Below are 113,253 nucleotides of genomic sequence, written 5' to 3' on the forward strand. Positions count from 1 at the left end.
GTCCAGGGCGAGTCGGTCGGCGCGGAAGTGGTAGTCGGTGCGGCCGTCGGCGGAGGAGACGACGTACCCGTCGCCACTCGCCACCGGGGCGAGTGCCCGCTCGTGGGAGAACTCGGCGAGGATCTTCTTCGCGATCCTGGTGTGATACGTCTGGCGATGGCTTCGCGCACCCGACCCCCGGCCGTGCGCGTCGCGAATCCCGGAGTGGTCCCGATGTCCTGGAGAGTCAACGATCTACGCCCCCAGGTCCGTGACCTCGACGGGTCCGACGCACTTGCCGTTGTCGGTCACCTCGAGGAAGTCGGCTCGGGTGCAGTAGCTCAGGTGCGCGGTCTTGTTCCCGACGGGGTAGTCGCCGTCGACGCGGAAGCCGACACTCGCGTTGAGGCGGTGCACGGCCTTGTTGCGGACGTCGGGCTCGACGACGACGCGCGCGGCGCCGACCTCCAGGATCGCGGTCCGCATGATGTGCAGCATCACCGCGCCGGTGAAGCCCGGCAGGGACTGTTCGGCGTGGGCGACCAGCAGGTGCATGCCGATGTCGCCGTCGGCGGGTACGTAACCGCTGGCGGGGTCGGCGAGTTCGCTGGTGGCCGGGTCGTAGAGCTCGAACAGGAACTGCGGGCGCCCGTCGTGGTAGCCCAGGCGCATTCCGTGGGGCGTGCCGGCGGTGGCCTCGGCCGACTCGCGAATCATTTTCTCCACGTCGGCAACCGAGCTGTCGAGCATGTCCCAGTACTTGGCCTTGGGATGGGTGAGCCATCCGTGGACCGTCGCGGCGTGCGATACGTCGTCGAGGTCGACCGAGGTCAGGTCGTAGGTCGGGGCGGAGGAAATGGTCATGATGCCTTTGCTCTGGAGGTGGTCGGTTGGTGTGCCGGAGAAGGTGCCGGATGCGGTCAGCCGCGCGCGATCTCGGCCTCCACCTGTTCGTCGGTGAGTTGCAGGACGTCGAGGAAGGTCTGTGCCACGAACTCAGCGCGTTCCCCGCCGAGTTCGGTGAGCCGTCCGGCGAGCCCCGCGATCGTCCGCCGGGAGAAGATGTCGGCGACCGAGAGGCCGGGTGCGTCGAGCCACTGGCGCGTCAGTGCGACCACCCGGGTGGCCTGGACGGAATCGCCGCCGAGGGAGATGAAGTCCTCGGTGACGTTCCCGGGCGGGGTCGGCAGGACCTCGCCGAAGATCAGGGTGAGGGCCTCTTCGACCGGGCCGCGCGGCGCGACCGCCTCGACGGCGTCGTCGTCGGACCGGACGCCGGCGGCGATGGCCTTGCGGTCATGCTTGCCGTTCGGCGTCAGCGGGAACCGGTCCAGGACCGTGATGGACCGCGGGACCATGTGCGGTGGAAGGGCTTCCGACAATCGGGCGCGCAGGGCGGCGTCGTCCTCGGTCGATCCGTCGGTGAGTACCACCGCGGCACGCAGGTCGCGACCGTCGGACCAGGCGACGGCCGAGCCCACCCCGGCCAGACCCAGCAACCCGGCCTCGACCTCACCGAGTTCGACGCGGTACCCGCGGATCTTCACCATGTGGTCGGCGCGGCCCAGGAAGTCGAGGAAGCCACCCGGGAGGTAACGCGCGAGATCGCCGGTGCGGTACCAACGCTGTCCCTCGTGCTCGACGAAACGATCGGCGGTGCGCTCGGGGTCGCCGCGGTAACCGTCGGCGACGCCGGCTCCGCCGATCCACAGTTCACCCGGCACGAGGTCGGGACGGTCGCGACCGGCGTCGTCGACGACCCGGCAGCGCACACCGCGGAGCGGAATCCCGTACGGCACGAACGCCATTCCGGCCGGGACGGCATCCGCTTCGCAGATGGTGGAATGGATCGCCGTCTCGGTGGTCCCGCCGAGGCCGGCCACGCGACAATCCGGCAACTGTGCCCCGACACGCTCGAGCAGCGACACGTCGACCTTGTCGCCGCCCATGATGATCATCCGTAGCGACGCGGGCAGGGGGGCGAGATCGAGGAGCATGCCGAGGATCGACGGCACGCAGTTGAGCACGCTCACCGAGTGCTGGGTGAGCAGCCGCGCCCAGTCGTCGACCTTGGTCTGCTCGTCGTCGCCGGGCACGACGACGGCGCCGCCGACGGCGAGGAGGCCGAAGATGTCGAAGACCGAGAGGTCGAACTCCAGCGAGGACACCTGCAGGCTGCGATCGTCGGCTCCGATCGCATACCGGTCGACGAGGTCGGTGATCGTGGCGACCGCGGCCCGGTGCGGAACCTGTACGCCCTTGGGCAATCCGGTGGAGCCCGAGGTGAACAGGACGTAGGCGAGGGCGTCGCCGCCGATCGCGACCGGGTCGACCGGATCGGTGCGTCGGGCGTCGTCCACCTCGAGCACGGTGGCTTCGGCAGAGGTCCAGGCGGAGGGTTCGGAGGTGAGAATCGCGGCCGGGGTGGCGACGTCGACGATGCGCTCGCGGCGCGCCCGGGGCTGGGTGGGGGCGATCGGGACGTAGGCCGCGCCGGCGGCGAGCACTCCGAGCGCGGCGACGACCTGGTCGCCGCCCTTGGGCAGGTGGACGACGACCGTGTCACCCGGTGTGACCCCGGCTGCGACCAGGGCTCCGGCGACTCGGCGGGCCTCGTCGGCCAATTCGGCGTGGGTCCAGATGCGTGCGTCGGACACGACTGCCGGTGTCCCCGCACGCTCGGCGGCGCGGGCGAAGAAGTTTCCGTGCAGGGTGCCGTCGAAGGTGTCGGTGGCCGGTAGTGGACTCTCCGCCGAAAGGCGCTGTGCTCGAACCTCGGCCGTGATCGGGTCCGGCGCGGGCGCATCCCACTCACCGTCGACGAGGAGCCCGAGCAGACGGACATAGTGGTCGAACATCGAACGTGCGGTGGTGAGTTCGAGGTCGGAGGCACGGACGTCCCAGTTGAGGAGCAGTCCGCCGGCAACCTCGGTCACCTGTGCGTCGAGCAGCACCTGCGGGCCCTGCGAGACGATCCACGACGGATCACCCAGCACGTCGGTTGCCTGTTGCGAGAAGAGGTCTCCCAGTCCCAGCGCGCTGGTGAACACGATCGGCGAGACCACCGGTTCGCCGCGGTGGCGACTCAGTTCGCGAAGCACGTCCAGTCCGTTCATCGAACCGTGCGCGGCGGCCTCGTGCATCGATGCCCGCATCGATCGCGCACGTTCGGCGAGCGTCGCCGGCTCGCTCAGGTCGACGCCCACGAGGATCGACGACGTGAAGTCGCCCACCACCCGCTCGACGTCAGGATGGACCTGTGGACGATCGAACAACGGCACGGTGAGCAGGAATCGCGATGTGGCCGAATGTGTTCCGACGGCTTCGGCGAACACTGCGGCCACCGCGGCCGCGGGGGTGACGCCGCGCCGGTGCGCGTGCTCCTCGAGTCGCTTCCAGTCCGACGCGGACACCGAATGGTGGAGGCGGACACTGTGCGGTTCGGCATCGCCGCGCATCGCCCGCTCGTCGAGCGGGAGTTCCGGCGGGCCGGGGAGCGTGGGAATGCGTTCGCGCCACCAGGTCACGTCGTCGTCGCGGATCTCCCGCGACGTGCGATCCGCGGTGATCGTCGCGAAGGTGACGCCGAGTTCCGGCAGGGACTCGCCGCGGTACAGGCGAGCGAAGTCGTCGACGAGGACGCGGTAGCTCATCGCGTCGGCGGCGATCATGTCGACGTCGAGATGGACACGGGTCGAGTTCCCCGGCAGCAGACTCAGTTCGGCGCGGATCACCGCTCCCTCGTCGACCGGCAGTGCGCGGTGGGTGCCGTCCGCGCGACGGGCCGCGAGGACCTGCTCGACCGTCTCCGATGTATGTTCCCGAAGGTCGTGCACCGCAATGGCTTCGGGGTGTGCCGGGCCGATCTCCTGGGTACCGTCGGGAAGCACTCGGACGCGCAGCATCGGGTGGCGTTCCAGCAGCGCGGCCATCGCCGAGGTGAAGCGGTCGGGATCGACGTCGGAACCGTCGAACTCGATGTAGAGGTGAGCGGCGACATTGCCGAACGCGTGGCTGTCCGACCTACCGATCCAGTAGGCGTGCTGCATCGGAGCGAGGGGGAACGGTCCTTCGGTCGGCTCCGATGACGAAGGTGCGATGTCGTCGGTGGTCGGCGCGGGTGTGCCGCCCAGCAACGCCGCCCACGCGGTGATGGTCGGTTGCGCGGCGAGGCGGGCGAAGTCGACGTCGAGGCCGCGTTTGCGCCAGGTGCCGGCCAGTCGCATCATCCGCAGCGAGTCGAGTCCCTGGGCGATGAGGTCCTGCTCCGGGTCGATCGACTCGGGGGTCACGCCGAGCGCCGTGGCCACCTCGTCGCGGATGTCCGAGGTCGCGGCGGCTGCCGCGCCGGCACCTCCCGGGTTCGCGTCGCTCGGCCGACCGGCCGGGGAGCGCAGAAGTGCCGCCCAGGCCGTGACCGTGGGTTGTGCGGCGAGGCGGGCGAAGTCGACGTCGAGGCCGCGTTTGCGCCAGGTGCCGGCCAGTCGCATCATCCGCAGCGAGTCGAGTCCCTGGGCGATGAGGTCCTGCTCAGGGTCGATCGACTCGGGCGTCAGGCCGAGGGCCTCGGACACCTCGGCGACGATGTCGGCCGCGGTGACAAGATCCGTGGTCTGGGAATTCGTGGCCATCAGCCGGCGTGCCTCTCGCAGTTCGGTGACATGTTTACTCAGTCCGGGGAACCCGCATTTAGGGTAGGTTATACTAACTAACCGCTCCGCCCAATCTCTGGGCAATGCCGGCGAGAGCCCCGCGAGCCGACGCGAATTAGGTTAGCCTAAGTTTCGCGAACTCGTCTCATCGGATGACGCGGATCACGTAGTCGCGATGATCGACTCTGGGTCTTGTGTCCGAGAAAGATTAGGCTACCCTACCCAAATGGTGCGAGCAGTTGTGTTCGCGAGACCAGCGGTCGGGGACGACCCGCGGTATGACCACTCGGTCGCTCACACGACCGGAAGACGATCAGACGACCGACGCCAGGTGCTGGCGAGAACGGGAAACGAGAATGTCGCAGAACAGCGTGATCCTGGAGGAAGCGGGCTCGACCAATGCGTTGGCGGCCACCGTTCGTGAGGCGATGCTGGCGGGGGATACGAGTCTGTCCGTCCTGGACTCCGACACCGGCGAGTGGGTGACGGCGCCGTGGCGCGAGGTCCATGCCCGCGCGGAGCAGATCGCGGTCCAGTTGCTGGCCGACAGCGAACTGCACGAGCCGCAGGCGCTCGGCCTCATCGGGGACCCCACGGTCGACCTGATCGCCGCCATCCAGGGCGCGTGGCTCGCCGGTGTTCCGGTCACTATCCTGCCGGGCCCCATCCGGGGGGCCGACGAGGAGCGATGGGCGCAGAACACCTACCACCGGTACGTGTCGATCGGCGTCGGCACCGTCCTCGGCAGCGGAGCCCAGCTCGATCTGCTGTCGAAGGTCGAGGGACGGCTGCACATCGCGCGAGTGGGCGAGTACGGCCTCGGCGCCGACACCACCGACTTCGTCGCCCGCAACGTCAACGGCAACACCATCGCCGTCCTCCAGGGAACCGCCGGATCGACCGGAGACCCCAAGACCGTCGCCCTGACGGCCTCGGCCGTCTACTCGAACGCCATCGAACTGGTCAGCCGGCTCGGCCTCCACCGCACCCGCGACACCGGGTTCAGCTGGCTGCCGCTCTACCACGACATGGGTCTGATGTTCCTGCTCGCCGGGATGACCACCGGCATCCCCGCCTACATCGTGCCGAACACCGCCTTCGCGGCGGCGCCCTTCAAGTGGATGCAGTGGCTCACCGAGACCAAGACGACCGTCACCGCGGCGCCGAACTTCGCCTACGACATCCTCGGCCGCTACGGCAAACTGCTGCGCGACATCGACCTCTCACACCTGCGCGTCGCGATCAGCGGCGGTGAGCCGATCGACGCCGACGCCTTCGACAAGTTCCTCGAGGCGACCGCGCCGTTCGGCTTCGATCGTTCCGCCGCGGCACCCGCCTACGGTATGGCCGAATCCGCCTGCGCGGTGACGATGCCCGCGGTCGGCGAGGGGGTGCACTACGACGAGGTCACCGTGACCCCGCCCGGCGGTGGCGAGCCCATTCGCCGCCGGTACGCGATCCTCGGTAAGCCGCTGGGCGGCATGCAGGTTCGCATCGTCGAGCCGAATGTCGACGTCCCGGTCATCGACGGGCGCAACGTCGGACACGTGGAGATCCGCGGCGCGTCGATGATGCGCGGCTACCTGGGCGACGCCGATCTCGGTGCGGGCGAATGGTTCTCGACCGGCGACCTCGGCTACCTGATCGACGATCGGCTGGTGATCTGCGGCCGGGCCAAGGAGGTCATCATCGTCGCGGGCCGCAACCTGTTCCCGATCGAGATCGAGCGCGCGGCCGCCGAAGTCGCCGGCGTGCGTCGCGGCGGCGTCGTCGCCATGGCCCGGGGGGAGGGTTCGGCCCGGCCGGGCCTGGTGATCCTCGCCGAGTACAAGGGGTCCGATCCCGACCAGGCGCGTGCAGAGGTCAACTCCGAGGTCGCGTCGGCGTGCGGGATCATGCCCGCCGAGGTCATCTTCGTCGCGCCGGACTCGGTGCCGCGCACCACATCCGGCAAGATCCGTCGCCTCGAGACCCGTCAGATGGTCGAGAACGGCACCTTCCAGTAGGTCCGATTTTCCGTGGTGCGTCGTGTCATGCCGACGGTCACGAGAATGACAGTGTCTCCCCGGCCCGGACCCGGGCCGGGGAGACACTGTAGAGAGGTTCAGACATGAGCGAGGTATCCACGAAGGGGCGCGGCTGGCAGGGCGCCGTCATGAAGATCCTTGGCGGTGACGACTTCACCTTCACCCTCACCGGCAAAGAGGCGGTGACGGATCACTATCTGCGACTGCGTTTTCACGGTGGCGGGCTCCTCACCGGTTCCGCGATGCACCCGACCATGTGGGTGCGCCTCTGGTTCGCCGACGGCGGCAAGCTGCATCAGCGCGGTTACACGCTCGTCGATCCCGACCCGTCGACGGACACCTTCGACATCGAGTTCGCGATCCACGACGGCACCGCCGCCCGATGGGCTCAGGACGCACATGTGGGTGACGCCATCGGCGCGACCCTGATGGGCTCGAAGTTCGCGATCCCCGACCCCGCGCCGGCGGGATGGCTCGTCGCCGGTGACACCGCCTCGCTACCGGCGATCAACTCGCTGCTGGACTCGCTCGGCGACTCCGGGGCGGGTGCGACGATCTGGTTCGAGTATCAGCACGAGAGCGACAGGTCGCTGCCGCTGCGCGCCCGCGCGCAGGATACGGTGCACTGGCTTCCGCGTGAGCGCGACGGCGCGGCCCTCGTCGACGCGGTCCGATCCGCCGCCTTCGACGCCGCCGACCACTTCGGTTGGGTTGCACTCGATTCCACGAGCACCCGCACGGTCGCCGGATTGTTCAGGAACGATTATGGGATTCCCAAGAAGTCGGTGAAGTCGCAGGCCTACTGGATCGTCGGGAAGTCGTTCGCCTGACGGCGCCCCTGCTCCCTGAGGTGCGAGCGAAGCGAGCCTCGAAGGGCCTCGCGACGCATCTCGCCGCGCCCTTCGTGGCTCGTCGCTATCGCTCCTCGCACCTCAGGGAGCATGGGGAGGTTCGCACCTGAGGGAGTAGTTGTGTTGCGCAGCCGCGGTCAGTCGGCGATGTCGAAGACCACCGGGGCGTGATCGCTGGCGCCCTTCGCTTTTCGCGCGGCGCGATCGACGACGGCGCCCATGATGCGGGTGTCGAGAGCGGGTGAGCAGAACGCGTAGTCGATGCGCATGCCCTCGTTCCGGGGGAACCGCAGCTGGGTGTAGTCCCAGAAGGTGTACCCCGGGGCGTATGGAAGGGCCGAGTCGACGAGGCCGGCCTCCAGAAACCCCTGCACTGCAGCGCGTTCGGGTGGGGTCACGTGTGTGCGTCCCTCGAAGTACTCGCGATCCCACACGTCGTCGTCGGTCTGGGCGACGTTCCAGTCGCCGGCGAGCATCATGTCCGCGGCGGGGTCGTGGGCCAGCCGCAGGGTGATGTGATTCCGCAGCGCGTCGAGCCAGGCGAGCTTGTACGTGTAGTGCGAGTCGTCGGGTGTCCTGCCGTTGGGTACATAGAGGCTCCAGACGCGAACGCCGTTGCAGCGCGCGGAGATCGACCGCGCCTCCCGGATCGGTTGGCCGTCGACCGGGTGCGTCGGCACGCCGTCGAAGGAGATCTCGACCTCGTCGAGCCCGACCCGTGAGGCGATCGCGACACCGTTGTAGGCGCCTTGCCCGACGTGCGCGACGTCGTAACCGGCGGCGAGGAAACTCATCAGCGGGAACGCGTCGTCGTGACACTTGGTCTCCTGCATCGCGAGAACGTCGACGCCGGCGGTCTCCGCCCAGGCGACGACGGACTCGGACCGGGCGCGGATCGAGTTGACGTTCCAGGTGGCGATCCTCATCGGATGTCCTCCGACGCGGCCGGCACGTGCGGTGTCACATAGCGATAGGTGTGATGCAGCCCGAAACCCAGGCGGCGATACCACGATCCGGCCAACCGGTTGGTGGACTCGACCTGCAGGTAGACCGAGTCGGCGCCCTGCTCGACCCCCCACGCCGTCAGCGCCGCGACCACCGCGGAGGAGAGCCCGCCCCCGCGCGAGCCCGGGTCGGTCCACAGGGCGGTCAACCCCAGCCACCGGTGTCCGTCCGGCGACTCGGTCACCGAACCCCGCCCGATCGCTGCTGCGTCGTCGACGGTCGCGAAGGTCATCGGGCCGTCCCCGGCGGTCACGACGCCGGCCACGGTGTCGAGTCCGCGCGACGCGCGCCCACCGGCGTATGCGCTCAACCAGCGGGTGTCCGGTTGTGGATCGAGTTGCACTGTCCGTCCGTGCATCTCGCCGGTGCGCGCGCGGAGCCCCGGCAGGTCGGCGGTCAGCATCTGTACCTCGACCCCGGGGTCTCCGGGAACGGAGCCCGACGGGATGAGGCGATCCGGGGAGGCGAGGAGCGGAGGGAGGCCGCGGTCGGCGTACCACTCACCGATATGTCGCAGGGTCGCGGCGTCGGGACGTGCGTGGCGTGCCAGGGGCACAGCCGAGTTGGCGCGTCTGCTGAATCCGTGACCGGCCCGCAGGAGCCAGCCGTCGACCCACTCCGTCTCGACACCGGGCCAGGCGAGGGCGACGGCGTGCTCGAGCGCGCGGATCTCGCTGTTGCGCACCGGTTTCGCGGACAACAGACGGACCGAGGTGATCGCCGCGAACGGGATCGACAACTCCTCGTCGTCGCGTCGTATCCGCAGCGGGTCGGAGTCGTCGAGCAGGACGCCCGTCACGTCCGACCGGGCGGCCGCGGGATCTCCCCGCCAATCGGCGGGGGTCGCATCGCCCAGCAGATAGCGAACGACGACGCGGTCGCCCGCGACGGCACCCGACAATGAGACCTCCACGCGGAAGCGAGATCAGTCGTCGTCGTGCCCGAACGGGTCGGCGACCTCGCCGGGCGTCCACGTCAGACCGGGGACCCCCCACTTGTTGCGTTTGATCGCCTTCTTCGCGGCCCGGGCGTTGCGCCCCACGAGCACGTCGACGTAGAGGAAGCCGTCGAGGTGGCCTCGTGCTGGAGCATCCGGGCGAAGAACCCCTCGCCCTCGATGACGACCTCGGCGCCGGTCCGGTCGGTGCCGGTGACGCGGGCCCAGTCGGCACGGCCGGTGGGGAACTGCTCACCCGGCACCGACAGGCATCCCTCGTCGTTGTCGTCGGGATCCGGCATGGTCTCGGGGATCTCGGAGGTCTCGAGGACCGGGTTGATGACCTCGCCGCGGCGGCGGGCCGCCGAGCGGTCGCCGTCGGGGCAGTCGTAGACGAACACCCGGGACCCGACGCCCACCTGATTGGCGGCCAGGCCCACACCGTGGGCGGCGTCCATGGTCTCGTACATGTCGTCGATGAGGCCGACGACCTCATCGGACGGACGGCCGTCCGCGTCGAGGGGGACCGGAGTGGTCGGCTGGTGCAGGACCGGCTCGCCCACGATGCAGATCGGGAGAATCGCCATGGCGATCACCTTAGCGCTGCTCAGGGCGCAGGAACGACGCCGGGTACGGCGTCGCGGATGGCGTCACCGGCAGGGCCGGGAATGCCGGGGAACAGCGTCGACTGCCAGTCGAAGCTGTCGACCGGCTCGGTCACCACCGAGCCCGCGCACGACCCGCGCAGCGACGTCCGCACGTTGGCGATGATCGTCGGGTCGCGCATCTCGATGACGTGGTCGTACCCGGTGTTCGCCAGGGGGACGGGGGAGTATGCGCGGCACTGTGCGGTTCCGTCGAGGCGACCGTCGGTCCATTCGCCGTCGCTCTGCACCACCGAGTACCGGGTGGGGCCGGGGGCGTCGGGACCACGGTTGAGCTCGGTGACCGCGTCGGCGTACATGCAGGTGTCGTAACCGCCGTCGCGCGGCTGCGCGCAACCGCCGGGCGAGCCGTACTGGGCGGTCCCGATCGCGACGTACTCGTCGACGACGTCGGACCCGCCGAGGAACTTCAGGTAGTGCCGGGCGCCGAGCCCGCCCGCACTGTGGGTGACGAGCCCGATCGACTTCGCGGTGCCGGCGAAAGGTGCGATCGTCCGCTGGATCAGCCGGGCGTCGGACGCCACGTCGCGTCCCCCGGCGTGCGCGTACACCACGGTGTTCCCGTCGGCGCGGATCGCCTCGGCCAGCGGACGGAACGTCTCCTCGTTCTGTGCGTTGCCGGCGTAGAGCTGCTGGCCGGGCACGATGACCACGACGCGCTCGGCGGGCGCGGCGGCAGCGGGCGCGGCGAGTGCCGCGGTCGCGCCGGCGGCCGTGGAGGCCAGCGCCGCGATGGCTCCCAACACTGCTCGCCGGGTCCTCGCCACCCCGGATCCGGTTGTCGTCATCCCGACCGTCGTCATCTCTGTCCCCCGCCTCGACCCATCCCGGACGGGGATGAGTGAGGGCAGCCTAACAGCGGCCGCCGTCCGACGGAATGGTCGTGATGCGCGCCGTGGCGAGTCACACCGCGATCGGACCGGCCCGCCGTGGTTAGATTGGCTGCGAACCACACCGCTGTCATTCGTCTCCGTGAGGAGACGTCCGCGCCCGCGTCGCATCGCGAATAGGTGCACGTCAGCGGTGGTGTGAGGTCGTCGACTGGTATCTGAGGGAGTGAGATGGACGGCGCAGCTGCGCGTAGCCAGAAACAGGGCGATCAACCCACCCCCGGCCAGGAAGCAGAGGCCGGGGCGGCCGGCCGGCCGGTCGATCCGCACGAGGTCGGCGCGGACGGTCTGACCCGCCGCGAACACGACATCCTCGCGTTCGAGCGCCAGTGGTGGAAGTACGCCGGCGCCAAGGAAGAAGCGATCAAAGAGCTGTTCGGTTTGTCGGCGACCCGGTACTACCAGGTGCTCAACGCGCTGGTCGACCGGCCGGAGGCGCTCGCGGCCGATCCGATGCTCGTCAAGCGGCTCCGGCGCCTGCGCGCGACCCGTCAGAAGGCCCGTGCGGCGCGCCGTCTGGGCTTCGAGATCACCTGAGACGCTGAACCCGTTCGCCCTCGCGCGGTGCGTTAAGGTCGTCGGTGATGAATGCAGATCGTGAGCCCAATCGCCTGCCGCTTCGTGCGGGGGCGATGATGCTCTTCGCAGTCGCCGTGGTCTTTATCGGCCTCGGCTGGCATTCCGCGGCGACCGCCGGGAACGACGCCCCGACGACCGAGGCCGCGACGACCGTGAGTTCGTCGCCCACGTCGACGCCGGCGTCCACGAGCGCGGCGTCGACCGACAAGCGGCTCTGCGTGATCAACGCCGGCCAGGTCGCGGGCCTCGCCTCGGACGTCACCGATCTGCTGGAGGCCAGGGGCTACCAGATGGCGGAGCCCGGCAACTACACCGCGGGCGGGTTCAGCGAGAACACGGTCTTCCACGAGGACGACACGGACAAGGCCCAGGCCGACGAGGTCGCCGAGGCACTCGGCGGCCAGGTCGCGGTCGAGGAGCGGCCGGCCTCGTTCACCCGGTGCCGCGGCGGCATCCCGGTGGTCGTGGTGACCGCGGTCAGCGGCGCATGACCCGGGCCGAGCCGTGAACCTCTGAATCACGAAACAGCTGAACCGAGAATTACCGAAAACCACTGTCCGCCAACCAAGGAGTGACATGTCCGGACGTTCCACACTCGCCGCGCCCCGCGCTCTCGCCGCGTTGTTCTCCGCAGGACTGATCGGCGTGACACTGGCCGGGTGCAGCCCCGACCAGGAGCCCACGGACGTCCCGGGCACGACGCCGCCCGTCGTCAGCGATGCGCCGCTCCCGCCGGGCGCCGAGGACGACGTCGACGGCGAGCCCAGCGGCCAGATCGCCGTCGCCGAGATCAAGGACACCTCCGGCGAGGTCGTGGGCCAAGCAACCTTCACCGCGGCCACCGAAACCGCCGAGCCGGTCACCATCAACGTGCGCGTCACCGCCGGTGAGCTGCCGGCCGGGTTCCACGGCATGCACATCCACGAGACCGGCACCTGTGACGCGGGCGCCGGCGGCTCGCAGGCGTTCACCTCGGCGGGCGGACATCTGCAGGTGGACGGCAACACCGATCATCCCTCGAGCGGAGATCTGATCTCGATCAACATCCTCGAGGACCACACCGGCCGGACGGTCACCACGACCGACGCGGTGACCATCCAGCAGCTGATCGGCAAGTCGATCATGATCCACGAGAAGCCCGACAACTTCGGGAACATCCCGGCTGACAAGTACCCGGGCGGCCCGAACCCCGACACCCTGCGGACCGGCGACGCCGGCGCACGCATCGCGTGCGGTGTCATCGAAGAGGAGAGCTAGGGGTTCTGGCGCCGTCCGACGCCACCTGAGCACATGACACCGATCGAGTTCGACGGGTCACCGACCCCCACCCTCGGGGTCGAATGGGAGTTCGCCCTGACCGACAAGGGAACCGGCGATCTGTCGAACTCGGCGGCGGCGCTCTTCGCCGCCGTCGGCGAACACCATCCCGACTTCGCGGGCAGAATCCACAAGGAGCTGCTGCGCAACACCGTCGAGTTGGTGACCGGCATCTGCCGGACCGCGGGCGAGGCGATCGCCGACCTCACGGGCACGCTCGGCGTGGTGCGGGGGCTGACCGAGGACCTCGGCGTCGATCTGTACGGCGCCGGTACGCATCCGTTCGCGGAGTACTCGACCCAACTGCTCACCGAGGGTCACCGATACGCGGAGCTGATCGAGCGCACCCAGTGGTGGGGGCGGCAGATGCTGATCTGGGGCGTGCACGTCCACGTCGGGATCAGCCACCGCGACAAGGTGTTACCCGTTCTCGACGCGCTCCTGAACTACTATCCGCACCTGCTCGCGCTGTCCTCGTCGTCGCCGATGTGGGCCGGTCAGGACACCGGATACGCGAGCAATCGCGCCATGATGTTCCAGCAACTCCCGACCGCCGGGCTGCCGTTCCAGTTCGAGACCTGGGAGCAGTTCGAGGCTTTCGTCGCAGACCAGAAGACGACCGGGATCATCGACCATCTCAACGAGATCCGCTGGGACATCCGGCCTTCCCCGCATCTGGGGACCATCGAGGTCCGCGTGTGCGACGGCATGACCAATCTCGGCGAGCTGTCGGCGATCGTCGCGCTCATCCACTGCCTGGTCGTCGACCTGGACCGGCGGTTCTCGGCGGGCGAGAAGCTGCCGACGATGGCGCCCTGGCTCGTCCAGGAGAACAAATGGCGGGCAGCCCGCTACGGACTCGACGCCATCGTCATCCTCGACTCCGACTGCACCGAGAAACTCGTGACCGAGGACCTCACCGCTCTGCTCGAACGTCTCGAACCGATTGCGCGCGAACTCGATTGCGTCGACGAGCTGGCCGGCGTCGAGCGCATCATCGCCCAGGGCGCGAGCTATCAGCGGCAGCGTGACGTGCATCGTCGCACCGGTTCGCTACGCGAGGTGGTCGCGTCGGTGGTCGCCGAGCTGGACGCTCCCTGATCTCAGTCGGCGCGAGATCCGGGAGGCAGGGCCCGGGCTCAGAGGGCCAGACCGGCTCAGAGGGCCAGACCGATGGCGAGCACGACGATTCCGAGAGCGGGAACCACACCCTGCTTGAGTGCGGCCGCGATCTTGTCGGGGCTCGACAGCGCCAGCACAAGTGCCGCGGCCGCCATCGAGGCCGTGCCGGTGATGACGAGTGTTGCGCCGATCGCGATGGATCCGCCGATGACAAAGGCGATCCCGACGAACACGGCGATCGCGAGGAACAGGTTGTAGAACCCCTGGTTGAACGCCAGTTCCTTTTGTGCGCTCGCCTGTTCCACCGTGCCGGTGCCGAACGTCGCGCGTGCGCGCGCGCTCGTCCATGCGATGGACTCCAGATAGAAGATGAAGACGTGGACGAGCGCCGCGATCGCGGCGAGCACCAGACCTGCGATGACCATTTCGTACTCCTCGTTGTCGACGGGCCCGTCGGAGAATAGCGTTCCGACCTTCGGATCGAAGCGAGGTCTCTTCGACGCGGCCGTACACAGTTATCTCGACGAGGTAGTCCGCCCGCGGCTGCGTCCACTGACCGCCGGCATCGTCGCGGCCGATGCCGCCGAGAACTACCTGAACGGGCTGCGATCGGCGCCGACCGATGACACGTCTCCGGCTCGCGAGGGCTGTCTGCTCATCAACACCGCCGGTGCCCCCATCGGGCGCGACGCTGCTGTCGCTCGGCGAGGGGCGTCGGACGATCGGTCCGCAGTCAGTCCCGGTCCGGTGACTCCATGTCCCGCTGATCCATGAGCCCGTCGCGGGCCCGTTGCTCCTGGTATGCGAGCCGGCCGATCCGATGCGCCACGACGGGCGCGGTGATCAGGGCGAAGAGCCCGGCGAGAATCAGCATCCCGCTGTCGACGTTGTCGCCGAGCCGGAGCACGGCGCCCAGCAGGATGAGGAGCAGGCCGAAGGTCTGCGGTTTGGTTGCCGCGTGCATCCGGCTCAGGGTGTCCGGGAACCGGACGAGACCGATGGCGGCGGTGACCGCCATCAGGCATCCGAGGAGCAGCAGCGTCGCGCTGATGATGTCGATGATCATGTCTGGTCGTCCCGGACTCGGAACCGCGCGATGGACACCGACCCGACGAAGCTGAGCAGGGCCAGGGCCACGATCGCCGGGACCACCGTCGAATCACGGCTGAACGCCGCCCAGGTCCCCAGGCCGCACATGCACAGCGCGATGAGCACGTCGAGTGCGACGAGTCGGTCGAGCGTGGTCGGGCCGCGCAGGATGCGGATCATCGTCAGCACCGCGGCGACGAGCAGCATGGCGGCGGCGATCGTCCAGACGTAGCTCATGAGTCACCTCGTTCCCGCTCGGGCTCGGCCGGTCGACGTTCCGGTTCGGCGTCGTCGATCGACCGGGCGTTGTCGACCGACCGGTCCACCGTGCGGACGTGGTGGAAGTCCTCGTCGATGCCGTGGAACGGACTCGGATGCCATTCGCTGTCCCGCTCGAACGCCTTGATGAACATCCGCTCGACGTAGGCGACCTGATCGTAGAAGGCCCGCACCTTCTTCTCCGAGCGGACGTCGAAGACGTGCACGTAGAGCATCCGGCGTCGATGGTCGATCTCCAGGACCATGGTGCCCGGCACCAGGTTGAGGTAGTCGACGGCCAGGGTCAGCACCATGTCGGACTTGATCGCGACGCGCACCCGTACCACGGCGCCCAGCGGTGGCCGGCCGGGACGGATGGCCATCCAGCCGATCTGCACACTCGACACGAAGAAGTCGACGATCAGACGGCCGACGAGCTGCAGTACCGACAGGGGATGGATACGGCCCTCGACCGGGACCCGCGGCAACGGCAGCACGGTCAGCACGAGCATCGCCAGCACGATCCCTGCGATCACATTGGCCCAGGACAGCGTGCCCCACAGCAGGACCCAGACGAACGTCAGCCACGCGATGGTCCACAACCGGACCGCGACCTCGCGGCCGTCGCTGCCCAGCCACCTGGGCACACGGGTGTGCGTGCGCAACCACACCAGCGCGCCGACGAAGTGCCAGAAGACGAACAGCAGCGACACGCGCCAGACGTTGATGACCAGGGACATGACCGGTCCCTTGGTCGAGACGACCGGCGGCCGCCGTTTGGGCGCCGCGGATGCTCCGCGGGCGCGGTCGTCGGCTCGATCCTGCGCGCTCATCGGGTACCACCCACTCCCAGCACGGCGTCGACGTAGACGGCGCGGTCGACGACGTCGGTCGCCGCATGGTCGGTGAAGTCGAAGATGGGCCCGGCCCAGAGGGTGAGCACGAGTCCCGCGGCCACCATCGCCATCGTCGGCAGCACCATCATCACGGGCATCCGACCGACGTCCTCACGGTCGGAGAACGCGGCGTCGTCGGCGCTCTCGTCGATCAGCGCGGACGGGCCCTTGTCGGCGAGATCGCCCTCGGGGGCGTCGGCGCGCGGTCGCCAGAATCCCTTGGTCCAGATGCGGGCCATGACATAGAGGGTGAGCAGGCTGGTGACCACCGACCCGGCGACGAGGATCCAGGCCAGCACGGACCCGTCCTGGGTGCCCGCCTCGAGGAGGGCGACCTTGCCGATGAAACCGGAGAACGGTGGGATGCCGCCGAGATTCAGCGCGGGCACCAGGAACAGGACGGCCAGCAGGGGGCTGGCGATGAGCCCGCCCAGGCGGCGGAGCGAGGCCGAACCGGCTTGACGTTCGATCAGGCCGACGACCAGGAACAGCGTCGTCTGCACGAGGATGTGGTGGGCGACGTAGTAGATCGCCGCCGACATCCCGAGGTCCGACGACAGCGCGATGCCGAAGATCATGTAGCCGATGTGGCTGACGAGGGTGAACGAAAGCAGTCGCTTGATGTCGGCCTGGGCGATCGCGCCGAAGATGCCCACGAGCATCGTCAACAGGCCGGCGACCAGCAGCACCGCGTCCATCGTGCCGCCGGGGAACAGCAGCGAGTGGGCGCGCACGATCGCGTACACACCGACCTTGGTGAGCAGGCCGGCGAACACCGCCGTGACGGGTGCCGGCGCGGTGGGGTAGGAGTCGGGTAGCCACGTCGACAGCGGGAACACCGCGGCCTTGATGCCGAACGCCACGAGCAGCACCGCGAACAGCGCGTTGCGGGTCCCGTCGGGGACGTCGTCGAGGCGCACGGCCATCTCGGCGAGGTTGAGGGTGCCGGTCGTCGCGTACGCGAACGCGATGCCCGCGAGGAAGATCAGCGACGACACCATCGACACCATCACGTACGACGCGCCGGCTCGGACACGTTCGGCGCTCGCCCCGAGGGTCAGCAGCACGTAACTCGCGGTCAGCAGGATCTCGAACGAGACGTACAGGTTGAACAGGTCGCCGGCGAGGAACGCGTTGCAGACACCCGCGGTCAGGATGAGGTAGGTCGGCAGGAAGATCGACGTCGGCTGCTGGGCCGTGCCGTCACGGATACCCTGCCCGATCGCGTACACGACGACGCACAGCAGCACGATCGTCGAGACGACGAGCATCAGGGCCGCGAGCTGGTCGACGACCAGCGTGATCCCGAGCGGTCCGTTCGGGTAGCCCTTGTCTCCCCAGCCGCCGATCGCGACCGCGAAGGTCCCGTGGCGGTCGGTCAGGTACAGCATCAGGCACGACGCGACGAACGCGACGGTGATGGCGACGATCGACACCGCCCGCTGGATCTTGGGGCTGCGGCCGAGCAGCAGCGAGACGGCGGCAGCTCCCAGCGGCACCAGCGTCGGCAGCGTGATCAGGACGGGGATCCATGACTCCTGCGGGGTCATCGGTCACCCCGTCCTCGTCGGCGTGCTTCTTCTTGTCCGGCCCGACCACGTCGCGGTCCGGCATCTCGCGCTGGTCGATGACGTCGGGGTCGGCGTCGTCCTCGCCGGACCCGTCGGGAGGCGCGACGGCCGACTTGGGACCCACCTCGTCGGGACCGAGTTCGCCCGGCCCGTACACGTCGGGCCCGTCCTCGCGGGCGGCGGTCTGAGCCGAGGTCTCGGGATCGGGCTCCTCCTCCGCGCCGCCGATCTCGTCGACGACGTCGGAGTCCGTCGGCATGATGTCGGTCTCGTAGAGCGCGGCGTGCCGGGCGGCGGCCTCCTCCGCGGTGAGCGGATTGCCCTTGTCGTCGAAGTGATCGCCGGTCGGGGTGTCGGAGTGGGTCAGTGGATCGTCGCTGCGATCGCGGTCGGGTGCCGTCCCCAGCGATCCGCTCAAGATCTTGACGTCCTCCTCGTCGTCCTCGACGTCGTCGTCGTCCCGATTGATCACGAACAGCCGGTAGACCAGCGCCAGGACGAACGCGGCGACGCCCATCATGATCACGATCGCGGTCAGGACCATGCCCTGCGCGAGGGGATCGGCGTCGGACGCCCGGTTCTCCGACGACCGGCCCATGATCGGCGGGTTCCCCATGCCGCCCGACACGACGATGATCATCAGGTTGAGCGCATTGCCGACGAGCAGGAGCCCGAAGAGCATCCGGACCAGACTGCGTTCCATCAGCAGGTACACGCCGCACGCCGCCATCGCGCCGACGACCAGCATCAGCGAGAGATTCGTGGTCATCGGCTCACCTGCTCGCCGGTGGTGCTCGCGGCGTCGTCCGCCGCGGTGTCGCCACGCGAGTTCTCGATGCGCGCCGCGGTGCGGGCGATCGTGGTCTCCACATCGAGACGCGCGCCGAGACTTCGCAGCACGTCCAGGACGAGCCCGACGACGATCAGGTAGATGCCGAGGTCGAAGAACAGGGCGGTCACGAACTTGATGTCGCCGAGGACCGGGACGGTGACCTCGAAGACCGCCGACGAGAGTGCGGGGGCGCCGAGGAACATCGAGACGATCGCCGTGGTCGCCGAGACGGCCAGGCCGGCGCCCAGGATGCGGCCGGGCTCGATCGGCAGCGCCTCACCGAGTTCGTAGCGTCCGCCCGCCAGGTAGCGGAGGACGAGCGCGAGACCCATCGTCAGGCCGCCGGCGAAGCCACCGCCCGGCGCATTGTGGCCGGCGTAGAAGAAGTAGATCGACAGCACGACCATCGTCGGGAACAGCAATCGCGTCGTGGCCTCGAGAACCATCGACCGGTGGCGCGGGTCGCGCAGTCCGGAACCGAGGAGCCACGTGGTGCGGTCCGGTGGGACGTGATCGTCGTCGTCGCTGTCGTCCCCGTTGTCGCCGGCCTGCAACCGGGCGGCGTCGGCCACGCGTGGTGCCGCCCCGAAGCGGCGGTTGCGGAAGACCATCGATGCGACGCCGGTGGCGGCCGCGATGAGCACCGACACCTCGCCGAGGGTGTCCCAGGCCCGGATGTCGACGAGCAGGACGTTGACGGCGTTGGCGCCGTGACCGTAGTCGTAGGCGGCCTCGGGCAGGTCGACGTGGAGCGGTTCGGTCGAGCGGGCGGACGCCGCGAACAACCCGATCAGGACCAGCATGGCGCCGAAGGCGAGTCCGATGAGGGCGCGCAGCGGCTTGAACCCGGTGGCGTGCCGCTTCTCCGGTTCGGCGGGCAGCTTGCGCAGCACCAGCACGAAGATGACCAGGGTGAGCGTCTCGACGAGGAACTGGGTGAGCGCGAGGTCGGGGGCTCCGTACAGCGCGAACAGCATGGCGCAGCCGTAACCGGTGATCCCGACGACGAGCGTCGCGGCGAGGCGGTTGCGCAGCAGCACGGCGGCCAACGACGCGGCGACGATGCACCCGCCGATCACCAGCTGGACCGGCTTGGCGTCGTAGTCGATGTTCAGTCGGTCGCGAGCGCCGGCGAACAGCACGATGGTCGGCAGCAGGATCGCGGTGCACAGGATGACGCCCTGCGTCACCGGCAGTGACCCGCGCTGGGTGTTGCGCGTCAGCAGCAGCGACAGGGTGTCGGCTCCGCGCAGCGTCGCGTCGTAGATGCGGTCGGCGTTCACCAGCGGGCGGAAGCCGAAGACGCGGTCGCGGACCCGGCGGATACCGAGGAACAGCAGGGCGCCGCCGACGATGACGATGATCGAGAACACGACGGGCAGACCGAACCCGTGCCACAGCGCGAGATGCTCGAGTTCGTGCCCGTACCCGTCGAGGGTCTCGGCGTACGGCTCGAAGAGAGCGCCTAGCTGCGGGCTGAACACGCCGGCTGCCACACCGGCCGCGGCGAGCGCCACGGGCGAGAAGTAGAAGGGCCACTTCGGCGGGTGCATCTTGGCGACCGCCGGACTCGGGGTGCTGCGCACCTTGCGGCCGAACGCGCCCCACAGGAAGCGGAGCGTGTAGGCACAGGTGATGATCGAGCCGACCAGCAGGATGATGTCGACGGCGTGGGCCTGCCACGAGACGAACGCCCCGGTCTCCCACACCGAGGCGAAAGCTGTTTCCTTGCCGACGAATCCGAGGGTGACGGGGATGCCGGCCATGCTCGCCCCGGCGACCGCGGCGGTGATCGCCAGCCCCGGGAGACGATGGCCGAGCCGGGCGAGTTTGCGGACATCGCGGGTGCCGGTGGAGTGGTCGATGATGCCGACGACCATGAACAGCGACGCTTTGAACAGCGCGTGCGCGACGAGCATCGCGATGCCCGCCATGGCGACGTTCGCGTCGCCGATGCCGACCAGCACGGCCATGAAGCCGAGCTGGGACACCGTGCCGAACGCGAGGATGAGTTTGAGGTCGAGCTCGCGCAGCGAGCGCCATCCGCCGAGCACCATCGTCACCAGGCCGAGCCCCACCACGGCGATCTGCCAACTGATCGTCACCGAGAAGGCGGGGGCGAGACGTGCGATGAGGTAGATGCCGGCCTTGACCATCGCGGCCGCGTGCAGGTACGCGCTGACCGGGGTCGGTGCGGCCATGGCGCCGGGCAGCCAGAAGTGGAACGGGACGATGGCCGATTTGGTGAGCGCGCCGATCAGCAGCAGGACCACCGCGATGTCGACGTAGACGCCGGTCGGCGGTGCCGAGACGATCTCCGACAGCAGGTAGGTGCCCGACCGCTCGCCCAGCATGATGATGCCGACGAGCATGGCCAGACCGCCGAACGTGGTGACCAGCAGCGCCTGGGTGGCGGACCGTCGAGCCGTCGCGCGCACCCCGTAGAAGCCGACCAGCATGAACGAGAGCACGGTCGTGAGCTCCCAGAACACATACAGCACCAGCATGTTGTCGGAGATGACGAGGCCGAACATGGCCGCGGCGAACGCGACCATCTCGCCGCCGAACACGGCGACGCGGGGACGGGCGTCGTCGAAGTAGTGGGCGCAGTAGCAGAGGACGAGCGCACCGACCCCGAGGATCAGCACCGACAGGATCGCGGTCAGGGTGTCGAAGCGGGTGGCGATGTCCATCTGGAGTGATGGGACCCAGCTGACCGTCTCGACGCGGGCGGCAGCCGCATCGGCCGGCGGCCAGTTGAGCACGACCCAGATCAGTGCGCCGAGGGGCGCCAGTGCGAGAACGTAGAAACCGCGGGTACCCATCCAATGGATGACTGCGGGCGCGACGAGTGCGCACACTGCCAACGCAGCCAATACAGAGATCAAAAGGGCACTCCGTCTTTCTCCCGGCGGGGTGTCACGGGCGAGCACCCGCGGTGGCTACTTTACCGTTGCCCGTATGTTCCGGTTCGACTGGCTCCGGCGTACCGCCGTCAGCATCGCCGCTGTCCTGCTGGTGTTCGGCCTCGTCGTGGGTTGTGCGGACGAGGAGCAGGCCGGACCGGACGGCGTCCCGTTGCCGTCGGATTTCCCGGCCGCGCAGGTCCCGCTCATCGACGGTCACGTGCTCTCGGCGAGCGGCAGTCGCTCCGACGGTTGGGAGGTCGCGGTGCAGGGCCCGGCCAACGCGGGCAATCAGCTCGAGGCCGCGACCGAGACGCTCACCGAGGCCGGTTACGTCGAATCGCACCGTTCGACCGAGGGTGGACAATCGGTCGTCGTGCTGTCGGCGACCAAGGAGGGTTCGACCTACTGGGTCCAGATCGGCGCGTCCCCGCAGGCCGCGGGCGGTGGGTCGTCGGTCTTCTATCTGGTCAACGTGGAGTAGTCGCACCCCTAGCCTGTCGATCGACGGTCGTACCGATCGGGGCGGCCGTGGTCCACGATCGCTATCGGGCACCGCGTGTGATGCTGCGCTGCGCGTGCCACCGAGCCCGCCCAGGCGGTGAAGGTGCTCCCGGCCCGGGGGCGGGTCACGACCAGAAGCGAGGCCTGCGGAACCGCCTCGCCGACGGCCCTCGACGGGTTGCCGTTCACCAACTGCAGCGTCGTGTCGCGGTCGGGGAAGCGTCGGCGCCAGGGGTCGAGCAGCGCGTCGGCTCGCGCGTACAGCGCTTCGATCCGAGCGGGCGGGGCGTCGTCGGGGATCGCGCACACGATCGCCACGGGGTTGCCGGTGGCATCGGCGTACTCGAAGGCGGTCGACAGCGCGAGGTCGGACGGGGCGTCGGCATCGATGGCCGCGACGACCGGACCGCCCGTCGCGAGGTTGCCGTACGGAACCGTCACGACCGGGCATCGCGACCGGGCCGAGAGCGCGGAGCTGATGCTCCCGGTGGTGAGGCGTTCGATGAGGCCGGGTCGATGATGGCCGAGGACCATCAGATCGACCTGACCCGACAGCCTGGTGAGCAGGGGTATCGCGAAGTCGTGTTCGACGACGGTCTCGATGCGCAGGCCCGGACGCCGGGTGCCGAGACGGCCGGCCAGCGCGGTCAGGTGGGCGGCCGCTGCCTGCCGCGTGGCGGTGACGTCGAAGTCGAGTTCGAACTCGCTGAGTGGTTGCAGCGCAACGGCTGCCGCGAATCCGTGGATCAGTAGCAGGCGGTCCCTGTCGCGGGCCGAAGCGGCCGCCCAGTGAGCGGCCGCCTCGGATTCGGGACTCAGATCGACCCCGACGGCGATGGTGTTCATCGGGCGCGGGTGGCGTCGCCCGTCCGCGTCTCGCCGGCGATGGCGTCGTCCGCGACGGGACCGACCGCCGCCGGTGCCACGGCTGCGGGCACGGCGACGTCGGCGACCGCCGCCTCCTGCGCGCGGCGCTCCTCGTCGCTGCTCATCGTCTTCAGCGCAACCTCCTTGATGAACGCGATGGCGATGAAGCTCAGGGCCGCCATGACCGCCGCGACCAGGAACACCCGGGCGGTGCCGTCGCCGTACGCGCCGCGCACGATGGCCGCGATCGGGGCGGGCAGTTCGTTCAGGTTCGCCAGCCCGGCACTGCCGCCGCTCGACGCACCGGCGCCGATGCCCAGCGCGCCGAGCCCCTTCGCGATGAGGTCGGTGACGTGGTTGGACAGGACCGCGCCGAGCACCGACACACCCGCGGCGCCGCCGAGTGAGCGGAAGAAGGTGACCGTCGAGGTCGCCGCACCGAGGTTGTCCGGGCTGACGTTGTTCTGTACCGCCAGCACGAGGTTCTGCATCGTCATGCCCATGCCGCAGCCCAGGATGAAGAGGAACACGCCGACCACGACCATGTCCGTGTGTGCGTCGATGGTCGCGAGCAGTCCGAAGCCGATCGTCATCATCGCGGCACCGGCCACGAGGAATCGCTTCCACCGCCCGTACCGGGTGATCAGGTTGCCCGACACGGTCGCCGACAGCATCGAACCGATGACCATCGGCAGCGTCAGCAGGCCGGCCGCGGTGGGGGAGTAGCCACGTGCGATCTGGAAGTACTGGCCGAGGAAGACCGCACCGCCGAACAGCGCGACGCCGACGCCGACGCTGGCGAGGGTGGCCAGGGTGGTGGTGCGGTCGCGGAAGATGTGCAGCGGGATGATCGGGCTGGAGACCTTCGACTCGACGAAGATCGCCAGGGCGAGGAGCACGACACCGAGTGCGACGAGACCGTACGAGGTCAGCGAGGCCCAGTCGAAGTTCTTACCGGCCAGCGTCACCCAGATGAGCAGGGTGCTGACGCCCGAGGCGATGAGGGCGGCACCGAGGTAGTCGATGCTGACCTTCTTGCGGACCACCGGGACGTTCAGCGTGCGCTGGATGACGAGAAGGGCGATGACGGCGAGCGGGACGCAGACGTAGAACGTCCAGCGCCAGCCGAGCCAACTGGTGTCGACGATGACGCCGCCGATGAGCGGACCGGCGACGGTCGCGACGGACATCACCGCGGCCATCGGGCCCTGGTAGCGGCCGCGTTCGCGCGGGCTGAACATCGTCGCGACGACGATCACGACCAGCGCCTGCAGGCCGCCGAGGCCCAGACCCTGGATGACGCGGAAGCCGATCAGCATGTCGACCGAGGTGGAGAGCCCGGCGAGGACCGAACCCAGGGTGAACAGGAACAGCGCGCCCTGCACCAGGAGTTTCTTGCTGACCAGGTCGGCGAACTTGCCCCAGATGGGCGTGGTCGCGGTGGACGCGAGCAGGGTCGCGGTGATGACCCAGGTGTACTGGTCCTGGGTGCCGTGCAGGTCGGTGATGATCGTCGGCAGGGCGTTGGACACCACGGTCGACGACAGGAACGCGACGAACATGCCGAGCAGGAGGCCGATGAGGGCCTCGATCTTCTGACGATGCGTCATCGGCACCTCTTCGGCCGGCGCCATCGCGGACGCGGTGCACTCATATGGCAAACCTCCGAGAAAGAGAGCTGCCCGCGACGAGGAGACGGGCGGGCGGCGAAACGGCGCGCGCGGTGGCGCACCCGATTGGTTGATTGATGCAACTATAAGTCGTGATGGTTGCAACCAACAACTATCGGAGGTTATTCCGGGTGTGTTCCGGGACTCATTCAGACGCAGCGGGGAGCGCGGCGGTGCTCAGTCGAGCCGACGCTCGGCGTAAGCCTTGAGGTCGGCGACCTGCGCGGGATCGAGCGACGGCCGAACCCGCTTGCGGGCCTCCTCGACGTCGGCCACGGTCACCGCGGCGGCGTCGATGTCCCGGCGCATCGCCGACAGGGCGGCCTCGCGCAGCAGGGCCGAACAGTCGGCCGCCGAGTAGCCCTCAAGGTCGCCGGCCAACTCATCGAGGTCGACTCCGTCGAGCGGGACGTCGCGCCCGGTGGCGCGCAGGATGTCCCCGCGGGCGTCGGCGTCCGGCGGCGGCACGAAGACGAGCCGTTCCAGCCGCCCGGGCCGCAGCAGCGCCGGGTCGATGAGGTCGGGTCGGTTCGTCGCACCGAGCACCACGACGTCCTGGAGCGGTTCGACGCCGTCCAGTTCGGTCAGCAGCGCGGCGACCACCCGGTCGCCGACACCGGAGTCGGTGGACTGACCGCGGCGCGGTGCCAGCGCGTCGACCTCGTCGAGGAAGATCAGCGAGGGCGCCGACTCGCGGGCACGGGCGAACAGATCCCGCACTGCCTTCTCCGACGACCCGACCCACTTGTCCATCAGCTCGGCGCCCTTGACCGTGTGCACCGACAACTGACCCGACGCCGCGAGCGCGCGGACGACGAAGGTCTTGCCGCAGCCCGGCGGGCCGAACAGAAGCACTCCACGCGGCGGGTCGACGCCGAGCCGGGCGAAGGTGTCGGGGTGCTGCAGCGGCCACAGGACCGCTTCGGTCAGAGCCTGTTTCGTCTCGACCATGTCGCCGACGTCGGCGAGGGTGATCGAGCCAAGCGCGACTTCGGGGGAATCCGAGCGGGACACCGGCCGGATGACGTCGAGGGCGCCGACGAGATCCTCGGTGCGCAGCGACGGCGCGGACTTCTCGGCACTCGCGCGCGTCGCGGCGCGCAGCGCGGCCTCGCGGGCCAGCGCGGCGAGATCCCCGGCGACGAAACCGGGGGTGCGCGAGGCGACCGACGTGAGGTCGAGGTCGCCGTCGGTCGGGACGTTCGACAGGATCGCCGAGAGCAACCGCGCCCGGGTCGCGGCGTCGGGGAGGCCGATGACCAGTTCCCGGTCGCAGAGCGACGGGTCGCGCAACCGGGCGTCGAGGCGTACCGGTTCGGCGGTGGTCGCGATGAGTGCGATGCGGCCGTCGGCGATGCCGGAACGCAGTTCGTCGAGGATCAGTGCGGCGACGGGCTCGGGTTCGGCGGGTAACAGCGCGTCGACGTCGGTGATCAGCAGGACCCCGGCGGCCGCCCGGGTGCGGGCCACCGCGTCGGCGACCGTCCGCAGGCGGGTGTTGGCCTCCGTCGCGCCGACCGTCGGGCCGTCGATGGTCACCAGCGTGCGCGACGCGCACACCGAACGGACGAAGGTCGCCTTGCCGCCGCCGGCCGGGCCGGTGACCAGGACGCCGAGACGCGGTGTCGCACCGAGGGTGCGCAGCACCTCCGGCTCGTCGAGGGTGATGGTGAGCCACTCGGTGAGCTTGGTGATCTGGGAGTCGACGCCGACCAGCTCCGACACCGGCCGGACCGGGATCTCGGGCTCCCGGGCGGGCTCGCGGACCGGGCTGGGCGCGGCGGCCGGCCGCGGGCGGGAGTCGGACTCCGACACCATGCCGAGGGCGCCGGGGATCCGGGGTGAACCGGGACCGGTCCGATCGCCCAGCGGTGCCACCTCGCCCGCGGTGGTCGACCACAGCACGGCGGTGTTGGTCTGCACGCTGACCGGCGCCGACACCCGGCCACCCGCCGGCGGGCCGGGCTCGGTTGCCGTGACGGTGAGCAACTCGGTGGTCCAGGTGATCCCGACCGACCTGGCCAGCGCACGCGTGGCCTCGGTGGCGGCGAGCTCGGGACCGAGGTCGCGGGGGAGGAGCGACACGGCGTCACCGACGGACAGGACCTTGCCTAGCAGTGCGCGCCGCAGCGTCGATTCGGTGATCGACTGGGTGGCCAGCGCCGAACCGCTCACCACCACCCGGCTCGCGCCCTGCACCTCGACCGGCGCGAGGACGACCGCCGAGTTCTCCCGGACACCGGCGTTGGAGAACGCGATCTCGTCGAGGAGAGCGACACCCGTAGGCGCTGAGGCTTCGGTCGCGGCCACCACGGCCGCCGTGACCCGTGCGCCGGTGATGGACACCGCGTCCCATTCACGCAGCGACAATGCGGTCAGCACCTCGGGATGCACCCGAATGATGCCGCGTCGCGCCTCGGCCGCTGATGGGTTGTGACGCGCGGTCAGCGTGAGGGAGGCGGGCGTGGTCATTCGGGCTCGCTTTCGGTCGTCTCGCCGGTCGTGCGTGCCGCGGGGACGCCTTGGCCGGTGGGGCGGTTCAGGCCCAGGCGTCCCAGCGAGTTGATGACAGGCCTGCGACGACGGCCACCAGGTGACGTGGCCCGCAGCGCCCGGCGCTGTGCACGACGCTCGGCCGGTTTGTCGTCCCAGTGCTCGGGCCGGGAGGCGACCCAGCGGCGCGCGCGCCACGCGTACGGGATGTGCAGGACGTATCCGGCGATGGCGATCATCATCAGCACGTACGGGAAGGTCACCAACAGTGCCGCGGCCGCGGCGACCAGCACCAGCAGGCCGGTCACCGCGCGAGCCGGGATCGATGCGGTCTTCAGCGAGGACGTCGGGACGCGACTTACGGCCAGGAAGGCGACGAAGATCAGCCACCCGCCGACGGCCGGCAGCGACGTCCACCACCCGTCGCCGAACTGTTGTTCCAGCCCGATGGGCAGGAGCGCGCAGATCGCCGCGGCGGGCGCGGGGACACCGACGAAGAAATCCTTGGTGTACGCGGGTGCCTCGTCGTCGTCGAGCAGGGTGTTGAACCTCGCGAGGCGCAGGACGATGGCGCAGCAGTAGATCAGCGCGAGCACCCAGCCGAGGTCATGCCCGTCGATGAAATAGAAGTAGATGATCATCGCCGGGACCACACCGAAGTTGATCGCGTCGGCCAGCGAGTCGATCTCGGCGCCGATCCGGCTCGTGGCTCCCATCAGGCGTGCGACCCGACCGTCGATGCCGTCGAGGAACGCGGCCGCGACCAGGAGAGCCATCGCGGTGTCGACGTCGCCGTTGATCGCTGACCGCATGGCCGTCAGGCCCGCGCAGATCGCGAGGATCGTCAGCGACGACGGGATGACGATGCGGCTGGCCTGTGCCTGGCGCCGCAGACGCCGGCGCTCCGGCTCCCGCGGAACCGGATGTGTCTGTGCGTGCCGGCTGGCCGAGCGCGCGGTCGGGTTGCGCGCGGTGCGCGAGCCGGGGCGTCGCCGGCCGGGGTTCGTGCCGGGTGAGGTCATGTCGGTCGGGTTCACCGGGCCGGAGTTCACTGATCCAGGTACGCGAACGGGGTCTCGCCGCCGACCGCGCGCTGGCCGACCGAGACGCGGGGCCGGGTGCCGGCCGGGAAGTAGACGTCGACGCGCGATCCGAATCGGATGAGCCCGTAGGTCTCGCCGATCGTCAGCGAGTCCCCGACCGACGGCTCGCACACGATCCGACGGGCGACGAGACCGGCGATCTGCACGACCGCCAGCTCAGGGCCGGGCGTGCCGCCTGCGGCGGTGGTGCGGATGGTCATCGTGGTGCGCTCGTTGTCGCGGCTGGCCTCGGGGAGGTCGGCGGAGACGAACGCGCCGGGCGTGTGGGTCACAGTGGTCACCGTGCCCGCGATCGGCACGCGCTGCACGTGGACGTCGAAGATCGACAGGAAGGTCGAGACCCGGGGCAGCGGCTGTGTGCCCAGGCCGGACTCGGCGGGCGGGACAGCCTCGTCGACCAGGGCGATGGTCCCGTCCGCGGGGGCGACCACCACGCCGGGTTCGGTCGGGGTGACCCGCTTCGGATGCCGGAAGAAGGCTGCGCACGCGGCGGCGGTCAGCGTGGCCGGTCGGGCGATCCAGCGGTGTCGACGCCCGAGGAGCGCGACGGCTGCAGGCGCGGCGACGAACGGCACACCCGCCGGATGGATCGGAGGGATGGTCTCTCGGGCCAGATCGAGAAAATGGGCGACACGGCCGGTGTCACCGGAGCCGTCCGGACGCGGACGTCGGGCCACGATCAACCTCCTCTGGCCTGTGTCCAGGCCGGATAAATGGTGCGCACCGCATCGCCGGGTGCATCGGCGTCCACTCTAGAGCGCCGCGCCCGGAGACCTCGTCGTCAGCGCAGGACCAGCACGTCCACCAGGGTGCCCGCCTCGACCGCCTCGACGTCGGCGGGGACGTCGATGAGCGCGTCGGCCTCGGCGAGGTAGCGCAGGTGATGGGACGCCGGCGGGCCGATCGGGTCCACCCCGACCACCCCGTCGCGAGGCCCGGCGTCGAGCACGCCCCGCAGGAACTGTCGTTTGCCGCGGGGTGAGCGGATGTCGGCACCGAGACGAGCTCGGATTCGTTCCCGGTCGGCGGGCAGTGCCATCGCGGCCCGCAGCGCGGGCCGGATGAAGACCTCGAAGGACACGAGTGCACTGACGGGATTTCCCGGCAGCGTGATGATCGGCACGCGCCGGCCGCGGGAGGAGGGGAAGTGGCCGCACCCCTGGGGCATGCCCGGCTGCATCGCAACCTTCACGAACTCGACGGTCCCGGTCGCCGACAGTGCGTCCTTGACCACCTCGAAGGCGCCGGCGCTGACACCGCCCGAGGTGATGATCAGATCGGCGTCGTCGGCGACCTCGTCGAGCCGCGCGGCGAAGTCCGCGGTGTTGTCGGGCACGAAGTGCAGGTGACGGCCGGCCGCGCCGGCCTCGATGACCGCGGCGGTCAGCATCGCGCCGTTCGACTCGTAGATCTGCCCGTGGCGCAACGGTTTTCCGGGTTCGACGAGTTCAGAACCGGTGGACAGCACGACGACCCGCAGCCGCCGGGCGACGGTGATCTCGGCGAGGCCCAGTGCGGCGAGCAGGCCGATCTGCGGTGCGCCGATCACCGTGCCGGCCGGCAGCGCCCGGGTGCCGGCCTCGATGTCGGAGCCGCCGCGCCGGATGTGCCTGCCGCGCTCGGGTGCTGCGGTGAACGTGACGGTCGGCGCCGCGGCCACCGGGCCCACCACGGCGTCGGTCAGTTCGACCGGGACGACCGCGTCGGCGCCCGCGGGCATCGGGGCGCCGGTCATGATGCGGTGCGCGGTGCCCGGCTCGAGAGTGAGGTCGTCGGTACGGCCGGCGGGGATGTCCGCGGCGACCGGCAGGGTGACCGGCTCGTCGGCGCTCGCGTCCGCGAGATCGTCTGCGCGGACCGCGAATCCGTCCATCGCGGAGTTGTCGAAGCCGGGCAGCGACAGCGGGGCGTCCACGTCGGTGAACGTGGCGAAGCCGAGCGATTCCGGCACGGCGACCTCCGACGGTTCGGCGGGGCCGAACAACGCCGCGACGATGCGCTGATGCTCTACGACGGTACGCATCCGCTCAGCATGCCAGGTGTCGACGGAGACCATGGCGTCGTCCCGGCAGGTGACCGGGCCGTCCTGCGACGCCGCTGGGCGAGGACTACATTCGTGCGCATGGCGCTGGGTCTGCTGTTCGACATCGACGGGGTGATGGTCACCTCGTGGCAGGCGCTGCCCGGCGCGGTCGAGGCGATCGCCGATCTCGCCGACCAGGGCATCCCGCGGATGTTCTTGACCAACACGACGTCCCGCTCGCGTGGCGAGATCGCCGAGGCGCTCAACGAATGCGGTTTCGAGGTGAAGCCGGACGAGATCCTGTCGGCCGCCAAGCTGACCGCCGAACACGTCGCCGCCACCTATCCGGGCAAGCGCGTGTGGGTGCTCAACCAGGGCCCGATCGCCGAGGACATGACCGGCGTGGAGTTGACCGACGACCCGGCGTCGGCCGAGGTGGTGGTACTCGGCGGTGCCGGTTCGGTCTTCACGCACGCCACGCTGTCCAAGGTCCTGGAGATGATGCTCGACGGGATTCCGGTGATCGCGATGCACCGGTCCATGACCTGGTCGACGGCGGACGGCTTGAGCATCGACACCGGGGTGTACCTCGAGGGTCTCGAAAAGGCTTCGGGCGCAAAGATCAAGGCGATCGGCAAGCCCTCGCCGGTCGGTTTCCGGGCGGCCACCGAGGTCCTCGGTCTGGAGCCGACCCAGGTGGTGATGGTCGGCGACGACATGCACAATGACGTTCTCGGTGCCCAGGCGGCGGCGCTGATCGGCGTGCTGGTCCGCACCGGCAAGTTCCGCGAGGAGGCGCTGCATGCGCTGCAGCGTGACGAGTTCGGGCCCTACCCCGACCACATCATCGACTCGGTCGCCGATCTCCCCGAGCTCATCGGCAAGCTCGGCGGAGCCTGATCCCCGCGCCTGGATCGGAAAGAAGCACCACCCTCTGCTCCCTGAGAGCGCCCGGAGCTTGCGGAGGGCGCGTCACGAAGGGTCCTTCGACCGGGCTGCGAGACCCTTCGTGACGGCCTCCGCAAGCTCCGGCCTCCTCAGGGAGCAGGGGGCGAGCGTCTCCCCGCTCCCTGAGGAGCGAGCTTGCGAGCGTCTCCCCGCTCCCTGAGGAGCGAGCTTGCGAGCGTCTCGAAGGGTCAGTTGGACTCGGCGGCGCGCTTGATCTTGCCCAGCGTCTCGGCCATCCCGAGCTTGAGCTCCTCTTCGAACGACTCGGCGCCGCCGAAGAGCTTGTCGACGAGTACCGACGACACCTTGGTGGTCGACCCGTTGACCTCGCGCCGCTCGGTGACCGTGACCCCGGCGTCCTTCGGGGTGATGGTGTAGCTCCAGATGGTGTGGTTCTCCGCGACCCGGAAGCCGAGTTCCTGGTTCGGGGTGAACCGGACGACCTTGGAGGTGGTCGGCCACACCAGCGGGCCCCGGCGGTTGATGTTGATGGTCTTGGTCCCCAACCCGACGGTGCCGCCGCGGATGATCATCTTCTTGCACTGGGGGCTCCACTCGCCCATGCGCTTCAGATCGGAGATCACCGACCACACCTGTTCGGGCGTGGCGTCGATGTCGATGGATTCCTCGATGAGTGCTGCGGTCATGGTCGCTCACCCTATGTGCTTGTTGGCCGAGGGTCAATAAGCATGTTCGGGTGCCCGAGTCAACCCCGGAAAACGCGTGGACCAGCGATGTCGCGCCGAACTCAGACCAGCAGGGTGATCCCGATGACGGCACCGATGGCCAGGAAGACGGCGGCGGTGATCCACCCGGCGGGGTGTTCGTCGGCGGCCCGGCGGCCGGTGGTCACGGCGTCGTCGGGGGTCTCGTCACTGCGCGGCGCGCCGTCGAAGAGCAGCGTGCCGAGCTTCCCGGGTGTGAGCCAGTCGATCAGCACGAACGACCACATCATCACCGCGATCGCCAAGACCGTGTACGCGACGGTGTAGAGCAGCGCGCGCCACAGTTCCAGGAGTTCGGTGTCGATGACCGAACAGACCAGCACGATCGCGAGGCCGATGACCATCGATGTGGTCAGCAGCACCGCGTTGCGGTTGTGCTCGATCCACACCAGCTGCCGCAGCCGGCCCGGTGTCACCAGGTCGAGGGCGGCGAAGCCGAGGACGAGCACGGCGATCCCCACCAGGCTGAACGATGCCCCCGCGGCCAGGTTGTCCCGCAGCAGTTCCATCCGGCTCCCTCTCGCCTCGCATCGACATCAGCGGGCTGCCGCCCGACTGCAACACCTCGAGCGGGCTGCCGCCCGAAAGGACTTCAGCGAAGGCCTGCGCGCGAGAACGCGCAGGGCCTTCGCTGAAGGACAGTAGCCGGTATCAGCCGACGCTGAGCATGTCGTAGGTGTCGATGTTCTCCGCCAGGCGGGTCACATGGTCCGACGCGTCGCCCAGGGTGTGGCTGATCGCCGTCAGACGGCTCACGTAATGGGCGATCGGGTACTCGGCGGTCATACCGATACCGCCGTGCATCTGGATCGCTTCCTGACCGATCAGGCGCGCCGAGCGGCAGATCTGCAGCTTGGCCCGCGACGCGATGATGGGATCGGCGATCCCATCCGCCAGCGCCGACGTCGCGTAGAGGCTCAGGCTGCGAGCGAGTTCGAGCTGGACGTACATGTCGGCGGCACGGTGGGTCAGTGCCTGGAAGGCCGACAGCGTGACGCCGAACTGCTTGCGCGACTTGAGGTATTCGACGGTCAGGTCCAGGCTCCGCTCCATCGCGCCGACGGCCTCGGCGCACAGTGCGGTCTGGATGCCGACCTCGGCGTCGGCGATGGTCTGCGACGCGTCGCCGGTGCCCAGTCGCGTCGCCTTGACGTCGCTGAACTCGATCTGCGCGCCGCGACGGCGGTCGTGCGTCCGGTACGGCGTCCGGGTGATGCCCTGGGCATCGGCGTCGACGAGGTAGAGGCCGACGCCGTTGTCGTCGCGCGCCGACACGATCAGCTTCGCAGCGCAATCGCCATGTCCGACAAGGCTCTTGGTGCCTTTGAGGACGCCGTCGGCCGACGCGGTGGTCTCCACCCGCGCCTCCGGCCAGCGGTCGCCCGGCTCGGTGTGGGCGAAGGCCATCAGCAGTTCGCCCGACGCCAGCGCGGTCCGCAGCTCGGCGCGGGTCGCGTCGTCGGCGAGGCCGAGGAGCGAGCCGGGGACGAGGACCGAGTCGAGGTAGGGCTCAGGTGCCAGTGCGCGGCCGAGTTCGGTCATGACACTGGTGAATTCGACGGGGCCGGCGTCCATGCCGCCCTCGTCCTCCGGGAAGGTGAGGCCGAGGATGCCGATCTCGGCCAGCGACTTCCACACCTTCTCGCTCCAGCCGAGATCGGTGTCGGTGACCTTGCGCAGCGTCTCGACGTCGTAGGTCTTGGTGAGGACCTCGCGAACGGTGTCGCGCAGCATCCCCTGCTCTTCGGAAAGCTCGAAATCCATGGTGTTCCTTAGTGAAAGGTCGAAAGGTGCGGGGTCGGCGCTCAGAGGCCGAGGACAGCCTTGTCGATGATCTGGCGCTGGACCTCCGACGACCCGCCGTAGATCGTGACCTTGCGGTAGTTGAGGTAGGTCGGGGCGGCGAGCTGGGCCCATTCGGGGGCGCTCACCTCGGCGCTGCCATTCGGAGCCGAGGCGTCGAGCTGGGCGACCGGGAGCGAGTCGGGGCCCGCGATGTCGGCGAGGAGTTCCATGGCGGCCTGCTGCAACTGGCTGCCGGTCAGCTTGAGCAGCGACGATGCCGGGTTCGGCTTGCCGTCGGCCGACGAGGCGGCGACGCGCAGCTGGGTGAGCTCGAGGGCGAGCAGTTCGTTCTCGACCTCGGCCAGGCGGGCGGCGAACAGCGGATCGTCGAGGAGGGTGCCCTTGGCGGTCCGGGTCTGCTTGGCGAGTTCCTTGGCGCGGGCGAGCTTGGCCTTGGTGTAACCGACGCGGGCGATGCCGTTGCGCTCGTTGCCGAGCAGGAACTTCGCCTGGGTCCAGCCGCTGTTCTCCTCGCCGACCATGTTCTCGGCGGGCACGCGGACGTCGTTGAAGAAGACCTCGTTGACCTCGTAGCTGCCGTCGATGAGCTGGATCGGGCGGATCTCGACGCCCGGCGTGTCCATCGGGAACAGGAACATGCTGATGCCGGCCTGCTTCTTGACATCGGGGTTGGTACGCGCGAGGCAGAAGATCCAGTCGGCGAACTGTCCGAGTGTGGTCCAGGTCTTCTGTCCGTTGATCACGTAGTCGTCGCCGTCGCGGACCGCGCGGGTCTTCAGCGAGGCGAGGTCGGAGCCGGCCTCTGGCTCGGAGAAGCCCTGGCACCACCAGATGTCGAGGTTGGCGGTCTTGGCCAGGAAGCGTTCCTTCATCTCGTCGGAACCGAACTGGGCGATGACCGGGCCGATCATGCCGACGTTGAACGGCAGCATGTCGGGGACGAACGCGAGGCTCATCTCCTCGCGGTAGATGTGATGCTGGATCGGGGTCCAGTCCTTGCCGCCGTGCTCCACCGGCCAGCTGGGGGTGGCCACACCGTGCTCGTTGAGGATGCGCGTCGTGGTGACGAGGTCCTCGGGGTACTGGAGCTTGCCCTCTTCGCACCGCTTGCGGACGTCTTCGGGGACCTTGGCGAAGATGCTGCGCAACTCCTCGCGGAAGGCCTCTTCTTCAGGACTGAATTTCAGCTGCATGGGTTCTTCTCTACTCCTGTCGAGGGTGTCCGTACCCCGGGCGGTGTGGTCGAACTGGGGACCTCTGCCGTGTGCACCCAAGCTGGGGAAACCCAACCGAGCCACGAATGACTAAGCGCTTGCTTAGTGATAGGTTGCACTATGCCGCGCGGGCTGGATGCTGTCAATCACGGGCTCGTCGCGATGACCAGTCCGACCGTTCCGAGAAGGTGACCGTGGGCCCGTCTGCCGATCCGACGCCCGAAGTCCGGCCCGTGGCCGCCCGGGCCCGGCTCCTGCGCGCCGCCGTCGAGGCGTTCGCCGCCAAGGGGTTCAACGGGACGACCACGAGAGACATCGCCAACGGCGCGCAGATGAGTTCGGCGGCGGTCTACGTGCACTTCCGCTCCAAGGAGGAGCTGCTGTTCGAGATCTCCGACGCCGGGCATCGCGCGATTCTCGCGGCGATCGACGACGCCGACGATCCGTCGGCGTCCCCCGGCGACCGGCTGCGGGCGATCTTCCACGCCTTCACCGAGCACCACGCGCGCGAGCACGTGGGGGGTCGGGTGGTGAACTACGAACTCAACGCCCTCGCGCCCGACCATCTGGACACGGTGATGGCCATGCGTCGCGAGATCACCAGACGGGTGCGCGAGATCATCGAAGCCGGGATCGCATGCGGGGACTTCGATGTCGCTGACTCGCTCGCCACCACCAACGCGATGCTGTCCATGGGGATCGATGTCGCGCGCTGGTATCGCGACGGGGGGTCACTCTCGCCCGAGGAGATGGGGGGCTTCTACGCGGAGCTGGCCACGCGGATGGTGGGATGGCGACCGCCCGTCGGCGGGTGACTCAGCCCCTGCATGCCGGTTCCGGTTGCGACGGAGAGACTTCGACTGCGTTCCGGGCTGCGGATGCTGCCCGGCGGCGCACTGTCACCGCGAATACCGCCGCAATCATCACCATCGCGAGAACGTAACCGACGTAGCCGATGATGGTGTCGCGCAAACCGATGTGCGAGACGACGATCCCGGCGATCACGGCCGGGACGCTGAATGCGAGGTAGCTCGCCACGAACACCGACGAGAAGACCTGACCGCGCATCGCGGGAGGTGTCGCGGCGGTGATGTTGTCCATCGCGGAGAGGAAGGTGGCGGCCCAGCCCGAGCCGGCCACGATCGAACCGACGATGTAGAAGGGCAGGGATTCGATGAGGACCCCGGCCAGTGAGATCACCACGCCGGCGGCGAGTGCGGGAAATCCGTACGCAGCCTTGATCGTCGACGAGCGATCGGTGATGAACAGGGACGTGACGGCCGCGCAGGCGAAGAAGACGAACAGGATCGCGCCCGCCGCGCCGTGGTTGCCCACACCGAACACACGGGAGACCACCGACGACCCGAGCGAGAGATACAGGCCGCCGAGCGACCAGGTGGCGACGAGCGCGGGAACTGACGCCAGGAACACCGTGCGGACCTCGCGAGGCACGCGCACCTGCGGCGCGAGCGTGCCGGCCAGGTGCCGTCGAGAATCGAAGCCGATTCGCTCGCGGGTCTCCGGGACGACGAGAAGTGCGATCAGCAGTGCGGCGAACAGGCCGAGGATGATCTCGTAGATCAGCACGCGGGGTGCGGGTGCGTACTCGACGAGCACCCCGGCCACGGCGACGCCGCTCGCCAGGCCGACCGCCGGGGCTGCGCCGACGATCGTCGATCCGGCACGGGCCGAGGGCTGCAGATCGACCGTCGTCGCGGTCAAGGTGCCCATCGCCGCGCCGGTGGCCAGGCCTTGCAGGGCGCGCGCGGCGAGTAGGGTGCCGACGTCCTCGGCTACGACGAACAGCACCATGCTCGCGATGAGCAGGACGAGCGCGACGGCGAGGACAGGCCGCCGGCCGACATGATCGGACAGAGACCCGACCGTCAGGAGGCTCACCAGCATGGTCACCACGTACACCGCGAACACGAGCGTCAGTGTGAGCGCGGAGAATCCCCACAGTTCCTGATACACGGGGTACAGCGGCGACGGTGCCGCGGACGCGAACAGGACCATCATGTACGTCGCCGCGATCAGCCAGAACGCGCGATGTGGGTGCAGTGGCGCCACGAGGTCTCCTTAAAGCAAACAGGTTTGCATTCAGAAACTAGCCCGGACTGCGTTCCAAAAGCAATCAGCTTTGCAATAATGGCTTCCATGACGGCCCGCACCCCCGACAGCCCGATTTCTGGTGCTCCCGCCTCGCCGACCCGTCGTCCAGGTGGTCGTAGCGCGCGCGTGCAATCGGCGGTCTACACGGCAGTCGGTCAGCTCGTCGGGGCCGGACGCCGCGAGACGATGACGATCCCCGAGGTCGCCGAACTCGCCGGGGTGAATCCGACCAGCATCTATCGACGCTGGGGAACGATCGACGCGCTTCTCGGGGAGGTCGCCGTTGCGGCGTTGACGCAGGGCGAACCCCTGCCCGACACCGGCACTCTCGCCGAGGACCTGTCCGAGTGGGCGCAGATCATCGCCGCCGACATCGCACGCCCGAAGCGCCGCGCCTACCTTCGGGCCATGGTCGCCGCGCGCGAGGACATCGTCGAGGTCTGCCCCTGCTGGGAGATCCGGCGTGGGCACGCCGAACAGATGATCGCGCGGGCGCGGGACCGCGGCGAACCCACGCCGTCGGTCCGACAGGTGCTCGACCACGTGATCGCCCCGCTGTATCACCATGCGGTCTTCGGACTCGAGCTCGACGCCGATCATGCCGCCGGCCTGGTCGATGACGTCTTGTCGATGATCGGAGCTGCGCCGAGAAGGTAGGCCGAGACGATAGGGTCCCGGGAATGAAACACGTTCACGCGTTCACCGACGACGCACTCGGCGAGCACGACGCGGTCGGCGTCGCCCAGGCCATCGCATCCGGAGAGATCTCCGCTTCCGAGGCGGTCGAGGCCGCGATCGCGCGGATCGATGCCGTCAACCCGCACCTCAACGCCATCGCCTTCGACGATCGCGAGCGTGCGCGCAAACGCGCGGTCGACAACGACTTCCCGCTGGGATCGTTCATCGGGGTGCCGTCGATCATCAAGAACAACACCGACCTCGCGGGGCTGCCGACCTGTCACGGTTCGGCTGCGGTGCCCCAACGACCGGCGAAGGCCAACGAGGCGTTCACCAATCAGTTCCTGGCGAGCGGCGTCAATGTGGTCGGCGCGTCGACGATGCCGGCCTTCGGGCTGACCTCGACGACGGAGTTCGTCGACCGCGAGCCGACCCGCAACCCGTGGGACACCGACTACTCGTCGGGCGGCTCGTCCGGTGGTTCCGCGGCGCTCGTCGCGGCCGGTGCACTGCCGATCGCCCACGCCAACGACGGTGGCGGATCGATTCGCATCCCCGCCGCCATCTGTGGGCTGGTCGGACTGAAGCCGAGTCGCGGGCGCGTCGAGGCGTCGAAAGAGACACGGGACGCGCCGATTGACCTCGTGTCGAACGGGATCGTCAGCCGATCGGTGCGCGACACCGCCCGATTCCTCGCCGACACACAGGGTTTCCGGCCCGCGCCCGGGATGCCGCCGGTCGGGCTGGTCGAGGGGCCGGGGACCAAACGGCTCAAGATCGCGCTGATCACCGAGCCGCTGACCGGCTCGCTGCTCGACCGGGACACACAACGGTGTGTCACCGAGGCCGCCGAGCTGGTCGAGTCCCTCGGACATCGCACCGAGATGGTGCCGTTGCCGGTCGATCGCGACTACGTCCGGGACTTCATCGACTACTGGTCACTGCTGGCCCTGGCGCTGGACCGATTCGGAAAACGGGTGGTCGACAAGGGCTTCGACCGTTCCCAGGTGGACTCGTTCACCCGTGGGCTCTCGCGTAGCGCGCTCCGGCACTTCTACCGGCTGCCCGGGGCGGTCCGCGGGCTGCGGAGGTCCACGGCGGCGATCCGCGGACTGCATGACACCTTCGACGTGGTCCTCAACCCGACCGTCGTCCACGCGACCCCGGAGATCGGGTACCTCGATCCCGCACTCGACTTCGACGAGGCGATGGGCCGGCTGACCCGGTTCATCGCCTTCACCCCGGCCAACAACACCGCGGGCACCCCGGCGATCAGTCTGCCGCTGGGACAGACGGAATCGGGCATGCCCGTCGGCATCCACTTCGCTGCCGACCTCGGCCAGGAACGCACCCTCCTCGAGTTGGCCTTCGAACTCGAGGCGGCTCGACCGTTCGCGCGGATTCAGGATGCCTGAGATACGTAATTCGTTCCCGCGGTGCCGTTTCCGTTCCGCTTATTGGATCCTATAAGCACGACGGAAACTGCGCCGCGGGGAGGAATCCCACACCGACGACAGACGCACCACCGAAGATCGGTGGTGCGTCTGTCGTTGCGGGTCGAGCGCGAGTTGGCTAGTGCTGCACGGCCTTCTCGGCGCCGATGCCGGTGAGGGAGCGAACCTCCATCTCGGCGTTGCGTTCCGGGGTGCCGTTGTCCGACGGGCTGGTCAGCGTGCCGACGATGCCGAGGACGAAGGCCAGCGGGATCGAGATGATGCCCGGGTTGGCCAGCGGGAACCAGGCGAAGTCGGCGCCGGAGATCATGGCGGTCGACGACCCGGAGACGGCGGGGGAGAAGACGATCAGGACGATCGTGGAGATCAGGCCGCCGTACATGCTCCACAGGGCGCCGCGGGTGTTGAACCGCTTCCAGTAGAGCGAGTAGACGATCGTCGGCAGGTTCGCGGCCGCGGCGATCGCGAAGGCCAGCGCCACCAGGAAGGCGATGTTCTGGCCGTTGGCGAGGATGCCGAGGACGATGCTGACGATGCCGAGGACCACGACGGTGTATCGCGAGACGCGGACCTGGTCGTCCTCACTTGCCTTGTTGCGCTTGATCACCGAGGCGTAGATGTCGTGGGCGAACGACGCCGACGCGGTGATGGCGAGGCCGGCGACCACGGCGAGGATCGTCGCGAAGGCGACCGCCGAGATGATGCCCAGCAGGACCACGCCACCGAGTTCGAACGCGAGCAACGGTGCGGCCGAGTTCTGTCCGCCGGCGGCGTCGAGGATCTTGTCCGGTCCGACCAGGGCGGCCGCTCCGTAACCGAGAACCAGGGTGAACAGGTAGAAGGCGCCGATGAGGGCGATGGCCCAGACCACCGACTTGCGAGCCTCTTTCGCGGTCGGCACGGTGTAGAACCGCATCAGCACGTGCGGGAGGCCCGCGGTGCCGAGGACGAGCGCGATGGCGAGCGAGATGAAGTTGATCTGGCTCGTCAGGGACCCGCCATACTGGGCACCGGGAGCGAGAACGTCACGCGCGGCGACCTTTTCGCTGGTCGAGTCGGTCACCGCGTCCTGTGCCGCACCGAGGATCGACGACAGGTTCATGCCGAACTTGGCCAGCACGATGACGGTCATGATGCCGGCACCCGCGATGAGCAGGACGGCCTTGATGATCTGCACCCAGGTGGTGCCCTTCATGCCGCCGATGAGCACGTAGACGATCATCAGCGCACCGACGACGGCGATGACGATGGACTGGCCGAGGCGCCCCTCGATGTCGAGGAGCAACGCGACCAGGCCGCCGGCGCCGGCCATCTGGGCGAGCAGGTAGAACAGCGACACCGCGAGGGTGGAGATCGCCGCGGCCAGACGCACCGGGCGTTGCTTGAGGCGGAAGCTGAGGACGTCCGCCATCGTGAACTTGCCGGTGTTGCGCAGCAGTTCCGCCACGAGCAGCAGCGCGACCAGCCACGCGACGAGGAACCCGATGGAGTAGAGGAAGCCGTCGTAGCCGTAGACCGCGATGGCGCCCGCGATACCGAGGAAGCTGGCCGCCGACAGGTAGTCGCCGGCGATGGCGACGCCGTTCTGCGGTCCGGAGAAGCCGCGGCCGCCGGTGAAGAAGTCGGCGGCGGTGTTGTTGTTCTTGCTGGCCTTGATGACCACGAACATCGTGACCGCGACGAACGCGGCGAAGATGGCGATGTTGGCGGCCGGGCTGCCGACGGTCGCCGCCAGGACGGTCACGTCGGTGGTGGGTACGGCAGTGGTGTTCACAGTGCGGGCCCGCCTTCCATCTCGTTGCGGATCGCCTCGGCCTTCGGATCGAGATTGCGATTGGCGAAGCGTACGTACATGCCGGTGATGACGAAGGTGCTGACGAACTGCAACAGACCGAGCATCAGGCCGAGGTTGATGTTGCCCCAGACCTGGGTCGCCATGAAGTCATGGGCGAAGGCGCCGAGCAGCACGTAGAGGGCGTACCAGATCAGGAAGAACGCGGTCAGCGGGAAGACGAACTTCCGCAGCGTCCGCCGCAGCTCCTGGAACTCCGGACTGGCCTGCATCTCGATGAACTCTTCGCCGGTCGGCGCGTGTGGCGCCGGTGGTGGTTGGTCGACGGTCGACACGTTTCCTCCCAGGGTGACGTGGCCACATGTGTGATGGCTCTACGGAACTCAGCCTGAATGAGGTGCAGATCACAGACAATCGGGTGGCCTGGGTCACACGCTGAAACCCGCCGTCCGTGCGCCGGACGGTCGGTGAGATCCGACGAACGGCGAACGGTCACCTGTCCGAACGGTCAGGTCGTCCGCTCGTCCGGGGCCCGTCCCGGGGTGCGATCGAGCCCCATCCCGACGCGCTCCGGGACGTGCATCCGGGCAAAGGTCCGTGCGAGGTCGACGGGTACCCGTCCCCGGGTTGCCTTGCTGACCAGCACCATCGTGCCGAACGCGAGTGGGACCGTCACGGCGGCCGGGTAGCCGATCACGACCGCAAGCCACCCGCCCAGCACGTCGTCGTCGACGACCCCGGCGATCGCCAGCATCGTCGCCGACCCCGACGACGCGCCGCCGACGACGAGTCCGGCGATCGCGCCGACGGCCGTGAGTCCGCGCCACCAGATCCCGAGGACCAGCAGCGGGCACAGCGTCGACGCGGCGACGGCGAACACCAACCCGACGGTCCGGGACAGCTCCAGGGACGCGGCGGCCAGCGACAAACCGATCGGGATCAGTCCGCCGATGACCGCGGCCACCCGGAAGTCGCGCACCCGGCCGCGCAGCAGGTCGGTGGCGAGCGCCCCGGCGACCGACACCAGCAGCCCCGACGACGTGGCGAGGAAGGCGGCGATCGCCCCGGCGGCGACGAGCGCGGCCAGGATCTGACCGGCGATCCCGCCGACCGCCGCGCTCGGCAGCAACAGGACCGCGGCGTCGGCGGTGCCGGTGATCAGCAGTTCGGGGACGTAGAGCCGTGCGAACATCCCCAGCAGGATGGGGAAGAGGTAGAACAACGAGAGCAGTGCGATGACCGCCAGCGCGGTTCGCCGCGCCGATCGCCCGTCAGGGTTGGTGTAGAAGCGCACCAGCACGTGGGGCAGACCCATCACGCCGAGGAACGTCGCGATGATGAGCGACAGCACCTGGTACAGCGGGTGACTGCCGCCGAAGCCCCCACCGGGCGCGATCCAGTCCGCGTTTTGTGCCGGCGCGCCCGCGACGACCGGGGTGGCCGCACCGGCGTCGAGGAAGATCGTCGAGCCCGCGGAGATGACGTGGGGTCCGGTGGTGTCCACCGGCGCGTCGTCGACGACGACCCCGTCGAGCGTCCCGGTGACCCGTACGCCGGTGGTCTCGGCGACGGTGACCGAGACGTCGGTGGTCACGTCGACGGTCGTCGCGGTGGTGATGCGCGGCGGCGCGGGTTCGCCGACGGGAGTGGGGTCCTGGGCGAAGACGCCGATCAGGACGAGCGCGGGGACCGCGATCGCGGTCAGCTTGAGCCAGTACTGGAAGGCCTGCACGAAGGTGATCGATCGCATGCCGCCGCCCACCACGTTCACGATCACGATCAGTCCGACGCCGACCACGCCGGCCCACACCGGTGCGCCGAGAAGGATGTTGAGGGTGAGTCCCGCGCCCTGGAACTGCGGGATGAGGTACAGCACGCAGACGACGACCACGACGAGCATCGCGGTCTTCCGTGCCGCCGGCGAGGCGAGGCGGAACTCGGCGAAGTCGGGCACCGTGTAGGCCCCGGAACGACGCAGGGGCGCGGCGACGAACAGCAACAGGCCCAGGTAGCCGGCGGTGAACCCGACGGGGTACCAGAGTGCGTCGGCGCCGTACTTCGCGATGAGGCCCGCCACGCCGAGAAACGATGCTGCCGAGAGGTATTCACCGGACACCGCGGCGGCGTTCCAGCGTGAGCCGACGCTCCGCGACGCCACCAGGAAGTCCGACGTGGTCCGTGAGAAACGGCCGCCCCACGCGCCGACCGCGATTGTGGCGATGGCGGCGGCGAACAGGCCGATCGCGGTGAGGGCGTGGACGTCGGTCGTCACGGCGGGCCCGGTTCGGGTGCGTCGGACAGATCGTCATCCACGAGGCCCATGAAGTCGCGTTCGGCCTGCTCGGCGAGGTGGACGTAGAGCCGTCCGGTCAGATACAGGAGTGGGAAGGCGAGTACTCCCAGCATCAGCCAGATGAGTCGAATCCCGAAGACGCCGGCGTCGGCGATGCCCGGAAACACCCAGGCGGCAACGGGTATGGCGGCGGCAACGGCGAGCAGGGCGCCCCCGAGCCGCAGGCCGAGACCGAGTTGGGCGCGCATGAGGCCGCGGACGAGCGCGTCGCCGACCTCGGTCTGTTCCTGGACCTCGACGCGGGTGCGGACCATTCGCGCCCCGCGGCGGGAGGCGAGCACCACCCGTTCGCGCTGGGGCGGGTGCTCAGCCATCGTCCCGTGCGGTGGGGGAACGATACTGACGCAGCGGGTCCCGGATGAGGCGGTCCTTGAGTTCGCGGACCTGTCGGCGGCTCACGGGCAGCTCGACGGCCTCGGATGCGCCGTTCGCGCGGACACACACCACCGTGCCGCCGCCGACCGTCCGCAATCCGGTGACCATCGGCAGCGCGACGAGGTAGGACCGGTGCACCCGAGCGAATCCGGTGTCCTGCCAGCGGGATTCGAGCGTCGACAACGGGATGCGGACGAGATGTGCGCCCGAGTCGGCGTGCAGTCGGGCGTAGTCGCCGACGGCCTCGACCCAGGAGATCGAATCGCGCCGGACGAGCGAGGTCACGCCGCTCATCTCCACCGGGATGACCTCGTCCGGCGCGGCGCGGCGCTCCGGACGAACGGTCGGTTGCGCGGGCTCGGGTGCACGCTCCCGACTGTCGAGGCTCGCGCGGACCCGGTCGACCGCCTGGGTGAGACGTTGTTCGCGTAGGGGTTTGAGCAGGTAGTCGACGGCTCCGACCTCGAAGGCGTCGACGGCCCGGTCGTCGTGGGCCGTGACGAACACGATCGCCGGGGGCGAGGCGTATTTCGCGAGGACGCCGGCGAGTTCGAGTCCCGACAGGCCGGGCATGTTGATGTCGAGGAAGATCGCGTCGATGCGGTGCTCGTTGAGTTCGCGGAGGGCGCCGGTGGCGTCGGACGCGGAGCGGACCTCGGCGACGTCGTCCTGCCGGTTCAACAGGTAGCCGAGCTCGTCGAGAGCGGGTGGTTCGTCGTCGACCGCGAGTACCACCAGTGCGGTCATGGAACACCTCCCGCCTCGACGACAGCCCGCAGTTTACCGCCCTGGAGTTCGGGCACCGCCGGAACTCGGGCGTTGCGTTTCATGCCCGGATGCCCGCACGGAACTTCGGGACACGCATCCCCACCTTGGTGCCGGCGCCGACAGCCGTCTCGACGACGAGGCCGTAGTCGTTGCCGAACGCGGCGCGGAGCCGGTGGTCGACGTTGGTCAGGCCCACGTGGGCACCCTCGCTGTGGTCGAGGGCGTCGAGAGCGCCGCTGCGCAGGAGCTCCGGTTCCATGCCCACGCCGTCGTCCTCGACCGTGATGACACAGTCGGTGCCCTCGTCGGCCGCGACGATGGTGATCGTGCCGCCGCCCTTTGACGCGAGACCGTGCCGGACGGCGTTCTCGACGAGCGGCTGCAAGGCGAGGAACGGCACGACGACGTTCAGGACCTCCGGTGCGACATGCAGTTTGACGTCCAGGGCATTGCCGAAGCGGGCTCGTTCGAGGGTGAGGTAGCGGTCGATGTTCCGCAGCTCGTCGGCAAGCACGGTGTATTCGCCGGCGGCCCGGAAGGAGTATCGGGTGAAGTCGGCGAAGTCGAGGACGAGATCGCGCGCCCGGTCGGGGTCGGTCCGCACGAACGAGGCGATGGTGTTGAGCGCGTTGTAGATGAAGTGCGGACTGATCTGCGCGCGCAGGGCGAGGACCTCGGCGCGGTTGAGCCGTGCGCGAGAGGCGTCGAGGTCGGCGAGTTCGATCTGGCTCGACGCGTACCGCGCGACTTCGGCGATGGCGCCGAGCATCCCGGGTCCGGGGCGTCGCGTGGTGGCGACCACGAGGACCCCGACTCCGACGTCGTCGGCGAGGAGCGGCTGGGCCACCAGCGCGCGCACGGGCGACTCGGCGCCGCTGGGGTCGGTGAGCAGGACGCGCCGGAGGTCACCCAGCGCGGACGACGCCGCACGGTCGGCGTGACCGAGCATCTCGACGTCCCAGATGGCCTCGCCGTCCGGCTCGTGGGCCAGGCGGCTCGGTTCGCCGTCGTACAGTGCGACCGCTTCGGCGCCGGTCAGGGTGTGCAGGTGCGGCAGTGCTTCGCGAGCCGACTCCGCCGACAGTCCGGTGCGCAGTGAGCGGGCGGCGAGCGAAGCGGTGTGCAGGGCCAGATGAACTGCCCGCTCGGCCGGGGTCCGCACGACGCGACGGGTGCGGATCAGCGCGACTGCGCCGACGCACGCGAGCACGCCGAGGAGAACGAGAGCGATGGTCACGCCGCTAGACATCGATGCCCCGATCGGCGTCCGTGGTGTGCGGCAACGACGACACGGCGAGGTCGATGAGGGTGTGCCGGTCGGCGTGCCACTTGTCGGGCGGCAGATGGCCGTGGGTGTCGAGGTCGGTGAGGCCGTGGGCCGCCGCGAAGAGCAGCGCTGCGTGGTGTCGCGCGGCATCGGCACCGACGATGCGACTCACGAGGGACACCAGGCCGTCCTGAGCGCGTGCCGCTGCGGGGATCGCCGGCGCGCCTGCCGGGGTTGCGAACATGAGCCGGTACAGGTGTGGCCGGTGCACGCCGAGGTCGGACAGCGCGTGCAGGGCCGATCGGACGGCATCCTCGGGCGACGGTTTCGGGTCGGCGGCGATGGCGTCGAGACCGTCCGCGACGACCGCCCATGCGTCGGTGGCGAGGGCCGCCAGCAACTCCTCTTTCCCGATGAAGTGGCGGTAGGCGGCCGAGCGGGAAACCCCGGCGCCACTGCCGACTTCGCGTAGGGTCACCGCCTCCGGCCCGCCGTGGTCGAGAAGTGCCGACGCCGCGGCCAGTAGTGCCTGCCTGGTGTGTGCCGCGCTCTCCGCTCTCGTGGTCATCACCCGACCCTACAGTTGACATCGTCAACCGAATGGCGTCTTCTTGTGTTGACAACGTCAACTCAAACGGCGGGAGCCGCTATGACTCGACCACTCACCCCGAATCCGGACTGGACGCTGGTCATGACGGGAGCCACCCGCGGGCTCGGTCTGGTCGCCGCCCGGTCCATCGTGTCGACGGACCGGTCATGTCATCTCGTGGTACTCGCTCGCGGCGGCGGACCCGCGGGATTCGTCGACGGCTTCGGCGAGGGCGCCGGGCGCGTCATCGCCGTCGACACCGATCTCGCCGACACCGCCGGGACGATGAGGGCGGCGGCGGAGATCCGGCAGATGCTCGACGACGCGACGTTGCCGCCGCTGCGCGGGCTGGCGGGCAACGCGGGCATCCAGTACCTCGACGACGAGCACGTCACCGCCGACGGACTGGAGGCGACCTTCGCGGTCAACGTACTCGCGAACCACCTGCTGATCGGTGAGCTCGTCCGACATCTGACCCGTGGCTCCCGGATCACCATCACGGTGAGCGACACGCACTTCGGCGATCTCCGGCACAACCTCGGGATGGTACCCGCGCCGCGGTGGACGAGCCCGGCACGCATGTCCCGCCCGGGTGCGTTCGGGCGTTCGAGTCCGGCCGCCGGCCGCACCGCGTACTCGACCAGCAAACTGGCGGCCATCCATCTCGTCCACGAGTGGGCACGCCGGCTCCCCGACGGCGTCGAGATCGTCTCGTACCGGGTTACGTGCCCGGTACGGACCTGGCCCGGGCGGCGAGCGCACCGCAGCGTCTCGCGAACAGATGGGTCCTGCCGGGTCTGACCCTGGTCGGCCCGTTCGATCGGGTGCCGACGGCCGGTCGACGCCTCGCCGAAACGATTCTCGTTGTACCGCAGGCGGACACCGGTGCCTACATCGATCGCGGACGGGTGTCGGAGTCATCCGCGGACAGTCGTGACCCCGATCGTGAGCGCGACCTGTGGGATCACCTGGAGTATCTGCGCGTGGAGACGTTCCGGCGTCAGTAGGTCGCCCACTCGCCCTGTGCGTACCGGAGAATACGCGGGTCCATGAGGGTCGACGGCGGCAGATCCAGTCGCTGCCGATCCAGTGGGAAAACCGTTGCTGCTGCCAACTGTTCAGGACTGAGGAACCGGAGGGGTCCGGGTGCCGCCACGGTCGGGGTCACCCTGCCCCCGGCGCCGGCCAGGTGGAATCCCCAGTCGCCGAAGGCCGGTACGTCGACGTGGTACGGGGTCGGGTCCAGTCCGGCCGCGCGCATGGTCGAGGCCACGCACCAGAACGACTTCGGCGCGAAGTACGGGGACCCGGCCTGGACCACGGTGCGGCCCGCCTCGGCGAGATGCGCCCGGACCATCGCGTAGAACTCGGTGGAGTACAGCTTCGCGGTGGCCGAGTCGTCGGGGTCGGGCATGTCGACGATGATGACGTCGAACCGGCGGTCGGTGCCGCGCAGCCAGGAGAAGGCGTCGGCGGCGATCACCTCGGCTCGGGGGTCGGTCATCGATCCCCGGTTCAAGGTGGTGAGACGCTCGTCGGTCCGGGCGAGTCGGATCATCTCCGGGTCGAGTTCGACGAGCGTGACGTCGCGGGCGTCGGGGTAGGTGAGCACCTCGCGGAGCGCGAGTCCGTCACCGCCGCCGAGGATCAGCACGGAGTCGTGGTTCCCGGACATCGCCGGATGCACCAGCGTCTCGTGGTAGCGATGCTCGTCGACCGAGGAGAACTGCAGGTCGCCGTTCAGGTACAGGCGGGTGTCGGCCGTTGCGCCGAAACGGTTCTCGGTGATGACGATGTCCTGGTACGCACTACGTTCGGCGGCGACGATGGGATCGCGGTACAGCGCTTGGCGTGCGGTGATCTCGAAGCGGCCGGACAGCAGCATGCCGGCGATCAGGACGGCGACGACGGCGATGGCCGACGCGGAGAGGACACCCATCTGGGTGCGCGACAACGACTTGCGGAAGATGACGAAGACGAGGAAGCAGCCGGCCGCGGCGTTGACCAGCCCGACCACCAGAGCACCCCGCAATTGGCCGAAGAACGGCAGCAACAGGAACGGGAAGCACAGGCCGCCGATGAGGGCGCCGATGTAGTCGACCGCGAACATGTCGGCGACCGCCGAACCCGCCTCCTGGCGTCGAATCCGTTGCAGCAGAACCATCAGCAGCGGGATCTCGGCACCGATCAGGATGCCGAGCACGAAGGCCACCAGGACGAGGGCGGGCGTGTACAACTCCAGGTAGGCGAACGCCGCGTAGAGCGCCATCACCGACAGTCCGCCGATGAGGGCGAGCAGCAGTTCGATGACCGCGAAGGCCGTGACCGATTGTGGCTGGAGCGGTTTCGCGGCGAGTGACCCGATGCCCATCGCGAAGACCATGACCGCGAGGACGATCGACGCCTGCGTCGCGGTGTTGCCGATCAGGAACGAGCCGAGCGAGACCAGCGCGAGCTCGTACACCAACCCGCAGGCGGCGCAGACGAAGACGACGGCCAGCAGTCCGGCGCGGGCGAATCGCGGTCGCATCGCCAGCGCGTCCGGAACGGGTTCGGTCGTCACCGGTTCGGCGTCGGCGGCAGCGGAGTCGTGACCGGTCACGGACAAGCGGGGGAGTGCGGGAACCCGGTCACAGGATGGAGGCGGCCACGATGATCGACACCCCGATGTGTGCGACGCCCTGCACCCACACCGCCGGGTGGCTCTCCGGGTGGACCAGCAACTCGCCGAGATTGCCGGGGGTCAGCAGGTCGATGACGAGGAAGGTCACCGCCATCACGACCAGGCCGATCGCCGAGTACACCGCGGTGTAGGTGAGCCCCTCGAGCAGTCGTCCCTCGCTCGCGACGATGGCGGCGGTGACGATCACGGCGACGGCGAGCATGTTGGAACCCACCAGGATGCCGGCGTTGCGGTTGCGGTCCGTCCACAGCTGCGAACGGAGCTTCCCGGGCGTGAGCAGGTCGAGGATGCCGAACGAGATGATCATCAGGATCACGCCGACACCGGCGTAAGCGCCTGCAGCGTAGGCGTTCTCAGCGATATCAGCGAGCATGGTCTTCTCCGTTGATTGGTCGGACGAATTCGATGGCACGTGCCGGACGGACGACGATCATTTACCGCCACCACCGCTCCCGCCGCCGCGGTTTCCGCTGCCGCTACCCGCGTAGCGGGGGGTCGGGACCCAGAACGCGCCGACGTAGGGGTGGTAGTGGTGATACCCCGACCGGTAATCCCGGCTGAGCATCACCCGGGTGGCGCCGGCCGCCAGCGGGAACAGGCCGACGAGGTAGTCGGGGTATTGGAGGAACTGCGTGCCGGCGATGTTGCCCGTGCCGGTGGCGCCGCTCCGCTGGTCGCTGGGACGTTCGGCGTCGCGGATCTCGGCCGCCACCTGCTCCGGGGTCCCGTTGGCGACATAGGCGTCGACGTCGCCCTCGTCGAGGGAGGTGTCGCGCTCGTAGTTCTGCGTGATGTAGTCGCGCGCCGACCCCCCGATGCCGCCGCCACGGGCAACTCGCGCGGTGCAAGCACCGATCAGCGCGAAGATGGTGAGCACGACGATCACGCCGATGATGATGTTGCGGGTCTTGTTCAGACGGCGGCGCGGGTCCGGTGGGCCGCCGGGCGGTGGTTGCCCGGTCATGGGCGGGCCACCGGACCGCGGTCGATCCTGCTGGAGGTGATCACGACCTCGGCGGCCTCGGGATAGGTGTGCCAGGTGCGCCAGCTGATGGAGTCATCGGTGGACTCCGACACGATCGCGGTGACGGCGTGCGGCTCCCCCGGGAAGCGACCCATCACGCACGGATGTCCGGTGGCCAGCTGTTCGGTGACGCGAACGCTCAGCTGTTCGACGAGTGCGGCGAGCTGGTCGGGATTGACATGTTCGACACGGGAACTGAAGTAGTAACCGCTCTCCTGGAAACTCTCCGGCAGTGCCGAGGTCACCTCCGGCAGGCAGGCGACGGTCTCGCAGATCCGCTGCACCCCGTCCTCGACGAGTACCTGATGGCTCGCGCCGAGCAGCCGCACCGACACCCTGATGCCGTCGATCTCGCGATCCTCTTGTGCCAGGGGCTCCTGCAAGGGTGCGCTCAGCGAGAAGCCGAGCTGGCTCGCGCTGGTGTCGGCGTAGGCCACCGCGAGTTGCGCGGCGGGGTCGCCGGGATGTTCGGAATTCTCGGTCATGCGGTGTGGGGTCTCCGTGCTCAGGGCGTCGTGTGGATGGGCGGGCGTCGGGGCCGCCGTCAGGGTGTTTCCGGAGCCGGGTTGGTGGGGTAGATGCGGTAGTCCGCGCGGGACAACAGTTCGCCGCGGGCGCATTCCCAGCCGCTGCCGTAGTCCTCGAAGGACAGACGGTCGTCGCCGGCCTGGTAGTCGTGATAGGCCATCCGGCCCGAGGTCGCGACGCCGGTGGTCCCCGCGGAGGTGAAACGCGCCGAGCCCGCCTCCTCCGACTGGTATCGACGCCCCTCGAGCTCCACGGTGTCGGGGCCGGGGGTGACGGCGGCACCGGGTACCTCGTGCCACAGCACGACCTCGAGGTCGGGATCGTCCTCGACCGAGACCCAGGCCTTGGACCCGACACCGGTGTCGAGGAAGTTCTCGGTCCAGGTGTAGCCGTCCTGCGTCAGGCGCAGGGTGCCCCGGACCGCGTAGGTCTGACCGCGCAGTTCGACGAGGTCGCCGGGTTTGAGATCGCGGGGGTCGCCGTAGACGGAGTCGTCGTCAGCAGACGAGAAAGGATCGCCGGGGCGATAGGTCCGCTCACGCAGGGCGTCCTGCTCGGCCTGCCGGGCCCGCCGATTGCCCAGGAAGTTGAAGATGACGACCACCGCGATGATCGCCAGCAGCGCCACGATGATGATCAGCAGGAATTCCACGGTTGTAGACCCTAGTCGACCGGCGGCTTGCGGGACGTCGGTCGTCGGGGGTGCGAATGACCGTGACCGCCTCACCGCCCTCCGGCGTCGACGGCGTGCAGCTCCGCGATCACCGGGGCGAAACCCTCGAGCGCGGGTTCGAGCACGGTGAGATAGCTGATCCCGGTCCGCTCCCGGAGGTCGACGAGGCGGGCGGCGATGTCGGAGACCGATCCGATGAGCACCGACGGCAGGCCCAGGAACTCCTGAGCGCTCATCGACAGTTCGTGATTCGCGATGAGCTCGTCGGCCACCGCCGTCGGATCATCGGTCACGGTGACGATCTGTAGCAGGAGGTTCCACTCCACCTCGACGGCGCGGTCCCCGGCCGCGGCGCGTGCGAAGCCCACCCGTTCGTCGAAATCGCCGGCGGACAGCGGTTCCAGATCGCCGTCGGGTCCCGTTCGGGCCGCGGTGAACCCGACGATGTCGGCGTGTTCGGCGGCCATCGTCAGCACGCGGTCGCCGTTGCCGGCGAGCAGGAGCGGAATTCTCGGCTGCACGGGTCGGGGCTGATGATCCTCGTCGGCGAGCAGCTCTGTCACGCGGGCGGCGGTCGCCGACAGGTGATCGACGCGCCGGCCCGCGGACCGGTATTCGATCCCCGCTGCGTCGAACTCCTCCCGGGCGTAGCCGGTGCCCAGTCCGAGTTCCACGCGGCCGTCGGACAACCGGTCGACGGTGGCGGCGTCCCGGGCGAGCAGCGCGGGGTTGGTGAACGCGGCGTTGAGGACGAACGGGCCGACGCGCAGGCGTTGCGTCGCGGTGGCCGCGACGGCCAGTGCCGGCCACGGGCTCGGGATGCCCAGGTGGTCGGGGACGAGCAGGACGTCGTAGCCGAGTTCCTCGACCGATCGGGCACGCGTCTGCCACGACGACGCGGTGTCGGCCGCGAGCATGTTGACCCCGAACCTGAACTCCCTGGAGGCGAGTGACATGTCCTCAACGTAGTCAGCGTCGCGGCGGCCGACCACGCAGCCGACCGGGACACCTGATCCAGCCTTGCACTCGCACTGGTCGAGTGCTAAAAACGAGGTTGGCACTCGCGAGCTGTGAGTGCCAGGTCGGGACGGTGAGGCCGGTACCGAATGACACACCGGTCGTCCGTCGCGGGCACCGAGTTCCGGCCATACGAACCTAGTGTCACCCCCTTCGGAGGATCACTTACCCATGGCCAAGCAAATTGCGTTCGACGAAGAGGCCCGTCGCGGCCTCGAGCGGGGCCTCAACAGCCTTGCCGACGCCGTCAAGGTGACGTTGGGACCCAAGGGTCGCAACGTCGTCCTGGAGAAGAAGTGGGGCGCCCCCACGATCACCAACGATGGTGTGTCCATCGCCAAGGAGATCGAGCTGGAGGACCCGTACGAGAAGATCGGCGCCGAGCTGGTCAAGGAAGTCGCCAAGAAGACCGACGATGTCGCGGGCGACGGCACCACCACCGCCACCGTTCTCGCCCAGGCTCTCGTCCGTGAGGGTCTGCGCAACGTCGCCGCCGGCGCCAACCCGCTGGGTCTGAAGCGCGGCATCGAGAAGGCCGTCGAGGCCGTCACCGAGTCGCTGCTGAAGAGCGCCAAGGAGGTCGAGACCAAGGAGCAGATCGCTGCCACCGCCGGTATCTCGGCCGGCGACGCCTCGATCGGCGAGCTCATCGCCGAGGCGATGGACAAGGTCGGCAAGGAAGGCGTCATCACGGTCGAGGAGTCCAACACCTTCGGCCTGCAGCTCGAGCTCACCGAGGGCATGCGCTTCGACAAGGGCTACATCTCGGGTTACTTCGTCACCGACGCCGACCGCCAGGAAGCCGTCCTCGACGACCCGTACATCCTGCTGGTCTCGGGCAAGGTCTCGACCATCAAGGACCTGCTGCCGCTGCTGGAGAAGGTCATCCAGGCCGGCAAGCCGCTGCTGATCATCGCCGAGGACGTCGAGGGCGAAGCTCTCTCGACCCTCGTCGTCAACAAGCTCAAGGGCACCTTCAAGTCCGTCGCCGTCAAGGCCCCGGGCTTCGGTGACCGCCGCAAGGCCATGCTGGCCGACATCGCCATCCTCACCGGTGGCGAGGTCATCAGCGAAGAGGTCGGCCTCTCGCTCGAGGGCGCGGGCATCGAGCTGCTCGGTACCGCTCGCAAGGTCGTCGTGACCAAGGACGAGACCACCATCGTCGAGGGCGCGGGCGATCCCGACGCCATCGCCGGTCGTGTCGCCCAGATCCGCGGCGAGATCGAGAACAGCGACTCCGACTACGACCGTGAGAAGCTGCAGGAGCGTCTGGCCAAGCTGGCCGGCGGTGTTGCGGTCATCAAGGCGGGCGCGGCCACCGAGGTCGAGCTCAAGGAGCGCAAGCACCGCATCGAGGACGCCGTCCGCAACGCGAAGGCTGCCGTCGAAGAGGGCATCGTCGCCGGCGGTGGCGTGGCCCTGCTGCAGTCGGAGCCGGCCATCGACGCACTCTCGCTCGAGGGTGACGAGGCCACCGGCGCCAACATCGTCAAGGTCGCCCTGTCGGCTCCGGCCAAGCAGATCGCGATCAACGCCGGCCTCGAGCCGGGCGTCGTCGCCGACAAGGTCCTCAACTCGCCCACCGGCACCGGCCTCAACGCCGCCACCGGTGTGTACGAGGACCTGCTCAAGGCCGGCATCAACGACCCGGTGAAGGTCACCCGCTCGGCGCTGCAGAACGCAGCCTCGATCGCGGCTCTGTTCCTCACCACCGAGGCCGTCGTCGCCGACAAGCCCGAGAAGAACGCCGCACCGGCCATGCCGGGTGGCGACGAGATGGGCGGGATGGGCTTCTGATCTCCTGATCAGATCCCTGCGTCCACTCACGCAGCACCAACCGAAGGCCGGTCACCCAAGCGGGTGGCCGGCCTTCGGCGTTCCGAGCACGGCTTCGGCGACTTCCTGCGACCACTGGACATACTCGAGGACCGCACCGTCGGGATGGCGAAGGTAGGCGAATCGTCCAGTCGCGCTCTCGGATTCGCCGATGACCTCGGCGGCGGCTCCGCCGCTGACCTGCGAGATCAAGGCGTCGAGATCGTCGACGATGACCGGTCCGACGGTCGACCGGTAGGCCTCGACGTCGTCGTCGGCTCCCGCGATGAGGAGGAAGTCGCCGACGGCGGCGAGTTCGGCCCTCTCGAAAGCGAATCGGAGATCGGCCGATGCACCGACGATCGTCTCGTACAGCGGAAGCGACTCGTCGAGGTCGGCGACGAATATCCTGGCGTAGGTCTTCAGCACTCGCATCGACCCCACGCTAGGAGCGCAGGCGGATGAGCGGCAGTACGCACTTCGAGGTGAGCGGGGACGCCGCGCCGTCGTCCGAGGCCGAAGAGCGCGCCCGGCACCTCGCGCGGTCGGTGTTCACCGTCGTGTCGACGAAATGGGGTCTGACCGTCCTCGAGGAGATCCGGCAGCGACCCCGCCGGTTTCGTGAGTTGAAGCGATCGATCGGGACGATCAGCGACAAGGTGCTCACCCAGACGCTGCGCGATCTCGAGGCGCACGGCCTGATCCATCGGCACGACCATCGCAGCGCGAATCCGCGGGTGGACTACACCCTGACGGACGCCGGCCGCGACCTCGTCTCGACGGTCCACGGCCTGTGCGACTGGTCGCGAACGCATCTCGACGACCTGCTCGACGCGCCTGGGGCGGCTGATCGGGTCTGACGCACTCCCGGGAACGTTCTCGATCCGCGAGGTGTTGAGAGGGCAATGAGCGCTCCCATCACCGTCGACATCTGGTCCGACATCGCCTGCCCCTGGTGCTACATCGGCAAACGCAAGTTCGAGGCGGGCCTCGCCGAGTTCGACGGACGCGACGACGTCGAGGTGACCTACCACAGCTTCGAGCTCGCACCGGATACGCCGGTCGACTTCGACGGTTCAGAGGTCGACTTCCTCGTCCGGCACAAGGGCATGCCGGCCGATCAGGTCCGGGGGATGCTCGACCAGGTCCGCGGGATCGCCGCCGAGGTCGGTCTCGACTACGACTTCGACCGGCTGCAGCACACCAAGACCCTGAAAGCGCATGAGGCCCTGCACTTCGCGAAAGCGCATGGCCGACAGGCGGATCTGGCCGAGCGTCTGTTCCAGGCGTACTTCGAGCAGGGGCGCCACGTCGGCCGCGCCGACGAACTCGCCGATCTGGCGGCCGATGTCGGTCTCGATCGCGACGCCGTGCTGGCCGCGCTCGAGTCGGGCGAGTACGCCGCGGCCGTCGAAGCCGACATCGATCAAGCCCGTGCATACGGGATCAGCGGGGTTCCCTTCTTCGTGATCAACGGCAAGTACGGCATCTCCGGAGCCCAGGCGCCGGAAACCTTCGCGCAGGCCCTCGACAAGGTCCGCGCCGAGGAGCCCGATCGTGTCTGACCCGGTGGTGCCCTTCGAGATGATCGGCGACGACGACGCGGCGGTCTGCGTCGACGGCGTGTGTGCGGTGCCGGAGGTCGGGACCGACGCGTCGGACTCCGCATCCGACTGAGCCCCGAAGTCCGCGCGTCGATCACCTCTTCGAGGTCACCCGCGGGCTTCGGCTGACGCTGCGCGGCAGTAGGTCGCACCCGCCGCTGGTTGAGCCGGTCCGGGTGTGACGCCGGGGCCGGGATCGCCGATCTTCGGTAGCAGCTGACAACTCTGAGTTCGGCGCCGCGCGGCTCCGCCGGGTGTGAGCGCCCGTCCGAAGTGGGTATGCGAGCGCCATGCAGACGTTCCTGCCCTACCCGGACTTTCGACGCTCTGCCGAGGTCCTGGACCCCGCGCGCCTCGGTAAGCAGCGTGTGGAGACGTTGCAGATCCTGCGGGCGCTCGAACTCTTCGATTACGGCTGGGCCAGCCATCCCGCGGTCACGATGTGGCGTGGGCACACTCCGGCGCTGGTCGCCTATGGGCTCGCTTTCGTCGACGTGTGGACCAGCGGCGGTCGTGCGGACACCACTGCTCCGATGATCGCCGAGTTCGCGCCCGAGGTGGTGGGTGCGTCCCAAGCCGAGCTGACCGCGCAGGGCCTGATGCCCGCGTGGCTCGGCGACGACCGACTCCATCGCAGTCACCGTTCGGCGCTGCTCCGCAAAGCGCCGGACTTCTACGGCTCCGTGTTCGACGACGTCGACATCGACGACGAGATGCCCTACTTCTGGCCGGATCCGCCGGCCACCGACGCGCACGATCTGGACGAACCGACCCGCACCGTGTGGATCATCCGGGCCGGATCCGACGAACAGTACGCACAGTTCCGACAGCGGCAGATCGTCGGATTGGGCGTCGAATCCGGCATCGACGCCGACGCCTCGATGGGCACCGAGGCCGGCCTGCGCGCCTTGCTGAAGGAGCGTAGCCCCGGGCGGCGGCCGGGCAAGGACCTCCGCGTGCTCGCGTCGTTCGTCTCCGATCTGCGGGTGGGGGACGAGGTCGCCGTCGTCGACCCCACCGATCCGGACGTGCTGCCCCTGGGGACGTTGATCGGCGAGTACGAGTTCTCCCGCCGGGGCAGGGCGCTCACCCCGCATCGGCGTCGGGTCCGCTGGACCGGCACGCTCGAGCGGTCGGCCGTCGCCCCGCCGGCGCTGCTCCAGAATCCACGAATGCTGTTTCCGGTGTCGGTGCGATCAGAGGCGGTCCGGTTGTAGTCCGATCGGCCGAATCTGGCACCGGGTGGTCGGTGAATGCGTTCCCTGCGCCTTTCGAAGTGGCCGGTCGTTTTCGACGGCGGAGACGATCACGGCCGGCGCACTCGCACGAGATCAGCTGTTCAGGAGCACGACACCTCGACCGGCCGGGATCAGTCATCGTGAAATCGCCTCCAACAATGACCATGGTGTGCGCAGTCGCGAGGTGAACAGCGATGGCCCCGGCCGTGGTAATCCGGACGGGGCCGTCTCCGGTGCGTATGGTGAAACGTATTCGGATCGATATCGGCGTGTGTGAATTCCGTTGTCGAGACGGCGGCGCGGTAGCGATGTGAGCATGTAGTGATGTGAAGGGACTGTGATGTCCGCAGTGGGTGGTCAGTTCCGCCGACGCCTGGTCGCCACAACGGTCTCGATCGTTGTACTCGTTGTCGCGCTTGCGGTTCCGTCGTTCGCCGGCGCCGAGCCGGGAGATTCCTCGTCCCGGGCGAAGGCGCTGGCCCGCGCTGTCGCCGATGGCCGGGTCCTGGACCTGTCGGTGTATTCGCCGTCGATGAAACGTCACGTACCGGTCCGGGTTCTCGTGCCGGCCGACCGCTCGATGCCCCGACCGACGCTGTATTTGCTGAATGGCGCGGGTGGCGGAGAGGGCACCGGACACTGGTTCGAGCAAACCGACATCGTCGATTTCGTCGCCGACAAGAATGTGAATGTCGTCGTGCCGATGCGCGGCGCGTACAGCTATTACACCGACTGGGTGAAAGTCGACCCGGTGCTGGGGCGAAACAAATGGACAACGTTCCTGACCAGCGAATTACCGCCGCTCATCGATCGGGAGCTGAACACCACCGGCGTGAACGCGATCGCGGGGATCTCCATGGCGGGAACGTCGTCGTTGAGTCTTGCCGAAGCCGCACCTCAGCTCTACCGCGCGGTCGCCTCCTACAGCGGTTGTGCCGAGACGAGTACGAATCTCGGCCGACTCGCCATCCGCGCGGTCGTCGAAGGACGTGGCGGTGGCGACATCGCCAACATCTGGGGTCCGGTCGGCTCCCCGGGGTGGCGGGCGCACGACCCGGTCGTCAACGCCTACAAGCTGCGCGGCAAGGCGATCTACATCAGCACCGGCACGGGGGTCCCCGGACCGCACGACCAGTTGCAGGGCCAGGGAATCGACGGGATGACCACGATCTACATCGACCAGATCGCGGTCGGCGGCGCCATCGAGGCCGCCACCCACCAGTGCACGCTCAATCTCGATCGTCGACTCAAGCAACTCGGCATCCCCGCGACCGTCGACTACGCACCGGGGACGCACGCCTGGCCCTACTGGCAGGACCAGCTCGTGAAGTCGTGGCCGATGCTCGAAAGCGCGCTCACCGACTGACCGCCGCACAATCTGTCACGATGTGACCGTGACTGCGACCCCCGGTGCGCCCAGCCCCATCTCCAGCCTGCCCAACCTCCGCGATCTCGGCGGCTGGCGGACCGGGGACGGGCAGACGGTCCGATCCGGTGTCCTGTACCGGTCGACGGATTTCTCCGCGCTCGACACCGCCGACGTCTCCGCGCTCGAGTCACTCGGTCTGAAGACCGTCTACGACCTGAGATCGGCGCACGAGAGCGAGGCCATCCCCGACCCCGTCCTGCCCGGCGCGTCGAACATCGCACTCGATGTCCTCGCCGATGCGCAGATGTCGATTCCCGCCAACATCGGTGCTGTCCTCGCCGACCCCGCCGTCGTCGCGCAGGCCGACGAGATGCTGTCCGGCGGCAAGGCGCGCGAGATGATCTGTGGGACCTATCGCGAGATGATCACCCTGCCCAGTGCGACGGCGTCGTACACGCAGTTGTTTCGTGGACTGATCGACGGCTCGACGCCGGCCCTCATGCACTGCACCACCGGCAAGGACCGAACAGGTTGGGCCGCAGCATCTCTGCTGACACTGTTCGGGGTGCCGAAGGACGACGTCTACCGCGACTACCTGCTCACCAATGAACGTCTGATCCCGTCGCTCACACCCATCTTCGACGGGTTCGCCGCCGCCGGGGGCGATCCCGAGCTCCTCGTCGGCGTGCTGGGCGTCGACTCCGGCTATCTCGACGCCGCGTTTGACGAGGTGGACAAGCGGTACGGCGGAATCGAGGGTTACTTCGGCGAGGCGTTGGGTCTGGGTGCCGCCGACCAGAAGGCGCTCCGGGACCGATATCTGACGTAGGGGCTGGCCGCCCGAGACGCTGTGGCAGCGAGGTGTCACCCGCACGGGTGTCATCTGGTCGTCGTGCTTTCACCCGATGAGGGGATATCCGCGGATGGCAGGTCGCGTTAGCGTCGGAACCACCCCCGAAACGACTCGACTGCCGGAGAAATCGATGCGCACAACCACTTTCGTTCGAGCTGCCCTCATCCTGGCCGCGACGGCGACCGCTGCGGTCGTCCCGGCCGCGATCGCCGATGCCGCGCCACTCGAGTCCGGGAGCCTCGACGGCGGAAGCGTCGACGGGGGCAGTCTCGAGGAATACGGTCTGGGCGGCCTCGACTATTTCGGGAGTCTCGGGGGCAATCAGGCTCCGCCGTCGACCCAGCGGTGCAACTCCGAGACCAAGTCCGGCGGCTACGGTGTCACCGAGACCCGGCACATCCTCGGCCTGCGAGGCCCGACGAGCTTCACGCTGAACTACGACACCTACGACATCCCGGACGAGATCCGGGTGTTCTACAGTGGCCGGCAGATCTACAACACCGGTTACGTCGGAGACGACATCAACCAGGGAACCGGCAGTGTCCGGGTCACCGTGCCACCCGGTGGCGACACCTCGGTCGTGGTGCGAGTGACCGGGCCGGACCGGAACACGGAGTGGGAGTACACCGTGAACTGCCCGGGAGCGAGCTGACCGCCCGACGATCGTCGGTAGTGTCTTGGAGTGAGTGAATTCAGCTTGACCGAGAAGGCCGCGTTGGGCAGCGGCGCCGATTTCTGGACCACCAAATCGGTCGGTTCCGTTCCCGCGCTGACACTCACCGACGGTCCGCACGGGGTCCGGAAACAGACCGGCGCCGCCGACCACCTCGGCCTCGCCGGCAGCGAACCCGCCACCTGCTTCCCGCCCGCGGTCGGTCTCGGCCAGAGTTGGGACACCGGGCTGATCCGTCGTGTCGGCGAAGCGCTCGGACGCGAGGCACGCGGTCTCGACGTCGACGTGCTGCTCGGCCCGGGCGTGAACATCAAGCGAGATCCCCGGTGCGGCCGCAACTTCGAGTACTTCTCCGAGGATCCGTTCGTCACGGGCCGGCTCGGCGCGGCGTGGGTGAGCGGCGTACAGAGCATCGGGGTCGGCACGTCGCTCAAACACTTCGCGCTGAACAACGCCGAGGACGACCGGATGCGGTCCAGTTCGGACGTCGACCCGCGCCCGATGCGGGAGATCTACCTTCGCGCCTTCGCGCACATCATCCGCACGGCGAACCCGTGGACCGTGATGTGCTCCTACAACCGCATCAACGGCACGTACGCGGCGGAGAACCGGTGGCTCCTCACCGACCTGTTGCGGGGTGAGTGGGGCTACGACGGCGTGGTGGTCTCCGACTGGGGTGCGGTCGCCGACCGCGTTCGGGCGGTCGCCGCCGGCCTGGATCTCGAGATGCCCGGCCCGGGGGACCGCACCGACGCGCAGGTCGTGGACGCAGTCCATAACGGAACCCTCGACGAGGCGGCGCTGGACCGGTCGGCCCGGGCGGTCCGGCAACTCGCGGAGCGGGCCGCCGCGGGCCGGACGAACCGGTCCGTCGTCGACTTCGATCTCCACCATCGCCTCGCGCGCGAGGCCGCGGCTCGGTCAATCGTCCTGCTCAAGAACGACGGCGATCTCCTCCCGTTGAGCCCCGGACGCTCCGTCGCGGTCATCGGCTCGTTCGCGCACGACCCCCGTTATCAGGGCGGCGGCAGTTCGCACGTGAACCCGACGCGCCTCGACGTACCGGTGGACGAGATCCGGGCAGCCGGCGGCACGGTGATCTACGCCCCGGGTTTCAGCACCGACGGCTCGCGGGTGGATACGGCGGGCGCGATCGCCGCGGCGGCGGGCGCCGATGCCGCCGTGCTGTTCCTGGGACTGGCGGCCGCACAGGAGTCGGAGGGCTTCGACCGCGACGACATCGAACTGCCGGCGGACCAGGTCGAGTTGCTGACCGCGATCCTGGCGGTGCAACCGCGAACGGTGGTCGTGCTCGCTCACGGAGGCGTCCTCCGCCTCGGATCGATCGCCGCGGCCCCTGCAATCCTCGACGGCGCGCTCCTCGGCCAGGCCGGGGGCGGGGCCATCGCCGACGTGCTCTTCGGGGTCGTCAACCCGTCGGGTCGGCTCACCGAGACCGTGCCGGTCAGGTTGCAGGACACCCCGGCGTATCTGAGTTTCCCGAACGAGAACTCGCACATCCGCTACGGCGAGGGCATCTTCGTCGGCTACCGCTGGTACGACGCCCGGGACATCGAGGTCGCCTATCCTTTCGGACACGGATTGTCCTACACGACTTTCGAGTACTCGGATCTGTCCGTCGCATCGGATGATCCGGGCGTCACCGGTGTGGTCGTCGGGGTGACGGTGACCAACACCGGTTCTCGGGCCGGGCGTGACATCGTCCAGGTCTACACGTCGAAGCCGGACTCACATGTCGGACGACCGCCGCGCGAGCTGACGGGCTTCGCGACCACCCGCGGCCTCGAACCCGGTGAGTCGCAGATCATCTCGATCGCAATCGACCGCAACGACCTGGCCTACTGGGACACCCGCGTCGACCGCTGGATCGTCGAACCGGGTGAGTACGGCGTCGAGGTCGGCGCGTCGAGCCGGGACATCCGGCTGACCACCACCGTCGAGATCGCGGGCGACGAGGTTCGCCTCGCGATCGACGAGAACTCGACCCTCGGCGAGGTCCTGGCGAATCCTGCTGCGGCGCAAGCGCTCGCGTCCCGATTCGAGGACAACCCGCTGACGAGCTCCGACGACGCCCTGGGCGTCGACATGGCACGGATGATGGCGTCGATACCGCTCGGACGCCTCGCCGGGTTCGGGATGCGGGACGAGGACATCGCCGCGATCATCGCGGCGGCACGCGCGGACTGACCGGCCGGGTACCTCCGACACCACGCCGGCGATTCAAGGTTGCATCTGGAGTCCGCTGAGGAGACCGTGCTGATGCGCCAGCGTTGCCAGTCCGACGCGGTTGGCGACCCCGGTCTTGCCGAGTAGATGCTCTATGTGGCGGCCGACTGTCTTGGCGCTGATGACGAGCGCAACGGCGATCTGCGCCGAGGTCAGACCGTTCGCCACCAGGGTGAGGACCTCCAGCTCCCGTCCGGTGAGGTCGAATGGGAGCGGCTCGGGCGTGGCGAAGGTCAGGGCCACGGGGGTGGCGGCCCGATATCGCGGCGTCGCCGGGAGCAGCCGGACCAGATGCCAGGTTCCCCCGGGGTCGCACCATCGGAACTTGCGCTCGGTACCGGCGAGTCGTGCGACGATCGAGAGCAGTTCGGGGTCGACATCTGGTATGAGCTGATCGTGCAGGGCCCGGCAGTTTCCCGACCTGTCGATGAGCCACGCGGGGCTCCCTGGAGAGAGGAAGTCAGCCACCATCACCGGACGCATCGTCGTGTCGAGAAGCGACGCGACACTGCTGCGGAGCTCGTTGATCTCGGTGACGTCCACGTCGCGGGGGTAGCGGCGGTCGTCGGAATTGACGTGCAAGGTCCCGGCATAAGTGCCTTGTGCGGTGACCAGGCGGGCGGACAGTCCCTCGTCGAATCCGGCCGGGGTGAACACGTTGGTGACCGAGTGGGTCCGTCGGTACCCGGGGAAGTCACGCCAGCGCAACGCGCCGGAGCGGGTTCTCTCCATCTCTTTGAACAGCGGGTCGTTCGAGACGAACCAGCTGTTGAAATGGCTCATGACCGAATCGGGATAGTCGTGATTGGCGAGGGTCAGGTGCCGGCCCGCGACCGGATCCCACAGACTGATCGCGCTTGCCGACGACGACACGCGCTCACCGAGCGCGCACAGCAGTTCGTCGGCACGCGTGTTGAGGTCGGCCGCGCTCCCCAGTGCCTCATGATAGGGCCCGGTGGTCGACGATCTCATGCGCTCTCCGTAACCCCCCGACGATGATCATTCGATGGGTTGCATTGTTCCGCAAGCGCGTTTCGGCGATGTTTCCCATCAGGCCGGCGACGCAACACTCGTTGTCGATCTAGAAACCAGCAGTTAACAATCGAAGTGGGAAAGATGGGGAATTCTCCCGATTCGCGCGGCAGGTCTCGGTCCTTAGATTCGAGGCACGGGTCGCACACCGCTGTGCGGCCGGTGACCGATTGATCTCAGACGGCCCGGAGCAGCAACTCCGGCCGACAAGCCAGGAGTTACCGATGACCACGGACTCTTCACGTGAACGTTCCCGATGGCGCATGACGATGTCGATCACCGCTGTGGCGGTGGCCGGTGTCATGCTGTCCGCGTGCGGGAGTGCGGCTTCCGACAGTGACAGCGCCGCAGGCCGCGTCGACTGTCTCGATACGAGCGGAGATTCGGTCGCGGTGGGATCGATCAACTCGCTCAGCGGTGGTACCGCAGTGAGCGAAGTCGTGATCCATGACGCCATCACGCTCGCCGTGGAGCAGATCAACGCGGACGGAGGTGTGCTCGGAAAGCAACTGCGGCAGATCTCCGAGGACGGTGCCTCCGATCCCGCGATCTTCGCCCAGAAGGCCCAGAAGCTCGTAGCGAGCGACTGTGTCGCAGCAGTTTTCGGCGGATACACCTCTGCCAGCCGGAAGGCGATGCTCCCCGTGTTCGAGGACACCGGTGCGCTGCTCTACTACGGCCAGCAGTACGAGGGGCTGGAGAGCTCTCCGAACATCTTCTACACGGGTGCCACGACCAATCAGCAGATCATCCCCTCACTGGACTACCTCCGCGAACAAGGAGTGAAGTCGATCTACCTCGTGGGCAGTGACTACGTCTTCCCCCGCACCTCGAACGCGATTGTGCGTGCTTATGCGGAGGAGAACGGAATGACCATCGCCGGTGAGGATTACGCTCCGCTCGGCTCCACCGACTTCTCCACGATCGTCAACAAGATCCGTCGATCCGACGCCGATGCCGTGTTCAATGTGGTTGTCGGCGACTCGTTGGCCGCATTCTTCCGCGAGTACAACAACGTCGGCCTGAACGCATCGACGATGCCGGTCATGTCGATGTGCGTCGGCGAGGAAGAGGTCAGGAGCATCGGAGCCCAGAATCTCGTCGGTCAGTTGTCGTCGTGGAATTACTACCAGTCACTGGACAATCCGGTGAACGACGAGTTCGTTGTCGCCTTCAAGGAGCGGTTCGGGTCGTCGAGTGTGACCTCGGACCCGATGGAGTCGGCCTACACCGCTGTGCACCTGTGGAAGCAGATGGTCGAGAAGGCGGATACGTTCACACCGGAAGAGGTGTCCGCTGCTGCGGCCGGCGTCAGTTACGAAGCGCCCGAGGGACTGGTCACCGTCGACGGCGAGAACCACCATGTCACCAAGACGGCGCGGATCGGCCGAGTGACCGCAGACGGTCAGTTCGACGTGGTGTGGAGTTCTGACGGACCGATCGAACCCGACCCTTTCCTCGACAGCTATCCGTGGGCTGAGGGTGTCGGGGCCTGACCTGCGAACCCCAGACGTGTCGGCCATCTGAGAGGGAACACCTGTGCATCTCACACCGAAGGACGAGGACCGGCTGCTGCTCTTCCTCGCAGCTGAACTCTCACGCAGACGCCGGTCGCGCGGACTGCGACTGACGTATCCGGAAGCGCGTGCGCTCATCGCCGACGAGGTGGCGGAAGCCGCTCGTGGGGGAGCCAGCGTCTCGGAGGCGGCGGCACTCGGTGCGTCGCTCCTCACCGATGACGACGTGGCCCCCGGGGTCGCAGCCCTCCTGGGGTCGGTGCAGGTGGAGGGATTTTTCGACGACGGCCAGAAGCTCGTGACCGTTCACGACCCGATCCGGCCGGGAACCGGCCCTGCGCCGACGCGACTGGCCGGTGACGAGCACACGCCCGGGGAGTATCTGCTCGTCGACGAAGACGTCGTGATCAACGACGGGCGGGACACAGCAGCGATCACGGTGGTCAACACCGGTGATCGACCGGTCCAGGTCGGCTCGCACTTCCACTTTTTCGAGGCCAACCGGGCGCTGCTGTTCGATCGACGGGAAGCCTTCGGGATGCGTCTGGACATCCCGTCGGGCACCGCCGTCCGGTTCGAGCCCGGGGCCGAGCACGATGTCGAACTCGTCGCCTTCGGCGGCGAGCGCGTCATCACCGGCCTCAACGACATGACCAACGGCCCAACCGATGTTGCGCTGCCCGCCGCGACGCTACGCGACCTGCGCGCAGCGGGATTCCTGGACACGTCCGCGGGAGACGTAACCGGGAGGACCACTTCAGGAGGGGACTATGGTGCAGAGACTGACGCGTAGGCACTATGCGGAGCTGTTCGGGCCGACGACCGGCGACAGGGTGCGTCTGGCCGACACCGAACTCCTGGCGCGCGTGGAGTCCGACGCCACCGTATACGGCGACGAGTCGGTGTTCGGCGGCGGCAAGACCATGCGTGAGGGCATGGCCGTGCACAATGCGATCACGAATGCCGAAGGCGCACTGGACTTCGTGATCACGAACGTCCTCATCATCGATGCTGTGCTGGGGATTCGTAAGGCCGACATCGGGATCAAGGACGGGCGCATTGCCGGCATCGGCAAGTCCGGCAACCCCGCCACCATGGATGGGGTCGATGCCGAGCTGGTGATCGGAGCCGGCACCGACATCCGTTCGGGTGAAGGCATGATCGCGACCGCGGGAGCCATCGACGTCCACGTGCACTTCGACAGCGCCGGACTGGTCGAGGAAGCCATCTCGAGCGGTATCACCACCATGATCGGTGGGGGCCTGGGTCCGGTCACGGTGGGGATCACCAGCTCGGGGCCACATAATCTGGCAAGGATGCTTCGGGCAGCAAAGGCATTCCCGATGAACTTCGGATTCATCGCGAACGGAAGTGCCGCATCCACAGCACCGTTGATCGAGCAGGGACTCGCCGGTGCGATCGGATACAAGATCCACGAGGACTGGGGTGCGACGCCGGCATCGATCCGCGCCTCGCTCGACGCGGGCGACGAACTCGACCTACAGGTGCAGATCCACAGTGACACCCTGAACGAGTCGGGCTTCTATGAGGACACCATGCGCGCAATCGGTGGCCGCACGATCCACACCTATCACGCCGAAGGTGCGGGCGGTGGACACGCCCCGGACATCATGCGGGTCGTGGGTGAGCCGAATTGCCTTCCGTCGTCCACGAATCCGACCAACCCGTATACGCTCAACACCTTCGACGAGCATCTCGACATGGTCATGGTGTGCCATCACCTCAATGCGCGGATACCGGAGGATGTGGCTTTCGCCGAGTCGCGTATCCGGCGAGAGACGATCGCCGCCGAGGACGTCCTGCACGATCTTGGCGCCATCTCCGCGATCGGCTCGGACTCGCAAGGGATGGGCCGCATCGGCGAAACCATCGCCCGTACATGGCAACTCGCCTCGCACATGCGCGCCACGCGTGGGCCGTTGCCGGACGACGCCGGTACCGGCGCGGACAATCAGCGCATCTTGCGTTACATCGCCAAGCTGACGTTGAATCCGGCGAAGATGTTCGGCATCGACCACGAGGTCGGCTCGCTGGAGCCCGGCAAGCTCGCCGACATCGTGCTGTGGGAGCCGAAGTTCTTCGGTATCCGTCCAGAAGTGGTGTTCAAAGGTGGCTTCCCGGCGTGGTCGGTGATGGGCGAATCGAACGCCTCGCTGATGACCTGCGAACCGCTGAAGTATCGCCCGCAATGGGCGGCTTTCGGCAAGTCGCCGGTTGACGTGTCGGTCAACTTCGTCGGACGTGCGGCCCTCGACTCGGGCCTCGGGGAACGACTCGGCCTCGACACCCCGCTGATCGGCTGCACGGGATCGAGGGCCTTGACCAAGGCGGACTTCGTCCACAACGACCACCTGCCCGAGATCTCCATCGAACCCGATACCTACCGAGTGGTGGTGAACGGGGAGATCTGCACGAGCACACCGATGTCGAGCGTCCCGCTCGGACGCCGGTACACGCTCAAATAGGAGGAGAGCATGAGTTCGGATCCGATCCGTATCGGAATCGGCGGACCGGTCGGCTCCGGCAAGACCAGGCTGGTCGAGTCGTTGGTCCCCGTCCTCACAGAACGCGGGGTCGATCTCGCAGTGATCACCAATGACCTGGTGACCGACGAGGACGCCCAGCGTGTACGACGCAGCGGCATCATCGACCCCGCGCGGGTCCGAGCCGTCGAGACCGGTGCGTGCCCGCACACCGCGATCCGCGAGGACCCATCGGTCAATCTGGCCGCCGTGGATGACCTGGCGGCTGCCTACCCAGGCCTCGACGCGGTGCTGATCGAGTCCGGCGGAGACAATCTCGCTGCCACGTTCAGCAGTGATCTCGTCGACTACTGGATCTTCGTCATCGACACCGCCGCCGGCGACGACATCCCGCGGAAGCAGGGTATCGGCCTTCTGCAGGCTGACCTGCTCCTGGTGAACAAGATCGATCTCGCCGAGATGGTCGGAGCCGACCTGGATCGCATGCGACACGACTGTTCGGTTGCCCGGCCGAGTAAACCCACACTGTTCACCGACCTACGGCATCAGGTGGGCGTTGTCGAGGTGGCCGACGAGATAGTCAAGGGAGCAATGCTTCCCACGCCGCCGAAGGCATGATCGAACCGGGGGTTCTCGATGTCGACGTGGTCGCCGATGTTCGCGGAAGGACTCGGGTGCGGCATCTGCGGCAGGCCTACCCGCAACGGGTCACCACACCGCTGTATGTCGACGTCGACCCACGGATCGCCTATCTCTGCGTACAGAATCCGTCCGGGGGGATCTTCGCCGACGACTCGTTGCACACGACTGTGGCGGCCGGCCCCGGCAGCCATCTCCTGTTCACGTCCCAGGCGGCAACCCAGGTGTTCGACGGGCACGACGGACCGGGGGCAACCCACCACCAACGGATCCGGGTCACAGATCGATCGGTGGTCGAGTTCGTACCGCGCGAGATCATTCCGCAGGCCGACTCCCGGTTCGCTCAGTACACCGAGATCGACGTCCGGGGTTCGGGGCTCTTCGTCGGATGGGAGATGCTCGCTTCCGGGCGGATCGGCCGTGGGGAGCGGTTCCGGTACCGGTCTCTCGTCTGCCGGACCACGGTGCGGGTCGACGGTGAGGTCGTTGCGCGGGACGCGCTTCGGTTCAGTCGACCCGAAGGGCGGGTCGACGACGCCGGTTCGCTGCCGGAGCGGCTGATCGGCGCGAACTACTGCGCTACGTTGCTGGTAGTAGCTCCCACGAGAAGCACCGGTGCATTACAGAATGCACTGCAATCGGCCCTGGACGCGTTGGATGTGGTCAGCGGCGTCAGCGCACTGCCGGGCGAGAGTGGTGCGATCGTGCGCGTGCTCGGCACGAGAGCACCCGCGATGCGTGAGGCGCTCGCCGTGTGTCTGGCGTCAATCCGGTCCGAACTGTTGATGCTGGCACCGCCCCCAAGGCGATTGATCTGAGAGGACACCCCATGACCACTGAATCCACCGAGCAGGCGCGGGAAGTGACCCACCTCCTGGGACGTGAGTGTGATGAAGAGTTCCACGGACGTCGACTCGACCTCGTCGAGATCGGTTGGGGGGACGCGCGTAAGCACCGACAGATGCTCACGACCGCATCGGGATCGACGGTGCGGCTCCGCCTCCCACGAGGTTCCTTTCTCGACGACGGCGCGGTCCTGGCCGACGACGGCGAGACCATCACCGTGGTACGTCGTGCTGCCGAGCCCGCCATCGTCGTCGACTTCGATGCCAACGGCGGACCCGACGGTGCGCGGCGAATGCTGTTGCTGGGTTATCTGCTGGGCAACCAGCATGCCCCGCTGGATGTCTCGGCGCACCAGGTGTCGACGCCGCTGATGACGAGCGCGACGACCGCGAAGGACACCCTCGCCGCACTGCGTCTGCAGGGTGTGGTGGCCGACGTCCCGCTCGCCTCACACGGATGGTCGAACACGTCGGCCGATCATCACCATCATCACCATCATGACTGATCGACCCGTCATCAGTTGCTGCCCGAGGACCGCGATCGACTCCGCTGTGTCCGATTGCTCTGTGCCCGATTCCTTCGCGGCGGCCGTCGGCTGGCTGAACCTGCACGACAGCGCTTTTCCCGCGGGCCGTCTGGTCCACAGCAACGGCGTCGAGAGCTGGCTGCGTGCGTTTCCCGACGCCGGGCCCGATCAGATCGTCGAGCTCGTCGTGGATTACGTGGCGACCTCGGTCGCGACACTCGATGCGGTTGTCGGTGTCCACGCTTGGGCGAGTGACGATCTCGCGATGCTCACGGGCCTCGATCGGGAGTTGCTCAGCTACAAGACCTCGGAGAACGCGCGAGACGCGTCGCTCAAGCCGGGGCGTCAGCTCGCCGACGCCGCAGCTCGTGTCGGGATGATCTGCGGAGTGCCGGACTGTGCTCGCGCGGATTACCTGCGCGCGGTGTCGTCGGCGAATGCACCGGGCAATCTGGCCGTCGTCGAAGCCGTGGTCCAGGCGGGACTCGGGATCGACCGGCGCATCGCGACCCTGGGGACGCTGCGTTCGTCGATGGCATCCGCGTTCAGCGCGTGCGTACGTCTCGGCAGGCTCGGTTCGCTGGGCGCACAGCGTGCACTGGTGGCGGCGACACCCGCTCTCGTCGACCTTGCCGCCGACGTCGAGCGGGCTCCGCTCGACGCGCTGAGCTCCAGCAGCTTCGCGCTCGAGCTATACGGCATGCGACATGCACAGATGTCGCCTCGGCTCTTCGCCAGCTGATGCAGCCGGACTTGGATCCGGCTACCGGAACACGATGCAGGTGGTGGTCCCATGGGCGACGAGTTTGCCGTCGGCGGAGAACACCTTGCCCTCGGCGGTCGCGGTGGTGCGACCGGCGTGGATGACGGTACCCACGCCGGTCAGCTCCCCGGCGTCCACGGCGACCGAGCGGATGTAGTTCACCTTCAGCTCCAGCGTCGTGTAGCCGACCCCGGCGGGCAGGGTGGTGTGGACGGCGCACCCCATCACCGAGTCCAACAGCGTGGCGCAGATGCCGCCGTGGACGGTGCCGAGGGGGTTGGCGAAGTCGGGCTGCGGAGTCACGGCGAAGGTGACCGCGCCCTCGTCGATCTGCTTGGGCACCATGCCCAGGAGGCGGCCGATGCTCGGACGGTCGGAGCCCGCGCCGCCCGCCTGCCAGGCTCGCAGCAGCTCGAGTCCGGACATGGCGGTGGGGTCGGTGGGTGCGTCGGTCGTGGTCGTCATGACTATGCATGGTTGCATACTCCGCCGTGATTATGAAGGTCTGCATACTGGCGAGGCCGCGCCGCATACGGGATGACCTCGGCCGATGCTATGTATGCTGGCCACGACATCGGTTGTATGAGGGTCGGCATAGGAGTTGTTTGCTGCATGGCGTCACATCCCGCCGAGTCCGTGATCACCGGCGCGGACGACCGCGGCCCCCGCGAACGCATGGTCGTGCACGCGGCCGATCTGATCGGCCGCGACGGGGTCGCCGCCACCTCCATCGGCGACGTGATCTCGGCGAGTTCCGCACCACGGGGATCGATCTACCACCATTTTCCGGGCGGTAAGACCCAACTGATGACCGAAGCCGTCCGGTACGCCGGTGAGTTCATCGCCGAACGCATCGGGCGTCCGACCACGATGACCCCGGCGGACACGGTGCGCGAGATCGGCGGGGTGTGGCGGCGACTACTGGTCAACACCGACTTCCAGTTCGGCTGCCCCGTGCTGGCCGGCGGACTCGCCCGCCGCAGCGAACCCGCGGTGGCGGACGCATCCGCCGAAATCCTGCAGCGCTGGGCCGACCTGGTCACCGCGCGGCTGGTGGTCGACGGCGTCGACAGCGACCGTGCCGACTCACTGGCCAACCTCATCATCGCGGCGGTCGAGGGAGCGGTCGGGCTGTGCCAGACGCGGCGCAGCGTCGAACCCCTCGATCGCGTCATCGCCGAACTGGCGAGCCTCTGCGACGCGGCCGTCGATCGGGTCTGATCCGGGGCGAGACGTTGGACACAGGTGTGCTCCGTTAGTAGGTTCACCATGTCGTCACCGCCGTGGTGGCGTCTGGCCTGTATCCGTTCATCGTCGGGGCGGGCTCGAATCGGTGGGTGAGCTCGGGGAGGTTGCGCCATGACGCCGGTCTTCCGGCATGCGCTGGGTTCGGACTTCGACCGTCTGCATCCCAACGTCGCATGGCGCTACGGCATCGACTCGACTTCCGGTGTCGCGCAGGTCTGTAGCGGAATCTACGAGTCGGTCTACGTGTCGTCGGCGCTGCCGCCGCCCGCCCTGTGGCATTACGCCAAGCGCAATGCGCTGCCCTCGAAGACCAGTCGCATGGTGCCGTTCACCCAGGGTTACTACTGCTACTCCGACGAGCTGGGGCGCGAGTCGCTCGCGGTGCTGCGGAACTTCCAGTACACGACCGGCCCGCGCAAGCTGAATTCCCTGCTGGTGGCCGGGCGCACGGGCCTGGTCGACTACTTCGGCGACGGCCCCGAGTTCCTGTATCCGATCGAGCCGTCGGTGACGCGATCCGGCGAACTGCTGCTCGAGAGCGGACCGATGCGCTGGCTCGGACGCGGACCCAAGGTCGGGATGAAGGGGCTGTTCACCGCTCAGATGAAGTACATCGAGGGGTGGGACGAGAAACGGGATCGATTCCGCTGCGACGCGACCGTCCGCAACCCCCTCATCGGCGAGATCATGCACTTCCGCGGCTGGTTCACCGCCGTCGACCAGGCGTGCTCGTTGCGTGACATCCCGGACGAGGCGTGGCCGGTCAACCTGGTCGACCGCGAGAGCTGAACGGTTCGATCCAGGGCGACTCCGTCGCGGCGATCCAGGGCGACTCCGTCGCGGCAATCCAGGGCGACTCCGTCGCGGCTCGACACAGCCTCGACAGTTCGTTGCATAGGCGGAACGGGCGCGCGGTAGGTTCAGCGCATGGCTGTCTCAGCGAACATCGAATTCGACGTCGCCGCCCCGGTCTCGGTGGTGATGGAAGTGCTCATGGACATCGAGTCCCTACCGGACTGGTCGGGCCCGCACAAGGAAGCCGAGATCCTGTCCAGCTACGACGACGGCACGCCGCAGAAGGTGCGGATGGTCGTCACCGCCGCGGGTATCTCCGACGAGCAGACCTGCACCTATGACTGGACCGAGAACTCGTGCGAATGGCACCTCATCGAGTCGAATCAGTTGAGCGAGCAGCACGGCAAGTACACCGTCACCGAATCCGACAAGGGTGCCCATGTCCGCTTCGACCTGGCCGTCGAGCTGAAGATCAAGCTGCCCGGACTCATCGTGAAACGCGCCCAGAAGATGGCCGTGGACACCGCGCGCAAGGGACTCACCGCGGAAGTGGAGAAGCGCGCGGCGGCCTGAGGACGATCGTGACCGGGACGTGACGAGTCGATCGTCTCCTCCACGGCGCCGGCCCCTGTACGCTGAGGGCGTTCCTTACCGGGCGCCCGAGCTATGGAGGCCAAAGCAGTTGAGAATCAAGAAGTTTGCCGTTCGCGGCCTGGTCCTGGCGGCGGGGCTCGCCGGATGTGTTGGTTTCGCCGGGTTGTCGGGCGAAGGGGTCGCCGCGGCGGACACGCGTTGCTCGGTGTCGAACGGTCATCAGGTCGAGCGTGTCGAGGGGCGCAGCGGTTGCGGCGCCAAGGCCGGAGTCGGCAGTCGCGCGAGTGCCGACGAATACAGCGGTCGGGGCACCGCGGTCTCGGTCTCGGACAACGGCGGCAACGCCGCGGCCTACAACCTGCAGCCCGGTTCGACGGCGCTCGCCGGCGCCAACAGCCGGGGCAACGCCTATTCGGTCACGACCGGCCCGAGCGCGCTGTCCGTCGCGCAGGCGCGTCGCGGCGGTACGACGGTCGCGATCGGCGGTTGGGGCGGCGAGGCCTACGCCGGTCCCGAAGGTGCCCGCTGCAGTGGCGGTTTCGCGACCGCGTTCGACACCAGCACGGGTAAGGCATGTCTGCACGCCGGTTCGATCGACCTGCGGAACTGAGCGGCTCCACCTCACGACACCTGAGAGACAGAACACGCCCGGCGCGACGGTAGTTCACCGGAGCGTCGGGCGTCGTTCGCCGCTTCGACCTATCGTTGTGGAGTGACCGACCTCCACGATCCCGAGACACAGATCGGCCCCGACTTCAGCGTGCTCAACGGCCGCGAAGCACTTCAGCAACTCGTCGACCTCCACGACACCACGCACTTCACGGTCAACGACGACGATGACGACGACCCGGTCCTGCTGACCCTGCCCGAACGGAATGTCGTCGACACCTGGCGCGAGGACTACCCGTACGAGGAGCGCATGAGCCGCCGCGAGTACGAGGTCACCAAGCGGCGGCTGCAGATCGAACTGCTGAAGCTGCAGAAGTGGTCCAAGCAGACCGGGCAGCGGCATCTGCTGGTCTTCGAGGGCCGAGACGCGGCGGGCAAGGGCGGCACCATCAAACGATTCAACGAGCACCTCAACCCGCGCGGCGCACGCACGATCGCCCTGGAGAAGCCCAGCGAACGCGAGGCCACCGAGTGGTACTTCCAGCGGTATGTGCAGCACCTGCCCGCCGGCGGGGAGATGGTGTTCTTCGATCGCTCCTGGTACAACCGCGCCGGCGTCGAACGGGTCATGGGGTTCTGCAGTCCGCAGCAGTACACGCAGTTCGTCGCCCAGGTCCCGGCGTTCGAGAAGATGCTCGTCGACGACGGGATCAACCTGGTCAAGTTCTGGTTCTCGGTCACCCCGCTCGAGCAGCGGACCCGGTTCGCGATCCGTCAGATCGACCCGGTGCGCCAGTGGAAGCTGTCGCCCATGGACCTGGCGTCGCTGGACAAGTGGGATGCCTACACCGAGGCGAAAGAGGCGATGTTCGCCACCACCGACACCGACCACGCACCCTGGACGGTGGTGAAGTCCAACGACAAGAAGCGGGCGCGCATCAACGCCATGCGTCACGTGCTGAGTCTCTTCGACTACGACGGCAAGAACGAGTCCTTCGTGGGCACGCCCGACCCGCTGATCGTCGGCCGCGCCGCGGATGTGATCGGGGAGTAGTTCCCCGGCTCGGTAGCCTCGTGGCTGTGCGTAGCTTCCTGAGTGCCCTGTTGACACTTGTCGCGATCGCGGCGACCGTTCTCGCCGTACCGTCTTTCTGGCTGGATCAACGCATCGTCGACCAGGCGGGGTTCGTCGCCACGGTCGCGCCGATGGCCGAGAACCAGCAGGTCAAGGACTACCTCGCAGATGAGATCGCCGCGCAGGCGACCGCGCGGACAGACCTGCCGATCGCCGGCGTCCTGGTACGGCCGCTGGCGGGCCGCTACACCGAGAGTGAACAGTTCCAGCAGGACTTCGCCGATGTCGTCGGCCAGCAGCACGCGTTCCTGTTCGAGGAGCCGGCACCCGGTTCGGACACCTCGGTGATGCAACTCGACATCACGAACATGATCAACCGCTCCCTGAACCTGACCGGTGGCAACGCGATCCAGGGGCCGGTGGTCGTCGAGTTGACCAACGGCTCCTCGGGCCTCGAGGCGGGCCGGTACGCGGAGGTGGGTAGCCAGATCACGCTGCTCGCCTGGGGCTCGGCGGCGGTGGCCGTGATCGCAGCCGTGCTCGCGCTGCTGATCGCCCGACGACGCGGCACCGTCTTCGCGTGGCTCGGGCTCGGCGTGCTTGCAGCCGGCGTCTCGACCTGGGCCATGGGCCTGTTCTTCGCCGACCGCGCCAAGCAGGAGGTGGCCGGCGCAGAGCGCTCGGGCCGCCAGGTCGCCGAGCTCATCATCGACGGCGCCTACGACGACGTCACCCGGGTCGCACTGATCGTCGGCGGCGTGGGCGTCGCGATGTTCGCCGTCGGGATCCTGGGACGGCTGATCATCGGGCGGCGCTGAGGGAGGGTGCGTCAACCCTGCTCCCAGATCCGAAAGAGCCGCACACCAATCGGCCCCTGAGGTGCGAGGAGCGTTAGCGATGCCTTCCCTCTGCTCCCTGAGGTGCGAGGAGCGCAGGCGATGCCTTCCCTCTGCTCCCTGAGGTGCGAGGAGCGATAGACGGTATGAGGGCCTTGGGGCCGAAGGCCTCAAGCTGCAAACACATCGTGGGTTGCTGCTGCTGAGTTCACACTCGGCGGTAGCACCACATTGCAGATCAGGAGGCCTCCGGTGATTGTTCAGGGTACAAGTGTCGGATTGGATGTTCACGCACGCTCGGTGGTCGCTCACGCCATCGATGAAGACACCGGGCAGGTGATTCGGGAGACCTTGGTCCCTGATGCGGCGACCATCGTCAGCTGGCTACAAGGCCTGGCCCCGCCGGTGCGGGTGGCCTATGAGGCCGGTCCGACCGGCTTTGGATTGGCGCGGGCGATCACGGCGGCCGGGATGGAGTGTGTGGTTGCCGCGCCCTCGAAGCTGCAGCGGCCAGCCGGGGACCGCGTCAAGACCGATGCCCGAGACGCTGCACACTTGGCGAAGTTGCTGCGCCTGGGCGAAGTGGTGGCGGTCAGTGTTCCTGAGGTGGGCACCGAAGCCGCACGGGATCTGGTCCGCGCCCGCGAGGACGCCCGCAGCGACTTGATGCGCGCTCGGCATCGATTGTCCAAACTGCTTCTGCGACAGGGGATCGTCTACTCCGGCGGGAAACCCTGGACCGGTGTTCATCAGCGGTGGCTGCAGCGTCAACGTTTCGAGCTGCCGCTGCTGCAAGCCGCCTTCGACAACGACCTGGACGCGGTGTTGAGCGTGACCGCCCGCCGTGACCGCCTCGATGAGCTGATCGAACAGACCGCGGCCACCGATCCGTGGCGGGCGGTGGTCACCCGGCTGTCGTGTCTGCGGGGCGTGTCGACGCTGACCGCGTTCGCTTTGGCGGTCGAGATCGGCGACTGGTCACGGTTTAGTGGCGCCACGATCGGCTCCTACGCCGGGTTGGTGCCCTCGGAATACTCGACCGGCGGGACCCGCAGTCAGGGATCGATCACCAAGGCCGGTAACGCCCACGTGCGGCGGCTATTGGTCGAGGCGGCCTGGCAACACCGACGCCCCTACGCCACACCCGGACAGACCATGCGCCGCCGGTGGGAGGCTGCTACACCGGCTGCCCGCGCCCGTGGCCATGCCGGCAATCGTCGGCTACACAAGCGCTGGCAACAATTCGACCGCCGCAGCAAACATCCCTGCGTGGCCAACACCGCGATCGCTCGTGAGCTCGCCGGCTGGTGCTGGTCGCTGGCGGTGCTCGACGACTAACCAGCACTGACACACAATCTTGGCCACCCGTCGCGGGACTCCCGCTGTGGTGAACAGGGAACGAATCCACGGCGTCGCTATGTGCGCCAGCACTTTTGGGTGCACGGTACGCACGTTTACATAGACCCGTCGGCCAGCGTTTTCATCTCCTGTCGAACACCGTTGAGCGGTAACCAACCCGCGTATATCAGTCCGACAACACCGTCGCGAGTAACGACCACCACACACCGCGGCGGGTGGCCAACCCCACAACAGCCCCTGAGAAGGAGGCAATTTCGCCATGGGACTTGACAGAGCAGCACTACATATCAGCGACGAGCCTCGAAGGGTTGGCGACGCATCTCGCCAGGACCCTTCGAGACGGCCTCCGCAGGCTCCGGCCTCCTCAGGGAGCAGAGTTCTTTCGTCTCCACGACGGGTCGCCAGGCCTCGGATACTGAGGATTGCCCGGAGTGTGCGTCACGCCCGTTCCCTGAGGAGTGCCCGGAGCTTGCGGAGGGCGTGTCACGCAGGGTCCGCCGAGCACCCCCGACTGATGGACCTCAACTCGACCGATGGACTTCGATCGAAGTGCATCCGTCGAGTTCGAGTTCATCGGTCGGAGCCGGATGCAGTGCGAGGTCGGGCCGGCTCGCTGAAGCAGTTCGTCTGAGCTCTACCACGGTGGTTGTTGGGTCGCAGACGCTGACCCTATGTGACTGGTGGGGTTTTTGTTCACCGCAGTTCACCACCGTTCACCGCTGAGACGTGAGTGGCAGCGACTGCGGTGCAACAGGATTCGATGACGATGAGGGCTGTGGAGAAATCTCGTCGTCGAACGTGATTGCGAGTAGCTTGGTGTCATGCCCTCGATCACCGAGCTCCGCGACACCCTCATCTCACTGCCGTCACCACCCGACGACGGCAGTGGCCGTGCTCTGCACGAGCGGCTCGACGAGCTGCGGATGCTGAGCAACGTGCTCGATCACCAGATCGCCGTACATACAGCACTTTTCGACGCCACGGGTACGGCAGCGCGGGCGGGGTCGACCACACGGAACGCACTGATCGAGATGGGCATGCCACCCGCGGCCGCGCACCGCTATGTGCGGATCGCCGACGGGCTGGAGTCGGTGCCGAAGGTCGCCGACTGTGCTGCCGAGGGCTATCTGTCTGCCGAGTGTGTCGACGCGGTGATCCGCGGGCTAGCGCTCATCGACAAACGTTCTGCCACAGCGCCGTCCGACGACGAGCGCAGCGGATACGAGAGTGAGTTGCTTGCGCAGGCGTTCTCCGGAGCCACCCCCGCCCAGATCGACGACCACGCCCGCGGGATTGCCATCCGGGTCGCCGCCACCGACCCCAGCATTGTGGCGGCGGCCGATGACGCATCGCTGAACACCGTGCACACCAGGATCACCGAAGACGGGCGGGTCGCGATCGCCGGAGATGTGACCGCGGTGATCGGAGAGAAGTTCGTGTCCATGATCGACGAACGGTCCTGTCCGCGTCCCGAACCCGACGGCGCTGCCGATCGTCGAGGTGCGGCCGAGCGACGCGCCGATGCGCTGGAGTTGCTGTTGGATCAAGCCGCGATCGGCGCGGCGATGACCACCGCCGGAGCACCACGCACCCAACTGCTGGTGACCATTCCTGCCGATGGGGTTGGTCCGGCTCGGCTTCCGTGGATGGGTGCGGTGTCAGAATCGACGACACGGCGCTTGTCGTGTGACGGCGGGGTCGCCGAGATCGTCCTTGACAACGAAGGGGTGCCGTTGCGGATGGGCACCACGAAACGACTGTTCCCGCACCATCTGCGGCAGGCGATCATCGTGCGCGATCAATGTTGCGTGAAGTGCGGCGCGCCAGCAGCGCATACGCAAGTTCACCACTTGGTCCATTGGGTCGATGGTGGCCCCACAGATCTGGACAACGGGTGCCTACTCTGCCAACGCTGTCATACCCAGGTCCATCACCACGGCTGGCAGGTGGTGATGGGTCCGGACCGGCATCCGTGGTTGATCCCACCGGCCGACATCGACCCCCGACGCCTGCCCCGACCCGCTTACAACCGACGCACCATGCGACTCGACGACGCCCTCGTATAACTGCCCCGCGCAGACCAGACCCTCCGGCGTCGACACCCCGGCGCCACACGACCTTTGACAACTCCACAGTGTGAGGCGATCCCGGCGGGGTCAGTGCCCGGCAAAGGCCTCCGCGAGCCACCAGGCGCCGCCGTCGTCGGTGATCTTGGCGTCGATGACGAGAGGACCCGACGGTTGGGGTGAAGAGAGCGAGGCGACCCAGTCCCGTACCTCGTCGAGGTCGTCGAGGCCGGTGACCGTCACGCCCGTCGCGCCGTGTCCACGGGCGATCGCGGCGATGTCGACCTCGGGGAACGTCACCGTCGTCATGTCGGCGTCGCCGAAGTGGTGCACCTCGGCCCCGTAGGCGGAGTCGTTGTAGACGATCACGACCAGCGGCAGTGCCAGACGTACGGCGGTCTCCAATTCGGCTATGGCCATGAGGAATCCGCCGTCGCCGGCGCCGAGGACCGGGACCCTGTCCGGTCGCGCGAACGCCGCGCCGATGGCCGTCCCGAGGCCCAGCCCGATCGACTGGAAGGCCTGAGTGAAACAGAAGCCGAACTCGTCTGGCACGGACAGATGCGTCGACGGATAACCCATGAAGTTGCCGGAGTCGATGGAGACGACGCGGTCGGCGGGCAAGATCTCGTCGAGCGCGATCGTCAGTGCCCTCGGATCGACCCGGCCGGCGGTCACCTCGCCGGTGACGGGGACGTCCTGCCACCTCGATGACACCGAGATCCGTTCCCTGACTTCCTCGGTGCGATAACCGGTGGTGCCGCCATCGGCCGCGAGGATCGTGTGCACATCCGTCGCCGTCGCGCCGCAGTCGCCGACGACTCCGAGGTCGATCGGGCGATGCGCGCCGATGGCGTCGATGTCGACGTCGACCTGCACCACGGTCGTGTCCGTGCCGATGAGTCGGCCGTGCCGCATCGTCCACATGTTCAGGGCGCAACCCCATCCGACGATGAGGTCGGCGTCGGCGATCAGCTCGGCGGTGGTGGGGGAGGAGAAGCCGCCGGAGATGCCCAACGAGAACGGGTTTCCCGCGAACAGGCCGTTCGCGACCGCCGACGTCGCCACCAGCGCACCGGCGGCCTCGGCCAGGGCCGCGATTTCGGGACCGGCGGAGCGCGCCCCTCGGCCCGCGACGAACACGGGACGCCGGGCGGCACGGAGCAACTCGGCCAGGCGAGTGGCCGACCGGGCTTCGGGCCGCGGCCGTGGCGGTTCGGCGGAGAGCTCGACAGGTCCTTCGAAATCCGCTGCGGCGGCGGCGATGTCGATGGCGATATGGAGCACGACGGTCCGGCGCTGCGTCACCGCGGTGCGGAAGGCGCGGGTCACATCCGCCACCACCGTGCCCGGTCCGTAGACGCGGTCGTTCACGGCGCCGACGCTCGCGGCGAGGGCCTCCTGGTCGATGCGGAAGTTCGACCGCAACGCCGACGCGGGCGCATCCGCGGTGAGCACGATCATCGGCGTACGGCTCTTGGCGGCCTCGGAGATACCGGTCATCGCGTTGGTGAGGCCACAGCCCTGATGGACCGACAGCACGCCCACCCGTCCCGACATCCGGGCATAGGCGTCGGCCATGCTGGCCGCGCCGCCCTCATGGCGGGCGGCGGTGAACGGGACACCGCCGGCTCGAAGGGCGTTGGTCAGCACGAAGTTCCCGCTGCCGACCACACCGAAGGCATGGCCGACGCCGAGATCGGCGAGAACGCGGCCCGCGACGTCGGCGACCGTCGGGCCGTAGCGGCCGGGTGCCGCCATCAACTCTCGACGATCGCCAGCACGCGCGACGGACTGCCGGTGCCGCCGACGATCGGCAACGGGCTCACGACGATCACCGCGCCGGTCGGCGGGAGCGAGCCCAGGTTGCGCAGGGAGGTGAGCCCGTACTTGTCGTTGCCGAGGAAGTGGTAGTGCACGGGGAAGGCGGGATCGAAGCCGCCCGCCAGCCCTGCGTCGACACCGACGGTCTCGACTCCGAGGCCGGTGATCTCGCGCTCGGTGGCCAGCCACTGCGCGCACTCCACCGACACCCCGGGGGTGTGCGACCCGGTCTCGTCGGCGTTGAGGAACTCAGCTTCGGAGCCGCCCCGCGACTCCCAGCCGGTCCGCAACAGCAACCAGGTGCCGGCGGTGAGGCGTCCGTGTTCGGCTTCCCAGGCCTCGACCTCGGCGACGCTCAGGAGATGATCCGGGTCGTCGGCGACCTCGTCGGTCAGGTCGAGGACGGCCGCCGGGCCGATCAGCCGCTGCACCGGGATCTGCGAGACGTCATCCCCGTCGCGTCCGCTGATCCAGTGGATCGGTGCGTCGAGATGGGTGCCGATGTGCTCGCCGGTGTGGATGTTGTTGTGCCGCCAGTACGGCCCCGGCTCGTTGTAGGCGCTGACCTCTTCGAGACTGAAGTCGATCAGGTTCGCGAACGGGGCGGGCAGTCGCAGCGCGGGCGTCGCCGCACTCAACGGAGTCGTCAGATCGACGACGCGGAGCGACCCGTCGGCGAGGCCGGCGACGAAGCCGGACAGAGCGGTGTCGGGAACGGTGGAGTCGGCCACTACTTGCGCGCTCCGCGCCAGTTCATGCCCCAGCCGTACGCCTCGTCGACCTTGTCCTGTGCCCCGCGGATGTAGCGCACCTCGCGGTTGAGAACCAGCTCGCCACCACGGTTCTCGAACAAGGCGATCGCGCACGAGAGCGCCGACTGATCCGCCTCGTCGAGCCGGACCTCGATCTCCGGGCCGTTGGCCGGGAACAGGGTGACGACGCCGTTGGCGCCGGCCCAGTTCGGGGTGCCCTCGTAGATGTAGGCGAAGATCAGGATCCGGCGGATCCGGTCGGTCGCGGAGAGGTCGATGTACATGTTCTCGCCGCCGGAACCCGACCGGTCGTCGCCGTCGAGATAGATGATCGGCTGTCCGTCACGGGGCGCCCGGAACGAGTTGCCCAGTGCCTGCACGATGCCCTTGCTCCCGTCGGTGAACTCCCACAGGCAGGCGAGGTCGAGGTCGATACCCTGCGCCTTGCGGAAGAGCCCGCCGCCCTTGGAGTTCGACGTCCAGCTCAGATTGACGCGCACCTGACCGGAGGTCGCACCCTGCTTGCTCAGCGAGATGCTCGGCGCCGACTTCGTGAGGGTGATCTTCGACAGCGAGACCGGCGGCGCGGGCGGCTGCTGACCGTAGCCCGCGGGGGTGGGCGGCTGCTGGCCGTAACCCGCGGGAGCGGCCGGGGGCTGGGCGGGCGGCTGCGGCGGCTGGGCCTTCGGACGCTTCGTGTAGTCGATCCCCATCTCGGTTCCTCATCTCGTCGTGGTGACATCGTCGTCGGGTGCGGTGATCGGACGGCGAAAACACACTCGCCGCAGGTGTTGGCGCCCAGCGTAGTGGACCAACGTCAACGGCCGGTGTCCGTTGCCGGGGCGTGAGCCCGCGCGGACGGGCCGAAACTCGATGCGACGTCGAGCCGCCCCTGCGGATTCCGGCGGCAGCTGGCAACGGCGACATGGCACGGACGTGGGACGTTCGCGGGGATCGGAAAGCCGTCGTCGATCTGGTACCGGGTGTTGGTGATCTTCGACGCGACCGCCGCCGGGTCGGCGGGGTGTTCCGGAGCGGCATCCGCCCGAATGACCACCATCGCTTCGGTGACACCGGCCGGCCACTCGAAGCGCACGGTGTCGGCGTCGACGCGGACCGCGGTGATCGGCGGCGGATCGTCGGGATGGGGGATCGCCGGCGGCTGCGGCGCTGTGGTCGCCGAGGCGGGGGCGGCCGGCGCGGGGGCGGCGTCGGAGCGGGCGGGGGCGGACTGGTTTCCGGCCAGCACGGCGGTGACCTCGTACACCGGCGGCACCGGGTCGGGCCGACTGCCGTCGGAGAGTTCGGTCCCCGCGGTGCGGCCGAGCGTCCGGGTCGACCCGTCGAACCCGATGCGCACGACGCGGTAGGTCACCGACTCCGTCGCGGACGGATCCCAGGAGACGGTGATCGCACCACTCTCGGCGACGAACCGGACGTTGCGCGGCGGCTCCACGGTCAGCACCGTTGCCGCCGAGTTGAGGCCCTCGTGATCGGTGATCCGACGTCGCATCTCGGCAGCGGCGGTGAGGCTCGCCGGGTTGCTCGCGGATGCCGACCGCGCGATCTCGCCCGCCTGGGCGACGATGTCTCGCGACGCCTCGAGGCGGGCCTGGAGCGACCCGCCCGAGTCGGGAAGACGGTCGATGTCCCGGGCTCGCCGGAACACGTCCTCCAGCAGTTCGAGCGCCGCGACGTGGCGCATCTCGTCCGCGAGGTCCCGGGCCCGGCGGGAGTCCGCCACCGCCTGCGCGATGACCCGTTCGACCTCGTCGGCGACCGCCGCGATCTGCCGGAGCGCCGCGGCATCGTCGCCGGCTCCGGCACGCGCATCGGCGATGGCCGCGCGCGCCCGGACGGGCAGGCCGTCGCGCAAGGCGGCGCGGGCGGCGCGGAGATCGTTCTCCCACAACCGCTTCGGCGGCGTGGGTGGCTCGGCCGACGGCGGGGGGCCGGCCGACGGCGGGGGGCCGGCCGGTGGGCTCACGGCTGCTCCGAATTCGGCGGCGAGTCCGGCGATCACGGTGCGCGCATCGCGTGTGCCGAGTCCGCGGGCGCGGGCCTCGTCGAGCAGGAACTCATGGTCCTGCGCACCCAGTTCGTCCTCGACCAGGACCGCGGCCCGGACCCGTGGTCGGAGATGGTCGGTCACGGCGTCGACGATTGATTGCCGATACTCCTGCGCCAGCACGGGATCGGAGAGCAGGACGTCGTGTACGTGGACCAGCAGCTCGTCGAGGACCGCGCGGAAGCGGCCGGCGGCGAGCTCACGGGCTCGTTCGTTGAGCGCGACGGCCCGCGACTCGATGACGCCGCGATCGGCGGCGGCGTCGGTGTCGAGGTGTAGCAGGGTCAGGAGCGTCGGGGTGGGATCGCCGTCGCGGAGTCGGTCGAACTCGGCGAGCAGGTCGGCGATCTGACCGCGTTGCTGCGCCGACAAGGACACCCGCGGCGGCGCGGGCTGGGCCGACGCGGGCGGGGCGTCGTCGACGATGCGGTGACGCCGCAGTCGGGTGGCGATCTCGGCCGGATCGAGGCCGCCCATGGCGCCGATCTCGTCCAGCCCGGCGCGCTTGGATCTCGGGATTCCGCCGTAGCGCTCGTTGAGCCGCGCGATCGCGTTGTCGAGAAGTTCGAATCGCTGCTGATCGCGCAGTTCGCGTCGGGTGCTCACCGCACGAGCTTCGGCGATCCGACCGGTCTTGTGCCGCAACGGCGCCGACCGCTCGTCGTGTTCGGCAACCAACCGGGCCACCAGGATTCGGTACTTCGGGTGGTCGCGTTGCTTCTGCCAGAAGGCCCACACCTCGTCGAGTCGGGCGGCCACCGCGGCGTCGTCGAGCCGCTCGGCCTCCTCGATCGGGAGGTCATACAGTTCGAACGAATCCGATTCGCTCGGGCCTCCGCGTTTCTCGACCGCAGCGAGCACACGTTTGCGATAGTCGTTGCCGACGAACGGTTCCATCAGGTCTCTCCCCTCCGGCGGACGCCGTCAGTGGTCGCGGCGCCGGGAGCGGTGGACCTGGTCGAGTTCCCGCTCGACCTCCGATTTCGACAGCGAGGCACCGGTTTTGGCCGACAACGTGAGCGGGATCTGCGCATCGACGTGGAACGCGGTGACGTGCAGGACGCCGTCGAAGGCCATCTCGAAGGTCACCGACACCTCGCTGCCCTCGTCGTATCCGGGTGGGATGTCGGTGATCGCACCTTCGATGAGGACCTTGGCGTCCTCCGGTCTCGGGGAAGCCGACTGCCCCTGCTGTTCCAGCACGACCAGCTCGATGCGGGACTGGTCGCGTCGCATGGTCCCGAACGACCGTCGCACCCGGATCGGGAGCGTCGAATTCCGCTGGACCAGCCAGCTGGCCTCGAGTTCGCCGTTGTGGCCGTTGACCGCCAGGACCCCGAAACCGCGGGAGACCACCGTGTCCACGACGACCTCGAGCATGCGGCGGACACTGCTGACGGGCAGCGCGAACGCGTGGGCGACCCGGGTGCAGGACTCGTCGAGGTCGGCCGGTGCGACGCCGTCGAGACCGCGGTCCTCGCGCAGGCGTCCGCGCGTGGTGAGGTCGGCGCGGACGAGTCGTTCGATCTCCAGCTTCTCGCCGTAGATCGCCGCCCCGCGGGCGACGGCGAGGTCGGGGTCGTTCAGTTCCGGTGTCGTGCCCAGTGCGGCGGCGAGTTCCCGTGCGACCATCGGCATCCGCGACGAACCGCCGACCAGCAGGACGCGGTCGACGGTTGACACGCCTCGGCGTTCGGCGGCGGCCAGGCATGACCGGGTGAGTTCGACGGTCCGCGCCAGCAGCGGACGGGTGAGTTCCTCGAGTTCGGCCCGGGTGAGCGTGATGACCGACCGGGCGCCGTCGTGGGCGACGATGACCGAGGTCGAATCCGACTCGGTCAGTTCGTGTTTGGCGCGCTCTGCGGCGAGGATGAGCGACTGCGAGCCGACCGAGTCGTCGAGCGGGTCCTCGGCGTCGGGGTGTTCGGCGCAGAACGCGCGCGAGAGGTGCAGCGCCAACCGCTCATCCCAGTCGGCACCGCCGAGCTGGTGATCGCCGTCGACGGCGAGCACGGTGATCCGGCGGTCGGCGAGTTCGATGACCGTCGCATCGAAGGTCCCGCCGCCGAGGTCGTAGACCAGGACGGTCTCGTCGGGAGTGCCCTTGGCCAGCGGGTCGGTCAGGCGGCTGAAGCCGTAGGACAGAGCGGCGGCGATCGGCTCGGACAGGACCCCCGCGACCTCGAGGCCGGCGTAGGTGCCGGCCTGGATCGTCGCGCGCCGCTCCTCGTCGCCGAAGTAGGCGGGCACCGTGATCACGGCGCGCTCGACCTGCTCGCCGGCGAACGCGGCGTCGGAGATCAGCGACTTGATGATGAGCGCCGAGATCGCCGGCGCCGACCAGGTCTGACCGTGCGCGACGAAACGCCACTGGGCATCGCCCATCCGCCGCTTCACCAGGCTGCAGACGTTATCCGGGTCGAGCCTGGCCTGCCGGCGGGCCCCTTCGCCGACGACGTGGTCCGTCGGCGACGTCAGCAACACCGTCGACGGGGTGGTCGGTGCGCCGGTCAGTCCGACGATCACCTCCGGGCGGCCGTCGGCGTCGATCTTCGCCATCGCCGAGTTGGTGGTTCCGAGGTCGATCCCGATTACGCCCACGATCGGGGATGCTAGCAGCGCAGACGGTCTCGCCGGTGCCGGACGATCGGCCGACGGAGTTGATTACGCTGGCGGAATGACGTCTCCGGAGGGCTCTGCGCCCGGGCGAACCGACGGGCTCGCGCAGCTGGGCGAGCAGGTGTCCGACCTCGCCCTCGTGGTCGCGCGGCAGACCAGGACGATCGAGCGGCTCGTCGACGCCGCGAAGTCCCCGGCCGCGGCGGCCGGGGCGGACACCGCCCTGCTGGTCGACCTCTTCGCGCTCCACACCGACGCGGCGACGTGCGCGGTCTCGGCGTCGGAAGCCGACCGGCCCGCGTTCGAGCTGTTGCGCGCCGGACTGGAACGCCTCATCGTCGGCCGCGGGGGAGCGGTCGTCGCACCCGCGCCTGGAGCCGACTTCGATGCCCGCACCATGGAAGCGGTCGATGTGCATCCGATTGACGACCCGTCCGCCGATCGCACCGTCGCCGAGTTGCTCCGTCCCGGACTGGTCGTCGGCGAGCGGTCGGTCCGGCCGGCGGCCGTGGTGGTCTTCCGGAGCGGTCAGGCCTCGGGAGACAGTGTCCGCCAGAGGAACTCGTAGGCCAGGGCCGATTTGAACGCGGCCTGCTTGTTGTCCGCCGCGCCGCCGTGGCCGCCCTCGATGTTCTCGTAGTACTGCACGTCGTGGCCGGTTTCCTCCAGGCGGGCAACGAGTTTGCGCGCGTGACCGGGGTGGACGCGATCGTCGCGGGTCGACGTCGTGACCAGGATGGGCGGGTAGGTCGCGTCCGCGTCGACGTTCTGATACGGCGAGAACGGCTTCATGAACTCCCACTGTTCGGGGTCGTCGGGGTCGCCGTACTCGGCCATCCACGACGCCCCGGCCAGCAGGAGGTGGTAGCGCTTCATGTCGATGAGCGGGACCTGGCAGACCAGGGCGCCGAACAGCTCGGGATAGCGCGTCAGCATCACGCCCATGAGCAACCCGCCGTTGGACCCGCCCTGGGCGCCCAGTTGTGACGCAGTGGTGAGTCCGGTGTCGACGAGGGCGCGCGCGACGGCGGCGAAATCCTCGTACACCTTGTGTCGCCCTGCTTTCTGCGCCTGGGTGTGCCACGACGGGCCGTATTCGCCGCCGCCCCGGATGTTGGCGATGACGTAGATCCCGCCGCGCTCGATCCAGCTCTGTCCGGCGATCGCGAGATAGCTCGGGGTGAGGGCGTTCTCGAATCCGCCGTAGCCGTAGAGCAGCGTCGGTCCCTGGGACACGTCGCGACGACGTATCACGAAGTACGGCACCTGCGTGCCGTCGTCGGAGGTCGCGAAATGCTGCTCGGCGGTCACCGCGTCGGAGTCGAAGAACGCGGGGCTGTGTTTGATGACCTCCGGAGCCCGGCCGCTGTGGCCGTGCAGCAGACTCGGCGGATCGGTGAACGACGTCGCCGACCAGAACACCTCGTCGCTCTCGTCGGGATCGGTGTCGAGGACCGACACCGTGGCGAGGTCGGGCAGACCCGGCATGTCCACGGCCTGCCAGGTACCGAGTTCGAGTACCTCGACCCGCGTGTGCACGTCGTGCAGCATCACGATGATGAGATGCGAACGCGTGTAGGCGTAGTCGACGAGGCTCGTGTGCGCATCGGGCGCGAAGAGCACGGTCGCGTCGCGGTCGCCCGCCCGGTAGGCCTCGTAGTCGAAGGCCAGCAGGGTGCCCGGTGCGTGCGCGGTGCCGTCGATCTCCCACTCCGATCGCGTGAGCACCAGCAGCCAGTTCATCCGGACCCCGGCGTGCGCGTCGGTGGGCACGTCGAGCAACTCGGGGCGGCCGTCGCGCAGTTCGTAGTCGAGTGAGTTGAAGAAGTCGGTGGCGCGACCGACGAAGTGGCGTTCGAATCCCGGTGTGCTGTCGTAGCTCGCCCGCACCGACACGTCCCCGGTCTCGCCCGCGAAGACCGTCACGGCCTCCGACAGCGGGGTGCCACGCGTCCAGCGCTTGACGATGCGTGGGTAACCGGAATCGGTCAGCGAGCTCAGCCCGTCCGGTTGCACGCCGAAATCCGTTCCGACATATACGGTGTCACGATCGATCCACCCGACGTCGGATTTGTTCTCCGCCAGCTCGAAGCCGTCGGCGACCCAGGTGCGCGACGGGATGTCGAACTCACGGACCACGGAGGCGTCGGCGCCGCCGCGCGAGAGGGAGATCAGCGCGCGCTCGTACTCGGGGCGCAGTACGGAGGCGCCGGCCCACACCCAGTTCTCGTCCTCGGCGCGTGCGAGTTCGTCGACGTCGATGAGGACATCCCAGTCGGGGGTGTCGGTCACATAGGAGTCGTACGTCGTACGACGCCAGAGGCCACGCGGGTTGGTCGCGTCGCGCCAGAAGTTGTACAGGTACTCCCCGCGGCGACGCGCGTAGGGGATGCGGTCGTCGGTGTCCAGGGCGGCAAGCGTTGCGGCCTCCAACTCGCGGAAGCGTTCCGACGACGTCAACGCCGCCACCGTGGGCTCGTTGTGCGCGCGCACCCAGGACAGCGCGTCGTCGCCGGTGACGTCCTCCAGCCACAGGTACGGGTCGGTGTCGGACGTGGGGGCGTCGTAGCCGTGCTCGGTCATGGCGTCCAAACTACGCGGGCGGCCGTCGCGACCGTGCTCCGCGCAGGAGCGCTCACGGTGTCGGCGCCGGCAAAACGCCCACTACAGGTTGTCCGCGCGGGGTATCGTGACGCAGCGACGTCGAGGAGACCCCCATGGCCACTGCCCATTCCGTTCCCGCCCGCTGTCCCGGCCATGAACCCCCACGGACGTCGCGATGGGCCCGCCTCTCGATGGCCACCTGTTCCGTCGTCGCCGTGGTTGCGCTCGTCGCGGCTTGCGACAGCGGGTCGTCGGGCACCGGGGCGCCACCGTCTGCATCGGAGTCTCTGCAGAACCCGAATGCCGTCGCCGCCGAACCGCTGCCGGCCGATGCGGTCGACAAGGCGGTCGGGCAACTCGACGACCTGGTCAACTCGATGATGGAGTCGACCAAGATCCCGGGTGTGGCCGTGGCCGTCGTGTCCGGTGGGGAGACCAAGTACGCCAAGGGGTTCGGCGTCAAGGACATCACGACCGGTGAGGCCGTCGACCCGAACACCGTCTTCCAGCTGGCGTCGGTGTCGAAGTCGGTGGGATCGACGGTGGTCGCGGCCGCCGTCACCGACAAGACGGTGACGTGGGAGATGCCGATCGTGGAATCGCTGCCGTGGTTCGCGCTCGCCGAACCGTACGTCACGCGCACCGTGACCGTCGGCGACATGTACTCGCACCGCTCGGGTCTGCCGGACCACGCGGGCGACAAACTGGAGGACATGGGGTACTCGCAGCAGGAGATCATGCAGCGCATGCGCTTCATGCCGCTCGACCCGTTCCGGATCAGCTACGCCTACACCAACTTCGGGGTGACGACCGGTGGCGAGGCGGTGGCGGTGAAGGCCGGGACGGACTGGGCGACGCTGTCGCAGGACCTCATCTACGGCCCGCTGGGCATGACCAGCACCAGCTCCCGCTACGTCGACTTCGAGCGCCGGGCCGATCGCGCGGTGGGGCACATCAAGGAAGACGACAAGTGGGTCAAGACCCCGATCCCGCGCGATCCCGATGCGCAGTCACCCGCCGGCGGTGTGAGCTCGAACGTCAACGACATGGCGACCTGGCTGAAGATGGTGCTGGCGCAGGGCAAGCACAACGGCCAGGAGGTCGTGGCCCCCGACGCGCTGCTCCCGGCCCTCTCACCGCAGATCGTGTCGAGCCCGCCCCAGACGCCGGACAACCGCGCCGGATCGTACGGCTACGGCTTCAACGTCGGGGTGACCGAGGACGCCCGGACGCAGTTCAACCACGCCGGCGCGTTCGCGTCGGGCGCCGGCACGGTGTTCTCGATCCTGCCGTCGGCCGACACCGCCATCGTCGTCCTGTCCAACGCCGCGCCCCTCGGTGCGGTGGACTCGATCGCCGCCGAGTTCATGGATCTCGTGCAGTTCGGCGAGATCCGCAACGACTGGCGCGACCTCTACGCCAAGGCGTATGCGCCCCTGAGCGTGCCGAGCGGCGAACTCGTCGGCAAGGAACCGCCGTCGAATCCCGCACCGTCGCAACCACTGCCGTCGTATGTGGGTACCTACGCCAACGCGGTGTACGGACCGGCGGAGATCGTCGAACGCGACGGGAAGCTCGTCCTGGAGATGGGGCCGGGCGGCGTCCGCAAGCACGAGCTCTCCCACTGGGACGGCAACACCTTCACCTTCACCCTGCTCAACGAGAACGCGGAACCCGGCTCGATCTCGCAGGTCACGTTCGACGGCCCGCGTATGACGATCGAGTACTACGACGACGAGGAGAGCAACGGCGAGTTCATCCGGCGCTGACGGTCAGCGGCCCGTCCGGCCGTCGACGCCCTCGCGGATGATGTCGAGATGGCCGGCGTGACGGGCGGTCTCCTCGATCATGTGGGTCAACGCCCACCGCATCGACGGGGAGGAGCGACGTCCGCTCGCCCTGGGCGCCGCCTCGGCGAGATCGGTGTAGGCGTCGATGACCTCGCCGGCCTCGGACACCGCGCGGCGGTACGCCGCCTGCACCGATGCCACGGTCTCGTCGTCGGGGCAGGTGAACGTCGCCTGCCAGTCGTCCGCGTCCTCGCCCAGGAAGAAGAACCGTTCGACGAACGTCAGGTGGCGGACCACCCCCAGCAGGCTGGTGCCCGACGGCACCGCGGCCGCACGGGCGTCGACCTCGGAGACGCCGTCGAGTTTGGCCACCGCGGAGGCGCGCAGATAGTCGAGGAAACCGACCAGCACCTCCTTCTCCGAACCGCCGGTCGCCGGTGGCGGGGTGTCCTTGCGACGGCGGGGAGGCATGGCCCCCACCCTACTGCTGTGCGGCCACCGGGTCGGGGACCTCGCCGGTCCGGACCGGGCATCGGGTGTGGGAGTAGATCGTCGGCATGCAGAGATTGCAGTGGACGCATTTCGACGTCGTCGACGGGTCGGCGGCGAGGCGCAGAGGTAGGTCGGGTTCACGTAGGAGCGCGCGCCCCATCGCCATGAAATCGAAGCCCTCGGCGAGCGCGAGGTCCATCGACGCCCGGTCGGTGACGCCGCCGAGGAGGATGAGCGGCAGGTCGACGGCCTTGCGGAGTTCTCGGGCGAGAGGCAGCAGGTAGGCGTCGTGGTAGCGGTAGTGCTTGAGGAAGAACGGTGCGAACGCCTTGAGCCCGTACTTCATCGCGCCGGAGAACGCATCGGCGAACTCTTTGCGAGGTGCCTCGCCGTGGAAGAGGTACATCGGGTTGAGCAGTGAACTCCCCGCGGTGGGTTCGATGGCGTCGAGGTGGCCGTCGGATTCCAGTAGCTGTGCCACCTCGCATGCCTCGTCGACGTTGAAGCCACTCAGCCTCGCCCGGCCCCGGGCCCGCGCCGCGGGCGAGCGCTCGTGGTCGACCCGGCCGACGCCGTCGAAGAGGTTGAGCTTCACCCAGATCGCAGCCTCGTCCCCGACCTCGTCGCGCACGCTCTCGACCACCTCACGGGCGAGGCGGGCGCGGTTGACGAGGCTCCCGCCGTAGGCGTCACGACGCCGGTTCAACAGCGGGGACAGAAAGCTGGAGATGAGATAGTTGTGGCCGCAGTGGATCTCGAGTCCGTCGAAGCCGGAGTCCACCGCGAGCCGTGCAGCCCGGCGGAACGTGGTCCGCAGGTCGGCGATGTCGTCGACACCGATCGCACGGGTCACCGACATCCCCATCGGCGCGGGTATCCGTGACGGTCCCAGGGAGGCGGCCCGGTTCGACGCCGAGTTCGCGACCGCGCCCGCGTGTCCGAGTTGGGCCGCCGCGAGCGCACCCTCGGCGTGGATGGCGTCGGTGAGTCTCCGCAACCCGGGAACCGCCTCGGGGCGCATCCAGATCTGGTGGCGGTCGGTGCGGCCCTCGGGCGAGATCGCGCAGTAGGCGACGGTACTCATGGCCACCCCGCCGGCGGCGACCTCGCGATGGAACTCGATGAGTTCGTCGGTCACCAGGGCGTCGGGCGTCATCCCTTCGAAGGTGGCGCATTTGATCAGCCGGTTCCGCAGGTGTAGCGGTCCCAGCCGGGCGGGGCTGAACGGTCCGGTGGTGGGGCTGTCCACAACGGGTCCTCTCACTCGTGTCTCACATGGCGGGTGCGGTCAATCCGGCGGTGACGAAGCCGGCCAGGGCCGTCACCGCGGCGGCGCTCAAGGTCTCCGTGCCGCCGAACCGCAGGAGGATCAGCTGGAAGGCGAGTGCCCAGCGTCGGCGCGCCTCGCTCGCGGTCAGGCCGGGGACGGCCTCGGCGAGCATGTCGGCGAACGGATCGAGATCGAACCAGCGCGATGTCCAGTTCGCGGTGGGATGGGCGAACACGAATCGTGCGAGCAGCTGTAGGTGCAGATGTCCGGTCGGGTCGGACTGCAGGTCGACGAAGGGGGCCACCACGACGTCGACGACATGCGCGATCGGTGTACCGGCCGGGTCGAGGGAGGCCAGCGGGTCGGCCCACAGCGGACCCAGGCGAGACTCCAGCAGCGCGATGGTGAGGTCGTCCTTGGTGCCGAAGTGATAGTGCACCGCCGCCGGGTTCGCCTCGGCGGCCGCGCAGATCGCCCGGACGGACACCTTGTCGTATCCGTCGGCGAGGAAGAGACGTTCGGCGACGGCCAGCAGGGCGTCGCGGGTGGGCAGCGACGTCGAATCGCGGCGCTCACGACCGCGTCCGGCGCGCGTGGTCTGGGTCACACGTCGAGGAAAGCACAGTTCAGTCGATCTTTCAATCAATGATTGAATACGCAGGTTGCTACCGGCGAGTAGTGGGACACTCTGCGGCGACGGTCGGGCGCGACGTAGGCTGGCAGTCGTGGCTGAACACTTTCAAACAGTTGTATTGGGTGCAGGTCCAGGTGGGTACGTAGCCGCGATCCGGTCGGCTCAACTGGGCATGAAAACCGCCGTCATCGAGGAGAAGTACTGGGGCGGTGTGTGTCTGAACGTCGGATGTATCCCGTCCAAGGCCCTGCTGCGCAATGCGGAGCTCGCACACATCTTCAACCATCAGGCCAAGACCTTCGGCATGAGTGGGGACGTGTCCTTCGACTTCGGCGCGGCATTCGACCGCAGCCGCAAGGTCTCGGACGGCATCGTCAAGGGCGTCCACTACCTGATGAAGAAGAACAAGATCACCGAGATCGACGGATACGGGGTGTTCACCGACGCCAAGACCATCAAGGTGGGCGACCGGGAGATCACGTTCGACAACGTCATCATCGACACCGGGTCGACCGTCAAGCTGCTCCCCGGCGTCGAACTGTCGGAGAACGTGGTCACCTACGAAGAGCAGATCCTGACCCGTGAACTGCCCGAGTCCATCGTCATCGTCGGTGCGGGCGCCATCGGCATGGAGTTCGGTTACGTCATGGCCAACTACGGCGTCGACGTCACGATCGTCGAGTTCCTCGACCGCGTGCTCCCCAACGAGGACGCCGACTCCTCGAAGGCCCTCGCCAAGGAGTACAAGAAGCTCGGCATCAAGCTGCTGACCTCCACCCGGGTCCAGAAGGTCACCGACAACGGCGACAGCGTCACCGTCGCCTACACCGACGCCAAGGACAAAGAGGGTGAGCTCACCGTCGACAAGGTCCTCATGTCCGTCGGATTCGCCCCGCGCGTCGAGGGCTTCGGCCTCGACAAGACCGGTGTCGAACTCACCGATCGCGGCGCCATCGCCATCGACGACTACATGCGCACCAACGTCGACGGCATCTACGCCATCGGCGACGTCACCGCCAAACTGCAGCTCGCGCACGTCGCCGAGGCCCAGGGCGTGGTGGCCGCCGAGACCATCGCCGGCGTCGAGACCATGACCCTCGGTGATTACCGGTTCATGCCGCGTGCCACCTTCTGTCAGCCGCAGGTCGCATCGTTCGGCCTCACCGAGGCGCAGGCCAAGGACGAGGGCTACAACGTCAAAGCGACCACGTTCCCGTTCTCGGCCAACGGCAAGGCCCAGGGGCTCGGCGAGACCGCGGGCTTCGCCAAGCTCGTCACCAATGCCGACACCGACGAGCTGCTCGGCGGACACCTGGTGGGCGACAACGTCTCCGAGATGCTCCCGGAGATGACGCTGGCCCACAAGTGGGATCTCACGGCCAAGGAGCTGGCGCGGAACGTGCACACGCACCCGACCATGTCGGAAGCACTGCAGGAGACGTTCCACGGCGCTCTCGGGCACATGATCAACCTGTAGACGTGTGAGTGCAGACGAGCGGGTCCGGGAGTGGACGCTCCCGTGGCCGCTCGACCTGCGGGCAACGGTCGGCCTGCACCGGCGCGGTGCGGGCGACCCGGCGTTCGTCTACGCCAGGGACGGTTCGGTCTGGCGGGCGGTGCACACCCCCGACGGGCCGGGCACCCTGACGATCGCCGTGCGGTCCGGCGTCGTCGTCGGTCGCGCATGGGGTCCCGGCGCTGACTGGCTGCTCGACCAGATGCCGGATTTCCTCGGTGCGCGTGACGATCCCGACGCCCTCGTCCCCCGCGATCCCGTTGTGCGAGAACTGGTGCGCCGCGCCGAGGGTTTGCGGCTCTCGCGCACCGACCGGGTCTGGGAGGCGCTCGTCCCGGCGATCCTGGAACAGAAGGTCGTCGGCGCGGAGGCGTTCCGTGCCTGGCGGTACCTGCTGCGCCGCTTCGGTTCTCCCGCGCCCGGACCGGTCCCGGAGACCATGCGGGTGCCGCCCGCCCGGCAGGACTGGGTGCGCATCCCGAGCTGGGAGTGGCACCGCAGCGGCATCGAACCGGTCCGCATGCGGACCATTCGCGGCGCCACCACCATCGACGTCGAACGTCATGCGCGGAAGCTCACCGTGCTCCGCGGTGTCGGCCAGTGGACCGAGGCGGAGACGCTGTCGCGGTCGCTCGGCGACCCCGACGTGGTCAACGTCGGCGATTACCACATCCCGAAACTGGTGGGGCTCACCCTGATCGGCGAGGCCGTCGACGACGCCGGGATGCTCGAACTGCTCGAACCCTATGCGGGGCAACGTCAACGAATCATCAGGCTGGTCGCGCGGCGGGGCGTCCGGCCCGAACGGCGCGGCCCGCGGATGACGGTCCGCGACTACCGGGAGTTCTGAGGCGCCTCGGGCCGTCTACGACGCCGACTTGCGCGCCAGCACGAACTGCCCCTGGCCAGTGATCGTCTGCTCGACGTCGTCCGCACCGGCGCGTCGGAGGCGCTCGACGATCTCGTGGTCGTCGAAGATCCGGTACCCGCTCGCCCCGGCGAGCGGCCGGACGCCCGGGAACGAGGTGAGCGGCGTCGTCACCGAGGTGAAGACCACGATCTCGCCACCGGGTGCGGTCACCCGCACCAGCTCGTCGACGACCGGTAGCGGGTCGGGGATCAGATAGAGGGCCGCCAGGCAGGTCACCACGTCGAAGGTGTTGTCGGCGAACGGCAATGCGTGGGCATCACCCCGCAGGAACGCGGCCCGCCCCACCGCGTTGGTCTGCGCGGCCCGCGCCAGCATGGGCGCGGAGAAGTCGATGCCGATGCAGCGACCGTCGCCGGTGAGTCCGTCGGCGATCTCGCGTGTGTAATTGCCGGGGCCGCAGGCGACATCGAGGACCAACCGGTCACCCGGGCGGGCGAGGTAGGCGCGTAGTGCGCGGTCGAAGTCGGCGGTGGAACGGCCGCCGAGGCTGAAGAGCCGGGTGAAGGTCGGCCGCCAGAGATGCTCGTAGATCTCGGCGAAGTACTCGTTGCGCATCAGGCGCTGCGCGATCGACTCCATGTCAGGGGTGTCGCAGTCAGGAGCGGGCGTCGCGCTGGACGCGCAGCGTGTGGATGGTGGTCGCGAGGCTGTCGTATTGACCGACGAGCAGGGTGAACCCGATGAGTTTCCGGTCGTCGAGGTGCCGGGACAACGCCTGCCATGCGATGTCGGAGACGTCCTTGGTCTCGACGAGTTCGTCGACCGCGCGCAGGATCGCCCGTTCACGATCACCCCACCCGGCGTCGGGACCCTCGAGGATGCGGTCGAACTCGTCGGCGGTGATCCCGGCCCGACGGCCGAGGCGTCGGTGATGGTCGAGTTCGTAGTCGCAATGCCTCAGGTGGGCCACCCGGAGGATCACCATCTCGGAGTCCTTGCGCGGCAACACACCGAACGGCATCAGCCGGCTGCTGAAGTGGAGCCAACCGCGGAACAACCCCTTCGCGCGACCCAGGGTCGAGAAGATGTGCGCGTCGTCGACACCCATGACGCGTGCGGCCCCCCGCGCGAAGACGAAATTGACCGGCCCGAGCTCCCGGAAACCACCCGGTGCGACGCGAGGTGTGCCCATGGGCCCACGGTAGACTACGCGGACTATGACGCACACCACACGGACGTTCACCAGTGTCGACGAACTGAAGGCCGCGATCGGCGAAGACCTCGGCTCGGGCGAGTGGCTCGAGATCACCCAGGAACGGGTCGACGCCTTCGCCGATGCGACCGGCGATCACCAGTGGATTCACGTCGACCCCGAGCGTGCGAAGTCCGGTCCGTTCGGGACGACCATCGCGCACGGATACCTGACGGTGTCGCTGCTGCCGATGATCGCGGGGAAGATCTTCACCGTCGAGGGCCCCAAGCTGGTCCTGAACTACGGCATGAACAAGCTGCGCTTCCCGAACCCGGTGAAGGTCGGCGCCCGCATCCGCTCGAACGCGGTGATCACCTCGGTCGAGGAGACCCCCAAGGGCGTGAACATGGTCGTCACCAACACCGTCGAGATCGAGGGCGAGGCGAAGCCCGCGTGCGTCGCCGAGAACCTTCGCGTCCTCGTCTTCTGACCGGGGCGGCTCCTCGACGCTCAGCGGCGGCACTCGTCGACGGCCGGTTCGCCGCGTAGCCGGCGGTCGAGCCAGTCGAGGGCGACGGGGAAGCCGAGCAGCGCCGCGCTGATGTGTTCACCGAAGACCTCGCGGTAGGCCATGACCGCACCGAGGGCGCATTGTTCGCGGTAGAGGGCGCGGGCGCCGGCCGCGGGTATCCACCACTCGTGGGTCCCGTGGTAGATCAGCAGCGGGATCACCGAGGCGCGGTCGGCCATCGCGGTCAGCCGATAGATCCGCTGGGCGGTCGGCGACCGGAACGGGTCGGGATCACTCGAGAGCAACTGCATCGGCAGGAAGGTGCCACCGGCCACCGCCTCGGGGATCACGCACACGTTCTTCAACGGCGACGACGCGAGCCAACGCGCGGGCCGGTTCGTGAGGGTCAGGATCTCCGGGCGCTCGCGCGCGATGCCGACGGTGGCCGCGTGGAACAGGCCGGTCGCGAGGTTCGCGTTCATGCTCCCGACCAGCATGCGGAAGTCGGCCGGGACACCGCCGAGACCCGCGCCGACGACACGGTCGGTGAGCTCGGGTGCGTACTCGCCCAGTAGTTTCGCCGCACCGTGGGTGGCGATGGCGCCGCCCGAGTACCCGGTCATGGCGATCCGGCTGCGGCGCAACAATTCCGGGCGCACATGGAGGGCCGCGCGGACGGCGTCGAGGATCACGTGCCCGGCGAGTACCGGCTCCGCGTAGGCCATCCGGGGTCCCTGGTGGTCGGGCACGAGCACCGCATAGCCCTCGTGCAGCGCCAGCTGGGTCGTCGGCGGGATCAGGTCGGTGACGCCCGTCGCGATGGAAAACCCATGCGCGAGTGTGTGTCCCGGTGTGCAGGCGGCACCGAGTGAGTCGATCGGCAGGTTGTTCACGAGCATCGGCGTCGGTGCCCTGGCCGTTCGACGCGGGACCAGCAGGGTCGCGGTGCCGTAGATCGGCGCCCCGACGGCATCGGTGCTGCGGAACTTGATCAGCGTTGCCGATCGGAGCGGTACCGTCACCACCGGCCCGGCGGCGGCGGTGACGTCGCGGGTGGCGATCACGTCTCCCGGCGGGCGTGAATCCAGGTCGGTCGGGCAGCGGTCGAACATCGGGTCACCCGTGGGGGACGGCAGGATCGCTTCGCGCAATTCGAGTGCGCGGTGGTCGAATCCGTCGGCTCGCGCACGAGGCGGGATCGTGCGAAGCCGCGGTATCGGCGGCGGTGGCACCACGCGGTCGATCGCGCCTGCGACGGGCGGCGGTAGCGGCATCATGTTCGGCGGGTCCGCGGCCGATGGTCCGGCGGACAGCGAGCCGACGGCGGCCACCAGCAGCGCGGCCACCAGCAGCACGGCGACCACCACCACGGTGGCCGTCCGCACCGCCCGGCGTCGAAGCGCGTGCCGGGTTCTCGTCATGGCGGTGCCTCCGCGTCGAAGAGCGCTTCGTCGGTGACCTTAGGACAGTCGACCCGGCGCGGACCTCCGTTGCGCATCGATGGTCGCCGCACCGAGATGTAACCGTGATGTGCGGCGCGATAGGCGGTTTCGCGTGTCACCCGACCGGACTACATGGGTGTCGCCATGGATGGTCGCTCCCGCGCAGGCCGTCGTCACCGACTAGCATTGGCGGAGGTCATCGCGGTTCGAGTCGGCAGAGGTGCTGCCGGGGGGCGGGCGACTCGACGATGGCCGAGGTGAGACGGGAGGTTGGCGATGCCGGCCAGGGGTGTTCTTCGACGATCGGTCCGACGCGCAGCGGTCGCGGTGACGGCGACGTGTGCCGCCGCGGCGCTCCTCGCGGGCCCGACCGGGGCGAGTGGTCCCGCCGACGCCGAGCCGCCCAATCTCACCGCGGTCCCGCCACAGTTGCCGGCGGACGTCGACGGCCTGATCCCGGCGCCGCCGGTCGAGAAGCTGTCGCGCATCCCGGAACGGTCCCGGATTCCCGGCGCCTCCCGTGAACTGCAAGAACTGCGCGAGGCGATCATGCCGTCGCCCAGTGGCGACCGGTTCTTCGACCACTGGCCGGCCGGTCTGGCCGCGCGGACACCCGGTGAGGTCCTGACCACGCGGTCGGTGACCCGGGTGGCACAGCCCCTGGTCTTCGTCCCGCTGCGATCGGCGCGGCAGGTCAAGTTCCGGACGACCGACGCCAACGGCGCCCCGATGTTCGGCACGGCCACCCTGCTGGTGCCGGCCAAGGCCTGGACCGGGCGGGGAGACCGCCCCGTCCTGGTCAACAACTCGCCGATCGTCGCGCTGGGCACCAAGTGCACGACGGGCTTCACCTACGCGCACGGTTTCACCAACAACACGAACGAGACCGATCTCATCCCGCCGTTCACCCAGCTCGCGTTGGACCGGGGTTATGCGGTGCTCGTGCCCGACCACACCGGGCCCCGGATGGCCTACGCCGAGCCGTATGTCGCGGGCCACGTGATCCTCGACTCGTTGCGCGCGGCCGGCGCTCTCGACCCGGCGAACTTCGCCCGCGGACCGGTCGCCATGGTCGGCTACTCCGGCGGGGCGATCGCCACCCACGGCGCGGCCAAGCTGGCCGCGAAGTATGCGCCCGACATCGCCGGGCGGTTCGTGGGGGCGGCCATCGGCGGGGTGCCCGCCGACTACCGGACACTCGCCGGCGCCATGAACGCGAACCTCGCGTCCGGGGTCTTCCACGCCGCGATGCTCGGCGTCGCCCGGGAACGGCCCGAGGTCCTCCAGATGTCGAACCATCTGGCGAGATGGCTTGCGACGTCGGAGATCCGCAACATCTGCACCGATGACATGGGCAACCTCGGGATCGCTCACCTGCCGACGCAGCTCCTGTCGACCGACCCCGATCCGTTCCACTCCGCGATCGCCGAGGAGCTCTTCGAGGTCACGTCCATGTCGGATCTGAAGGCGTCGATGCCATTGCTGATCTACCACGGGCGCTACGAGTGGTGGGTTCCCGCAACCCAGGCGCGGGCGCTCGCCGCCCAGCAGTGCGATCTCGGTGCGACAGTGACGTATCGGGAGTACGAGGCCGAACACGTGACGGCGGCTGCGGTCGGGTTCCCGGACACCGCGACCTGGCTCGACGAACGTCTGCGCGGGATCCCCGCACCGAACGGGTGTGGTCGTTAACGGTTCTCGGTAAGGCTCATGTACGGCGAGACGCTGCTGGTGTGTTCGTCGATGCGGAGCGATGCTCCGACCGCGGGGAACGCGCGCTGGGCGCAGTTGGTCCGCTCGCACACCCGGCAACCGGCGCCGATCGGGGTCACATGCGCCTGCGGTCCGATCTCCAGACCGTCGGAATAGATCACCCGCGCGGCATGGCGCAGTTCGCATCCCATGCCGATCGCGAAGGTCTTGCCGGGCTGTCCGTAGCGGGTGGCGCGGCGTTCGACGGTGCGCGCAACCCAGAAGTAGTTCCGGCCGTCGGGCATCTCGGCGATCTGGGTGATGATCTTGCCGGGGTAGGCGAACGTCTCGTAGACGTTCCACAGCGGACAGGTGCCGCCACTGGACGAGAAGTGGAAACCGGTGGCGGACTGACGTTTCGACATGTTCCCGGCTCGGTCCACGCGCACGAACGACCAGGGGATGCCCCGCAGGTTGGGCCGCTGCAGCGTCGAGAGGCGGTGGCAGATCGTCTCGTAGGAGACGGCGTAGAAGGCCGAGAGGCGTTCGATGTCGTACCGGAAATCCTCTGCGGCGCCGTGGAATTGGCTGTAGGGAAGGACGACTGCGGCGGCGAAGTAGTTCGCCAGACCGAGAAGTCCCAGCGCGCGGGCGTCCTCACCGCTGAAGTTCGCCTCGTCGACCAGTTTGTCCAGGAGGTCCTGGTACTCGAGATAGCAGAGCTCGCTGGCGAGTTTGAACGTCCGCTGACCTGCCGAGAGCGACGCGGAGAACTCCAGACGCCGGGCCTCGCGGTCGAACCGGTGCAGGGTGTAGTCCCCGAGGTCGACGCGGCGCACGATGCTGATGCCGTGGACGCTCTCGATGCGGTTCATGATCTCGCGCCGGATGTCGGCGGAGTGCATCCGCATCCGGGTCGTCATCTCCTCGGCGACGACATCGAGTTCGTGAATGTAGTTGCGGCGCTGGTAGAAATAGTCCCGCACCTCCTCGTGCGGCGCGCTGATGGTGCCCCGCATGCTGCGGTCCCCCCGCTCGTCGGTCGCCGCCGCGAGCTGATCGGTGGCGACCCGGTAGCGGCGGTGCAGGTTCACCATCGCCTGGGCCATCTCGGGATGCGACGCGACCATCGCGCTGAGCCCCTGCGCGTCGAGTGCGCCGGGGGAGGCCTCCAGGTCGTCGTCGAGCAGCGCCTCACGCAGCTCGGCGACCAGCCGGACATCGTCCTGGCTGTCGAAGAACCCGGCGTCGACGCCGAAGGCCTCGGTGATCTTGGACAGCACCGAAGCGGTCAGCGGACGGGCATCGTGCTCGATCTGATTCAGGTATGACGCCGAGATCGACAGGGTCTGCGCGAGGGCAACCTGCGACAGGCCGCGCTCGGAACGCAATTGGCGCAACCGCGAGCCCACGTAGGTCCTGCTCATCGTCCACCTCCCGGACAGGTGCTGCCGCGTCGCGCGTCGTTCCCAGGGTACGGTGACCGCGTGCTACCCCTCCTCGGCCGACGCCGCCCGCGGGCAGCGCTGGCCGCGTCGGTCGTGGCAGTGGCGCTCGGCCTCGCGGGGTGCGCGGGCGACCCGGGGGAGACGACGGCTCCCCGCGGTCCCGCCGATCTCGTGCTGTCCGAAGCCCAGCTGCCGCCGGGGTACACCTCCGCCCCGCTGTCGGTGGTGGATCTCGTCGCCGGGAACCGGGCCGCCATCGACGCCTCCCGATCGGTGCGCGTCACACCCGAGTACTGCCGGCCCGCCTCCGACGCCGCGCTCAACGACCAGCTGACCGCCGACAACTCGGCGGTGCTGGCCGCCCGTGACGGCGCGACGGGCACCCTCGTCGAACTGGTCACCACCGCATCGCGCGACATCGACGCCGACCGGCTCACCACGACCGGCCGTTGTTCTCGGACCACGACGGAGATCACCACCGGCAACCTCGCGGGCAGTCGGGTGCTCACGGTGTACACCGAACTGCCCCAGCCGGACATCGACGGCGGGTTGCTGCCCGGGGAGCAGATGCTGCTCACGCGGTCCGACGTCACGACGACCCTGCCCGACGGCGGTGTCCGGCGGCAGATCGGGTTCGCCGGGTACGCCCTGCTCGACCGGCCGGCGTCGGGGGAGGTGTCGGTGCAGCTGACGGTGTCGGGCGCGACCACCCCTGCGAGCGATCCGCCGTCCATCCCGGTGGGGCCGATCGAACCGTCGGTGTTCGCGGATCTCTTCGAGACCGCCGTCGAGCGCGTCACCACGCCCTGACGGCCGCCGTCCGCTGTCCGCGGACCGTTCCGGCCAGGTGTGATGGACATCACTTTCGGGTATCCGGTCGTCCGGGTGGGGGTCCGAGGACCTCCGGGCCCCAGGATCGGCTCGACTACTCGTGAGTAGAAAATCCCAGTACGGACGTACTTTTTGGCGGAAGTAGACCCTGCGTTCACAGAACTATATTTGCAAACTTTGCAAACTGGTGGCGAAAAATAACCCATATTTACACGCTCCGAGGGTTGGACCTGCGGGTTTGTGTTGTGGCACCCTTGCTGCAGGCACCACCGATCCCAAGTCAACGGGTTCGCAAACTTCGGCCGAGACTGACGCCGATCGCGATCACACACCCCAGACGAGGACATCGGCTGTCTGTCAGCAGAGAGGTTCCGGCGGCGCGCCGGGCCGTCGCCCCGATCCGGTCCCCGGTCGGGACGAGCAGGACAACGAAAGCGAAGCAGCCAATGAGCAACGTCGGAAAGCCCCGTACCGCCGCGGAGATCCAGCAGGACTGGGACACCAACCCGCGCTGGAAGGGCATCAAGCGCGATTACACCGCCGAGCAGGTCGCCGAGCTCCAGGGCTCGGTCGTCGAGGAGCACACCCTCGCCCGCCGCGGCGCCGAGATCCTGTGGGACGGCGTGACCAAGGGCGACGGCAGCTACATCAACGCCCTGGGCGCTCTCACCGGTAACCAGGCCGTGCAGCAGGTCCGCGCCGGCCTGAAGGCCGTGTACCTCTCGGGTTGGCAGGTCGCCGGTGACGCGAACCTGTCCGGCCACACCTACCCCGACCAGTCGCTCTACCCGGCCAACTCGGTCCCGAGCGTCGTGCGTCGCATCAACAACGCGCTGCTGCGTGCCGACGAGATCGCCCGCGTCGAGGGTGACAACTCGGTCGACAACTGGGTCGTGCCGATCGTGGCCGACGGTGAGGCCGGCTTCGGCGGCGCCCTCAACGTCTACGAACTGCAGAAGGCCATGATCGCCGCGGGTGCCGCCGGTACCCACTGGGAGGATCAGCTCGCGTCGGAGAAGAAGTGCGGCCACCTCGGTGGCAAGGTGCTCATCCCGACCCAGCAGCACATCCGCACCCTGAACTCGGCTCGTCTCGCCGCCGACGTCGCCGGTGTCCCCACCGTCGTGATCGCCCGCACCGATGCCGAGGCCGCCACGCTGATCACCTCCGACGTCGACGATCGCGACAAGCAGTTCGTCACCGGTGAGCGCACCGCCGAGGGCTACTACCACGTGAAGAACGGCATCGAGCCGTGCATCGAGCGTGCGAAGTCCTACGCGCCGTACGCCGACATGATCTGGATGGAGACCGGTACCCCGGATCTCGAGCTGGCCCGCAAGTTCGCCGAGGCCGTCAAGGCCGAGTACCCCGACCAGCTGCTGTCCTACAACTGCAGCCCGTCGTTCAACTGGAGCAAGCACCTCGACGACAGCACCATCGCGAAGTTCCAGAACGAGCTGGGCGCCATGGGCTTCACCTTCCAGTTCATCACGCTGGCCGGCTTCCACTCGCTGAACTACGGCATGTTCGACCTGGCCTACGGCTACGCCCGCGAGCAGATGTCGGCGTTCGTCGACCTGCAGAACCGCGAGTTCAAGGCTGCCGAGGAGCGCGGCTTCACCGCCGTCAAGCACCAGCGTGAGGTCGGCGCCGGCTACTTCGACAACATCGCCACCACCGTCGACCCCAACACCTCGACCGCTGCTCTCAAGGGCTCGACCGAGGAAGGCCAGTTCCACTAGGAACTCGCCACCGTCGTGATCTAGGCGAACCAGGCAGGCGGTCCGCGGCTTTCGCTGCGGGCCGCCTGTTGGCGTATCCCGGGCTCGGCGCGTGCCCGGAGGGTCACCCATGTTCTTGCGAAATCGGTTCTTGCCGAGGACGCTTCCACCCGAGGAGCCGACATGACAAACCAGAAGATCTCCCGCGTCGGCGTGGTGGGGGCAGGACAGATGGGCGCGGGGATCGCCGAGGTGTGCGCGCGGGCCCACGCCGACGTGCTCGTCTACGAGCACAGCCGAGAACTCGTCGTCGCCGGTCGCGCCCGGATTCTCCGATCACTCGATCGCGGTGTGTCGAGCGGCAAACTGACCGAACGCGAACGCGACCAGGCGTCGATGCGACTCCGCTTCACCACTGACCTGGGCGACTTCGCCGATCGCCACCTCGTGTGCGAGGCCGTCGTCGAGGACGAGGTGGTCAAGACCGAGATCTTCGCCCAACTGGACAAGGTCGTGACCGACCCCGGGGCGATCCTGGCGTCGAACACATCGTCCATCCCGATCATGAAGCTGGGCATGGCAACCCAGAACACCGCCCGCGTCATCGGCATGCACTTCTTCAACCCCGTACCGGTTCTCCCGCTGGTCGAACTCGTCACCACCCTGACGACCGCTCCGGAGATCGTCGAGCGCGCCGAGGCCTTCGCCCACGACGTGTTGGGCAAGCAGGTGGTCCGGTCGGCCGATCGATCCGGATTCGTCGTGAACGCGCTGCTGGTCCCGTATCTGCTCTCATCCATCCGGATGGTGGAGAGTGGTGTCGCGACCGTCGACGACATCGACAAGGCCATGGTCCTCGGGTGTGCGCACCCGATGGGTCCCCTCAAGCTGGCCGATCTGGTCGGACTCGACACGATCAAGGCCATCGCCGACCGGATGTACGAGGAGTTCAAGGAGCCGCTCTACGCACCGCCTCCGCTGCTGTTGCGCATGGTCGAGGCGGGGCGACTGGGCAAGAAGGCCGACCACGGCTTCTACCGTTACGCCTGATCGACGACGGTCCGGCGCGCGTCCGAGGTGACGTGCGTCACGAGTGTTAGCACGATGCTTGCATTTGCTAGCACAGCGTGGATACTGGTTATCGGAAACACCAATACCGATGGCGCCGCGGTTCCCTTATCTCGCGCGGTGTGAGCCGAATCGAATTGGCTTGCAACACCGACCGTTCCGAGGCGGCAGGCGACGGATTGTTCCGACATGCGCCCGGCGAAGACGCCGAGATCAACGAGACCGCATGTGCTGCAGCGCGATTGGTGACCCGACCGAAGGAGTTCACTGTGACCACCACCGAACGTAACTACGCCCCCCTCTATGCCGCCGTCGGCGCCGGCGACTACGCCTTCGCCCAGGTGACCGAGAAGCTGACCGAACTGCGTGAGCGCACCGAGGCTGCTGCCGAGACCGCCCAGTCGCGTTTCGACGAGGCCAAGACCCGCATCGGCTCGCTGTCCGAGGAGGTCCCGAGCGACCTCGACGAGCTGCGCGGCAAGCTGACCGCCGAGGAGCTCAAGCGCCTCGCCGACCCCTACGTCGAGAAGGCCTACGGCTTCTACACCTCGCTCGCCGAGCGCGGCGAGGCCACCCTCGAGCGCCTGCGCACCAAGCCGCTCGTCCAGGAGAACCTGTCGCGCGCCGAGAAGGTCTACAACGACGCCGTCGACCTGACCGAGGACGCCCTCGGCGTCGTGTCGACCCAGACCCGCCTCGTCGGTGATCGTGCGGCGAAGCTCGCCGGCCGTGCGAGCGAGCAGGTCGAGGACGTCGCCGTCGCGATCGAAGAGGCCGGCAGCAGCGTCAAGGAGCAGGCCGACGACGCGGCCAAGGAGATCGACGGCGCCGCAGGCACTGTCGAGGCCAAGGGCCGTGCCGCCAAGGCTTCGCCGGCCAAGAAGGTCGCCGAGGCCAAGGACACCCCGGTGCCGGCCGTGAAGAAGACCGCCGCCAAGAAGGCGCCGGCCAAGAAGGCCCCGGTCAAGAAGCCGACCACCGCGAAGTAACTCGCACACAGTCGCATTCGGCAACGCCCCCGCTTCCGGCGGGGGCGTTGTCGTGTGTGGGGGGCGCCTTTGTCTCGGGACGAGGTCCCTGTCCCGCGGTGGTGTTTCCGTCCCGCTGATGAGATCCGATCAGCGGGACGGAAGCGGGACCGCGGGAAGGTTGGGGAAAACCCGATGGAGCCGAAACGCCCTCCGCTGCGTCGAACAGAGATGACCAGCTACCCACTGGACCGCTACGGTCTGATCCGTCGCGGCGCCGCACTCGATGCGGCTTTCTCCGACAATCTGCTTGCTGCAGCGGTATCCGCCGGCGACCTGATCCGGCTCATCCCCGGCGTCTACGTGCCGGCATCCGACGACTTCGCCGGGCACGAAGGTGACCAGGAGTTGCACCGCCTCAAGTCTGTCGCGATCGCCACGTCACAGCCGGCGAGCGCACCGCAGTTGCCGCTGAGTCACGTCTCGGCCGCCGCGGTGCTCGGCATTCCACTGCTGAAGCCCGAGACCGAACGCGTCCACGTCACCAACGGCAAGAAGGCCGGCGGATTCATCGCGACGCATCGTCACGTCCACGCCGCCGTCCTGACGGCAGACGAGCTCGCAGTCGTCGACGGAATACCCGTCACCAGAATTGAGCGAACCGCTGTCGATGTAGCGGCCGGGGGCGACTTCGCACAGGCCCTCACCGCCTTTGACCAGGCACTTCGGACAGGCGCCGATCGTGAGCTAATGGGGCGGATCCTCACCTCTCGTCGTCGGCAGGGGGGCAGAGTGGCTCGGCGTGCGCTGGCACTGGCCGATGGGGCGGCCGAAAGTGTCGGCGAATCCTGGAGTCGGGCGCAGATGATCGAGGCCGGCCTGCCGGTTCCGCGACTGCAACACGAGTTCTGTGGGCGGAGCGGCGTCTACCATGTCGACTTCGACTGGGAGGCGAAGCTCGTCGGGGAGTTCGACGGCATGGTCAAATACGGCCGCCTCCGGCCATCAGGGAAGACCGTGGCCGATGTCGTACTGCAGGAGAAGCTGCGCGAGGACGAGATCCGCGCGCTGGGCCCCGTCGTCGTGCGCTGGACCTGGTCGATGCTCGAGGACGGATCCTTCATCGGCCTGCTCCGGCCATGGCTGGAGAAGTTCGAGTTGATGAGCTGAGTCCCGCGGTCCCGCTTCCGTCCCGCTGATGAGATCCGATCAGCGGGACGGAAACAGCACCGCGGGAGCGAGACTCCGCGACGGCGCCGGTCAGGGCGTCCGGATGGTGAGGACCGCGAGCGCGCCGTCGTCGCTGCGGTAGGTGTGCGCAACGTCGGACAGCCAGTGCAGGGATTCGCCCGGTCCCGCCGCGCGTTCTTCGCCGGCGCGACCGGCCCGGAGATGGCCGCTGACGACATGTACGTGCTCGACGACGCCGGGCCCGTGCGCGGGCGACTCCCTGGTCCCGCCCGGGCTGACGCGCAACCAGAAGACCTCGGTGACCGAGCCGTCGTCGTGATGCTCGACGTGCAGCACCCGGGCGGCGAGGTGGGGGCCGGCGCCCTCGACTCCGGATTCCTCGCCCAGGAGGGCGGACAGCGGCACGCCGAGCGGACCGGCGATGGCGTACAGCGTGTCGAGGGTCGGGTTTCGTTGTCCAGCTTCGAGTTCGGACAGCGAACCCTTGCCGATTCGCGCTTCCCGGGCGAGGCCTGACAAGCTCAGGCCCCGCTGCTTTCGGATGGCGGAGATCCGGGCCCCGACCGCGCGTCGTCGATCCTCGCCGGGTGTCATCGTCCTCGTCTCGTTCGCGTCGCTGCCGACAACCACTGTTCTGTTCGGAACGATACCGCTATGCTCGCGACATGACCAGTCCCGCGCCGCCGGCTCGCGGTGAGCCGATCATCGCCGGAGTCGTCACGTCGCTGGTCGGTTTCACCTCGTCGTTCGTCGTGGTGGTCACCGGCGTGCGGGCCGTGGGTGCCAGTCCGGCACAGGCCGCGTCGGGTCTGCTCGTCCTGACGGTTCTGTTCGGCCTCGGGTCCATCCTGCTCTCGCTGCGCACGCGCCGCCCGGTGACGCTGGCGTGGTCGACGCCGGGCGCCGCGCTGCTCGTCTCGGCCGGTGCGTCCTATGACGCGGGGTGGCCTGCGGCGGTGGGAGCGTTTCTCGTGGTCGGGCTGCTGATCGTGGCGACCGGGCTGGTGCCGGCACTCGGTGAGCTGATCGGCCGGATTCCGACGCCAATCGCCCAGGCGATGCTCGCGGGGGTGCTGCTCACCCTGTGTCTGGCGCCGATGACCTCGTTGTCAGCGCAACCGTGGTCGACGATTCCGATACTCCTCGTCTGGTTGCTGGCCATGCGATGGTTGCCGCGGTGGGCGCTGCCGCTGGCTCTGGTCACCGCACTGATCGTGATCGGCGTGAACCTCGCCGTCGATGGCTACGACGGCTGGGCCGGTGAGACGTGGTGGCCGCAGCTGGCCTGGACCACACCGGCGTTCGACGCGACAGCGATTGTCGGCCTCGCGATTCCGCTCTTCGTCGTCACCATGGCCTCACAAAACGTTCCGGGGGTGGCCGTACTCAAGTCGTTCGGTTACGAAACACCGTGGCGGCCGGCGATGTTCGTGACCGGGGCGGGAACCGTGATCGGGGCGCCGTTCGGCGGACACGCGATCAACCTCGCCGCGCTGTCCGCGGCACTGGCCGCGGGTCCGGAGGCGGGCGCCGACCGGTCGCGACGATGGATCGCCGGCGTGGCCACGGGGTCGACGAGCCTCGTACTAGCGGTGCTGTCGGGTGCGCTGGTCGTCGTCACGGCGATCGCGCCGGACGGACTGCTCGAAGCCGTTGCGGGACTTGCGCTCCTGGCCACGTTCGTGGCCGCGATCATGGGGGCGTTCGAGAAGCCGGAGTTCCGCATTCCCGCGGCACTGGCGTTCGTGACCGCGGCCGCGGGCGTCACCTTCGGGGGGATCGGTGGCGCGTTCTGGGCGCTTGTCGTCGGGCTGGCGGCGCACGGGGTGCTCAGTCGGCGCCCGGTTCCTGCTCCCTGATCCGAAAGAACCGCATAACCCCTGGTCCCTGAGGTGCGAGGAGCGCAAGCGACGAGCCACGAAGGGCCTGGCGAGGCGAGTTGCGAAGACCCTTCGTGGCTCGCTTCGCTCGCACCTCAGGGACCAATAAGTGTGTGGCTCTTTCGGATCAGGGACCACTTGATGTGCGGCTCTTTCGGATTGGGGAGCGGAAATTCAGTCGGCGGCGGCGAGTCGTCTCTTCTCGGCCTCGACGTCGAAATCGGCGGCAGGCCAGTCGAGGTCGAGGCGAGCGAGCGCGTCGATGAGCAGTTCGCACACCGCGAGGCGCGCGAACCACTTGCGGTTCGACGGGATGACGAACCACGGCGCGGAGTCGCGGTCGGTCAGGTCGAAGATCGCCTGATATGCCTCGAGATAGGCGTCCCAGTGACCGCGTTCGTCGACATCGCCCGTGTTGTACTTCCAGTACTTGTCGGGTCTTTCGAGGCGCGCGGCGAGGCGGCTCTTCTGCTCGTCCTTCGACACCACGAGGCAACACTTGACGACGGTGGTCCCGCCGGCGACGAGTTCGGACTCGAACTGGTTGATCAGGTCGTAGCGTTTCTCCCACACCGACTGCGGGACGAGATCGTGCACCCGGACGGGGAGGACGTCCTCGTAGTGCGACCGGTCGAAGATCCCGATCCGGCCCGCGGGCGGAAGGGCGCGGTGGATACGCCACAGGAAGTCGTGCTGCAACTCCTCTTTGGTGGGTTTGCCGAACCCCTTGATCGACAGACCCTGTGGGTCCATCATCCCGCCCACGTGGCGCACGATGCCGCCCTTGCCGGCGGTGTCCATGCCCTGCAGCACGAGCAGAACCGAGCGGTGGTCACCGGCCCGGCCGTTGGCGTACAACAACTCCTGGAGATCGGCGAGAACCTCGCCGCGCTGCGCGAGCAACTCCGTGCCGGAGGCCTTGTCGCCGTCGAAGCCCGGCGTCGTCTCCGGGTCGAACGACGCGATCGGCCCGATGGCCCCGACGCGCAGGGCATCGGCGGCGGGAGTGGTCCAACCAGCGGTCATGGGGTCCTCTCGGGGTCGGATGCGGGCGCCGGCTCGGCCGGGGGTGGGAACAGCGGCCCGCCACCGAACGCCGTGCGATGTGAATCCGGCGGCGTGCCATCGTTGTTCACGATCCCATAGGCGGAACCGAGTTCGGCGGTGACGAGCGTGCGGCCGCTGAGGTCGGACAGCCCGGGATCGGCCGCCAGCCGGGAGATGACCCGGCCGACGAACTCGGGGTCCTCCGCGCGGGCGAGCGAGAAACCGGCGAATTCGTCGACACCGAGTGACAGCAACAGCTCGGTGCGGATCAGGCCGAGCCACAACGAGATCGAGCTGACGCCGGTGCCCCGCAGCTCCACCGCCATGTCCGCGGCCATCTTGTCCAGGGCGGTCTTGCTCATCCCGTACAGGACCGAGTGCAGATGGCCGCGCGAGCCGAACGACGAGATGTTGGCGATGAGCCCGCGGCCGGCGTCGGTCATGAGCCGGGCCGCGTGCACCGAGGCCACGTAATGCGCTCGCAGTCCGACGCCGATCAGGGTGTCCCAGTCGTCGACCGGTCGCTTCCAGAACGGGTCGGAGAACCCGCCGAAACCCTTCGGCGCGGCCCACGCGTTGTTGACGAGCAGATCCAGACCGCCTGCGCCGGTGGCGATCTCGTCGAACACCGCGGCCACCGCGGCGTCGTTGGTGTGATCGCAGGGCAGCGCGCGGGCGCCGTCGGGGCCGGTTCCCTGTCGCGACGTGACATACGTCGTCCACCCGTCGTCGATGAGCGCACGAGCGATGCCGTACCCGACGCCGCGACTGCCGCCGGTGACGAGAGCGACGCGCGTCATCAGGCGCCGGGGGTCCCGGAGGCGGGATCGGCGGGCAAGGGGTCGGCGGGTGGGGGATCGAAGAGCGCAGGCGGCGCTGCCAGGAACTTCTCCCGGGACCCGTTGACCTGCCAGACACCCACGACCGCGCTCCAGACCATCATGGTCAGATAATCCACGACTTCGTCGGCGCTGAGGGTGCGTTTGGTCATCCACCAGTCGACGACGTGCTGGATACCGCCCACGAGCGCGTGCGACCAGAGCTCGGCGCCGGTGGTGTCCGCGCCGCGTTCGGCCATCCGCAGCTGGATGTTCCCCATCACCAACTGGGTGACGAGTCGCACCGAATCGGCGGGCGCCGGAGAGGAGGTGGGCGAACTGGCCAGGGCGAACCGGTACAGCTGCGGTTCGTCGTCGACGGCGTGCACGTACACCCCGATGATGGTGTGGGTGAGCGTGTACTCGTCGAGATCGTCGGCGATCGCCTCGGTCAGCCGCGGATAGATCGTCGTCTCGAAGAACCGCACCGTCGTCGCGACGCCGAGGTCGCTCTTGTCGGCGAAGTAGCGGTACAGGACGGTCTTGGAGACGCCGATGTGGGCGGCGATCTCGTCCATGCCGACGTCGGCGCCCAGTTCACGGACCGCGGCGATGACACCGTCGGTGAGTTCGGTGCGTCGGGCGAGCTTGTGCTTCTCCCACCGCTGTTTGCGACCGTCGGGTTTGGCGCCGGTCTCGGCGACCGACTCGGTGACCGTCGTCAGGACCTGTTCCAGCCCGCGCGTCACGTTGGCCGCGGCCGCCACTGCGGCGCGCGCGGCCGCGGCGGGATTCGGGCGGTTGGCCATCACGCAGCCAGCGTAGTCGCTCGATGGGTGACACTGGTTCCATGGCATCGACAGTCATCCCAGGAGTCGCCGGTCAGCACGACGGTCCGCCGGCCACGGCGTCCGCGCCCGGATTCGGCGGGAACAGCGCCGGCGACGAGGGCAGACGCAGGGACCTTCGCAAGATGAAAGCGGTGGCCACCGGCTTCCTGGTCTTCGCCGCGATCGTGTATCTGTTCACCCGCTACCTCGAGCATCGCGACGGCGCCGACGTCGCGGCCTGGGTCGGCTACGTCCGCGCGGCCTCCGAAGCCGGGATGGTCGGCGCGCTGGCCGACTGGTTCGCGGTGACCGCCCTGTTCCGCCACCCGCTGGGCATCCCGATCCCGCACACGGCCCTGATCCGCAAGAAGAAGGACGACATCGGCGAACAACTCGGCGGTTTCATCGAAGAGAACTTCATGACGCCCGATGTGGTGGTGTACCGAGCCGAGCAGCTGGATCTGCCCCGACGGTTGTCGACGTGGGTGGCCGACCCGCGCAACGCGCCGCGGGTGAGTGGCGAAGCCGCCCGAGCGATCAAGCTCGCCGCAGAGATGCTGCGCGACGAGGACGTCGAACAACTCATCCAGGCCGCGTTGAAGTGGGCGGCAGAACCCCAGTGGGCGCCGCCCACCGGCCGCATCCTCGAACAGCTGATCGCCGAGGATCGTCTGGAGCCGGTGTTCCAGCTGCTGTGTGACCGGGCTCATGAATGGGCGGTCGGCAGCCAGGATCTGATCGATCGGGTCGTCGACCGGGACGGACCCCAGTGGACGCCGAAATTCGTCAACAGTCTGGTGGGGGACCGGATCCATCGCGAGCTCGTCGACTTCACCTACAAGGTGCGGGTGGATCCCGATCACGAATTGCGGCGTGCCATGCACGAATTCGTGGAGAAGTTCGCCGACGATCTGCAGCACGACCCCGAGATGATCGCCAAGTTCGAGGCGCTCAAGCTCGAACTGGTCGGGCGCGACGAGGTGACCGGTGCCGCGTCGACGGCGTGGCAGACCGGCAAGGCCGTCATCGAGGAGATGCTGTCGGACCCGAACAGCACGCTGCGGAACACGTTGTCGGACTCCATCATCCAACTCGCGGAACGTGTCCGCGACGACCGGCCGCTGCAGGAGAAGATGAACGGCTGGGTGGCGCGGGTCGCGCACCACGTCGCCGCGAACTACTCACAGGAGATCATCTCGGTCATCACCGAGACCGTGCGTGGTTGGGATGCCGATGACACGAGTCGCAAGATCGAACTGCAGGTCGGCCGCGACCTGCAGTTCATCCGGATCAACGGCACCGTCGTCGGCGCACTCGCCGGGCTCGTCATCTACTCGACCTCGGTGCTGATCTTCTCCTGATCGACGAGCCGCGAGGGACCTGGCAACCGGTGTCACCAGGACCCTTCGTGACGCGCCCTCCGCAAGCTCCGGGCGCTCCTCAGGGAGCGGGGGGCTGACGCGCCCTCCGCAAGCTCCGGGCGCTCCTCAGGGAGCAGAGCGGGCCACCGGTGTCGCGGTTCTTTCGGCGGAGCTGGAGAGGGCAGCTTCGCTCGGTCGTTGTCTAACCGGGAGTTTGCTGTGTGCTTGCACGGGCTAGCACTGGTGTTGATACTGGGAGAACGGGCCGAAAGTCGGACACATCGCCGAACGTCGGGCCCCACCATGAGAACGGAGCGTTGATGCAGTCCGAGAAGGATGAAGCGTCCCCCGACGCGGACCGCG

The 113,253-nt window shown here is 68.4% G+C and carries 106 protein-coding genes and 2 pseudogenes (2 of these 108 cut by a window edge); 49 read left to right on the forward strand and 59 right to left on the reverse strand.

Annotated elements, in window-relative coordinates:
• The 3 genes in view from MVF96_RS03115 to MVF96_RS03125 are tightly spaced (at most 56 nt apart) and all read right to left on the reverse strand, a layout consistent with a single transcriptional unit that may run on beyond the window.
• Positions 1-198, reverse strand: the 5' end (the start) of a protein-coding gene (locus tag MVF96_RS03115; protein WP_247452046.1) for an IucA/IucC family protein. Its footprint begins 1,584 nt before the window's first position; the window shows 198 of its 1,782 coding nt (coding positions 1-198); its start codon is at positions 196-198; its stop codon lies beyond the left edge, outside the window.
• A 36-nt stretch (positions 199-234) separates the two neighbouring features.
• Positions 235-843: a GNAT family N-acetyltransferase gene (locus MVF96_RS03120; protein ID WP_226512348.1), complete on the reverse strand. Its 609-nt coding sequence runs from the start codon at positions 841-843 to the stop codon at positions 235-237.
• 56 nt (positions 844-899) lie between these two features.
• Entirely contained in the window at positions 900-4,610 is a 3,711-nt protein-coding gene (locus MVF96_RS03125) for a non-ribosomal peptide synthetase (RefSeq protein WP_247451193.1), read from the reverse strand.
• Positions 4,611-4,987: 377 nt separating this feature from the next.
• Between MVF96_RS03125 and mbtM the strand changes: the two genes are divergently transcribed.
• Together mbtM and MVF96_RS03135 are read left to right on the forward strand one after the other, a co-directional pair.
• Complete coding sequence (gene mbtM / locus MVF96_RS03130) at positions 4,988-6,637, forward strand: long-chain-fatty acid--ACP ligase MbtM (protein ID WP_058251360.1); 1,650 nt, start codon at positions 4,988-4,990, stop codon at positions 6,635-6,637.
• Positions 6,638-6,741: 104 nt separating this feature from the next.
• Positions 6,742-7,488: a siderophore-interacting protein gene (locus MVF96_RS03135; protein ID WP_247451195.1), complete on the forward strand. Its 747-nt coding sequence runs from the start codon at positions 6,742-6,744 to the stop codon at positions 7,486-7,488.
• Between the two features lie 158 nt (positions 7,489-7,646).
• Here the strand turns inward: MVF96_RS03135 and MVF96_RS03140 are convergent, their stop codons facing one another.
• From MVF96_RS03140 to MVF96_RS03155, 4 genes and pseudogenes are all read right to left on the reverse strand, one after another.
• The gene (locus MVF96_RS03140; RefSeq protein ID WP_058251358.1) at positions 7,647-8,435 is read right to left on the reverse strand and encodes an exodeoxyribonuclease III; all 789 of its coding nucleotides are present in this window, start codon (positions 8,433-8,435) and stop codon (positions 7,647-7,649) included.
• The gene (locus tag MVF96_RS03145) at positions 8,432-9,415 is read right to left on the reverse strand and encodes an N-acetylglutamate synthase, CG3035 family (protein ID WP_247451196.1); all 984 of its coding nucleotides are present in this window, start codon (positions 9,413-9,415) and stop codon (positions 8,432-8,434) included. The genes MVF96_RS03140 and MVF96_RS03145 overlap by 4 nt, the downstream gene beginning before the upstream one ends.
• A gap of 24 nt (positions 9,416-9,439) precedes the next feature.
• Positions 9,440-10,038 (reverse strand): annotated as a pseudogene (locus MVF96_RS03150) (peptide deformylase).
• A 20-nt stretch (positions 10,039-10,058) separates the two neighbouring features.
• On the reverse strand, positions 10,059-10,904 hold the full coding sequence (locus tag MVF96_RS03155; RefSeq protein WP_065630536.1) for an esterase/lipase family protein: 846 nt from the start codon (positions 10,902-10,904) through the stop codon (positions 10,059-10,061).
• A 273-nt stretch (positions 10,905-11,177) separates the two neighbouring features.
• Here MVF96_RS03155 and MVF96_RS03160 point away from each other — a divergent pair, with 273 nt between their 5' ends.
• The 4 genes from MVF96_RS03160 (at position 11,178) to MVF96_RS03175 (ending at position 14,003) form a co-directional block, all read left to right on the forward strand.
• Positions 11,178-11,543 (forward strand): DUF3263 domain-containing protein, encoded by a 366-nt coding sequence (locus MVF96_RS03160; RefSeq protein ID WP_205333757.1) that lies wholly within the window; start codon positions 11,178-11,180, stop codon positions 11,541-11,543.
• Between the two features lie 47 nt (positions 11,544-11,590).
• A complete protein-coding gene (locus MVF96_RS03165) occupies positions 11,591-12,076 on the forward strand; it encodes a LytR C-terminal domain-containing protein (RefSeq protein ID WP_065630470.1) in 486 nt (161 codons plus the stop codon).
• Between the two features lie 85 nt (positions 12,077-12,161).
• Complete coding sequence (locus MVF96_RS03170) at positions 12,162-12,842, forward strand: superoxide dismutase family protein (RefSeq protein ID WP_065630469.1); 681 nt, start codon at positions 12,162-12,164, stop codon at positions 12,840-12,842.
• A 33-nt stretch (positions 12,843-12,875) separates the two neighbouring features.
• Complete coding sequence (locus MVF96_RS03175; RefSeq protein ID WP_058251353.1) at positions 12,876-14,003, forward strand: glutamate--cysteine ligase; 1,128 nt, start codon at positions 12,876-12,878, stop codon at positions 14,001-14,003.
• A gap of 56 nt (positions 14,004-14,059) precedes the next feature.
• Here MVF96_RS03175 and MVF96_RS03180 read toward each other — a convergent pair whose 3' ends face one another.
• From MVF96_RS03180 to MVF96_RS03210, 7 genes and pseudogenes are all read right to left on the reverse strand, one after another.
• Entirely contained in the window at positions 14,060-14,449 is a 390-nt protein-coding gene (locus MVF96_RS03180; RefSeq protein WP_058251352.1) for a DUF1304 domain-containing protein, read from the reverse strand.
• Positions 14,450-14,757: 308 nt separating this feature from the next.
• Positions 14,758-15,090: a monovalent cation/H(+) antiporter subunit G gene (mnhG, locus tag MVF96_RS03185; protein WP_058251351.1), complete on the reverse strand. Its 333-nt coding sequence runs from the start codon at positions 15,088-15,090 to the stop codon at positions 14,758-14,760.
• On the reverse strand, positions 15,087-15,350 hold the full coding sequence (locus MVF96_RS03190) for a monovalent cation/H+ antiporter complex subunit F (RefSeq protein WP_058251350.1): 264 nt from the start codon (positions 15,348-15,350) through the stop codon (positions 15,087-15,089). The genes mnhG and MVF96_RS03190 overlap by 4 nt, the downstream gene beginning before the upstream one ends.
• On the reverse strand, positions 15,347-16,204 hold the full coding sequence (locus MVF96_RS03195) for a Na+/H+ antiporter subunit E (RefSeq protein WP_159369996.1): 858 nt from the start codon (positions 16,202-16,204) through the stop codon (positions 15,347-15,349). The genes MVF96_RS03190 and MVF96_RS03195 overlap by 4 nt, the downstream gene beginning before the upstream one ends.
• Positions 16,201-17,817 carry a Na+/H+ antiporter subunit D gene (locus MVF96_RS03200; RefSeq protein ID WP_058251348.1) on the reverse strand — a complete coding sequence of 539 codons (1,617 nt, stop codon included), beginning with the start codon at positions 17,815-17,817 and terminating at the stop codon, positions 16,201-16,203. The genes MVF96_RS03195 and MVF96_RS03200 overlap by 4 nt, the downstream gene beginning before the upstream one ends.
• A gap of 178 nt (positions 17,818-17,995) precedes the next feature.
• Positions 17,996-18,607: pseudogene (locus MVF96_RS03205) on the reverse strand (Na(+)/H(+) antiporter subunit C); the annotation flags it as partial.
• The gene (locus MVF96_RS03210) at positions 18,604-21,558 is read right to left on the reverse strand and encodes a Na+/H+ antiporter subunit A (protein WP_247451198.1); all 2,955 of its coding nucleotides are present in this window, start codon (positions 21,556-21,558) and stop codon (positions 18,604-18,606) included. The pseudogene MVF96_RS03205 and the gene MVF96_RS03210, both read right to left, overlap by 4 nt.
• A gap of 73 nt (positions 21,559-21,631) precedes the next feature.
• Between MVF96_RS03210 and MVF96_RS03215 the strand changes: the two genes are divergently transcribed.
• Positions 21,632-22,060: a hypothetical protein gene (locus MVF96_RS03215; protein ID WP_058251345.1), complete on the forward strand. Its 429-nt coding sequence runs from the start codon at positions 21,632-21,634 to the stop codon at positions 22,058-22,060.
• Positions 22,061-22,068: 8 nt separating this feature from the next.
• Here MVF96_RS03215 and MVF96_RS03220 read toward each other — a convergent pair whose 3' ends face one another.
• The 6 genes from MVF96_RS03220 to moeA all read right to left on the reverse strand — a co-directional run bounded on the left by MVF96_RS03220 (position 22,069) and on the right by moeA (position 30,236).
• A complete protein-coding gene (locus MVF96_RS03220; RefSeq protein WP_068970676.1) occupies positions 22,069-22,926 on the reverse strand; it encodes a universal stress protein in 858 nt (285 codons plus the stop codon).
• Complete coding sequence (locus MVF96_RS03225; RefSeq protein WP_247451200.1) at positions 22,923-24,557, reverse strand: MDR family MFS transporter; 1,635 nt, start codon at positions 24,555-24,557, stop codon at positions 22,923-22,925. Before MVF96_RS03225 ends, MVF96_RS03220 begins: the two co-directional genes overlap by 4 nt.
• 237 nt (positions 24,558-24,794) lie before the next feature.
• A complete protein-coding gene (locus tag MVF96_RS03230) occupies positions 24,795-27,089 on the reverse strand; it encodes an AAA family ATPase (RefSeq protein ID WP_247451202.1) in 2,295 nt (764 codons plus the stop codon).
• On the reverse strand, positions 27,086-28,132 hold the full coding sequence (locus MVF96_RS03235) for a CDP-alcohol phosphatidyltransferase family protein (protein WP_223258885.1): 1,047 nt from the start codon (positions 28,130-28,132) through the stop codon (positions 27,086-27,088). The genes MVF96_RS03230 and MVF96_RS03235 overlap by 4 nt, the downstream gene beginning before the upstream one ends.
• 26 nt (positions 28,133-28,158) lie before the next feature.
• Positions 28,159-28,890 (reverse strand): phosphatidylserine decarboxylase, encoded by a 732-nt coding sequence (locus MVF96_RS03240; RefSeq protein WP_058251340.1) that lies wholly within the window; start codon positions 28,888-28,890, stop codon positions 28,159-28,161.
• Between the two features lie 104 nt (positions 28,891-28,994).
• Positions 28,995-30,236 carry a molybdopterin molybdotransferase MoeA gene (moeA, locus tag MVF96_RS03245; protein ID WP_058251429.1) on the reverse strand — a complete coding sequence of 414 codons (1,242 nt, stop codon included), beginning with the start codon at positions 30,234-30,236 and terminating at the stop codon, positions 28,995-28,997.
• 99 nt (positions 30,237-30,335) lie between these two features.
• Here moeA and MVF96_RS03250 point away from each other — a divergent pair, with 99 nt between their 5' ends.
• Positions 30,336-31,136 (forward strand): HAD-IIA family hydrolase, encoded by an 801-nt coding sequence (locus tag MVF96_RS03250; protein WP_058251339.1) that lies wholly within the window; start codon positions 30,336-30,338, stop codon positions 31,134-31,136.
• Between the two features lie 236 nt (positions 31,137-31,372).
• Here the strand turns inward: MVF96_RS03250 and MVF96_RS03255 are convergent, their stop codons facing one another.
• From MVF96_RS03255 to MVF96_RS03270, 4 genes are all read right to left on the reverse strand, one after another.
• A complete protein-coding gene (locus MVF96_RS03255; protein ID WP_058251338.1) occupies positions 31,373-31,831 on the reverse strand; it encodes an SRPBCC family protein in 459 nt (152 codons plus the stop codon).
• Between the two features lie 101 nt (positions 31,832-31,932).
• Positions 31,933-32,418 carry a DUF350 domain-containing protein gene (locus MVF96_RS03260; RefSeq protein WP_058251337.1) on the reverse strand — a complete coding sequence of 162 codons (486 nt, stop codon included), beginning with the start codon at positions 32,416-32,418 and terminating at the stop codon, positions 31,933-31,935.
• 142 nt (positions 32,419-32,560) lie between these two features.
• Entirely contained in the window at positions 32,561-33,673 is a 1,113-nt protein-coding gene (locus MVF96_RS03265; RefSeq protein WP_058251336.1) for an acyl-CoA dehydrogenase family protein, read from the reverse strand.
• A 41-nt stretch (positions 33,674-33,714) separates the two neighbouring features.
• Positions 33,715-34,908 (reverse strand): acyl-CoA dehydrogenase family protein, encoded by a 1,194-nt coding sequence (locus MVF96_RS03270; RefSeq protein WP_058251335.1) that lies wholly within the window; start codon positions 34,906-34,908, stop codon positions 33,715-33,717.
• 209 nt (positions 34,909-35,117) lie between these two features.
• On the opposite strand from MVF96_RS03270, the gene MVF96_RS03275 reads away from it, so the two are divergent.
• Positions 35,118-35,744, forward strand: a complete 627-nt coding sequence (locus tag MVF96_RS03275) for a TetR/AcrR family transcriptional regulator (protein WP_058251334.1) — start codon at positions 35,118-35,120, stop codon at positions 35,742-35,744.
• A gap of 1 nt (position 35,745) precedes the next feature.
• Here the strand turns inward: MVF96_RS03275 and MVF96_RS03280 are convergent, their stop codons facing one another.
• Positions 35,746-36,999, reverse strand: a complete 1,254-nt coding sequence (locus tag MVF96_RS03280; protein ID WP_058251333.1) for an MFS transporter — start codon at positions 36,997-36,999, stop codon at positions 35,746-35,748.
• An 87-nt stretch (positions 37,000-37,086) separates the two neighbouring features.
• On the opposite strand from MVF96_RS03280, the gene MVF96_RS03285 reads away from it, so the two are divergent.
• Together MVF96_RS03285 and MVF96_RS03290 are read left to right on the forward strand one after the other, a co-directional pair.
• Entirely contained in the window at positions 37,087-37,698 is a 612-nt protein-coding gene (locus MVF96_RS03285) for a TetR/AcrR family transcriptional regulator (RefSeq protein ID WP_247451204.1), read from the forward strand.
• 23 nt (positions 37,699-37,721) lie between these two features.
• Complete coding sequence (locus MVF96_RS03290) at positions 37,722-39,134, forward strand: amidase (RefSeq protein WP_247451206.1); 1,413 nt, start codon at positions 37,722-37,724, stop codon at positions 39,132-39,134.
• A gap of 157 nt (positions 39,135-39,291) precedes the next feature.
• On the opposite strand, the gene MVF96_RS03295 is transcribed toward MVF96_RS03290, so the two are convergent.
• The 7 genes from MVF96_RS03295 to MVF96_RS03325 form a co-directional block, all read right to left on the reverse strand.
• Positions 39,292-40,917: a solute symporter family protein gene (locus MVF96_RS03295; protein ID WP_065630162.1), complete on the reverse strand. Its 1,626-nt coding sequence runs from the start codon at positions 40,915-40,917 to the stop codon at positions 39,292-39,294.
• Between the two features lie 26 nt (positions 40,918-40,943).
• Complete coding sequence (locus MVF96_RS03300; protein ID WP_247451207.1) at positions 40,944-41,300, reverse strand: DUF485 domain-containing protein; 357 nt, start codon at positions 41,298-41,300, stop codon at positions 40,944-40,946.
• 173 nt (positions 41,301-41,473) lie between these two features.
• Positions 41,474-43,237 carry a sodium/solute symporter gene (locus tag MVF96_RS03305; RefSeq protein ID WP_247451209.1) on the reverse strand — a complete coding sequence of 588 codons (1,764 nt, stop codon included), beginning with the start codon at positions 43,235-43,237 and terminating at the stop codon, positions 41,474-41,476.
• Entirely contained in the window at positions 43,234-43,632 is a 399-nt protein-coding gene (locus tag MVF96_RS03310; protein ID WP_247451212.1) for a hypothetical protein, read from the reverse strand. Before MVF96_RS03310 ends, MVF96_RS03305 begins: the two co-directional genes overlap by 4 nt.
• A complete protein-coding gene (locus MVF96_RS03315) occupies positions 43,625-44,440 on the reverse strand; it encodes a LytR/AlgR family response regulator transcription factor (protein WP_247451214.1) in 816 nt (271 codons plus the stop codon). Before MVF96_RS03315 ends, MVF96_RS03310 begins: the two co-directional genes overlap by 8 nt.
• A 79-nt stretch (positions 44,441-44,519) precedes the next feature.
• The gene (locus tag MVF96_RS03320; protein ID WP_078111723.1) at positions 44,520-45,710 is read right to left on the reverse strand and encodes a sensor histidine kinase; all 1,191 of its coding nucleotides are present in this window, start codon (positions 45,708-45,710) and stop codon (positions 44,520-44,522) included.
• Complete coding sequence (locus MVF96_RS03325; RefSeq protein ID WP_058251324.1) at positions 45,703-46,296, reverse strand: TetR/AcrR family transcriptional regulator; 594 nt, start codon at positions 46,294-46,296, stop codon at positions 45,703-45,705. The genes MVF96_RS03320 and MVF96_RS03325 overlap by 8 nt, the downstream gene beginning before the upstream one ends.
• 81 nt (positions 46,297-46,377) lie before the next feature.
• Between MVF96_RS03325 and MVF96_RS03330 the strand changes: the two genes are divergently transcribed.
• Positions 46,378-47,118: an SDR family NAD(P)-dependent oxidoreductase gene (locus MVF96_RS03330; protein ID WP_247451216.1), complete on the forward strand. Its 741-nt coding sequence runs from the start codon at positions 46,378-46,380 to the stop codon at positions 47,116-47,118.
• 199 nt (positions 47,119-47,317) lie between these two features.
• Here MVF96_RS03330 and MVF96_RS03335 read toward each other — a convergent pair whose 3' ends face one another.
• The 6 genes from MVF96_RS03335 to MVF96_RS03360 form a co-directional block, all read right to left on the reverse strand.
• Positions 47,318-48,847 carry a polyamine aminopropyltransferase gene (locus MVF96_RS03335; protein WP_165630923.1) on the reverse strand — a complete coding sequence of 510 codons (1,530 nt, stop codon included), beginning with the start codon at positions 48,845-48,847 and terminating at the stop codon, positions 47,318-47,320.
• Positions 48,848-48,947: 100 nt separating this feature from the next.
• Complete coding sequence (locus MVF96_RS03340) at positions 48,948-49,373, reverse strand: DUF350 domain-containing protein (protein ID WP_058251322.1); 426 nt, start codon at positions 49,371-49,373, stop codon at positions 48,948-48,950.
• A gap of 57 nt (positions 49,374-49,430) precedes the next feature.
• The gene (locus MVF96_RS03345; protein ID WP_058251321.1) at positions 49,431-49,964 is read right to left on the reverse strand and encodes a DUF4247 domain-containing protein; all 534 of its coding nucleotides are present in this window, start codon (positions 49,962-49,964) and stop codon (positions 49,431-49,433) included.
• The gene (locus tag MVF96_RS03350; RefSeq protein WP_058251320.1) at positions 49,961-50,509 is read right to left on the reverse strand and encodes a DUF2617 family protein; all 549 of its coding nucleotides are present in this window, start codon (positions 50,507-50,509) and stop codon (positions 49,961-49,963) included. Before MVF96_RS03350 ends, MVF96_RS03345 begins: the two co-directional genes overlap by 4 nt.
• 59 nt (positions 50,510-50,568) lie before the next feature.
• Entirely contained in the window at positions 50,569-51,204 is a 636-nt protein-coding gene (locus tag MVF96_RS03355; RefSeq protein ID WP_058251319.1) for a DUF4178 domain-containing protein, read from the reverse strand.
• Positions 51,205-51,275: 71 nt separating this feature from the next.
• Complete coding sequence (locus MVF96_RS03360) at positions 51,276-52,181, reverse strand: TIGR03621 family F420-dependent LLM class oxidoreductase (RefSeq protein ID WP_058251426.1); 906 nt, start codon at positions 52,179-52,181, stop codon at positions 51,276-51,278.
• A gap of 232 nt (positions 52,182-52,413) precedes the next feature.
• On the opposite strand from MVF96_RS03360, the gene groL reads away from it, so the two are divergent.
• Complete coding sequence (groL, locus tag MVF96_RS03365; protein WP_058251318.1) at positions 52,414-54,039, forward strand: chaperonin GroEL; 1,626 nt, start codon at positions 52,414-52,416, stop codon at positions 54,037-54,039.
• A 51-nt stretch (positions 54,040-54,090) separates the two neighbouring features.
• Here the strand turns inward: groL and MVF96_RS03370 are convergent, their stop codons facing one another.
• Positions 54,091-54,492: a VOC family protein gene (locus tag MVF96_RS03370; RefSeq protein WP_078111722.1), complete on the reverse strand. Its 402-nt coding sequence runs from the start codon at positions 54,490-54,492 to the stop codon at positions 54,091-54,093.
• Positions 54,493-54,518: 26 nt separating this feature from the next.
• Here MVF96_RS03370 and MVF96_RS03375 point away from each other — a divergent pair, with 26 nt between their 5' ends.
• The 7 genes from MVF96_RS03375 to MVF96_RS03405 all read left to right on the forward strand — a co-directional run bounded on the left by MVF96_RS03375 (position 54,519) and on the right by MVF96_RS03405 (position 62,002).
• A complete protein-coding gene (locus MVF96_RS03375) occupies positions 54,519-54,917 on the forward strand; it encodes a winged helix-turn-helix transcriptional regulator (RefSeq protein WP_078111721.1) in 399 nt (132 codons plus the stop codon).
• Between the two features lie 45 nt (positions 54,918-54,962).
• Positions 54,963-55,622: a DsbA family oxidoreductase gene (locus MVF96_RS03380; protein ID WP_058251316.1), complete on the forward strand. Its 660-nt coding sequence runs from the start codon at positions 54,963-54,965 to the stop codon at positions 55,620-55,622.
• A 329-nt stretch (positions 55,623-55,951) separates the two neighbouring features.
• On the forward strand, positions 55,952-56,878 hold the full coding sequence (locus MVF96_RS03385) for an MSMEG_6728 family protein (RefSeq protein WP_211539110.1): 927 nt from the start codon (positions 55,952-55,954) through the stop codon (positions 56,876-56,878).
• A 361-nt stretch (positions 56,879-57,239) separates the two neighbouring features.
• Positions 57,240-58,265 carry an alpha/beta hydrolase gene (locus MVF96_RS03390; RefSeq protein ID WP_247451219.1) on the forward strand — a complete coding sequence of 342 codons (1,026 nt, stop codon included), beginning with the start codon at positions 57,240-57,242 and terminating at the stop codon, positions 58,263-58,265.
• Between the two features lie 28 nt (positions 58,266-58,293).
• Positions 58,294-59,097 (forward strand): tyrosine-protein phosphatase, encoded by an 804-nt coding sequence (locus tag MVF96_RS03395; RefSeq protein WP_176455862.1) that lies wholly within the window; start codon positions 58,294-58,296, stop codon positions 59,095-59,097.
• Between the two features lie 154 nt (positions 59,098-59,251).
• Entirely contained in the window at positions 59,252-59,773 is a 522-nt protein-coding gene (locus MVF96_RS03400) for a hypothetical protein (protein ID WP_058251313.1), read from the forward strand.
• 30 nt (positions 59,774-59,803) lie between these two features.
• Entirely contained in the window at positions 59,804-62,002 is a 2,199-nt protein-coding gene (locus MVF96_RS03405) for a glycoside hydrolase family 3 C-terminal domain-containing protein (RefSeq protein ID WP_058251312.1), read from the forward strand.
• Between the two features lie 33 nt (positions 62,003-62,035).
• Here MVF96_RS03405 and MVF96_RS03410 read toward each other — a convergent pair whose 3' ends face one another.
• Positions 62,036-63,013, reverse strand: a complete 978-nt coding sequence (locus MVF96_RS03410) for a helix-turn-helix transcriptional regulator (protein ID WP_058251311.1) — start codon at positions 63,011-63,013, stop codon at positions 62,036-62,038.
• A gap of 284 nt (positions 63,014-63,297) precedes the next feature.
• On the opposite strand from MVF96_RS03410, the gene urtA reads away from it, so the two are divergent.
• From urtA to MVF96_RS03445, 7 genes are all read left to right on the forward strand, one after another.
• Positions 63,298-64,569 (forward strand): urea ABC transporter substrate-binding protein, encoded by a 1,272-nt coding sequence (urtA, locus tag MVF96_RS03415; RefSeq protein WP_418930416.1) that lies wholly within the window; start codon positions 63,298-63,300, stop codon positions 64,567-64,569.
• A 43-nt stretch (positions 64,570-64,612) separates the two neighbouring features.
• Positions 64,613-65,383, forward strand: coding sequence for an urease subunit beta (gene ureB / locus MVF96_RS03420; RefSeq protein ID WP_137808558.1), 771 nt, complete (start codon positions 64,613-64,615; stop codon positions 65,381-65,383).
• Positions 65,361-67,076, forward strand: a complete 1,716-nt coding sequence (ureC, locus tag MVF96_RS03425) for an urease subunit alpha (RefSeq protein WP_247451221.1) — start codon at positions 65,361-65,363, stop codon at positions 67,074-67,076. The genes ureB and ureC overlap by 23 nt, the downstream gene beginning before the upstream one ends.
• Before the next feature lie 9 nt (positions 67,077-67,085).
• Positions 67,086-67,712: an urease accessory protein UreG gene (ureG, locus tag MVF96_RS03430; protein WP_078111714.1), complete on the forward strand. Its 627-nt coding sequence runs from the start codon at positions 67,086-67,088 to the stop codon at positions 67,710-67,712.
• Positions 67,709-68,551 (forward strand): urease accessory protein UreD, encoded by an 843-nt coding sequence (locus MVF96_RS03435; protein ID WP_137808555.1) that lies wholly within the window; start codon positions 67,709-67,711, stop codon positions 68,549-68,551. Before ureG ends, MVF96_RS03435 begins: the two co-directional genes overlap by 4 nt.
• Before the next feature lie 11 nt (positions 68,552-68,562).
• Positions 68,563-69,084 carry an urease accessory protein UreE gene (locus tag MVF96_RS03440; RefSeq protein WP_078111712.1) on the forward strand — a complete coding sequence of 174 codons (522 nt, stop codon included), beginning with the start codon at positions 68,563-68,565 and terminating at the stop codon, positions 69,082-69,084.
• A gap of 61 nt (positions 69,085-69,145) precedes the next feature.
• The gene (locus MVF96_RS03445) at positions 69,146-69,847 is read left to right on the forward strand and encodes an urease accessory protein UreF (protein WP_247451223.1); all 702 of its coding nucleotides are present in this window, start codon (positions 69,146-69,148) and stop codon (positions 69,845-69,847) included.
• A gap of 21 nt (positions 69,848-69,868) precedes the next feature.
• Here the strand turns inward: MVF96_RS03445 and MVF96_RS03450 are convergent, their stop codons facing one another.
• A complete protein-coding gene (locus tag MVF96_RS03450; RefSeq protein ID WP_058251304.1) occupies positions 69,869-70,351 on the reverse strand; it encodes a PaaI family thioesterase in 483 nt (160 codons plus the stop codon).
• A 129-nt stretch (positions 70,352-70,480) separates the two neighbouring features.
• Here MVF96_RS03450 and MVF96_RS03455 point away from each other — a divergent pair, with 129 nt between their 5' ends.
• The 8 genes from MVF96_RS03455 to MVF96_RS03490 all read left to right on the forward strand — a co-directional run bounded on the left by MVF96_RS03455 (position 70,481) and on the right by MVF96_RS03490 (position 78,450).
• The gene (locus MVF96_RS03455) at positions 70,481-71,089 is read left to right on the forward strand and encodes a TetR/AcrR family transcriptional regulator (protein WP_058251303.1); all 609 of its coding nucleotides are present in this window, start codon (positions 70,481-70,483) and stop codon (positions 71,087-71,089) included.
• A gap of 138 nt (positions 71,090-71,227) precedes the next feature.
• A complete protein-coding gene (locus tag MVF96_RS03460) occupies positions 71,228-71,905 on the forward strand; it encodes a DUF4166 domain-containing protein (protein WP_065630135.1) in 678 nt (225 codons plus the stop codon).
• A 138-nt stretch (positions 71,906-72,043) separates the two neighbouring features.
• The gene (locus MVF96_RS03465) at positions 72,044-72,484 is read left to right on the forward strand and encodes an SRPBCC family protein (RefSeq protein ID WP_058251301.1); all 441 of its coding nucleotides are present in this window, start codon (positions 72,044-72,046) and stop codon (positions 72,482-72,484) included.
• A gap of 109 nt (positions 72,485-72,593) precedes the next feature.
• Complete coding sequence (locus MVF96_RS03470) at positions 72,594-73,115, forward strand: DUF6764 family protein (protein WP_058251300.1); 522 nt, start codon at positions 72,594-72,596, stop codon at positions 73,113-73,115.
• Positions 73,116-73,217: 102 nt separating this feature from the next.
• A complete protein-coding gene (gene ppk2, locus MVF96_RS03475) occupies positions 73,218-74,168 on the forward strand; it encodes a polyphosphate kinase 2 (RefSeq protein ID WP_058251299.1) in 951 nt (316 codons plus the stop codon).
• A 26-nt stretch (positions 74,169-74,194) separates the two neighbouring features.
• Positions 74,195-75,007 carry a hypothetical protein gene (locus MVF96_RS03480; RefSeq protein WP_058251298.1) on the forward strand — a complete coding sequence of 271 codons (813 nt, stop codon included), beginning with the start codon at positions 74,195-74,197 and terminating at the stop codon, positions 75,005-75,007.
• Positions 75,008-75,277: 270 nt separating this feature from the next.
• A complete protein-coding gene (locus MVF96_RS03485) occupies positions 75,278-76,363 on the forward strand; it encodes an IS110 family RNA-guided transposase (RefSeq protein ID WP_137808695.1) in 1,086 nt (361 codons plus the stop codon).
• 842 nt (positions 76,364-77,205) lie between these two features.
• Entirely contained in the window at positions 77,206-78,450 is a 1,245-nt protein-coding gene (locus tag MVF96_RS03490; protein ID WP_065630137.1) for an HNH endonuclease, read from the forward strand.
• Positions 78,451-78,540: 90 nt separating this feature from the next.
• On the opposite strand, the gene MVF96_RS03495 is transcribed toward MVF96_RS03490, so the two are convergent.
• The 5 genes from MVF96_RS03495 to MVF96_RS03515 all read right to left on the reverse strand — a co-directional run bounded on the left by MVF96_RS03495 (position 78,541) and on the right by MVF96_RS03515 (position 85,695).
• The gene (locus tag MVF96_RS03495; protein WP_247451225.1) at positions 78,541-80,211 is read right to left on the reverse strand and encodes a thiamine pyrophosphate-binding protein; all 1,671 of its coding nucleotides are present in this window, start codon (positions 80,209-80,211) and stop codon (positions 78,541-78,543) included.
• Entirely contained in the window at positions 80,211-81,005 is a 795-nt protein-coding gene (locus MVF96_RS03500) for a cyclase family protein (RefSeq protein ID WP_247451227.1), read from the reverse strand. The genes MVF96_RS03495 and MVF96_RS03500 overlap by 1 nt, the downstream gene beginning before the upstream one ends.
• The gene (locus tag MVF96_RS03505) at positions 81,005-81,739 is read right to left on the reverse strand and encodes a TerD family protein (protein WP_078111705.1); all 735 of its coding nucleotides are present in this window, start codon (positions 81,737-81,739) and stop codon (positions 81,005-81,007) included. Before MVF96_RS03505 ends, MVF96_RS03500 begins: the two co-directional genes overlap by 1 nt.
• 104 nt (positions 81,740-81,843) lie before the next feature.
• The gene (locus tag MVF96_RS03510; protein WP_247451229.1) at positions 81,844-83,991 is read right to left on the reverse strand and encodes an Ig-like domain repeat protein; all 2,148 of its coding nucleotides are present in this window, start codon (positions 83,989-83,991) and stop codon (positions 81,844-81,846) included.
• Between the two features lie 27 nt (positions 83,992-84,018).
• Positions 84,019-85,695, reverse strand: coding sequence for an Hsp70 family protein (locus tag MVF96_RS03515; protein ID WP_247451231.1), 1,677 nt, complete (start codon positions 85,693-85,695; stop codon positions 84,019-84,021).
• A 76-nt stretch (positions 85,696-85,771) separates the two neighbouring features.
• Between MVF96_RS03515 and grpE the strand changes: the two genes are divergently transcribed.
• Positions 85,772-86,281, forward strand: coding sequence for a nucleotide exchange factor GrpE (gene grpE, locus MVF96_RS03520; protein WP_247451232.1), 510 nt, complete (start codon positions 85,772-85,774; stop codon positions 86,279-86,281).
• Here the strand turns inward: grpE and MVF96_RS03525 are convergent.
• Positions 86,242-88,296 carry a prolyl oligopeptidase family serine peptidase gene (locus MVF96_RS03525; protein WP_247451234.1) on the reverse strand — a complete coding sequence of 685 codons (2,055 nt, stop codon included), beginning with the start codon at positions 88,294-88,296 and terminating at the stop codon, positions 86,242-86,244. The two genes, grpE and MVF96_RS03525, sit on opposite strands and share 40 nt — an antisense overlap.
• A gap of 212 nt (positions 88,297-88,508) precedes the next feature.
• Between MVF96_RS03525 and MVF96_RS03530 the strand changes: the two genes are divergently transcribed.
• Positions 88,509-90,086, forward strand: a complete 1,578-nt coding sequence (locus tag MVF96_RS03530) for a serine hydrolase (protein WP_247452047.1) — start codon at positions 88,509-88,511, stop codon at positions 90,084-90,086.
• A 3-nt stretch (positions 90,087-90,089) separates the two neighbouring features.
• On the opposite strand, the gene MVF96_RS03535 is transcribed toward MVF96_RS03530, so the two are convergent.
• Genes MVF96_RS03535 through MVF96_RS03545 form a run of 3 tightly spaced genes read right to left on the reverse strand, consistent with a single transcriptional unit; the run spans position 90,090 to position 92,476 of the window.
• On the reverse strand, positions 90,090-90,578 hold the full coding sequence (locus MVF96_RS03535; RefSeq protein ID WP_058251289.1) for a DinB family protein: 489 nt from the start codon (positions 90,576-90,578) through the stop codon (positions 90,090-90,092).
• 10 nt (positions 90,579-90,588) lie between these two features.
• On the reverse strand, positions 90,589-91,848 hold the full coding sequence (locus MVF96_RS03540) for an NADH:flavin oxidoreductase (protein WP_247451236.1): 1,260 nt from the start codon (positions 91,846-91,848) through the stop codon (positions 90,589-90,591).
• A 22-nt stretch (positions 91,849-91,870) separates the two neighbouring features.
• Positions 91,871-92,476: a TetR/AcrR family transcriptional regulator gene (locus MVF96_RS03545; protein ID WP_247451238.1), complete on the reverse strand. Its 606-nt coding sequence runs from the start codon at positions 92,474-92,476 to the stop codon at positions 91,871-91,873.
• A 118-nt stretch (positions 92,477-92,594) separates the two neighbouring features.
• Between MVF96_RS03545 and lpdA the strand changes: the two genes are divergently transcribed.
• Positions 92,595-93,980 carry a dihydrolipoyl dehydrogenase gene (gene lpdA / locus MVF96_RS03550; protein WP_065630145.1) on the forward strand — a complete coding sequence of 462 codons (1,386 nt, stop codon included), beginning with the start codon at positions 92,595-92,597 and terminating at the stop codon, positions 93,978-93,980.
• A gap of 4 nt (positions 93,981-93,984) precedes the next feature.
• On the forward strand, positions 93,985-94,869 hold the full coding sequence (locus MVF96_RS03555; protein WP_058251285.1) for a DNA-3-methyladenine glycosylase family protein: 885 nt from the start codon (positions 93,985-93,987) through the stop codon (positions 94,867-94,869).
• 15 nt (positions 94,870-94,884) lie between these two features.
• Here MVF96_RS03555 and MVF96_RS03560 read toward each other — a convergent pair whose 3' ends face one another.
• Both MVF96_RS03560 and MVF96_RS03565 read right to left on the reverse strand, forming a co-directional pair.
• A complete protein-coding gene (locus tag MVF96_RS03560) occupies positions 94,885-95,529 on the reverse strand; it encodes a class I SAM-dependent methyltransferase (protein ID WP_247451239.1) in 645 nt (214 codons plus the stop codon).
• Between the two features lie 16 nt (positions 95,530-95,545).
• Entirely contained in the window at positions 95,546-96,082 is a 537-nt protein-coding gene (locus MVF96_RS03565) for a carboxymuconolactone decarboxylase family protein (RefSeq protein ID WP_247451241.1), read from the reverse strand.
• A gap of 25 nt (positions 96,083-96,107) precedes the next feature.
• Here MVF96_RS03565 and MVF96_RS03570 point away from each other — a divergent pair, with 25 nt between their 5' ends.
• On the forward strand, positions 96,108-96,572 hold the full coding sequence (locus MVF96_RS03570) for a MaoC family dehydratase (protein WP_065630148.1): 465 nt from the start codon (positions 96,108-96,110) through the stop codon (positions 96,570-96,572).
• 20 nt (positions 96,573-96,592) lie between these two features.
• Here the strand turns inward: MVF96_RS03570 and MVF96_RS03575 are convergent, their stop codons facing one another.
• Both MVF96_RS03575 and MVF96_RS03580 read right to left on the reverse strand, forming a co-directional pair.
• Entirely contained in the window at positions 96,593-97,870 is a 1,278-nt protein-coding gene (locus tag MVF96_RS03575) for a lipase family protein (RefSeq protein WP_418930435.1), read from the reverse strand.
• A 140-nt stretch (positions 97,871-98,010) separates the two neighbouring features.
• Entirely contained in the window at positions 98,011-98,154 is a 144-nt protein-coding gene (locus tag MVF96_RS03580; RefSeq protein ID WP_247451244.1) for a hypothetical protein, read from the reverse strand.
• A 157-nt stretch (positions 98,155-98,311) separates the two neighbouring features.
• Between MVF96_RS03580 and MVF96_RS03585 the strand changes: the two genes are divergently transcribed.
• A complete protein-coding gene (locus MVF96_RS03585; protein WP_247451246.1) occupies positions 98,312-99,727 on the forward strand; it encodes a lipase family protein in 1,416 nt (471 codons plus the stop codon).
• On the opposite strand, the gene ramB is transcribed toward MVF96_RS03585, so the two are convergent.
• Positions 99,724-101,154: an acetate metabolism transcriptional regulator RamB gene (gene ramB / locus MVF96_RS03590; protein WP_065630150.1), complete on the reverse strand. Its 1,431-nt coding sequence runs from the start codon at positions 101,152-101,154 to the stop codon at positions 99,724-99,726. The genes MVF96_RS03585 and ramB overlap by 4 nt on opposite strands.
• Before the next feature lie 60 nt (positions 101,155-101,214).
• On the opposite strand from ramB, the gene MVF96_RS03595 reads away from it, so the two are divergent.
• From MVF96_RS03595 to MVF96_RS03615, 5 genes are all read left to right on the forward strand, one after another.
• The gene (locus tag MVF96_RS03595; protein ID WP_247451248.1) at positions 101,215-101,985 is read left to right on the forward strand and encodes a hypothetical protein; all 771 of its coding nucleotides are present in this window, start codon (positions 101,215-101,217) and stop codon (positions 101,983-101,985) included.
• A gap of 467 nt (positions 101,986-102,452) precedes the next feature.
• On the forward strand, positions 102,453-103,748 hold the full coding sequence (gene aceA / locus MVF96_RS03600; protein WP_068971642.1) for an isocitrate lyase: 1,296 nt from the start codon (positions 102,453-102,455) through the stop codon (positions 103,746-103,748).
• Between the two features lie 162 nt (positions 103,749-103,910).
• A complete protein-coding gene (locus tag MVF96_RS03605; protein ID WP_068971643.1) occupies positions 103,911-104,777 on the forward strand; it encodes a 3-hydroxybutyryl-CoA dehydrogenase in 867 nt (288 codons plus the stop codon).
• 287 nt (positions 104,778-105,064) lie between these two features.
• A complete protein-coding gene (locus tag MVF96_RS03610; RefSeq protein ID WP_247451250.1) occupies positions 105,065-105,784 on the forward strand; it encodes a heparin-binding hemagglutinin in 720 nt (239 codons plus the stop codon).
• Between the two features lie 210 nt (positions 105,785-105,994).
• Entirely contained in the window at positions 105,995-106,933 is a 939-nt protein-coding gene (locus tag MVF96_RS03615) for a hypothetical protein (protein WP_065630152.1), read from the forward strand.
• A 90-nt stretch (positions 106,934-107,023) separates the two neighbouring features.
• Here MVF96_RS03615 and MVF96_RS03620 read toward each other — a convergent pair whose 3' ends face one another.
• A complete protein-coding gene (locus tag MVF96_RS03620; RefSeq protein WP_137810858.1) occupies positions 107,024-107,548 on the reverse strand; it encodes a helix-turn-helix domain-containing protein in 525 nt (174 codons plus the stop codon).
• A gap of 71 nt (positions 107,549-107,619) precedes the next feature.
• On the opposite strand from MVF96_RS03620, the gene MVF96_RS03625 reads away from it, so the two are divergent.
• A complete protein-coding gene (locus tag MVF96_RS03625; protein WP_247451251.1) occupies positions 107,620-108,813 on the forward strand; it encodes a benzoate/H(+) symporter BenE family transporter in 1,194 nt (397 codons plus the stop codon).
• 195 nt (positions 108,814-109,008) lie between these two features.
• On the opposite strand, the gene MVF96_RS03630 is transcribed toward MVF96_RS03625, so the two are convergent.
• From MVF96_RS03630 to MVF96_RS03640, 3 genes are read right to left on the reverse strand one after another with little or no spacing between them, the layout of a single operon-like run.
• Positions 109,009-109,860, reverse strand: a complete 852-nt coding sequence (locus tag MVF96_RS03630) for a PPK2 family polyphosphate kinase (protein WP_247451254.1) — start codon at positions 109,858-109,860, stop codon at positions 109,009-109,011.
• Positions 109,857-110,681 (reverse strand): SDR family NAD(P)-dependent oxidoreductase, encoded by an 825-nt coding sequence (locus MVF96_RS03635; RefSeq protein WP_247451256.1) that lies wholly within the window; start codon positions 110,679-110,681, stop codon positions 109,857-109,859. The genes MVF96_RS03630 and MVF96_RS03635 overlap by 4 nt, the downstream gene beginning before the upstream one ends.
• A complete protein-coding gene (locus MVF96_RS03640; protein ID WP_175401099.1) occupies positions 110,681-111,508 on the reverse strand; it encodes a TetR/AcrR family transcriptional regulator in 828 nt (275 codons plus the stop codon). Before MVF96_RS03640 ends, MVF96_RS03635 begins: the two co-directional genes overlap by 1 nt.
• A gap of 41 nt (positions 111,509-111,549) precedes the next feature.
• Here MVF96_RS03640 and MVF96_RS03645 point away from each other — a divergent pair, with 41 nt between their 5' ends.
• Both MVF96_RS03645 and MVF96_RS03650 read left to right on the forward strand, forming a co-directional pair.
• A complete protein-coding gene (locus MVF96_RS03645) occupies positions 111,550-112,890 on the forward strand; it encodes a DUF445 domain-containing protein (protein WP_247451258.1) in 1,341 nt (446 codons plus the stop codon).
• A 320-nt stretch (positions 112,891-113,210) separates the two neighbouring features.
• Positions 113,211-113,253, forward strand: partial view of a helix-turn-helix domain-containing protein gene (locus MVF96_RS03650; protein WP_272498882.1) — the start only. Its footprint extends 479 nt past the window's final position; the window shows 43 of its 522 coding nt (coding positions 1-43); it begins with the start codon at positions 113,211-113,213; its stop codon lies off the right edge, out of view.

Origin of the sequence: Gordonia hongkongensis, assembly GCF_023078355.1 — a bacterium.
Taxonomy (GTDB): domain Bacteria; phylum Actinomycetota; class Actinomycetes; order Mycobacteriales; family Mycobacteriaceae; genus Gordonia; species Gordonia hongkongensis.

Excerpts from the sequence above, each read along its gene's own strand:
- MVF96_RS03120 (WP_226512348.1), bottom strand. The coding sequence starts at position 843 with ATGACCATTTCCTCCGCCCCGACCTACGACCTGACCTCGGTCGACCTC.
- MVF96_RS03125 (WP_247451193.1), bottom strand. The coding sequence starts at position 4,610 with ATGGCCACGAATTCCCAGACCACGGATCTTGTCACCGCGGCCGACATC.
- mbtM (WP_058251360.1), top strand. The coding sequence starts at position 4,988 with ATGTCGCAGAACAGCGTGATCCTGGAGGAAGCGGGCTCGACCAATGCG.
- MVF96_RS03135 (WP_247451195.1), top strand. The coding sequence starts at position 6,742 with ATGAGCGAGGTATCCACGAAGGGGCGCGGCTGGCAGGGCGCCGTCATG.
- MVF96_RS03140 (WP_058251358.1), bottom strand. The coding sequence starts at position 8,435 with ATGAGGATCGCCACCTGGAACGTCAACTCGATCCGCGCCCGGTCCGAG.
- MVF96_RS03155 (WP_065630536.1), bottom strand. The coding sequence starts at position 10,904 with ATGACGACAACCGGATCCGGGGTGGCGAGGACCCGGCGAGCAGTGTTG.
- MVF96_RS03160 (WP_205333757.1), top strand. The coding sequence starts at position 11,178 with ATGGACGGCGCAGCTGCGCGTAGCCAGAAACAGGGCGATCAACCCACC.
- MVF96_RS03165 (WP_065630470.1), top strand. The coding sequence starts at position 11,591 with ATGAATGCAGATCGTGAGCCCAATCGCCTGCCGCTTCGTGCGGGGGCG.
- MVF96_RS03170 (WP_065630469.1), top strand. The coding sequence starts at position 12,162 with ATGTCCGGACGTTCCACACTCGCCGCGCCCCGCGCTCTCGCCGCGTTG.
- MVF96_RS03175 (WP_058251353.1), top strand. The coding sequence starts at position 12,876 with ATGACACCGATCGAGTTCGACGGGTCACCGACCCCCACCCTCGGGGTC.
- MVF96_RS03180 (WP_058251352.1), bottom strand. The coding sequence starts at position 14,449 with ATGGTCATCGCAGGTCTGGTGCTCGCCGCGATCGCGGCGCTCGTCCAC.
- mnhG (WP_058251351.1), bottom strand. The coding sequence starts at position 15,090 with ATGATCATCGACATCATCAGCGCGACGCTGCTGCTCCTCGGATGCCTG.
- MVF96_RS03190 (WP_058251350.1), bottom strand. The coding sequence starts at position 15,350 with ATGAGCTACGTCTGGACGATCGCCGCCGCCATGCTGCTCGTCGCCGCG.
- MVF96_RS03195 (WP_159369996.1), bottom strand. The coding sequence starts at position 16,204 with ATGAGCGCGCAGGATCGAGCCGACGACCGCGCCCGCGGAGCATCCGCG.
- MVF96_RS03200 (WP_058251348.1), bottom strand. The coding sequence starts at position 17,817 with ATGACCCCGCAGGAGTCATGGATCCCCGTCCTGATCACGCTGCCGACG.
- MVF96_RS03215 (WP_058251345.1), top strand. The coding sequence starts at position 21,632 with ATGTTCCGGTTCGACTGGCTCCGGCGTACCGCCGTCAGCATCGCCGCT.
- MVF96_RS03220 (WP_068970676.1), bottom strand. The coding sequence starts at position 22,926 with ATGAACACCATCGCCGTCGGGGTCGATCTGAGTCCCGAATCCGAGGCG.
- MVF96_RS03225 (WP_247451200.1), bottom strand. The coding sequence starts at position 24,557 with ATGACGCATCGTCAGAAGATCGAGGCCCTCATCGGCCTCCTGCTCGGC.
- MVF96_RS03230 (WP_247451202.1), bottom strand. The coding sequence starts at position 27,089 with ATGACCACGCCCGCCTCCCTCACGCTGACCGCGCGTCACAACCCATCA.
- MVF96_RS03235 (WP_223258885.1), bottom strand. The coding sequence starts at position 28,132 with ATGACCTCACCCGGCACGAACCCCGGCCGGCGACGCCCCGGCTCGCGC.
- moeA (WP_058251429.1), bottom strand. The coding sequence starts at position 30,236 with ATGCGTACCGTCGTAGAGCATCAGCGCATCGTCGCGGCGTTGTTCGGC.
- MVF96_RS03250 (WP_058251339.1), top strand. The coding sequence starts at position 30,336 with ATGGCGCTGGGTCTGCTGTTCGACATCGACGGGGTGATGGTCACCTCG.
- MVF96_RS03255 (WP_058251338.1), bottom strand. The coding sequence starts at position 31,831 with ATGACCGCAGCACTCATCGAGGAATCCATCGACATCGACGCCACGCCC.
- MVF96_RS03260 (WP_058251337.1), bottom strand. The coding sequence starts at position 32,418 with ATGGAACTGCTGCGGGACAACCTGGCCGCGGGGGCATCGTTCAGCCTG.
- MVF96_RS03265 (WP_058251336.1), bottom strand. The coding sequence starts at position 33,673 with ATGGATTTCGAGCTTTCCGAAGAGCAGGGGATGCTGCGCGACACCGTT.
- MVF96_RS03270 (WP_058251335.1), bottom strand. The coding sequence starts at position 34,908 with ATGCAGCTGAAATTCAGTCCTGAAGAAGAGGCCTTCCGCGAGGAGTTG.
- MVF96_RS03285 (WP_247451204.1), top strand. The coding sequence starts at position 37,087 with ATGACGGCCCGCACCCCCGACAGCCCGATTTCTGGTGCTCCCGCCTCG.
- MVF96_RS03290 (WP_247451206.1), top strand. The coding sequence starts at position 37,722 with ATGAAACACGTTCACGCGTTCACCGACGACGCACTCGGCGAGCACGAC.
- MVF96_RS03310 (WP_247451212.1), bottom strand. The coding sequence starts at position 43,632 with ATGGCTGAGCACCCGCCCCAGCGCGAACGGGTGGTGCTCGCCTCCCGC.
- MVF96_RS03315 (WP_247451214.1), bottom strand. The coding sequence starts at position 44,440 with ATGACCGCACTGGTGGTACTCGCGGTCGACGACGAACCACCCGCTCTC.
- MVF96_RS03320 (WP_078111723.1), bottom strand. The coding sequence starts at position 45,710 with ATGTCTAGCGGCGTGACCATCGCTCTCGTTCTCCTCGGCGTGCTCGCG.
- MVF96_RS03325 (WP_058251324.1), bottom strand. The coding sequence starts at position 46,296 with ATGACCACGAGAGCGGAGAGCGCGGCACACACCAGGCAGGCACTACTG.
- MVF96_RS03330 (WP_247451216.1), top strand. The coding sequence starts at position 46,378 with ATGACTCGACCACTCACCCCGAATCCGGACTGGACGCTGGTCATGACG.
- MVF96_RS03335 (WP_165630923.1), bottom strand. The coding sequence starts at position 48,847 with ATGCGACCGCGATTCGCCCGCGCCGGACTGCTGGCCGTCGTCTTCGTC.
- MVF96_RS03340 (WP_058251322.1), bottom strand. The coding sequence starts at position 49,373 with ATGCTCGCTGATATCGCTGAGAACGCCTACGCTGCAGGCGCTTACGCC.
- MVF96_RS03345 (WP_058251321.1), bottom strand. The coding sequence starts at position 49,964 with ATGACCGGGCAACCACCGCCCGGCGGCCCACCGGACCCGCGCCGCCGT.
- MVF96_RS03350 (WP_058251320.1), bottom strand. The coding sequence starts at position 50,509 with ATGACCGAGAATTCCGAACATCCCGGCGACCCCGCCGCGCAACTCGCG.
- MVF96_RS03360 (WP_058251426.1), bottom strand. The coding sequence starts at position 52,181 with ATGTCACTCGCCTCCAGGGAGTTCAGGTTCGGGGTCAACATGCTCGCG.
- groL (WP_058251318.1), top strand. The coding sequence starts at position 52,414 with ATGGCCAAGCAAATTGCGTTCGACGAAGAGGCCCGTCGCGGCCTCGAG.
- MVF96_RS03370 (WP_078111722.1), bottom strand. The coding sequence starts at position 54,492 with ATGCGAGTGCTGAAGACCTACGCCAGGATATTCGTCGCCGACCTCGAC.
- MVF96_RS03375 (WP_078111721.1), top strand. The coding sequence starts at position 54,519 with ATGAGCGGCAGTACGCACTTCGAGGTGAGCGGGGACGCCGCGCCGTCG.
- MVF96_RS03380 (WP_058251316.1), top strand. The coding sequence starts at position 54,963 with ATGAGCGCTCCCATCACCGTCGACATCTGGTCCGACATCGCCTGCCCC.
- MVF96_RS03385 (WP_211539110.1), top strand. The coding sequence starts at position 55,952 with ATGCAGACGTTCCTGCCCTACCCGGACTTTCGACGCTCTGCCGAGGTC.
- MVF96_RS03390 (WP_247451219.1), top strand. The coding sequence starts at position 57,240 with ATGTCCGCAGTGGGTGGTCAGTTCCGCCGACGCCTGGTCGCCACAACG.
- MVF96_RS03400 (WP_058251313.1), top strand. The coding sequence starts at position 59,252 with ATGCGCACAACCACTTTCGTTCGAGCTGCCCTCATCCTGGCCGCGACG.
- MVF96_RS03410 (WP_058251311.1), bottom strand. The coding sequence starts at position 63,013 with ATGAGATCGTCGACCACCGGGCCCTATCATGAGGCACTGGGGAGCGCG.
- urtA (WP_418930416.1), top strand. The coding sequence starts at position 63,298 with ATGACCACGGACTCTTCACGTGAACGTTCCCGATGGCGCATGACGATG.
- ureC (WP_247451221.1), top strand. The coding sequence starts at position 65,361 with ATGGTGCAGAGACTGACGCGTAGGCACTATGCGGAGCTGTTCGGGCCG.
- ureG (WP_078111714.1), top strand. The coding sequence starts at position 67,086 with ATGAGTTCGGATCCGATCCGTATCGGAATCGGCGGACCGGTCGGCTCC.
- MVF96_RS03435 (WP_137808555.1), top strand. The coding sequence starts at position 67,709 with ATGATCGAACCGGGGGTTCTCGATGTCGACGTGGTCGCCGATGTTCGC.
- MVF96_RS03440 (WP_078111712.1), top strand. The coding sequence starts at position 68,563 with ATGACCACTGAATCCACCGAGCAGGCGCGGGAAGTGACCCACCTCCTG.
- MVF96_RS03450 (WP_058251304.1), bottom strand. The coding sequence starts at position 70,351 with ATGCAACCATGCATAGTCATGACGACCACGACCGACGCACCCACCGAC.
- MVF96_RS03455 (WP_058251303.1), top strand. The coding sequence starts at position 70,481 with ATGGCGTCACATCCCGCCGAGTCCGTGATCACCGGCGCGGACGACCGC.
- MVF96_RS03460 (WP_065630135.1), top strand. The coding sequence starts at position 71,228 with ATGACGCCGGTCTTCCGGCATGCGCTGGGTTCGGACTTCGACCGTCTG.
- MVF96_RS03465 (WP_058251301.1), top strand. The coding sequence starts at position 72,044 with ATGGCTGTCTCAGCGAACATCGAATTCGACGTCGCCGCCCCGGTCTCG.
- MVF96_RS03490 (WP_065630137.1), top strand. The coding sequence starts at position 77,206 with ATGCCCTCGATCACCGAGCTCCGCGACACCCTCATCTCACTGCCGTCA.
- MVF96_RS03495 (WP_247451225.1), bottom strand. The coding sequence starts at position 80,211 with ATGGCGGCACCCGGCCGCTACGGCCCGACGGTCGCCGACGTCGCGGGC.
- MVF96_RS03505 (WP_078111705.1), bottom strand. The coding sequence starts at position 81,739 with ATGGGGATCGACTACACGAAGCGTCCGAAGGCCCAGCCGCCGCAGCCG.
- MVF96_RS03510 (WP_247451229.1), bottom strand. The coding sequence starts at position 83,991 with ATGGAACCGTTCGTCGGCAACGACTATCGCAAACGTGTGCTCGCTGCG.
- grpE (WP_247451232.1), top strand. The coding sequence starts at position 85,772 with ATGACGTCTCCGGAGGGCTCTGCGCCCGGGCGAACCGACGGGCTCGCG.
- MVF96_RS03525 (WP_247451234.1), bottom strand. The coding sequence starts at position 88,296 with ATGACCGAGCACGGCTACGACGCCCCCACGTCCGACACCGACCCGTAC.
- MVF96_RS03530 (WP_247452047.1), top strand. The coding sequence starts at position 88,509 with ATGGCCACCTGTTCCGTCGTCGCCGTGGTTGCGCTCGTCGCGGCTTGC.
- MVF96_RS03535 (WP_058251289.1), bottom strand. The coding sequence starts at position 90,578 with ATGCCTCCCCGCCGTCGCAAGGACACCCCGCCACCGGCGACCGGCGGT.
- MVF96_RS03560 (WP_247451239.1), bottom strand. The coding sequence starts at position 95,529 with ATGGAGTCGATCGCGCAGCGCCTGATGCGCAACGAGTACTTCGCCGAG.
- MVF96_RS03565 (WP_247451241.1), bottom strand. The coding sequence starts at position 96,082 with ATGGGCACACCTCGCGTCGCACCGGGTGGTTTCCGGGAGCTCGGGCCG.
- MVF96_RS03570 (WP_065630148.1), top strand. The coding sequence starts at position 96,108 with ATGACGCACACCACACGGACGTTCACCAGTGTCGACGAACTGAAGGCC.
- MVF96_RS03575 (WP_418930435.1), bottom strand. The coding sequence starts at position 97,870 with ATGATGCCGCTACCGCCGCCCGTCGCAGGCGCGATCGACCGCGTGGTG.
- MVF96_RS03585 (WP_247451246.1), top strand. The coding sequence starts at position 98,312 with ATGCCGGCCAGGGGTGTTCTTCGACGATCGGTCCGACGCGCAGCGGTC.
- ramB (WP_065630150.1), bottom strand. The coding sequence starts at position 101,154 with ATGAGCAGGACCTACGTGGGCTCGCGGTTGCGCCAATTGCGTTCCGAG.
- aceA (WP_068971642.1), top strand. The coding sequence starts at position 102,453 with ATGAGCAACGTCGGAAAGCCCCGTACCGCCGCGGAGATCCAGCAGGAC.
- MVF96_RS03605 (WP_068971643.1), top strand. The coding sequence starts at position 103,911 with ATGACAAACCAGAAGATCTCCCGCGTCGGCGTGGTGGGGGCAGGACAG.
- MVF96_RS03615 (WP_065630152.1), top strand. The coding sequence starts at position 105,995 with ATGACCAGCTACCCACTGGACCGCTACGGTCTGATCCGTCGCGGCGCC.
- MVF96_RS03620 (WP_137810858.1), bottom strand. The coding sequence starts at position 107,548 with ATGACACCCGGCGAGGATCGACGACGCGCGGTCGGGGCCCGGATCTCC.
- MVF96_RS03625 (WP_247451251.1), top strand. The coding sequence starts at position 107,620 with ATGACCAGTCCCGCGCCGCCGGCTCGCGGTGAGCCGATCATCGCCGGA.
- MVF96_RS03630 (WP_247451254.1), bottom strand. The coding sequence starts at position 109,860 with ATGACCGCTGGTTGGACCACTCCCGCCGCCGATGCCCTGCGCGTCGGG.
- MVF96_RS03635 (WP_247451256.1), bottom strand. The coding sequence starts at position 110,681 with ATGACGCGCGTCGCTCTCGTCACCGGCGGCAGTCGCGGCGTCGGGTAC.
- MVF96_RS03640 (WP_175401099.1), bottom strand. The coding sequence starts at position 111,508 with ATGGCCAACCGCCCGAATCCCGCCGCGGCCGCGCGCGCCGCAGTGGCG.
- MVF96_RS03645 (WP_247451258.1), top strand. The coding sequence starts at position 111,550 with ATGGCATCGACAGTCATCCCAGGAGTCGCCGGTCAGCACGACGGTCCG.